The 103,609-nt window shown below is 57.4% G+C and carries 101 protein-coding genes, 3 tRNA genes and 3 pseudogenes (1 of these 107 only partly in view); 32 read left to right on the top strand and 75 right to left on the bottom strand.

Annotated elements, in window-relative coordinates:
- The first annotated feature begins 70 nt into the window (after positions 1-70).
- Genes JNL86_03720 through iscX form a run of 6 tightly spaced genes read left to right on the top strand, consistent with a single transcriptional unit; the run spans position 71 to position 4,888 of the window.
- Positions 71-1,288 carry an IscS subfamily cysteine desulfurase gene (locus tag JNL86_03720; protein ID MBL8042006.1) on the top strand — a complete coding sequence of 406 codons (1,218 nt, stop codon included), beginning with the start codon at positions 71-73 and terminating at the stop codon, positions 1,286-1,288.
- A 44-nt stretch (positions 1,289-1,332) separates the two neighbouring features.
- The gene (gene iscU, locus JNL86_03715; protein ID MBL8042005.1) at positions 1,333-1,716 is read left to right on the top strand and encodes a Fe-S cluster assembly scaffold IscU; all 384 of its coding nucleotides are present in this window, start codon (positions 1,333-1,335) and stop codon (positions 1,714-1,716) included.
- A gap of 20 nt (positions 1,717-1,736) precedes the next feature.
- Positions 1,737-2,096, top strand: coding sequence for an iron-sulfur cluster assembly accessory protein (locus JNL86_03710; GenBank protein MBL8042004.1), 360 nt, complete (start codon positions 1,737-1,739; stop codon positions 2,094-2,096).
- A gap of 14 nt (positions 2,097-2,110) precedes the next feature.
- Positions 2,111-2,827 carry a Fe-S protein assembly co-chaperone HscB gene (gene hscB / locus JNL86_03705; protein ID MBL8042003.1) on the top strand — a complete coding sequence of 239 codons (717 nt, stop codon included), beginning with the start codon at positions 2,111-2,113 and terminating at the stop codon, positions 2,825-2,827.
- A 5-nt stretch (positions 2,828-2,832) separates the two neighbouring features.
- Complete coding sequence (gene dnaK, locus JNL86_03700; protein MBL8042002.1) at positions 2,833-4,653, top strand: molecular chaperone DnaK; 1,821 nt, start codon at positions 2,833-2,835, stop codon at positions 4,651-4,653.
- 22 nt (positions 4,654-4,675) lie between these two features.
- Positions 4,676-4,888: a Fe-S cluster assembly protein IscX gene (gene iscX / locus JNL86_03695; protein ID MBL8042001.1), complete on the top strand. Its 213-nt coding sequence runs from the start codon at positions 4,676-4,678 to the stop codon at positions 4,886-4,888.
- A 116-nt stretch (positions 4,889-5,004) separates the two neighbouring features.
- On the opposite strand, the gene JNL86_03690 is transcribed toward iscX, so the two are convergent.
- The gene (locus JNL86_03690) at positions 5,005-7,398 is read right to left on the bottom strand and encodes a PBP1A family penicillin-binding protein (protein ID MBL8042000.1); all 2,394 of its coding nucleotides are present in this window, start codon (positions 7,396-7,398) and stop codon (positions 5,005-5,007) included.
- 263 nt (positions 7,399-7,661) lie between these two features.
- Here JNL86_03690 and typA point away from each other — a divergent pair, with 263 nt between their 5' ends.
- From typA to JNL86_03665, 5 genes are all read left to right on the top strand, one after another.
- Complete coding sequence (gene typA / locus JNL86_03685) at positions 7,662-9,509, top strand: translational GTPase TypA (protein ID MBL8041999.1); 1,848 nt, start codon at positions 7,662-7,664, stop codon at positions 9,507-9,509.
- Between the two features lie 36 nt (positions 9,510-9,545).
- Positions 9,546-10,301 (top strand): hypothetical protein, encoded by a 756-nt coding sequence (locus tag JNL86_03680; protein ID MBL8041998.1) that lies wholly within the window; start codon positions 9,546-9,548, stop codon positions 10,299-10,301.
- 167 nt (positions 10,302-10,468) lie between these two features.
- Positions 10,469-10,930 carry a redoxin domain-containing protein gene (locus JNL86_03675; protein ID MBL8041997.1) on the top strand — a complete coding sequence of 154 codons (462 nt, stop codon included), beginning with the start codon at positions 10,469-10,471 and terminating at the stop codon, positions 10,928-10,930.
- A 74-nt stretch (positions 10,931-11,004) separates the two neighbouring features.
- Positions 11,005-11,337: a thioredoxin family protein gene (locus JNL86_03670; GenBank protein MBL8041996.1), complete on the top strand. Its 333-nt coding sequence runs from the start codon at positions 11,005-11,007 to the stop codon at positions 11,335-11,337.
- Positions 11,338-11,681: 344 nt separating this feature from the next.
- A complete protein-coding gene (locus JNL86_03665; GenBank protein MBL8041995.1) occupies positions 11,682-12,344 on the top strand; it encodes an SUMF1/EgtB/PvdO family nonheme iron enzyme in 663 nt (220 codons plus the stop codon).
- On the opposite strand, the gene JNL86_03660 is transcribed toward JNL86_03665, so the two are convergent.
- Both JNL86_03660 and JNL86_03655 read right to left on the bottom strand, forming a co-directional pair.
- Positions 12,341-13,093, bottom strand: coding sequence for an OmpA family protein (locus JNL86_03660; protein ID MBL8041994.1), 753 nt, complete (start codon positions 13,091-13,093; stop codon positions 12,341-12,343). The genes JNL86_03665 and JNL86_03660 overlap by 4 nt on opposite strands.
- 1 nt (position 13,094) lies before the next feature.
- Complete coding sequence (locus JNL86_03655) at positions 13,095-14,327, bottom strand: hypothetical protein (GenBank protein MBL8041993.1); 1,233 nt, start codon at positions 14,325-14,327, stop codon at positions 13,095-13,097.
- Positions 14,328-14,662: 335 nt separating this feature from the next.
- Between JNL86_03655 and JNL86_03650 the strand changes: the two genes are divergently transcribed.
- Positions 14,663-14,992: a hypothetical protein gene (locus JNL86_03650; protein ID MBL8041992.1), complete on the top strand. Its 330-nt coding sequence runs from the start codon at positions 14,663-14,665 to the stop codon at positions 14,990-14,992.
- A 177-nt stretch (positions 14,993-15,169) separates the two neighbouring features.
- Here JNL86_03650 and JNL86_03645 read toward each other — a convergent pair whose 3' ends face one another.
- The 7 genes from JNL86_03645 to JNL86_03615 form a co-directional block, all read right to left on the bottom strand.
- Positions 15,170-15,922: a 6-carboxytetrahydropterin synthase gene (locus JNL86_03645; protein MBL8041991.1), complete on the bottom strand. Its 753-nt coding sequence runs from the start codon at positions 15,920-15,922 to the stop codon at positions 15,170-15,172.
- A 76-nt stretch (positions 15,923-15,998) separates the two neighbouring features.
- Positions 15,999-16,592, bottom strand: coding sequence for a DUF3501 family protein (locus tag JNL86_03640; protein MBL8041990.1), 594 nt, complete (start codon positions 16,590-16,592; stop codon positions 15,999-16,001).
- Positions 16,593-16,612: 20 nt separating this feature from the next.
- Positions 16,613-17,920: a hypothetical protein gene (locus JNL86_03635; GenBank protein ID MBL8041989.1), complete on the bottom strand. Its 1,308-nt coding sequence runs from the start codon at positions 17,918-17,920 to the stop codon at positions 16,613-16,615.
- Between the two features lie 102 nt (positions 17,921-18,022).
- Complete coding sequence (locus JNL86_03630) at positions 18,023-18,451, bottom strand: rubrerythrin family protein (protein ID MBL8041988.1); 429 nt, start codon at positions 18,449-18,451, stop codon at positions 18,023-18,025.
- 71 nt (positions 18,452-18,522) lie between these two features.
- On the bottom strand, positions 18,523-18,939 hold the full coding sequence (locus JNL86_03625; GenBank protein ID MBL8041987.1) for a transcriptional repressor: 417 nt from the start codon (positions 18,937-18,939) through the stop codon (positions 18,523-18,525).
- Between the two features lie 189 nt (positions 18,940-19,128).
- Positions 19,129-19,686, bottom strand: coding sequence for a dTDP-4-dehydrorhamnose 3,5-epimerase (gene rfbC, locus JNL86_03620; GenBank protein ID MBL8041986.1), 558 nt, complete (start codon positions 19,684-19,686; stop codon positions 19,129-19,131).
- Between the two features lie 178 nt (positions 19,687-19,864).
- Positions 19,865-20,239: a hypothetical protein gene (locus JNL86_03615; GenBank protein MBL8041985.1), complete on the bottom strand. Its 375-nt coding sequence runs from the start codon at positions 20,237-20,239 to the stop codon at positions 19,865-19,867.
- Positions 20,240-20,374: 135 nt separating this feature from the next.
- Here JNL86_03615 and JNL86_03610 point away from each other — a divergent pair, with 135 nt between their 5' ends.
- Positions 20,375-20,647 carry a MoaD/ThiS family protein gene (locus tag JNL86_03610; GenBank protein ID MBL8041984.1) on the top strand — a complete coding sequence of 91 codons (273 nt, stop codon included), beginning with the start codon at positions 20,375-20,377 and terminating at the stop codon, positions 20,645-20,647.
- Positions 20,648-20,745: 98 nt separating this feature from the next.
- Here JNL86_03610 and JNL86_03605 read toward each other — a convergent pair whose 3' ends face one another.
- Positions 20,746-21,033 (bottom strand): HU family DNA-binding protein, encoded by a 288-nt coding sequence (locus JNL86_03605; protein MBL8041983.1) that lies wholly within the window; start codon positions 21,031-21,033, stop codon positions 20,746-20,748.
- 295 nt (positions 21,034-21,328) lie between these two features.
- Here JNL86_03605 and JNL86_03600 point away from each other — a divergent pair, with 295 nt between their 5' ends.
- From JNL86_03600 to JNL86_03585, 4 genes are all read left to right on the top strand, one after another.
- Positions 21,329-21,886 (top strand): hypothetical protein, encoded by a 558-nt coding sequence (locus tag JNL86_03600; protein MBL8041982.1) that lies wholly within the window; start codon positions 21,329-21,331, stop codon positions 21,884-21,886.
- A 5-nt stretch (positions 21,887-21,891) separates the two neighbouring features.
- Positions 21,892-22,500, top strand: a complete 609-nt coding sequence (locus JNL86_03595; GenBank protein ID MBL8041981.1) for a YkgJ family cysteine cluster protein — start codon at positions 21,892-21,894, stop codon at positions 22,498-22,500.
- A gap of 67 nt (positions 22,501-22,567) precedes the next feature.
- Positions 22,568-22,644, top strand: a tRNA-Arg gene (locus JNL86_03590).
- A 49-nt stretch (positions 22,645-22,693) separates the two neighbouring features.
- A tRNA-Lys gene (locus JNL86_03585) sits at positions 22,694-22,769 on the top strand.
- 14 nt (positions 22,770-22,783) lie between these two features.
- On the opposite strand, the gene JNL86_03580 is transcribed toward JNL86_03585, so the two are convergent.
- The 14 genes and pseudogenes from JNL86_03580 to JNL86_03515 all read right to left on the bottom strand — a co-directional run bounded on the left by JNL86_03580 (position 22,784) and on the right by JNL86_03515 (position 37,385).
- Positions 22,784-23,992, bottom strand: a complete 1,209-nt coding sequence (locus tag JNL86_03580; GenBank protein MBL8041980.1) for a site-specific integrase — start codon at positions 23,990-23,992, stop codon at positions 22,784-22,786.
- Positions 23,967-24,215, bottom strand: coding sequence for a helix-turn-helix transcriptional regulator (locus tag JNL86_03575; protein ID MBL8041979.1), 249 nt, complete (start codon positions 24,213-24,215; stop codon positions 23,967-23,969). Before JNL86_03575 ends, JNL86_03580 begins: the two co-directional genes overlap by 26 nt.
- Positions 24,216-24,239: 24 nt before the next feature.
- A complete protein-coding gene (locus JNL86_03570; protein ID MBL8041978.1) occupies positions 24,240-24,449 on the bottom strand; it encodes an excisionase family DNA-binding protein in 210 nt (69 codons plus the stop codon).
- 158 nt (positions 24,450-24,607) lie between these two features.
- Positions 24,608-26,071, bottom strand: a complete 1,464-nt coding sequence (locus JNL86_03565) for a toprim domain-containing protein (protein ID MBL8041977.1) — start codon at positions 26,069-26,071, stop codon at positions 24,608-24,610.
- 254 nt (positions 26,072-26,325) lie between these two features.
- On the bottom strand, positions 26,326-27,015 hold the full coding sequence (locus JNL86_03560; protein MBL8041976.1) for a hypothetical protein: 690 nt from the start codon (positions 27,013-27,015) through the stop codon (positions 26,326-26,328).
- A gap of 59 nt (positions 27,016-27,074) precedes the next feature.
- Positions 27,075-27,410: a hypothetical protein gene (locus JNL86_03555; protein ID MBL8041975.1), complete on the bottom strand. Its 336-nt coding sequence runs from the start codon at positions 27,408-27,410 to the stop codon at positions 27,075-27,077.
- 83 nt (positions 27,411-27,493) lie between these two features.
- On the bottom strand, positions 27,494-27,718 hold the full coding sequence (locus JNL86_03550; protein MBL8041974.1) for a hypothetical protein: 225 nt from the start codon (positions 27,716-27,718) through the stop codon (positions 27,494-27,496).
- A 1,440-nt stretch (positions 27,719-29,158) separates the two neighbouring features.
- Entirely contained in the window at positions 29,159-29,386 is a 228-nt protein-coding gene (locus tag JNL86_03545; protein MBL8041973.1) for a transposase, read from the bottom strand.
- 111 nt (positions 29,387-29,497) lie between these two features.
- On the bottom strand, positions 29,498-29,653 hold the full coding sequence (locus JNL86_03540; protein ID MBL8041972.1) for a DDE-type integrase/transposase/recombinase: 156 nt from the start codon (positions 29,651-29,653) through the stop codon (positions 29,498-29,500).
- Positions 29,654-29,698: 45 nt separating this feature from the next.
- Positions 29,699-29,992 carry a transposase gene (locus JNL86_03535; GenBank protein MBL8041971.1) on the bottom strand — a complete coding sequence of 98 codons (294 nt, stop codon included), beginning with the start codon at positions 29,990-29,992 and terminating at the stop codon, positions 29,699-29,701.
- 105 nt (positions 29,993-30,097) lie between these two features.
- Positions 30,098-31,087, bottom strand: a complete 990-nt coding sequence (locus tag JNL86_03530; GenBank protein MBL8041970.1) for a hypothetical protein — start codon at positions 31,085-31,087, stop codon at positions 30,098-30,100.
- 29 nt (positions 31,088-31,116) lie between these two features.
- The gene (locus JNL86_03525) at positions 31,117-32,619 is read right to left on the bottom strand and encodes a hypothetical protein (GenBank protein MBL8041969.1); all 1,503 of its coding nucleotides are present in this window, start codon (positions 32,617-32,619) and stop codon (positions 31,117-31,119) included.
- A 1,684-nt stretch (positions 32,620-34,303) separates the two neighbouring features.
- Positions 34,304-35,432 (bottom strand): annotated as a pseudogene (locus JNL86_03520) (IS3 family transposase).
- Between the two features lie 1,686 nt (positions 35,433-37,118).
- Positions 37,119-37,385 carry a hypothetical protein gene (locus JNL86_03515; GenBank protein ID MBL8041968.1) on the bottom strand — a complete coding sequence of 89 codons (267 nt, stop codon included), beginning with the start codon at positions 37,383-37,385 and terminating at the stop codon, positions 37,119-37,121.
- Between the two features lie 781 nt (positions 37,386-38,166).
- Here JNL86_03515 and JNL86_03510 point away from each other — a divergent pair.
- The gene (locus tag JNL86_03510) at positions 38,167-38,430 is read left to right on the top strand and encodes a PilZ domain-containing protein (GenBank protein MBL8041967.1); all 264 of its coding nucleotides are present in this window, start codon (positions 38,167-38,169) and stop codon (positions 38,428-38,430) included.
- 50 nt (positions 38,431-38,480) lie between these two features.
- On the opposite strand, the gene JNL86_03505 is transcribed toward JNL86_03510, so the two are convergent.
- The 8 genes from JNL86_03505 to JNL86_03470 form a co-directional block, all read right to left on the bottom strand.
- Positions 38,481-38,927: a cytochrome c gene (locus JNL86_03505; protein ID MBL8041966.1), complete on the bottom strand. Its 447-nt coding sequence runs from the start codon at positions 38,925-38,927 to the stop codon at positions 38,481-38,483.
- Positions 38,928-39,014: 87 nt separating this feature from the next.
- A complete protein-coding gene (locus JNL86_03500) occupies positions 39,015-39,566 on the bottom strand; it encodes a DUF1264 domain-containing protein (GenBank protein MBL8041965.1) in 552 nt (183 codons plus the stop codon).
- Between the two features lie 51 nt (positions 39,567-39,617).
- Complete coding sequence (locus JNL86_03495; GenBank protein ID MBL8041964.1) at positions 39,618-40,124, bottom strand: DUF1264 domain-containing protein; 507 nt, start codon at positions 40,122-40,124, stop codon at positions 39,618-39,620.
- 111 nt (positions 40,125-40,235) lie between these two features.
- Positions 40,236-41,333, bottom strand: a complete 1,098-nt coding sequence (locus tag JNL86_03490; GenBank protein ID MBL8041963.1) for a c-type cytochrome — start codon at positions 41,331-41,333, stop codon at positions 40,236-40,238.
- A gap of 139 nt (positions 41,334-41,472) precedes the next feature.
- Complete coding sequence (locus JNL86_03485; GenBank protein ID MBL8041962.1) at positions 41,473-42,066, bottom strand: VOC family protein; 594 nt, start codon at positions 42,064-42,066, stop codon at positions 41,473-41,475.
- A complete protein-coding gene (locus JNL86_03480; GenBank protein MBL8041961.1) occupies positions 42,050-43,606 on the bottom strand; it encodes an aldehyde dehydrogenase family protein in 1,557 nt (518 codons plus the stop codon). The genes JNL86_03485 and JNL86_03480 overlap by 17 nt, the downstream gene beginning before the upstream one ends.
- A 6-nt stretch (positions 43,607-43,612) precedes the next feature.
- Positions 43,613-44,704 carry a saccharopine dehydrogenase NADP-binding domain-containing protein gene (locus JNL86_03475; GenBank protein ID MBL8041960.1) on the bottom strand — a complete coding sequence of 364 codons (1,092 nt, stop codon included), beginning with the start codon at positions 44,702-44,704 and terminating at the stop codon, positions 43,613-43,615.
- Between the two features lie 129 nt (positions 44,705-44,833).
- Positions 44,834-45,607, bottom strand: coding sequence for a hypothetical protein (locus tag JNL86_03470; GenBank protein MBL8041959.1), 774 nt, complete (start codon positions 45,605-45,607; stop codon positions 44,834-44,836).
- A 216-nt stretch (positions 45,608-45,823) separates the two neighbouring features.
- Here JNL86_03470 and JNL86_03465 point away from each other — a divergent pair, with 216 nt between their 5' ends.
- Entirely contained in the window at positions 45,824-46,069 is a 246-nt protein-coding gene (locus JNL86_03465; protein ID MBL8041958.1) for an ImmA/IrrE family metallo-endopeptidase, read from the top strand.
- Positions 46,070-46,126: 57 nt separating this feature from the next.
- On the opposite strand, the gene JNL86_03460 is transcribed toward JNL86_03465, so the two are convergent.
- Positions 46,127-46,609: an EVE domain-containing protein gene (locus JNL86_03460; protein ID MBL8041957.1), complete on the bottom strand. Its 483-nt coding sequence runs from the start codon at positions 46,607-46,609 to the stop codon at positions 46,127-46,129.
- Between the two features lie 80 nt (positions 46,610-46,689).
- Here JNL86_03460 and JNL86_03455 point away from each other — a divergent pair, with 80 nt between their 5' ends.
- Entirely contained in the window at positions 46,690-47,502 is an 813-nt protein-coding gene (locus JNL86_03455) for a YdcF family protein (protein MBL8041956.1), read from the top strand.
- A 31-nt stretch (positions 47,503-47,533) separates the two neighbouring features.
- Here JNL86_03455 and JNL86_03450 read toward each other — a convergent pair whose 3' ends face one another.
- Positions 47,534-47,905: a hypothetical protein gene (locus JNL86_03450; GenBank protein ID MBL8041955.1), complete on the bottom strand. Its 372-nt coding sequence runs from the start codon at positions 47,903-47,905 to the stop codon at positions 47,534-47,536.
- 84 nt (positions 47,906-47,989) lie between these two features.
- Between JNL86_03450 and JNL86_03445 the strand changes: the two genes are divergently transcribed.
- Entirely contained in the window at positions 47,990-48,862 is an 873-nt protein-coding gene (locus JNL86_03445; GenBank protein MBL8041954.1) for a YkgJ family cysteine cluster protein, read from the top strand.
- Between the two features lie 105 nt (positions 48,863-48,967).
- Positions 48,968-49,588 (top strand): bifunctional phosphoserine phosphatase/homoserine phosphotransferase ThrH, encoded by a 621-nt coding sequence (gene thrH, locus JNL86_03440; protein MBL8041953.1) that lies wholly within the window; start codon positions 48,968-48,970, stop codon positions 49,586-49,588.
- A gap of 53 nt (positions 49,589-49,641) precedes the next feature.
- On the opposite strand, the gene JNL86_03435 is transcribed toward thrH, so the two are convergent.
- From JNL86_03435 to JNL86_03410, 6 genes are all read right to left on the bottom strand, one after another.
- Complete coding sequence (locus tag JNL86_03435) at positions 49,642-51,501, bottom strand: ATP-dependent DNA helicase RecQ (GenBank protein MBL8041952.1); 1,860 nt, start codon at positions 51,499-51,501, stop codon at positions 49,642-49,644.
- A 252-nt stretch (positions 51,502-51,753) separates the two neighbouring features.
- Positions 51,754-52,182, bottom strand: coding sequence for a hypothetical protein (locus JNL86_03430; protein ID MBL8041951.1), 429 nt, complete (start codon positions 52,180-52,182; stop codon positions 51,754-51,756).
- A gap of 79 nt (positions 52,183-52,261) precedes the next feature.
- Entirely contained in the window at positions 52,262-53,926 is a 1,665-nt protein-coding gene (locus JNL86_03425) for an alginate export family protein (protein ID MBL8041950.1), read from the bottom strand.
- Between the two features lie 252 nt (positions 53,927-54,178).
- Positions 54,179-54,478 (bottom strand): twin-arginine translocase TatA/TatE family subunit, encoded by a 300-nt coding sequence (locus JNL86_03420; protein ID MBL8041949.1) that lies wholly within the window; start codon positions 54,476-54,478, stop codon positions 54,179-54,181.
- Between the two features lie 93 nt (positions 54,479-54,571).
- Positions 54,572-54,856, bottom strand: a complete 285-nt coding sequence (gene tatA, locus JNL86_03415; protein ID MBL8041948.1) for a twin-arginine translocase TatA/TatE family subunit — start codon at positions 54,854-54,856, stop codon at positions 54,572-54,574.
- A gap of 270 nt (positions 54,857-55,126) precedes the next feature.
- A complete protein-coding gene (locus JNL86_03410) occupies positions 55,127-56,611 on the bottom strand; it encodes a hypothetical protein (GenBank protein ID MBL8041947.1) in 1,485 nt (494 codons plus the stop codon).
- 169 nt (positions 56,612-56,780) lie between these two features.
- Between JNL86_03410 and JNL86_03405 the strand changes: the two genes are divergently transcribed.
- The 4 genes from JNL86_03405 to JNL86_03390 all read left to right on the top strand — a co-directional run bounded on the left by JNL86_03405 (position 56,781) and on the right by JNL86_03390 (position 60,458).
- Positions 56,781-57,371, top strand: coding sequence for a hypothetical protein (locus JNL86_03405; GenBank protein MBL8041946.1), 591 nt, complete (start codon positions 56,781-56,783; stop codon positions 57,369-57,371).
- A gap of 230 nt (positions 57,372-57,601) precedes the next feature.
- Positions 57,602-58,363, top strand: a complete 762-nt coding sequence (locus tag JNL86_03400; protein ID MBL8041945.1) for a glycosyltransferase family 2 protein — start codon at positions 57,602-57,604, stop codon at positions 58,361-58,363.
- A 53-nt stretch (positions 58,364-58,416) separates the two neighbouring features.
- Positions 58,417-58,659 (top strand): lipid-A-disaccharide synthase N-terminal domain-containing protein, encoded by a 243-nt coding sequence (locus tag JNL86_03395; protein MBL8041944.1) that lies wholly within the window; start codon positions 58,417-58,419, stop codon positions 58,657-58,659.
- Between the two features lie 11 nt (positions 58,660-58,670).
- Positions 58,671-60,458, top strand: a complete 1,788-nt coding sequence (locus JNL86_03390) for a glycosyltransferase family 39 protein (protein MBL8041943.1) — start codon at positions 58,671-58,673, stop codon at positions 60,456-60,458.
- A gap of 4 nt (positions 60,459-60,462) precedes the next feature.
- On the opposite strand, the gene JNL86_03385 is transcribed toward JNL86_03390, so the two are convergent.
- The 20 genes and pseudogenes from JNL86_03385 to JNL86_03290 all read right to left on the bottom strand — a co-directional run bounded on the left by JNL86_03385 (position 60,463) and on the right by JNL86_03290 (position 83,593).
- Complete coding sequence (locus JNL86_03385) at positions 60,463-61,548, bottom strand: phosphatase PAP2 family protein (GenBank protein MBL8041942.1); 1,086 nt, start codon at positions 61,546-61,548, stop codon at positions 60,463-60,465.
- Complete coding sequence (locus JNL86_03380; protein MBL8041941.1) at positions 61,545-62,678, bottom strand: PD40 domain-containing protein; 1,134 nt, start codon at positions 62,676-62,678, stop codon at positions 61,545-61,547. The genes JNL86_03385 and JNL86_03380 overlap by 4 nt, the downstream gene beginning before the upstream one ends.
- Entirely contained in the window at positions 62,665-64,845 is a 2,181-nt protein-coding gene (locus JNL86_03375) for a hypothetical protein (GenBank protein ID MBL8041940.1), read from the bottom strand. Before JNL86_03375 ends, JNL86_03380 begins: the two co-directional genes overlap by 14 nt.
- A 42-nt stretch (positions 64,846-64,887) precedes the next feature.
- Positions 64,888-65,673, bottom strand: a complete 786-nt coding sequence (locus tag JNL86_03370; GenBank protein ID MBL8041939.1) for a response regulator — start codon at positions 65,671-65,673, stop codon at positions 64,888-64,890.
- Between the two features lie 153 nt (positions 65,674-65,826).
- Positions 65,827-66,741: a signal recognition particle-docking protein FtsY gene (ftsY, locus tag JNL86_03365; protein ID MBL8041938.1), complete on the bottom strand. Its 915-nt coding sequence runs from the start codon at positions 66,739-66,741 to the stop codon at positions 65,827-65,829.
- Between the two features lie 58 nt (positions 66,742-66,799).
- Positions 66,800-67,252: an rRNA maturation RNase YbeY gene (gene ybeY / locus JNL86_03360; GenBank protein MBL8041937.1), complete on the bottom strand. Its 453-nt coding sequence runs from the start codon at positions 67,250-67,252 to the stop codon at positions 66,800-66,802.
- A gap of 149 nt (positions 67,253-67,401) precedes the next feature.
- Positions 67,402-68,331 (bottom strand): annotated as a pseudogene (locus JNL86_03355) (PhoH family protein).
- Between the two features lie 120 nt (positions 68,332-68,451).
- The gene (locus JNL86_03350; protein ID MBL8041936.1) at positions 68,452-69,453 is read right to left on the bottom strand and encodes a hypothetical protein; all 1,002 of its coding nucleotides are present in this window, start codon (positions 69,451-69,453) and stop codon (positions 68,452-68,454) included.
- Positions 69,438-73,820, bottom strand: a complete 4,383-nt coding sequence (locus JNL86_03345) for a hypothetical protein (protein MBL8041935.1) — start codon at positions 73,818-73,820, stop codon at positions 69,438-69,440. The genes JNL86_03350 and JNL86_03345 overlap by 16 nt, the downstream gene beginning before the upstream one ends.
- Positions 73,821-73,896: 76 nt before the next feature.
- Positions 73,897-74,217 carry a hypothetical protein gene (locus tag JNL86_03340; protein ID MBL8041934.1) on the bottom strand — a complete coding sequence of 107 codons (321 nt, stop codon included), beginning with the start codon at positions 74,215-74,217 and terminating at the stop codon, positions 73,897-73,899.
- A 13-nt stretch (positions 74,218-74,230) separates the two neighbouring features.
- Positions 74,231-74,812 carry a hypothetical protein gene (locus tag JNL86_03335; protein ID MBL8041933.1) on the bottom strand — a complete coding sequence of 194 codons (582 nt, stop codon included), beginning with the start codon at positions 74,810-74,812 and terminating at the stop codon, positions 74,231-74,233.
- A gap of 65 nt (positions 74,813-74,877) precedes the next feature.
- Positions 74,878-75,978 carry a prepilin-type N-terminal cleavage/methylation domain-containing protein gene (locus tag JNL86_03330; GenBank protein ID MBL8041932.1) on the bottom strand — a complete coding sequence of 367 codons (1,101 nt, stop codon included), beginning with the start codon at positions 75,976-75,978 and terminating at the stop codon, positions 74,878-74,880.
- Positions 75,979-75,999: 21 nt separating this feature from the next.
- Positions 76,000-76,515 carry a type IV pilus modification protein PilV gene (pilV, locus tag JNL86_03325; GenBank protein MBL8041931.1) on the bottom strand — a complete coding sequence of 172 codons (516 nt, stop codon included), beginning with the start codon at positions 76,513-76,515 and terminating at the stop codon, positions 76,000-76,002.
- Positions 76,516-76,531: 16 nt separating this feature from the next.
- Positions 76,532-76,936, bottom strand: coding sequence for a hypothetical protein (locus JNL86_03320; GenBank protein ID MBL8041930.1), 405 nt, complete (start codon positions 76,934-76,936; stop codon positions 76,532-76,534).
- A gap of 428 nt (positions 76,937-77,364) precedes the next feature.
- Positions 77,365-79,125: a type II/IV secretion system protein gene (locus tag JNL86_03315; protein ID MBL8041929.1), complete on the bottom strand. Its 1,761-nt coding sequence runs from the start codon at positions 79,123-79,125 to the stop codon at positions 77,365-77,367.
- Between the two features lie 107 nt (positions 79,126-79,232).
- On the bottom strand, positions 79,233-80,720 hold the full coding sequence (locus JNL86_03310; GenBank protein ID MBL8041928.1) for a hypothetical protein: 1,488 nt from the start codon (positions 80,718-80,720) through the stop codon (positions 79,233-79,235).
- Positions 80,721-80,741: 21 nt separating this feature from the next.
- Positions 80,742-81,503: a hypothetical protein gene (locus JNL86_03305; GenBank protein MBL8041927.1), complete on the bottom strand. Its 762-nt coding sequence runs from the start codon at positions 81,501-81,503 to the stop codon at positions 80,742-80,744.
- A gap of 11 nt (positions 81,504-81,514) precedes the next feature.
- The gene (locus JNL86_03300; GenBank protein ID MBL8041926.1) at positions 81,515-82,042 is read right to left on the bottom strand and encodes a prepilin-type N-terminal cleavage/methylation domain-containing protein; all 528 of its coding nucleotides are present in this window, start codon (positions 82,040-82,042) and stop codon (positions 81,515-81,517) included.
- Complete coding sequence (locus JNL86_03295; GenBank protein MBL8041925.1) at positions 82,039-82,473, bottom strand: GspH/FimT family protein; 435 nt, start codon at positions 82,471-82,473, stop codon at positions 82,039-82,041. Before JNL86_03295 ends, JNL86_03300 begins: the two co-directional genes overlap by 4 nt.
- Positions 82,474-82,768: 295 nt before the next feature.
- Positions 82,769-83,593: a prepilin peptidase gene (locus tag JNL86_03290; protein ID MBL8041924.1), complete on the bottom strand. Its 825-nt coding sequence runs from the start codon at positions 83,591-83,593 to the stop codon at positions 82,769-82,771.
- Positions 83,594-83,759: 166 nt separating this feature from the next.
- Between JNL86_03290 and JNL86_03285 the strand changes: the two genes are divergently transcribed.
- Positions 83,760-84,050 (top strand): response regulator transcription factor, encoded by a 291-nt coding sequence (locus JNL86_03285; GenBank protein MBL8041923.1) that lies wholly within the window; start codon positions 83,760-83,762, stop codon positions 84,048-84,050.
- A gap of 9 nt (positions 84,051-84,059) precedes the next feature.
- On the opposite strand, the gene rlmB is transcribed toward JNL86_03285, so the two are convergent.
- The 13 genes and pseudogenes from rlmB to alaC all read right to left on the bottom strand — a co-directional run bounded on the left by rlmB (position 84,060) and on the right by alaC (position 96,676).
- Entirely contained in the window at positions 84,060-84,836 is a 777-nt protein-coding gene (gene rlmB / locus JNL86_03280) for a 23S rRNA (guanosine(2251)-2'-O)-methyltransferase RlmB (GenBank protein MBL8041922.1), read from the bottom strand.
- Complete coding sequence (locus JNL86_03275) at positions 84,811-86,271, bottom strand: cysteine--tRNA ligase (GenBank protein MBL8041921.1); 1,461 nt, start codon at positions 86,269-86,271, stop codon at positions 84,811-84,813. The genes rlmB and JNL86_03275 overlap by 26 nt, the downstream gene beginning before the upstream one ends.
- 9 nt (positions 86,272-86,280) lie before the next feature.
- Positions 86,281-86,916 (bottom strand): annotated as a pseudogene (locus JNL86_03270) (DedA family protein).
- Complete coding sequence (gene surE / locus JNL86_03265) at positions 86,913-87,728, bottom strand: 5'/3'-nucleotidase SurE (protein ID MBL8041920.1); 816 nt, start codon at positions 87,726-87,728, stop codon at positions 86,913-86,915. The pseudogene JNL86_03270 and the gene surE overlap by 4 nt, the downstream one beginning before the upstream one ends.
- Before the next feature lie 163 nt (positions 87,729-87,891).
- Positions 87,892-87,968 (bottom strand) — tRNA-Pro (locus JNL86_03260).
- Positions 87,969-88,036: 68 nt separating this feature from the next.
- Positions 88,037-88,384 (bottom strand): MerR family transcriptional regulator, encoded by a 348-nt coding sequence (locus tag JNL86_03255; GenBank protein ID MBL8041919.1) that lies wholly within the window; start codon positions 88,382-88,384, stop codon positions 88,037-88,039.
- A gap of 38 nt (positions 88,385-88,422) precedes the next feature.
- Positions 88,423-88,698 carry an integration host factor subunit alpha gene (locus JNL86_03250; protein ID MBL8041918.1) on the bottom strand — a complete coding sequence of 92 codons (276 nt, stop codon included), beginning with the start codon at positions 88,696-88,698 and terminating at the stop codon, positions 88,423-88,425.
- A gap of 145 nt (positions 88,699-88,843) precedes the next feature.
- Positions 88,844-90,433, bottom strand: coding sequence for a citramalate synthase (locus JNL86_03245; protein ID MBL8041917.1), 1,590 nt, complete (start codon positions 90,431-90,433; stop codon positions 88,844-88,846).
- A 120-nt stretch (positions 90,434-90,553) separates the two neighbouring features.
- Positions 90,554-91,789, bottom strand: coding sequence for an aspartate kinase (locus tag JNL86_03240; GenBank protein MBL8041916.1), 1,236 nt, complete (start codon positions 91,787-91,789; stop codon positions 90,554-90,556).
- A gap of 5 nt (positions 91,790-91,794) precedes the next feature.
- A complete protein-coding gene (locus JNL86_03235; GenBank protein MBL8041915.1) occupies positions 91,795-93,045 on the bottom strand; it encodes a hypothetical protein in 1,251 nt (416 codons plus the stop codon).
- Between the two features lie 18 nt (positions 93,046-93,063).
- Positions 93,064-94,122: a threonine synthase gene (locus tag JNL86_03230; GenBank protein MBL8041914.1), complete on the bottom strand. Its 1,059-nt coding sequence runs from the start codon at positions 94,120-94,122 to the stop codon at positions 93,064-93,066.
- Between the two features lie 47 nt (positions 94,123-94,169).
- Positions 94,170-95,483, bottom strand: a complete 1,314-nt coding sequence (locus JNL86_03225) for a homoserine dehydrogenase (GenBank protein ID MBL8041913.1) — start codon at positions 95,481-95,483, stop codon at positions 94,170-94,172.
- Positions 95,480-96,676: an alanine transaminase gene (gene alaC / locus JNL86_03220; protein MBL8041912.1), complete on the bottom strand. Its 1,197-nt coding sequence runs from the start codon at positions 96,674-96,676 to the stop codon at positions 95,480-95,482. The genes JNL86_03225 and alaC overlap by 4 nt, the downstream gene beginning before the upstream one ends.
- A gap of 298 nt (positions 96,677-96,974) precedes the next feature.
- On the opposite strand from alaC, the gene JNL86_03215 reads away from it, so the two are divergent.
- The 5 genes from JNL86_03215 to mutS all read left to right on the top strand — a co-directional run bounded on the left by JNL86_03215 (position 96,975) and on the right by mutS (position 102,897).
- A complete protein-coding gene (locus tag JNL86_03215; GenBank protein ID MBL8041911.1) occupies positions 96,975-97,688 on the top strand; it encodes a pyridoxine 5'-phosphate synthase in 714 nt (237 codons plus the stop codon).
- A 69-nt stretch (positions 97,689-97,757) separates the two neighbouring features.
- Positions 97,758-99,314 (top strand): NAD(P)H-hydrate dehydratase, encoded by a 1,557-nt coding sequence (locus JNL86_03210; GenBank protein MBL8041910.1) that lies wholly within the window; start codon positions 97,758-97,760, stop codon positions 99,312-99,314.
- On the top strand, positions 99,286-99,885 hold the full coding sequence (gene tsaE, locus JNL86_03205; protein MBL8041909.1) for a tRNA (adenosine(37)-N6)-threonylcarbamoyltransferase complex ATPase subunit type 1 TsaE: 600 nt from the start codon (positions 99,286-99,288) through the stop codon (positions 99,883-99,885). Before JNL86_03210 ends, tsaE begins: the two co-directional genes overlap by 29 nt.
- A 23-nt stretch (positions 99,886-99,908) precedes the next feature.
- Positions 99,909-100,253, top strand: a complete 345-nt coding sequence (locus tag JNL86_03200) for a LapA family protein (protein MBL8041908.1) — start codon at positions 99,909-99,911, stop codon at positions 100,251-100,253.
- Complete coding sequence (gene mutS, locus JNL86_03195) at positions 100,246-102,897, top strand: DNA mismatch repair protein MutS (protein MBL8041907.1); 2,652 nt, start codon at positions 100,246-100,248, stop codon at positions 102,895-102,897. The genes JNL86_03200 and mutS overlap by 8 nt, the downstream gene beginning before the upstream one ends.
- Before the next feature lie 108 nt (positions 102,898-103,005).
- Here mutS and JNL86_03190 read toward each other — a convergent pair whose 3' ends face one another.
- Positions 103,006-103,609: the 3' portion of a hypothetical protein gene (locus tag JNL86_03190; GenBank protein ID MBL8041906.1), read on the bottom strand. The gene runs 74 nt beyond the window's last position; 604 of the gene's 678 nt are visible here — the last part of the coding sequence; its start codon lies beyond the right edge, outside the window — the gene reads right to left on this strand; it ends in the stop codon at positions 103,006-103,008.

The following is a 103,609-nucleotide window of genomic DNA, read 5'->3' as shown; positions in this document are numbered from 1 at the left end:
AAGATATGCTGGGGGGCACCCCCCTCATCACCATTCAATCCGTCGCGGCGGAACAACAAGGAGTCGAGCGATGAAGTTCCCGATCTACCTGGATAATCATGCGACCACCCCGATGGACCCTCGGGTGCTGGAATCAATGCTCCCCTATTTCACGGAAAAGTTCGGGAACGCAGCCAGCCGAAACCACGCGTTCGGATGGGAAGCTGAAGAGGGGGTGGAAACCGCGCGCAAACAGATCGCCAAGTTGATCCATGCGGATGCCAAAGAAATCGTCTTCACGAGCGGCGCCACCGAATCCAACAACCTGGCCCTCAAAGGCGTAGTGGAGATGTACCATGAGAAGGGCGACCACATTATCACCTCCTCGACCGAGCATCGCGCGGTATTAGATACCGCGAAGACGCTCGAAACCAAACGCGGCGTGAAGGTGACCTACCTCCCAGTCGACAAGTTCGGCATGGTGAACCCGGAGGATGTCCGTAACGCCATCACTGACAAAACCATTCTCATCTCCGTCATGTTCGCGAATAACGAAATCGGCACGATCAACCCGATCAAGGCAATCGGGAAGATCGCCAAAGAAAAAGGCATCCTTTTTCACTGCGATGCCACCCAAGGCGTAGGCAAGGTTCCGATCGACGTGCAGGAGATGGGAATCGACCTCATGTCCTTCAGCGCCCACAAGATTTACGGACCGAAGGGCATCGGCGCCCTGTATGTCCGAAAAAAGAACCCCCGGGTCCGCATCGCGGCTCAAATGGATGGAGGGGGGCATGAACGTGGTATGCGCTCCGGCACGCTTCCTGTGCCCTTGATTGTGGGATTCGGGAAGGCCTGCGAACTCTGCGAGCAGGAAATGGCTGCCGATGCTGCGCGGCTCTCGGTCATGCGCGACCGGCTGCATGCAACCATCACGAAGGCGTTGGAGGATGTCTATTTGAACGGCCATCCGACAGAACGGCTTCCCCACAATCTGAACGTTTCTTTTGCCTACGTCGAAGGTGAATCGCTCCTGATGGGATGCAAGGAAATCGCCCTCTCGTCCGGCTCAGCCTGCACCTCCGCGACGCTGGAACCTTCTTATGTCTTGCGAGCCTTGGGAGTCGGAGCGGAACTGGCGCATTCCTCGATCAGATTCGGCCTGGGACGCTTCACGCTGGACGAAGAGGTTGACTATGCCGCGAAGAAGATTATCGAAACAGTGACCAAGCTGCGGGAAATGTCGCCGCTCTATGAAATGGCCAAAGAAGGCATCGACCTGAAAACCGTGCAATGGGCAGCCCATTAATCTGAAACCATCACCATTCTGACTGATACTTTCCGGAGGACACCATGGCCTACAGCGAAAAAGTCGTCGACCACTTCAACAATCCCCGCAATATGGGCAGTTTTAAGAAGGAGGAGGACGGGGTCGGCACAGGCATCGTCGGCGCCCCGGAGTGCGGAGATGTCATGAAGCTCCAAATCAAGGTTCAAAACGATACGATCGTGGACGCGAAGTTCAAAACCTTCGGGTGCGGTTCCGCTATCGCCAGTTCCAGCCTGGCCACTGAGTGGCTGAAAGGCAAAACGGTGGAGGAAGCCGGCAAGATCAAGAACACCGATATCGTACAGGAACTGAATCTGCCCCCGGTAAAGATTCACTGCTCGGTATTGGCCGAAGATGCCATTAAGGCGGCCCTCGCCGACTACCAAAAGAAAGCCGACTCGAAGTAACCGATAGGAAGGAGCGCACAATGGACGTCACCACGAATGCCGATGCCCAAGCCCCGGTCATTACTCTGAGCGATGCCGCGCTCAAGGAAGTGAAGCGCCTCATCAATGTCCAAGGCATTGAGGAAGGCGGTCTCCGTCTGGGCGTCAAAGGAGGCGGCTGTTCCGGGCTGAGCTACACCATCAACTTCGATGAAAAGATCGGCCAGTACGACCAGGTGTATGAATTCGACGGCGTGAAGGTCATTGTGGATGCCAAGAGCGCCATCTATCTGCAAGGCACTCAACTGGACTTTCAGAAGGACCTGATGGGCGGTAATTTCAAGTTCGTGAATCCGAATGCCAATAAAACGTGCGGCTGCGGTGAATCGTTTTCGGCCTGAGCAAGCGAGTGCACATGAGTGGACATACCCATAACACCGACGATCGCCGCGAGTTGCAGATGGCTCGCAGCATGTGCTGGCATTGCCAGTCGGAAATGGCCGGCGAATACTTTTGCGACCGTTGCGTCAAGGTGCAACCGGTATCGAAAGACCTCGACTACTTCACCTGCTTCGGGCTGCCCCGGCGCCTTGCCATCGATACACAAGTCCTGGAAGCCAAGTTCTACGAATTGAGCCGGGCATTCCATCCTGATTTCTACCAGAACAAGAGCGATGCGGAGCAGTCCATCAGTCTCGGCAATTCGGCCATGCTGAACACTGCCTATCGCACCCTGCGAGATCCCATTCAACGTGCCGAGTACTTATTGGATCTCGAAGCCGGCGCAGTGAAAGACATTCGCACGTCGCCGCCCGCCGATTTGTTCGAAGAGATTCTTGAGTTGCAAGAGACGCTCGATGAGTTCCGTGAGAGCGATCGCTCTTCGGAACAGGCCGCCACGCTCCGAGCGAAACTTCATGCTGATCGAACGAATCTCGAGGAACGGCAACGAGACCTGGAAGCCAGGCTTCAACAGTTGTTCAGCCGATGGGATGCCTTGCAAGACCGCGGTGAAGCCACTGAAGCGGCGCGAGCGGAACGCAATCGTATCCTCAAAGACATGCGGGACATTCTTTCCAACCGCACCTATGTAAAAAACATCGTCAACGACCTTGTCGCAACGATCGCCTAATCCCTATGGCACGCATTGTCGGTATCGATCTCGGCACCACGAACTCCCTTGTTGCCTACATGGACAACGGGACTCCGCGCGTTATTTCGACCCGCCATGAACGCGCCATGGTCCCTTCTGTCGTCGCATTGACCGATAATGGACTCATCGTCGGCGATCCCGCCAAAGAGCATCTCACGCGCAATCCTGAACGCACGGTCTATTCCGTCAAACGCTTCATGGGCAAAAGCCTGGCCGATGTGCAGGGCGAACTGACCTACTTTCCCTACACACTCACGGAGAAGGGCGGAGTCATCCGGATCCAGCTGGGCGAGAAGTCCTACTCGCCGCCGCAGATTTCCGCAATGATTCTGAAGGAGCTCAAGCTCCGCGCCGAAGCCTTCCTCGGAGAAAGTATCACGAAGGTCGTCATTACTGTGCCTGCCTATTTCAATGACAGCCAGCGGCAGGCCACGAAAGATGCGGGCATGATCGCGGGCCTGGAAGTATTGCGCATCATCAATGAGCCCACCGCCGCCTCATTGGCCTACGGCCTTCAGAAAAAGACACAAGGGACGATCGCCGTGTACGACCTGGGCGGAGGAACATTCGATATTTCGATCCTGAAATTAAAAAACGGCATCTTCGAGGTCCTCGCCACCAATGGCGATACTCATCTGGGCGGGGACGACTTCGACCAGTTGATTGCCGACCTCCTCCTGAAGGAAATCCGTGCACAGCATGGACTGGATCTGAGCACACATCCCGATCACATGCAGGCCGTGCGCTTGCAAGCGGAGCGCGCCAAGATTCGCTTGTCGGAGGAACTCAAGACCACCGTGAGCATTGACCTCCCGGATGAACAAGGCCAATTCACGCGCGAGCTGACACGCGATCAACTCGAAGGGCTCTGCAGCGTCTTGGTTGAGCGCTCACTTGGCCCCTGCCGCCAGGCCCTGAAAGACTCCGAATTGAATCCGACTGACATCGATGAAGTCGTGCTGGTGGGTGGTTCGACCCGCATGCCGCTCGTGCGCCAACGGGTTCAGGCTCTCTTCGGCAAACAGCCGCACTGCGACCTGAATCCGGACGAAGTGGTCGCCCTCGGCGCTGCAGTGCAAGCCGATATTCTGAGCGGTGGCACCACCGATATGCTGCTGCTCGACGTGACCCCGTTGTCCCTGGGCATCGAAACCATGGGCGGGGTGATGAGCAGCTTGATCAGACGAAACACGACGATTCCCGCCAGCGCCAAGGAAATGTTCACGACCTATGTCGATGGCCAAACCGGTGTGGACATCCATATTCTCCAGGGGGAGCGCGAGCTGGCAAAAGACAATCGCAGCCTGGCCCGCTTTCGTCTCAAGGTTCCGCCTTTGCCGGCGGGAGTACCCCGGATCGAAGTGACCTTCCTCATCGATGCCAACGGCATTCTCAACGTTATGGCCAAAGATATGCGGACCGGAGAGACGCAGTCCATCGAGGTCAAACCGTCGTACGGGTTGTCGGATCAAGAAGTCGAACGCATGATCGAGGACTCGTTTAAATTCGCGGCGGACGATGTCAGTGCAAGAAAAGTCATCGAAGCCCGACTGGATGCCGGCGCGTTGATCACCACGACCGAAAAATCGTTGTCCGACGGCGGACATCTCGTCGAGCCAGAAGAAGTCGCCAGGATTCGCACTGCGCTCGCGGCTTTAGCCTCGGCCAAAGAGGGAACCGACCCCCGTGTCATTCGCGGACGTATGGCCGACTTGGAGCAAGCCGCCAAAGGTCTTACCGTGGCCATGCTGGACGACTCCTTGAAGCAAGGACTTCAAGGGAAAAAAATCTCTGATGTGACCTGAGACCCCGACGCAAGGAGCTCTGATGGATTTGAAATGGCAGGATGCGGAAGATATTGCGATCCGTCTAGTCGAAGAACACCCCGATGCTGACCCGCTGACCATCCGCTTCACGGACATGCACGCCTGGATCGTCGCCCTCCCCGACTTCAAAGACGACCCCAAAAAATCAAACGAGAAAATCCTCGAAGCAATCCAGATGGCCTGGCACGAGGAATATCAGGATTCACAATCCTGATCCGCCCCGCCCCGTTTCCGTCTCGCTGAACACTGTCACCACAGCTCGCTCGCGGGTGGACATACCGCACGGGCATGCTCACGTGTGCAACGGAATGCTCGTGTGTGTGGGAAGCGTTACGGCTCGACCGTGGGGGGGGGGACACTGTCCTGGAGTTGATCCAGTTTGTAAAAGTCGGTGGGATCGATTTTCGAGCCCGCGCTCTTCGTCGGCTCGGTGCCTTTGGTAAAGAGTTCCACGGTGCCATGCTGCTCATCCTGATCGGTGAGCAGCGCGGTCGTGGGGTCCACCTTTACGAACATCACGCCATCAGGGATTTCGAACGGCACGACCGGCAGCTGCTTGAGCGCCTCTTTCATGAAGGCCATCCAAATAGGCAAGGCCGCGTGCGCCCCGGACTCGGTTTCACCCAATGGACGCCGATCGTCGAACCCAACCCACGCCCCAGTCGCTAAATTGGGGGTCGAGCCGATAAACCAGGCGTCGGTGAAGTCGTTCGTGGTTCCGGTTTTTCCTGCCACCGGCCGGTCGATGACAGATTTTGCCGCCATGCCCGTTCCACGTTGGATCACGTCTTCCATCATGTTCGTAATCAAGTACGCGGTCTCCCGGGACACCACCTGCCGAGGCTGAATGGCCGCCTGATCCAACGTACGCCCCCCGCTGTCCTGCACGCTCGCGACAGCATAGGGCTCCACGCGCACGCCTTGATTGGCAAACACCCCATAGACTGACACCAGCTCCATCAACCCGACGCTGGACGAACCCAGAGCCAAGGACAGATCGGCGGCCAACGGACTGACGACACCCACCGTCCGGGAAAAATCGATCACGTTCCGAATTCCGACTTTGTCCAGCAAGCGAACGGTCGCCAGGTTGTGCGAATGGATCAAGGCCTCCCGCAGGCTGACGATGCCGTGAAACCGCTTACCGTAATTTTCAGGTTTCCAGGTTTTGTCTTCCTCTTCCTGTTCATACACCACCGGGGCATCCAACACGACGGTTGCCGGGCTCATCCCCTGATTCATCGCCGTCGCATAGATGATCGGCTTGAATGACGACCCCGGCTGACGGCGGGCAAGCACCGCACGATTGTATTCGCTGCGGGCGAAATCATACCCGCCGACCATGGCGCGAATCGCGCCGGTCTTCGGGTCGACAGCCACGAGCGCCCCTTCCACCACCGGGGTCTGTTCCAACCGCAGATGCACGACATCTTTATCAAGCTTCTTCACCCCGACCTCGATCACATCGCCGGGCGTCAGGAGTTGCTTGATGTTCTTGACCGGAACGGCGTCCTTCGTGGGATCTTTTCCTTTAAGATATTTGGAAGCCCAGGCCATATCGTCGAAGGCGAGGCGACCGGTACTGCCGCCGATCTGGACCAGGATGTGATCCTTGGCGACCTTCGTCACGATTCCTTCCATCATATCGCCCTCGGCGAGCTTGACGGCAGGATCAGGAGCCGGCACTTCCAGAGTCGCCAGATCGACCGTGCGGAGCGGCCCACGCCACCCCTGGCGCTTGTCCACCTCGCGCAGCCCATTGAACACAGCCGCCTCCGCCGCTTTCTGCATATCGGCATTCAGCGTGGTGAAGACTTCCAGCCCACCCTTATAGACCATGGCTTCCCCGAACTTGGCCACCAACAGCTGCCGGATGTATTCAACGAAATACGGACCGAGGTGCTCGCTTCCCGGGCGGCGGAAGTTCAGCTTTTCTGCAATCGCCTGGTCCCGATCGGCCGCACTAATGAACCCGGCCTCGGCCATTCGGCTGAGCACATGTTCCTGCCGCTTCTTGGCCCGATCGTAGGCCTTGAACGGCGAATAGTGGCTGGGTGACTTGGGAAGCCCGGCGAGGAAGGCCGATTCTGCCAGCGTGAGCTTGGAAAGCTCCTCGCCGAAGTAGGTCTGACTGGCCGCGGCTACACCGTAGGCGCCCTGCCCGAAGTAGATCTGGTTCAGATACATCTCCAGAATCTGTTCCTTCGTCAGGACCAACTCCATCTTGTACGCCAGGATGAGCTCGCGCACTTTTCGGTCGAAGGTCCGCTCCGCCGAGAGAAACAACGAACGGGCCAGCTGCTGGGTGATCGTGCTGGCGCCTTCGACCTTCTTGCCGCCGTGGCGCAAGTTCGTCCAGGTCGCCCGAAGAATGCCCACGATGTCCAGGCCGGGGTGTTCAAAAAACCGCGTATCCTCGGTGGCAATCACGGCCTGCGTCAGGCTCTTCGGCATCTCTTGGATAGGCTTGAGAAAGCGTCGCTCAATGAAAAACTGGCCGATGACCTGCCGGTCATCAGAATAGACGCGCGTCACCAGACTGGGCTGATAGTTCTGCAAGGGGTCCAAGGACGGTAGGTCCTGAGAAAAATACCAGAGGATCCCGGCGGCGCCGCCGCCTCCGAGGACCAGGGAAAGCAGGACGCAGATCAGGGCGACTTTCCACCATCGCCAGCGACGACGAGGCTTCTCCGGCTTATCGAGTAAGTGATCGAGTTCGGACATGTAGTAGGGTAGTTGCGAGGGAAGAGGTCAACCCGCGACCATCACACCATACATTGCGCACCTGACAAACTCAAGCAAGGCGCGAATCGTCGTCGAGAGAAGTTTCCATCGTAAATTCCATATTCAACTTGCGGGAAGCTGCTTGAGTCGGGTATAGTCCATAGGCTTAGACGCCTTCATAGGAAGGCGTCTTTTTTTTGGCACTTTCACGGCAGGCATTGGAGACTATGAACAGCTCAGCGCCCTCATCCACCCCATCCGGTCTGCATGCACCGCAAGGTCGTCGGACCGACATTCGCAACATCGCCATCATCGCGCACGTCGACCACGGAAAGACGACCCTCGTCGACGCGGTCCTGCGCCAGACTCATGTTCATCGAAAAATCGATGACATGGGTGAACGCATCATGGATTCTATGGATCAGGAGCGCGAGCGGGGCATTACGATCCGTGCCAAGAATGCCAGCGTCACCTACAAGGGCGTCAAGATCAACATCGTCGACACGCCGGGGCACGCCGACTTCGGCGGAGAGGTGGAACGTACGCTTCGCATGGTCGATGGCGTGCTGATTCTCGTCGATGCCAAGGAAGGACCGATGCCGCAGACGACGTTTGTGCTGCGCAAAGCGTTGGCCCTCGGACATAAAGCGATCGTCGTCGTCAATAAAATCGACCGCCCGGATGCCGTGATTGATGATGTCGTGAACCGCACCTTCGACTTGTTCGTCCATCTGGGAGCCAGCGACGAACAGCTCGACTTCCCCATTGTCTACGCCTCGGCCATCAAGGGGCAGGCCACCCTCGATCTGAAGCAGCCCGGAACGGATATCTCCCCGCTGCTGGATACGATCCTCGACAAGATTCCCGCACCGGCGATCAATCGGGACAGCCCGTTTCAGCTGTTGGTGCTGGCCCTGGCGCAGGATTCGTATAAAGGGAAAATGGGAATCGGCAAGATTCAGTCGGGCTCGATTGCCCGGCGACAAAACGTGGTCACCCTCACGAAAGACGGCGACCAGGTACCGGGAAAGATTTCCGATCTTGCGGTATTTTCAGGGCTTGAGCGCACCGATATCGAAACGGCTGAAGCCGGCGAAATTGTCGCCCTCTGTGGCCTGGAAGAAGTAAACATCGGGGATACCATCGCCGACCCCAATAATCCCGTCGCGCTGCCACGGGTGACGATCGACGAACCAACCGTCCAGATGACCTTTTCCGTGAACAACAGCCCCTTCGCCGGCCGTGAAGGCAAATATCTCACCTCACGCCACCTTCGCGAGCGGCTGTTCAAGGAGTTGGAAACCAACGTCTCCTTGCGCGTCCAGGAAACCGACAGCGCCGACCGATTCCTGGTGGCCGGTCGAGGCGAACTCCATCTCGGGGTCCTGATCGAACAGATGCGGCGCGAAGGGTATGAGCTGCAGATCTCGCAACCCGAAGTCATCCTGCATCGGGACGGCGATACCGTCACCGAACCGTTTGAAGAGCTGACGATCCAGGTGCCTGCGGAATACCAAGGCCCGGTGATTGAGGAGATCGGCAAGCGACGCGGGGAACTTCGTCACATGAAACTCGTCGGAGGCGAGACAGCCTCAAGCGAAATGCACATCGAATATCACATTCCGACTCGTGGCATTATCGGCCTGAAGAACATTCTGCTGGCCAAGACCCGCGGCACGGTCATCATGCATCACGTGTTCTCCGGCTATGCCCCGGCGGACGAGAAGGCACTCCTCGTGGCGCCGCACGGCTCACTGGTGGCCTTCGAGGCCGGCACCAGCACCGCCTATGCGCTTTTCATGACCCAGGAACGCGGAGAGTTGTTTATCGGCGCAACCGTCGATGTGTACCAAGGCATGATCGTGGGCCAGAATAGCCGCGATGAAGACTTGGACGTGAATGTCTGCAAGCAAAAACAATTGAGCAACATGCGCGCGGCCGGAACCGACGAGGCCCTTGTCCTCACCCCGCCGCGAGAAATGTCGCTGGAGTTTGCCATGGAGTACATCGGCCCTGACGAACTGGTCGAAGTCACGCCCAAGCATCTTCGCCTCCGAAAGCGGCTGCTGAACCCTGAGGACCGCCGGAAGGCGAAGAAGAGCGCCAAGTAGTCCGGGAAAGTGCGCAGAGCCTGACATGCGGACTGCATGAAAATTCGGAAAAAAATCCCGAAGCCTGCACCCGCGAAACTGCCGTTGTATGTGGTCGGCTACCGGGGTATCCCACCGTCGCTCGACGAACTGACGATCTGGTACGACCTCCAGTACGGTGGCCCACTGGTGTGGACTGATCGTCACGCGGATGGCCGTGCCAGCGCCACTCACGGCCCATGGCGCGCCCATGTGCTCACGAGCCTGCCCGAGACAGACGCCGCACAGTGGCAGTCCGTGCTCACCTGGGACCATCAGCAACTGGGTGTCGTCTCACCATCTGCAACCACACCAGGCACCAGCACCGACACGGTCCTGGTCGCCGCGCGGCTCGCTCGCGGCCTGACGTTACTCACCGACGGCACCGCGTTCGATGTCACCTGTCACGAATATCTGAACCCCTCCGATTGGAACGATCGACCGTTAACGGTCTTTGTCACCGGTGACCATGTCACCGTCCAGCACAAGGAAGCCGATGACCAGCGTTCCGAGTGGTTTTACACACTCGGTCTCACGAAGTTCGGACTGGATGAGCTGGAGATGATCCAGCCACGCGGACTCCCGGAAGCCGACGCGATCAAGCTCCTGGAATCGGCTGCCGACGAAGTCTTGCGAACCGGACGCAACCACACCGTCGGCAGTTCATTAGACCTCTTTGCCATTGCCCGCACCATTCACGTCATCAAACATCGTACCGCCGCACCGACCGGCCGTACGGTTGCGTTCAGACAGATCGCAACGGCTCCTCGCTAGCACGACGGCACGAATAAGCTAACGCATTGGAAAATCTAACTATTAGGCCAAGTCCGCCTCTTCGGTAGGCCTTCTGGCCCCGTTGACAAGGTTTTTCCAGCCGTGGTACCACCAAAGAGTTTTGCGTACGTGCGTGGATCTAACCTAGGAGGATCTCAATGAGTGATGTGGCCGCAGAAATTAAAGTCGGCGATACCGCGCCGGATTTCACATTAAAGGATCAGGATCAGAAGGACGTGAAGTTGAGCGATTTCAGAGGGAAGAGCAACGTGGTACTCGCGTTTTACCCGCTCGACTGGAGCCCGGTCTGTCAGGGTGAAAACAAGTGCCTGACCGATGACTTCCCGAAGTTCCAAAGCGCCCACGCAGAACTGTTCGGCATTAGCTGCGACAGCTTCTTCTCCCACAAAGCCTGGGCGGATTCCCTCGACTTGAAGCATCGCCTCCTCTCCGACTTCAATCGAGAAGTCGTGAAGAAGTATGGCCTGTATTTCGAACCGCTGAACTGCGGCAAGCGTGCGACGGTCATTGTCGACAAGAACGGCAAGGTCGCGTATGTGAAGGTGCAGGAAATCAAGGTGGCGCGGGAAGACAAGGATATTCTCGCTGCCCTCGCGAAGCTGAGCTAACTTCCCCGAACCGCCGAGCGGGAGGCCCTCGTTGGGCCTCCCGCTCGGTCCTGGCTCCACGCTGAGGAGTGAGCATGACCGGCACAGTGCAAGACGTCCGAGACGAGAATTACAAAGAGTTTACCGATAGCACCGGAGCCGTGGTTGCCTATGGACTGGCCACGTGCGAGCCCTGCAAGCAGTACGATCCCATTCTCGAAGAAATCGCCGCCAAGTTCCCGGACATCAAGATCGGCAAAGCCAAGATGCACGTCCCCGGCCGGTGCCGTGAAATCAAGAAAGCCCACACCTTCGAAACCTATCCCACAACCCATTTCTTCGCGCACGGCAAGCTCCTGTTGACCCGTGAAGGCGTGGTTGAACCGACAGAACTCGCCGCCCTCATCAACGACCACCTGGTGAAGTAACATCCTCCGTGTGGTGACGGTGGTCAGGCCTCCCTCGTCGTCGACGCTTCCGCTCCGTCAACACAGACCTCCACGCACACTTCCTCGCGCAAACGGGATACAATGTCATCGACAGCGCTCCGATTTGAACCTACGCTCCGTTGGCTGGTCATCACGCAATGCGAATCACCTCCCCGCCCCTCTACATCCTGGCAGTACTGCTGTTGGTTCTCTCCGCCGGAGTGAGCCACAGCAACGACTTCCTCGCAAGACCAACACTTCCCGGCTCCGCTGCACCACATACCGCCTCAGCCAGCCCAGCTCGTGATGCACTAATGGTCCTCATCCCCGGCAGCGAGTTTGCTATGGGAGACGATCGCGGCCAGGATGATGAGCAGCCGGTCCACCGCGTCACGCTCAACCCCTTTTACCTGGATGCCTACGAAGTGACCGTCTCGCGCTACGCCGAGTTTCTCCATGCACAAAAGCCCGACCCACCCTTCAAGTGGCACGAGGCCGACCTCGGCGCCCATGCGCACAAACCGGTCATTGGCGTGAACTGGTACGATGCACGCGACTACTGCCGGTGGGTGGGAAAGCGGTTACCGACGGAAGCGGAATGGGAGTTCGCGGCACGAGGATCCGAAGGGCGGATCTACCCTTGGGGCAACGCGCACCCGACCAAAGGGCATACGAACGCAGGGCAAACCAAGTGGCGAGGGTATGACACCCTGAGTACCGTCGGACAGTTGGCGCTCGGCAAGACTCCCGACGGCATCTACGACCTGGCGGGCAATCTCTGGGAATGGGTCGCTGACTGGTACGATGCCTCGTATTACCGGTTCACCCCGCGTGATAATCCGAGCGGCCCTTCGGCCGGCCCGCTCCGGAGCTTGCGGGGAGGCGCCTGGAACAATGACTCCACGGCGATACGATCGGCGAATCGCGCAGGCTACGCACCCGACGCCAGGCGAAACGATGTGGGATTTCGCTGCGCGAGGGACGCTCAACGGTCCCCCGCTCACTAGAACAGGCGGGAACTGACCGTCGGGGAGTCGAGGGATCGTGTACTGTACCCCGCTTCTACCAGTTGATCCGTCGATCGCAGGCGAATCTTAAACACGACCCGTCGACTCTTCTCCCGATCCAGTCCACGGGACTGGTCCAGCACCAAATCCTGCCGGCCCCGGCCACTGGCGGACGTCTTCTCATGGAAACACCGATAGGCCCAGGGCGCCGAATCCTTGATTACCTCCAGCCCCTTGACCATGACATTGAGCGAACGTTCTTGGCTCAGCTTCAAATTGTAGATATCCGACCCACGATCGTCGGTATGCCCTTCGATCACCAGCGAGTCAATGCGATCCCGCATGGCCCCGCACAAGAGCGCGGCGTAGGTCGGCATTGCATCCACGAGAAACTGATCGGCGACCGCGGAGAGGGTCCCCTTGCCAAACTCAAAATTCAACAACGCGTCCGGCACGACGATGCGCACCACATTGGGGTCGGTCGGATCCGCATCCAGTGACAGATCAAACCGCTGAAAGTGATCCCGCAAGGCTCCTCGGATATCTTCCGTCATCGTCTTCGCCACCCGCACCTCCGGCACGGAATCAGGCACCGACACTTTCGTCTGCGCCTCGGTTTCCGAAACCTTGGTGACATACGCGCTGAACAAGAGAATAAAAATCACGGCCAACGAGGTCATCAAGTCCGTAACCCCGATGGTCAACACCGACGACTGTTCCGAGGAATCCGGGGATGAGTGGGAACGCATCTTAGGCCGCCTCCTTCACAGAGGCGCCTTGCCGCCAGTTCGCAAACCAGCGCAACCCGAGCATACTGTCATCGGGAGTGCCCTCTTCCTCCACCGGTTGCGAGAACTCGCCCTCGAACAGGGTCGTCTCAAACTCATGCTCGTGAGAGATCGGTTGCCGCTCCTGTTTCAGCTCTTCAACCGATCGAGCAAGCGTCTGAATCGCCTGATTCAACTCTTGGATCGGCACGGCCATCGTCTGCTGCATGACCCGTGACAGTTCCTCTGCCAGCCGGTCTGGAGCGGCGGGCCGACCACCGTGATCCCGTCGACCCAGTGCTTCCACGGCCTCCCTCAGCGCAGTGACGGTCGGATTCAGACGCTCCGTCAGGGTCCCGACTAACCGATCGCCGAGATCGCCGGACATCCCGCCCTTCGCAGCAGAAGCCGGCGAGGAACCAGTCCCCGGCGTGAAATTCTCCAGCATCTGCTCCATGGTTTTGCGGGGAAAGAGTTCGTCCACCATCGTCACAAACTGCTGCTGCGTTGTTGCCAGCCGATGCAAGGCTGACTTCTCAAGCAACACAAACACGTTGGCACAGAGCAGGCCCACGATGGACGTCAGGAACTTTCCGGCCAATCCATTGATCAGGCCCTGAATACCGACGATATGAGAGCCATCTGCATGCAGCTTGCTCAGGCCGATAAGAATCGCCAGGAATGTGAACAACAACCCGACGCCGGTAATCAACGACGGAAACTGATGGTAAAAGGCCAGATTCAAGCGGCTATTCAACAGGTCGCGCGGGAAGAACTCCGCCGCCGTTCTGGTGGCGAACACCTTAGGTTCGATGAACCAGGCGGTTCGCTCGACCACAAATGTCTTCCGAAAGTGTAACCAGGCCTGCTCAAGACGCGGCTCCCGGCGCATTGCCTTATCCAGCGTGTGGAGATCGTCCAGATCGACCCGTTCAGGTTGAGCACCGTCCTGATTCGCAGCTTTCTTCATATCGCTGAGATTGGGAACCACCAGCCATTCAGACTGGAGACTTTTTCGACTGACCGCCAGATTGGCGAGTGTCGGCCACACTCGCGTGTAACAGCCTTGCACACTGGCAATGGCAGACGTCAGCCTTCCGGCATGCCACGCAAACAAGAGCAGCAGCCCTGCGGAGCCAAGCCAACTCAACATCGGGCTGTGCAGCTCACCGAAGAGGGTTATGTCCCGGCCGAAAAATTCCCAAATAGACATCATGACGCCTGCTCCTCCACAAGACAGTCACACATGCGATTACACCGGGACTGGATCTTTTCAACATTCGAGCCAGAGAACCGCGCTCTAGGAACGACGAGAAATCAGTCAGTTGGAAGAGGCTTCCTGGAAGGGAACTTGGCAACCCGGCAAGAACTGCCGATGCTGGGGGGACCTTTTTGCCGTCCCGGCGTGTATGCTCACACCTCCTCGACCAGCGGCATGACTCCAGCCTTCACCATCGCCCTTCGCGAATCTCAGGCCAGGTGGATTTGCACATCCTTCTTATGTCATGAATGAGTTAGTAGGTGTATGAGTCACAATTCAGGCAGGTCGGCATGAGCATTCCGTGGGTCACAGCGCTGCAGGTTGCCAGAAAGCTCTTGCCGGTCGTCGTGGATAAAGCCCCTGAGCTGCTCAAGACTCTCAGCCAGCTTCGCGCAACTGTGCCGATTGAGGAACAGCCGACTACCGATCCGATACTCACCGCACTTCACCAACAGATTGACGCCCACCGACAGACCATCGCTGTCCAGGCCAACACCATTGATGACCTTCAGACGACGTTGCGCACAACGCAACGTTCGCTGTCCGTCACGCGGAGCATGCTTGCCGCCATGGCCCTGCTTGCTCTGGCAATCCTCGCCTATCTCCTGTTCCGCACGTAAGCTCATCCGGTCACGGCAATGGACGCCCTGCCTCCCTGCCGAACACCTCGACAATACCTACCGTACGAATCGAATGTGATTTCTCGCGGAAAGAAGCGGGAGAGGAAAGAAGCAGCTAAAACCAGGGCGAACGGTTACGGACGTTCAGCGAGGCATTGCAGGTGTTGGAGCAGCGGCTCATCCGCAGTATTCGTAGGACAGGTCTCGAGATTGAACAACCTTGACGAGTTGCAGGCGGCCAGCCGGAACCACCGAGACAATTCGATCCCACACGGCCTTGGCCAGATATTCTCCCGTGACAGAGGGAGTCGCCAGCGCAATACGAAGGTCGCGCCCCTCGAATGGAAGCAGGATACGGTCGTGGACCAGCCGATCCAGTGCGACGATATCCGTCACCATTCCGGTCTCCCGATCGATCGGGCCATGTACCGACACAAATACATCCCACGTATGCCCGCGGTGGCCCTCATGCACGGCCGTGAAAGAATACCGCCTCGTGACTGACGCGACATCCAACCCGGCTTCCGCCGTAAGATCGGCACAGAGATCTTCGTCCTCATACAGCGACAGGCGTTGCAGTTTGCCGATGTCCCGCTGGGCATCAAGTTTGTCCCAGAGTACACGTGCGATGTTTTCTGAGGTCGGAATCTGCGCCTTGAAATAGGGCAGGTCTAGGTTGAGATGCTTATGATCAAACTCTTCCAGCACCTGCAATAACACCACCTTGAGATCGAAGAGATTCACGACCATACCGGTGCGTGGATCGACTTCACCCGCGACAGTCACCTCCAACATATAGTTGTGACCATGGCCGGGATCGTTATTGCAGGCTCCGAACGTCGCCCGGTTCTTTGCGGCATCCCACTCGGGTTTGTGATACCGATGAGAGGCGCAAAATTCAATGCGCTTATTTAAGAGCACAGCCGCCATGGTAGTCACTCGCCAAGGTTCGTCGCCCTAAGGATTTTTCAGGCCGACAGCCGTGATTGTACATCAAACAGCCGCGTTATGCGCGGGGGCGGAGATCCGCCACCCATTCCTCACGCATCGTCCAGGGCACATCGACTTCGGCATCGTATCCGGAATGGTGAACGGACAGGGCCACGCGTACAGCCTGATCAGACAAGGCACTTACCATCCCTGGAGTCGGACGGAAGCGCACAAAATGCACCGCGCTGATTTTGGTCTCATGACTGTGCCCGCCTTCGAATTCCCCATAGACCAGTTCTCCGCCGGCTCGCAACCCAAGCTTCTCGCCATGGTCCAGTCCCATGAAGCGATCCAGCCACTCCTTCATCGTGTTCGCTTCCGTCAGCTCAATCAAGAGCGTTGCGCTCAATTCACCGGCAGCCGGCAAGAGCGCGTTGTACACATCCAACTCATCCTGGATCTTCTGCGGGTCCAAGATACGTTCCACCCGGATCATTTCCTGAACTTGGAATCGTAAGGTCTCGCGATTCTCGAAGACCAATGTGATTTTGTCGCCGAGCGAGATCCGTCGGCGGCGTTTCAGTTCAATAATGCGCCGCCGATAGGACTCACGCTGCCGCTCGTACTCATCGGGGCTCAAAACATCGGCTTGTGTCAGCGGTGGCATCATGTCGTCCGTCACTCGCGCGCTCAACGCTGTTCAACCGAAGACGCCTGTGGATCGCTCGGCAACCCATAGGCATCACGCACAATTTGAATGGGATGCCGCGCCGAGGCTCCTCCGACATGGGCCGCCGCCCCGGCTTGATCAAGCTGCAACCCCGCCAGAGGACAGTCGGAGGCAACCAGATCGGCCGGTACCTGCTCCACCTGCCGAACAGCCTTCTGCGCGATCTTCATCGACAGCGGGAAGAATTCCGTCTTGGCCGACCACGACCCGTCATGACCGGAACATTTTTCTATCACGTCAACCTTCGCCCCGGCACACTCCATCAATTCCTTCGACTTGAAGCCGATGTTTTGATCTCGTAAGTGGCAAGGCACCTGATACGCCACCCGGCCAGGATTCATGGGAAAGTCCGTCGCAAGGTTCCCCTCACGTTTCAGCTTCATGAGGTACTCACAGATATCATAGGTCTGGCTGGCAACTCGTTGAGCCCCCTCTCCCTCCAGAAGATTCGCATACTCACGCTTGATCATGAGACTGCAACTGGGAGTTGGAATCACGACATCATAGCCCTGGTCAACCCAAGGCTTCAGCGACGCGACTGTCCGTTCCGCCGCCGCAACCATCGCTGCCGTGTCACCAATATCAAACGACGGCATTCCGCAGCAGGACTGATCAGGCAACACCACATGAACATTATTTTTCTCGAGTACTTGTACGGCCGCTTTGCCGACATCGGTGGCTTGATAGTTGACCAAGCAGCCGGCAAATAAGGCGACCTTCTTTCCCGTCGCCGTCGCCGGCTTCCGGCCCTTCGTCCACTGCCCCCACCAACGCACAAACGTCTCACGCTGATAGTGCAATACCTGACGCTCACGGTGCACGCCCAGAACCGACTGCATGAGTCCGCGCACCCACCCCTGTGCGAGGCCCCAATTGACCAGCGGCGCAAACGTGCTATTCAGTCGCCCCAAAAGGTCGGTCCTGGTCAACAACCAGTCTCGCCAGCTCGTGCCGCGCTCTGATGCCAGCCGTTTTTTCCACACCGCCATCAAAAGCGGAAAGTCGATCCCATATTGATGCGGCGGCGTGTACGGGCAGTGATTGAAACACAATTTGCAGTAGTAGCATTCATCGACGACGCGATGGTGATCCGCCGGGGTCAGTTTCGCCACGTCACTGTCATACTCATCGATCCGGTCAAGCAACGTATTGAACGAGGGACAGAGGTTAAAGCAGCGTCGGCAGCCGTCGCACACGTCGTAGATTCGGAGCGTTTCCTTTTCGAGCGTCGACGGATCGATGGGTTGGAGCAGGCGAAGTTCTTTCACGGAGGGGAATCCTTGTCCTCGAGTCGACCAGGGCAGGATGGGCAGCGGCATTCCGCAGCCCACCCTACCTCGGACAAACCCATGGCCGACCTTGGCCGGAAACTATTGCTGCTTCAAGCTATCAAGGCCCTTGGTAAATCGATTGGCATGGGACCGCTCGGCCTTCGCCAAGGTCTCGAACCATTCCGCCAATTCGGAGAAACCTTCATCGCGCGCCGTCTTGGCCATGCCTGGATACATCTGGGTGTATTCGTAGGTTTCGCCTTCGATCGCAGATTTCAAATTGGCCTCGGTATTTCCGATCGGCACACCAGTCGCAGGATCCCCAACTTCCTTCAGGAAATCCAAATGCCCGAAGGCATGACCCGTTTCCGCCTCGGATGTATCGCGGAACAATCCACCGACGTCGGGATAGCCCTCAATATCGGCGCGGCGCGCAAAATAGAGATAGCGCCGGTTGGCCTGCGATTCACCGGCAAATGCGTGCTTGAGGTTCTCATGACTCTTGGTGCCCTTCAAACTGTTTCCCATGCTCTCCTCCTTACGTGAATGGATGCTGCGGCGATTTATCCACGAGACGATGACGTATCGCGCGTTCCCTATCAACAGCCCACACAGTAGCCGTGAAACTCTACACGATGTCCGAGAATGTGAAACCCCCTGGCCTGCGTAGTGGAGATCTCCAAGCGGTCCAGCTCTTCGTCCATCACATCTTCGATCCGACCGCACTGCACACAAATGAGGTGATGGTGTATGGTGACGTTTCCGTCGAACCGCGCCACCTCGTGCCCCACATTGACTTCCTGCACCAATCCGGCTTTCCGTAGGACCCCCAGGGTGTAATAGACCGTATTCCTCGACATCATCGGATGCTCACGCCTGACCATCCGGTACAAGTCGTCGGCAGTCGGGTGACTGGTGGTTGCCACCAACGCAGCATAGATCGCCGCCCGCTGACGCGTCAGGCGGACGGCATGTCGACGAAATCGAACCTGGATGTCCTGCGGATTGATCGTCATCACGTCAGCGCCTAGACAGGAATGATTCCTACATAGCATGACGCTCTATTGCACGGCAAGACACGGTTTCGCGCCGCAGGTGTCCGGAGATATTTCACTTAGAGAATCGAGAATGAGTGAGGATGGCGAACCCCATCGGGTTGAGAAGGGAGCGGCAGAAGCTGATTCGGCGCAAAGAGGCGGCTGCAGCTACCGACCGATGTAGCGAGGCAACTCCGTCGTCATATCGGCGAGACACTTATAGGCCTGATCTTTTGGCGAAAGCAGTGGCGCAGTGATAGGCCAGGCGATAGCCAACTCCGGATCATTCCAGATAATGCCCCGTTCATCCGCCGGGGAATACACATCCGTACACTTGTACAGGAACCCAGCCTCTTCGCTGAGCACGCAAAAGCCGTGGGCGAAGCCGGGAGGAATATAGAGTTGGCGCATCGTCGTGTCCGACAATTCCACCCCATACCACTGCCCAAAGGTTGGCGACCCCTGCCGGATGTCGACCGCTACATCATAGACTGAGCCTTTCACCACCATGACTAATTTTCCCTGAGGACGGCCCAGCTGATAGTGGAGCCCTCGCAACGTGCCACGCACGGACCAGGAAAAATTGTCTTGCACGAATGGCTTCTCAATGGATGCCGCGTCATAGCGCGACTCCCGAAAGATCTCGACGAACTTCCCCCGAGCATCTCCAAACACATCGGGTTCGATTTGAAACAGGCCGCTGAGCGGCGTCGGCACAATCCGCATGACACCTCCGGCATCAGGTGATGCTCGTGGGCATCATACCCGATCCCTTCGAACGTGGGAACTTGATCTGGGAAAAACCTCAGCAATCGCGTCGACGGCATATGCGCGGGCGAGAGCGTTGCTCACGAGCACTCGTGGCGAAACTCCTGACGTGCCCCCTGAGACAGGCAACAAGGGGTCAGTGTTGGCTGGACGGACCTGAGGGGGGAGAAGGCGGATCGGGATACAGTTTCTGCAGCCGATCAATCAGCGGTGCGGCAGCCGGGCTGCTTGGTCGCGTGGGGTCGCTGGGAGGATGATCCCAGGTCAACGTCGCAATCCCCGCCTCTGCAAAAAGTTGGCGAATTGCTGCGACAAGCGCATCAAGCGTGAGTTCGGTACCGAATCGAAGGTCTAACACGCGCTCCGCCTGATTGGCAGGCGGTGGATCGGTACTCACAAGCACCCAACAGGCATCAAATACCCTGCGACGGAGGTCTTCCGGCACGTTCAGCGTCTCCAACCCGGAGGTGCACAACGCAGACACCACGAGCACAAATTGGAGATCCGGCATCCCGGGACGCTGGATATTCAGGGATTGCATAGTGATAATATTAGCCGCGCCCGCCGAAGGGAGTCAATTTACCGATCTCACCGGAACGGGGGCCAAGGATGACGCGATGCCTTACCGACGGAGGACTCAGAACGCATGATAACCATCACCCTCATGGGACAACTGCAGACGACGGAAGGCGAACGAGACCTGGCCTGCGAACTGCTCGCTCCGGTTACGGTGCGTCAGGTCATTCAACGGCAAGGCCGTGGCCTTCGTCACATGCTCCAACTCTTACGGGAAAAAAAGGTCTTGGTCACCATCAACAAACGCATTGCCAGCGAAGATTCGATCGTCCAGGATGGGGATGCGGTGCGTTTTGTGGGACATGACGGCGCCGGCGGAAGCGGACTGGCCCCCTCGTTTTAGCGAATCCGCGCCAACGGGTGGCACCGGCAGAAAAAACCTGGGCCGGTGCCTTCCCATGGAACGCACCGGCCCGTAAGTCAGCAGAGGAACGAGGCTGCTTACTTCTTTCCGAGAATCGAATCTTTGGCCATCTTCGCGACTCGGAACTTCACCACGCGCTTCGCGGGAATCTTGATGGGCTCACCGGTCTGCGGATTGCGGCCCATGCGTGCTTTCCGATTAGCCAGAACCAGTTTCCCGATGCCGGGGACGACGAAAGCATTCTTCGCTTCGCGATAGGCAAGCGCGGCAAAATCGTCCAGGAGTTGGACCGCCGTCTTCTTCGTAATTCCCGCCTTTCCAGCAAGATGGTCAGCAATCTGCGATTTCGTCATCGACTTGGCCATGCGTTCCTCCCTTTGAACAACGAATGAAAGTGAACTGACTTGTGCGGTCTACGATCTATAAACTCGTACGTACAGAGGTGGAGCCGGAAATCTGCGCGTGGTCTGCAGAATCAGTCCGAAAACAGGGCGAGAGTGTATCCAAAGCCCTAGGGGCTGTCAAGAGCCGCCATGCGGGCAGGCGCATCCAGACTGGCGACAACCACCATCCATACCCTTGCGCGTGAAGCGGATCAGAGAGTAGAGTACGCAGGGACATTAGCAATCAGCGTATCACTCAGGATCACGAGGCGTCTCCATGGCCAGAGAACTTCCCATTCTTCCCGCTACAGCCCAACCAACGGAAGGCACCGCGCCCGAAGCGGTCATCTACTCCCGCGTGTTCTGCAAGAATGAGAATGCGCCCCCGCTACGACTACTGATCGAATTCCTCAAATCTCGAGGACAGCTGCCGATCCTTCCTCCTGATATGAGCGACGTGATGTTGGATGACTGGGCGTGGGTTCAGGTGATTCTGGGGTATGCGCGGGATCACAAGCCGATCCAGGTGTTCTGCGTCCGCGATCGTGGCACCTATCAAGATCTGTTCGAACAGGAACAGCGGCAGTTCCGGGAGGATCTCTCCTCCCACGATGACCTTGAGGCCAGCCTGGCCCAGGAACACGTGACCCGTGCGCGCTTCATCGTCACCACGCGCATGATTGAGGCAGATATTACGGAAGAAGGATACGATTTTAACGGATGGATTCTGGAGTTTTTCCAGGAGCACTGTAACGGAATCGTCCAGATTGATCGACAAGGGTTCTTCTCCCCAAAGGGAGAACTCATCGTTGATCTTTCTCTGTCCGAGGAATAGGCATCATGAGGACCGACGCGTCCTCCCCACGTTCCACCTCCGTGTTCGAAGAAGCCTCCCATTGGTTCCGGCGTGCTCGTGCCTCGCTACTTGAGGCAATTCCATGCGGCCCTAATTGTTGTGCATGCTGTGTCGGCATCTTTCCCATAACTCGCCTTGACGCGAAGACGTTGCGACTGGGCCTCGAAAGCTTACCTCCCACGCAACGGGAGGCCATCACCACTCGCGCAGCCCGCCAGGTTGGCCTGATCGAAGCGAGCTACCCACCGCTCCGCGCAACACCCTACCTCGACGAATGGGCCGATCCGGCCATCGATGAGATGGTCGAGCGATTCGCAGACTTACCCTGTCCTGCCCTTGGGATCGATGGAAGTTGCCAGGTCTACGCATTCCGCCCCATCACCTGTCGCACCATGGGCATCCCGAGTGAATCCAGGGGACTGGTTGATGGTGCCTGCACGGTCCAGACTGCCGTTCCCATCATCCGCCTCTCACCCAGTTTCCAGGCAGAGTTAGCCCGACTAGCCGAGCATGAGGCAGCCGCCTTATCGGCACTGGGACAGGATCAGCTCCAAACCGGCGACGAACTTCCCTTGCCCTACGGATTCCTCTAGCTCGCCCACAAACGCCCTAGACAGACACGGAAACGCTGTGCTAATGTGCCTGGTCTGATCGACGGGAGCGCCTGTAGCTCAGCTGGATAGAGCATCAGCCTCCGGAGCTGAGGGCCACAGGTTCAAATCCTGTCAGGCGCACCAATCGCTCTATCAGGCACGTCGCAATTGATACACATAGTGCACACCGGTGGGGCCGTTAGCTCAGTTGGTAGAGCAGCTGACTCTTAATCAGCGGGCCGTAGGTTCGACCCCTACACGGCCCACCAAATTAATCAACACATTAGGCGGGAATCGAGACACCTGCTACCGTCACGGTAGTGGCAGGTGTTAATACCGTGTTAGCGGCATCTAAGACGTTGACGCGATGCACCTGCCCACTCGGAATCCAGCGAGCATAATACCTCAAGGTGATCGTTGGCTTGGTGTGTCCGAGTTGGTGGCTAACATAGAGCAAGGGCACATTTGAGGAGAGGAGTAAGGAGGCGAATGTATGGCGCAGGTCGTACACTCGGAACCTCGGCAATCCGGCTCCGTCGAGTACACGATGGAAGGCTCGGACCACATGGCTCTCATCAAGTAATGAGCCGGTCTTAGACGGGAACAGCCACGAGCTTTCTCGTCCCTGCGCAATCGCTTCCGCTTTCATCCACGTGAGGTAACCCCTCAGCCTCTCTAGTAAGCCGTCGCTCAGATCTACCCAGCGCGTTTCACCCGTCTTCGTATTCTTCACATGACTCTCCAGGGTTGCCGATCGTTCCACCCGTACGCGTTTGCCGTGGAAGTCAATGTCTCCTGGTTGCAAGGCCCGTCCTTCTGCTGGCCGCAGGCCCGTCATTAGATATAACCGAAGCAGCATGGCATAAGCAGGCGACAAGGTCCCAGCTCGCTCCATGTCCTCCAGTTTCTCCTCGAAAATCTGCTTCTGTTCCCAAGACAACGGATGTACATCAGGTGCGTTCACCTGGCTGGCCCGACGTTTCCGGCGCTGTCCCAGTACAGGATTAACAGAAATAATCTCCTCATCAGCAGCATCGGTCAAAATCGTGGAGATGACGGCCCGAATCAGTCGCACCGAATTCAAGGAAAGACCTTCCTGCTGTTTCACCGCCAAGAGCGCCTTAATGGTCCCCCACGTCAGGCCAGCAATAGGACACTCCCGCATGATGGGCAGAATATAGAGAGCAAGCAGTTGGGTGTAGTTCGCATGAGTCTTTGCTGCGAGGCTGCCCTTGGCTACCCCGAGCCACTTCTCGGCGTATTCCCCAAAGGTCACAATGGACGGCTGAACCTCGGGCGCAATACGAAGGCCTTGCAGGAGATGCGTTTTAATAATGCTCTCCTGCTTCCGCGCCTCCTCCTTATTTCGGCATCCCACCTTCCAGCGTTTCAGCTTGGCATGAGGGACACCCCGAGCAAGCCTCAAAAACCCGTCGTTCTCGATGACGGGAAACTCGACATAATAACTATCCTTTCGCTTGGTGAGTCCCATAGGACTTCCCTCCTTTTCGTGGTTCTTTGGCCACCCCAACGAGTTGGTTAAGAGTGATGTTTAATGCCGCACACAACTTAAGGAGCGTGGAGAGCTGGGGGTCGAGTTTTCCCGCCTCCAGCTTGTACAGCGACATGTGATGAATCCCGCTCTTCGCTGCCAACTGTCGAAGGCTCAAGCCTCGCTTCTCACGCCATTCCTTCAACTGTGTGTGCATGGCCATCTGTAATCCTTTAAGCATACATTGTCAAGGGCGATGCGAACTGATCGGCATAACGGTACGCTGTTTAATCCACGTATCCAGGAGGGCCACATCAAATTTCACGAGCCGACCCATCTTCACGAAAGGGATACGCCGTTGACTGACCATGGTGTAAACGGTGTGGATGGAAAGGCCGGTATATGCCGCAGCCTCCTTGATACTGATGAGCCGTGCAAAGGTCCTGTCTTCTTTCATTAATTACCTAGCCTTTCTGCTACACACCTTTCCGGTGCTGGCTTCAGCCAATCGCAACTTTGAACCTCAATTTCCATCATGTAGATCGTCCACCGTTCACAATTTGATCGCGGCTACGCTAGACGATGATGCCGTTTCCATGATGTCTCCGAAGCCCTCTATGATGAAGGGTCTACGAATGGAAGGTAGTCCTGATACTGCCCGGTCACGCGGTTAAACCGAAGCAAGGCTACGCCCGGACTACCCACTTCCCTAAACCGTACTTTTTGCACATGGATTTGCACCGGTTCGTCCGGCAGCTTTTCATCGCGCCAAACGGTGAGGCAATTGTCGGCCTTATTACGCCAATGCGCTGAGCCGCTAATGTCGTAGGGGGTTGGAACAGGGTATGTCTTGTCATCGAGACGGTACAGCTTTTGAGGATGGGCCACGACCCACACATGTACCTGATAGGCACGCGCAAATCGGCGGAGCTGGCCTAGCGATGTCGAAATATATTCCGTCTCCGTTTGGCCGTGGGGCCGGGTGTGTTCAAACTCGTTCCATGGATCAAGAATCAACCCCCGGATTCCGCACCGAGCGACCAGCAACTTCGCCTGCTCAAGAATGGCAGGAATGGTTACGGCCTCGTCTGGCGCAATAAACACAAACCGGTGTTCTAGCCAGTTCAACGCTTCGGCAAGCACCAGGGGAGAACAGCGAGGCATAGCGCCGGGCCCAAAGGGTTGCCCGGTATATTGCTCCGTCAGCTTTGCCACATGTCGCGATACCGGCATATTCTCGGGGGAACACACCGCGAAAGGCCAATCGTCCTGCTTGGCCAAATTCATCACGAGGGCATCGAGGAACTGACTTTTCCCGTGTGAGGGGATACCAGTTACGACGGTGAGTTCCCCAGGACGCACCGTATAATGTCGGTCCACAGACTCCCAGCCCGTTGATGCCCCGCGCTGAAATCCGCCTTGGTACAGAGACATCACGTCATCCGCCAAATCCGCCACACTAAAAACCCCCTCTAGGGGGTAGGGCTTGGCTTCCTCGATACATCGTCGTAATTCATCGGCCCCTTTCTGGACCAGCACGTCATTGGCGTCCTTGCAGCCTTCTGGCCACCGCACGCGATAGCAACGCCCGGGCCCTAAACGTCTGGCAAGCTCTGCCTCAAGGGTCTGACCTGCAGCGTCCTGGTCCACGGCGAGGACAATCTTCTTGAGGGAGTCCAGCTGCGCGGCGCAATTCGTGAGAAAATCAAACTTCGTATCGCTTGGCCTGGAATTGGGCGGGGGAGCGCCATCCGGAACACTAATCGCATTGGCGATACCAGCCACCGCGAGGGCCAGCTTGTCGCATTCGCCTTCCACGATTGCCGCCCAGGATTCTGTTAGATCGTCCAATCCATAGAAGACTTTTTCCGCTCCGCGCACTTGTCGGAAATCTTTCCCCTCCAGCGAGCGGTATTTGAGATTGACCACTTCGTCGTTTCGCATGTATGGAAAGACAATGCACGGAACTTCTTCCTCGCGTTGCGGCAAATACACATCCTGGAGAGCAATGCCATACCGGCCCACGATAGATTCGGTAATCCCGCGTCGTGCAAACCATTCATGAAGCACCTCAGGCACCGTGGACGGCTTTTCGAAAGAAGGGCGGACGATCCGTCTCGGGGGCTGGGACCGAGATTCCTCGCCCGCCTTGAGTGAGCCGCTCCAGCCACAGTGGTGGCAACACCAGACACCTTCAATCGTATTGACGGACAAACACCGCCCCTTCGCCTTCTTTCTAGTGTGACTGCATTGGGGACAAGTGGTCTGAACTTCCACTCCTGAACGGTCCTGCAGATCAATCCGTACATCCTCAAAAGTTTTCTTGGCCTGGGTCATAGCTCCACCTCAATCTGTGAGCACATTGAACCTTTTGAGGGCAGTTCATCATTCCAACGTTCTTGGTTGAGCCACGTTGCCGGCATTGGGATGTACCTGCCTCCTTCGTCCTGCCACTTCTTGGTTTGCTTGGCCGCTGCGATTTGGGCGAGCATGATGGCGAGAAGGTCGGCCAATGGCCGATGCTTCCGCCACCACTGCAGGCATGCCTTACGGCCTTCCTTCTTTGGATAGGCAGCCCAGAATTCTTCGAACCCCGCTGGATTGGTGGCTGCACTCCGAAGTTTTGGCGCTTTCTCTTGTTCTGTATAATCAAGAGAAGATGAAGATAAAGATGAAGAGGAAGAGTTGCCTTTCGGTTGGTACTCCGGTTCAACCCGACACGAACCCTGGTTGCGCCGCGCTTCAGCGGAACGCACCCCTTTCTTTGACTGCAATTGCCGATACTTGCGTTGCTTCAGTGCTGCCTCTCGCAAGTATGCGGACACTAACAGCCCATTTTTTTCCTCAAAAATTGGATCGCCGTCGTATTGAATTTCCTTGCGGAGCGACATCCATTCTTCAACCGGAATCCCGAGGGCACGTGCGAGGCACTCATTGTTATCTACGATGGAACACTGTTTCTCACCGTCTGCCCACATGTAGCCAAGTAGCCGAATGTAGGCTCCTTGAGCCGCGAGGCTCATGCGCTGCACCCGAAAGTCCAACAACGTCCTAGGATAGAATTGAAAAGCAGGAGCTCGGTTCACGGCTTCACCTTTGGGTGGAGGAGGGGTGGTTGGGTAAGATCGAACCTCTGGATAATGCTGCCTACTGACTCGAAGCCGTGGAGGTCGCCGTCATCCTCTGGGGTACATGCCTGGGCGAAATTCGAGGTTTGAAGGGGAACGGGGAACGAAGGGGCCCCCTCCGGCTTGGGCACCACCAATAGACAACGATTAATGAGTGATTCGAACTGATCTAAGCGATCGGCGACAAGCGGATCATTCCACTCCGTGCAAATGGAAAGCTCGCGCCTGAACTCTTGGGCGATGGCGTTCCAGGCTTGCAAATGGCTATAGGACAAAGTAGGGTGTGTCATGTTGATCCTTTCCTCAAGGGGTCAAGAAGGGAATGTTTGTTGTGGCTGCTGCCGAAGTGGCGCTTCGGCAGCGGACCAACTCGCTATTCTTCAGCTTTCTGATGCGAAGCTGAGAGTGCGGGGTTTTTCCTGGCTCTCTCCAACCGTTCCACTGCCTGCTCTTTCATCCATCCCAAAACCTCAGTCAAACTAAAGCGGATTCGAATCCCCGCCCGATAGTGAGGCATGCCCCGCTTCGCGAGGTGGTAAATGTTGTGCTGCCGCAGTCCGGTAACTGCGGCCACCGTTCCAGCATTGTGTAACTGCATTGCAGGACCTCCATGATGGTGACGTGAAGAAACGAACCGACCTCTGTGTCTGGACGGACGAACGCCGGCGAAGCGTGATGAAGCTCCCAAAAGGCACTCCGGTAACGGAGCAGCCTGGGATACGCATGAAGTGGAAGTTTGGAGTGCCGGATGGAAGCTACGATTGACGACATCTAAACACCTTGTAAGAGACTACCGTCCAAACAAGGCATTCGTTTTAAGGTATGCCGTGGGAGCTAACCGATATGTGCTGGTGCGAAAGGAACTGGCATTCCGCCTTATTCAGGGTGGGAATACCAGCTCGGTGTCAGGGACACCATGCACCACTGTTCGAAAGGCCTTATACCCTAGTGATAGATACGTGTCAAATTTGGTCCGCTTGAAAAATTGTCCCAAACGAGCTCGGACAGGGCTCCATCCCCCACATATGCTATGTCGCCCCCACATATACTGTGCCGTCAAGATGATAAAAAAATTTGTGCCGCGCGACCCAAGGAGAACACTTGCGGGGTTGCACTGCTATAGAAGGAGTTTATGCGATGGGAGTATGGATCGTGGCTCTTAGCTCAATAATCTTCAGCTCAAGAGTGGCAGGAATTGGAACGCCTAAGGCCCTGGCGTCAGAGGCCACATGCCGCCGCACGCGCTCAAGCAGGAGAACCAATGCGGCTGTCACGGGTAACGCCCATGCTTTTCTGGTAAACCCCAGACCGGTTCGCTTGTCCCACCAGTGCTTGGCAACCAGGTGGCACGGCAAGCATGATTTTAGAAGAATGCGCCGTGCTTGATGACGACTCACCCCAAGAAGTTGGGCGAGCTCACCAAGGGTCCACAAGTCTGTTGGTATGGATCGGCGAGCCCAATGATAGTTGTGGTCGATCTTCATCTAACACTCAGCCTGCCGCCGAACGATCTATGATTCATCCAACGGTTATTTTCAATGTACGCCGGATTCCCCTGTTTTCCCGGAAGTCGTGAGGTGATCAATGTTGCGTGAGAGCATAGAGAAGGTACTTGCCGAATACAAGACGGCCAAACAAGCGCCGCTGTAGGAGCATCCCCTAGCGAGATTTCTCACAAAGACGTTGCCTGATGGCGTGGCGAAAATGACCCAAACCCCAAAACGTAGGCCAGCGGCCAGCTTCTTCTGCCGCCGTCGCCGTAACGACAGCCCCTCGTTGCGATAGTAGATCCGTTTCACCTTCTTATGATTCACGCGCCAGCCCTCGTGCCGTAAGCGCACATAGATCCAGAGACAGCCTTACCGCCGCTTCGTCTCGCCACTCTCCCAAATCCGTGTCCGCAATGCGGCATCGTCCTGACATCGACTATGATACCAGAGCGTCTGGCGATCGAGGCCCAGGAGGCGGCACACCCGTCGTTGACCGAGCCCGAAGCGCTCGGTACTCCACTGAGCCGCCGCTCGCTTCGCCTTGGGCCCTAGCAGTTTTTTGCGGTGATGGCTTTTAACGCTTGGATGTCCAGCGCTTGGTCCGTCACCATCTGTTTGAGCCGCCGGTTTTCGTCCTCCAGTTGGCGGAGCTTCTTCACATCACTCACTTCGAGCCCGACATATTTCATCCGCCACTTAGAAAAGGTGGCATCGGAGATGCCGTGCTTACGGCAGAGCTTGTGGACTCCAATGCCTGCTTGAGCATCCTTGAGCAAGGCAATGATTTATTCTTCCGTGTGCCGTTTTCGAGTCATGTGTCCCTCCTGTGGACACCATCTCAACACAGGTAGACTTCCACGCTAAGGGTCTAGTTTTCGGGGGGAAGGTCAGGTGGACCAGCCAACAATGCGACGAGAGCACAGGTCCATCACAACAGCCAAATAGAGCCAGCCTTCCCATGTGCGCACGTATGTAATGTCGGTAACCCAGGCGGTGTTGGACCGGGGGACGGTAAACCCTCGTTGCAGCGTATTGAGCGTCAGGAGAGACGTGGGGCTTCTGGTGTACCGAGGCGTTCGGTAACCGTATCAAGCTTTCAGGTTGTTGGCGCTCATGATCCGAGCCACACGATGCTTGCTACACGTTTCGCCGACTTCTCGCAAATCGAGAAAGATCCGCGGGGCGCCGCAGATGCCGTGGCTCGCCGTATAGGCTGCGCGGATTAGGCCAGGCAGCCGCTGGTCCTCCACCGCTCGATTAGAGAGCGGGTTCCGTAACCGTTGATAGAACCCGCGACGCGACACGTCGAGGAGGCGGCACATCATGTGCCGTATCAAACTCTTGGCGATGGGCTTTGATGAACGTGTATTTCCGTCGGACATGCTGCAATTTCCATCGACTACCCATTGGTCTTCCCCCTGTTCTCACGACTATTCTAAAGTGCCGGTGAAACCCTGGGAAGTCCAACATGACTTCACATAATTCAATTAATGCGTGCAGTGCTCAGAATGAGTTGAGGCTTTGACCATACTGCTGGATACGCTCGATGCGACTAGGTGCGAAGCTAGACTCTTGGCGATCGGTTGTTTGGTAATAGTCTCGATAAAGAGAAATTGACCAGCGGGATTGACTTCCAAGAAGACATATCGGCCATCTGGTTCAAGGCGCATGTCAATGGCCCCGTAAACTAGCCCAAGCATTTTCATCAACTGGCGGAGTTGCTGTTGTACTAGCTCAGGAATCTTGACGGATTCAATTCGAGCTTTGCCAATGTCAATTCGGCAATCTACGGCGTAAGCCGTCTCCTGTGAATGGATTGCCGCGGGGAAAATGTCGTCTCCAACGACTGTAATTCGAAGATCGTATATGGCTTCAATGTAGCTCTGGAAGATCACGGGAGCAAAGCGAACACTGTCGATGTTGACTAGCTCTTGTTCTCCAACCAAGCGTGTTTCTCTCCAATTATCCTGTGTGGCGGAGAAGGCTTTGCAGATCGTCTTCTCATTCATCTTGATGAATTGACGAGCAGCATTAGGGTCGTTCGTAATCAGCGTCTCGGGAGTGGGGATTCCAAGCTCTCGTGCCAACTTAAGCTGATATGCCTTCCGGTGTGCAGCTGCATCACGGGCTGGATCATTAATCCAAAAGATATCGAGAGATTGCCATAGACCCATGATAGCTTCCTGCGATTCATTGAACGCGAACTGAGCATGGCTCTGGTTCTGAATGCATGGGTCTAATTGAAATTGTTGGGGACGGCGCCACCAAATGGAATTGACCTCCGAAAAGTCGATTAAACCGGTATCCGTGTCTAAAGTAAATCGCGGACCATTTCGCGCTGTGTATGTCATTGAAAGCTTGGAACGGAGAGGGAAGTCGGAAAGATCCAGTAGCCGAACAGGTGCGTCTATTTGCCGCAGTTCTTCGAGTACTGCCAAAGCATGAGTGTCCGATTTGCTGGAAATGATGATTACCACTTTCCGACTCCTCCCGTTTTAAGTCCCGCTTAATTTCCCTGAATCATCCGTGAATACTCACCTACTAGACGCTGGTATTCCTGGTGGATCTGCTCAGCTTGTTGTCGATCTGCATCCGTTAGCATCCCAGTCTGCTCGCTCTGTTGGTATTGCGATAGCAATTGTTCCAACTGCTCGATTTGTTGCTCGTAATTGGTCAACTGGGCCTGATAGGCCTCAGGGAAAGATCCTTTCCATGCCATGGAATGATGGGGGGTAGATAGGATGAACGGCGTGCTTCCTCCGCGCATTCCGGCCCCTGTAACAGGTCCTCCAGGATTCAGCGGTCCGGAACCAATCGGGTCGGCGCCACCGACGGTGCCGATGGGATCATCTAAAACTTTGATCGAACCGCTGCCTCCGTCATCGGCAAACTTGGTGGTGATATCTTCCCTGAACTTGAGCGTGGGGTCGTCGACAAACTTGAGCGAAGGGTCATCGGCAAACTTGGTGGTGATATCTTCCCTGAACTTGAGCGTGGGATCGTCAGCGAACTTGAGCGAAGGGTCATCGGCAAACTTGGTGGTGATATCTTCCCTGAACTTGAGCGTGGGGTCGTCGACAAACTTGAGCGTTGGGAGCTTCTTAACGCCCAGGGTAGAACGATCTCCGTCAAGGCACGCCTGCATGCGGGTTATTTGGCCAGCGGTGAACATGAACATTGCTTGATCATCCACGTAGTCCATATAGTTCATAAAAAGATCACCGTTAGGGCCGTTGCTACAGGTGACATGAGGAAAAGCCGGCGTGCCGTAATTTGGGCCGGCTTGATTCGGTGTGTCTCCCACAAAGTCAGTACCTGAGCATGCGGATCCGTCGTCTCCCCAAATATGATTGAGATTGAGGAAATGACCGATTTCGTGGGTTGCAGTTCGGCCAAGGTTAAAGGGTGCTGCTGCCGTACCGATTGTGCCAAAGGCAGTGCAATTGATCACAACGCCGTCTGTGGCAGTTGGACCACCTGGAAATTGGGCATACCCAAGCAATCCGCCGCCCAGTGGGCAAACCCATAGATTTAGATACTTATCACTCGGCCAGGCGTCATGGCCCCCGGTGGTGGCACTCTTGACCTTGTCATCGTCGATGAAAGAAGCCGATACTGTGCTGGTACGAGTGATGCCATTGGTCGGGCTGTTTGCGGGGTCCTTTTCTGCCAATTTGAACTCGATACGGGCATCAGCCGCCAACGGTGCAAAGACACCCGGAAGGCTGGCAATATCTGGATTAGTCTTACGGAAATCCTTGTTCAGGACTTCAATTTGGCTATTAATCTGGGCATCAGAGATATTCTGCGCTGGAATGTTGTAGACAACATGTACAACGACAGGGATTACCGTCACGCCAGGCCGTTGGAATGCACCGCGAGTCCTCGCATACTCAAGCGCATGATTATTACTGCGTGCACGGTTGGCAACATATTCTTGGCTTGATGACATCAACCTCAGGTGCACGTTCTGGGTGCCGCAAGTGCGGCGGGGAGCTTCGTTGGCCATAGTATTCCTCCTTCGTTAATTGGTTTATAGTAGGTGGTGAAAATCTGGAAGTGCACATATCGCTGTGCATTTCATGAAACTGCACATCTGTCACCCGATAAACAGCCAACTGGATACCCACCTCGCAGACTGGAATCGTTTTGCCAATATCAAAGTGGGGCAAGAACCAGCCGCTCGGCATCGACGGATATAATCCGAAAACGAAGGGACGCTCCGCCCGCAGGTCGGAGCATGAGTATGCTGTCTTCTTCGATAGACCAAGTACCGTCGGTAATTTCTCGCTTGTCAGTGGGACCGGGTCGGATCACTTTCAGCCCCCCCCCTTTCTCTATCTGGTATCCATATCGACCGCGCGACGGGAGAAATGGGTACGTAGAGGGCCGAAAGATCATTTGTTTTCCAGAATTCTCCTCATGAGAATTGAGCCAATCGCCCACCAACTTTTTTTCTATTCCTGTGTTCACTTCGGATGAACCTCCTGTCGCGAGTTGTTTACTCGTAGAGTCACAACTAAAACACAGGGCCAGGAGCAAAATAATAAATACTCTCGAGTAAACAGCTGAGTCATGGTTATGCTTCCAATAGTTTGGCCTCAAGTGACCATACGTATTCAATCCCATTTTGTTTGCCTGTATAAGATTTCAAAAGGGCATCAAAGGTCATATTCTTCAACAAGACTGGCCAGGATTTTGGATGCGTGATCGATCATGTCTTGGACAGATGTCGTAATAGTTATGTCTATCTAAAATCATACAAAAATTGATTCCTCGGTCTTAGTGATGAGCTGAAATTGCTTACTCTATGCAGAGCATAAGTAGTGCCATGCTGGTCTTCACCTTGCAGAAAAATCTCTCAACTCTAAAGCATTGCTTTGAGTGATTATTGCAATCGCCAGTCTCAATATATGTATGAGGTTCGGGCTAGCACTGAATCTATTTAGATACATAACTGAATCTATTTGGATTCAACTAGAATTGTTAAGAGCGCCGTTTAGTAACCCTGTGGCAGGCTGTTAGCCGGTTGGGAACCGTGCATAACCGGAGCTTCGGATGTGTAGTAATCTGCGTTGCACCCTGTCTGGAGGTAGACACGAATGACGAGATACTGTTGACCATGCAGCAGTTGGACCGGATCAAGCCCTATTCACCCATGTCGCACGATGTTGACGTTCCCTCCGAAAACGACGGCAATCTAACACGAGAGTAGAATGGCGGCTTCGACAGTCCTTGACGAAAGGAGTGGATCGATGAAGCGGTCGAAATTCTCCGAAGAACAGATCGTCTATGCACTCCGCCAAGCCGACAGCGGTACCCCCGTCGGCGACCTTTGCCGGCAGCTCGAGAAGGATGCGGTGATCTTCACATCTAAGGCTCACCGCCTATATAGGTGGTCCATTTGCTAAGTGCTGAAAAAATCTAGTGATCGATGAAATGCAAACTTTCTCAAAGCATTGATAATATTGCGCTTTAGACGCCTTTCCAAGGCAAGAGCCGCCGGTTCAAATCCCGTTTCTCGCTCCAACTTTTCCTATATTTACAACTCGCCACCTTTTCGCCAGTCAGTTTATAAACAGCGTTGTAGACAGTCTTTCGGTCTAACTGCACTGACCTAGCCGGGCTGAATTGGTCCAGATGGAATGTTAGTCTGGACTGCCACTGGCCAGCCCACGATTTCTGCACCAATTCTAGGAAGAGTCTCCAGCAGTGAGAGCGGGGGTGCAGAGCGGATTCTCGGCCGCCCGCTTGGCAAATTCGGCTGGCGTTTGATCCTGGAGTGCCCAGTGAGAGCGATTCTCATTATACTCTCGCCTCCAAGCCTCAATGCGCTCTTGGGTTTCATGAAGCGATTCGAACCAGCGCACATTGAGACATTTCCGCCGGACCGTCGCGTTGAAGGATTCCACATAAGCGTTGTCCGTGGACTTTTCGGGTCGTGAGCAGTCGATGTGCACCTGGTACTGATAGGCTCAGAGATCGACCAGTTGACCGCAACACTCGCTGCCATGATCGCAGAAGCGTCGCCTAGGTGCACCGCGTTGCGCGGTGAGTCGATTCAACCCCTACACGACGTGCTCGCTACGGAGCCGCTGGCCTACCTCAATGGCCACCCGTTCTTGGGTCCAGCCATCCACGACGGTTAAGCCCGAATCCGATGCCCCTTGGCCAAGTGATCTGCCACAACGTCCAGCGTCCAAGCGTCATTCGGTCTGGTGACCGGGGGCCGGTGGGTGCGGGGCACGATCGCTTTGCGCCGCCGCGCTGGCCGATGCCGCAGCGTCAAGCCTTCTTCCCGGTACAGGCAATAGACCAGCAGCTTGCCCACGATCTAGCCTTCTCGATTCAGGAGGACCCAAATTTTCCGGTACCCGGAGCGGACACGGGTCTGGGCCATCTCCCGGATTCGCTGGCAGAGCTCGTTGCGAGGATTCCGGTAACTGCGATAGCGATAATTGGCCCTCGCACAGCGGACGGTTTGACAAGCACGGCGTTCAATGATCGAATAGGCCGTACCCAGGTATTGCGCCACGACCCGCTGCTGCGAGGGCCGTACCATTTTTTTACGAACCCGTCCTGTAGCATCACTTGATCCAGTGACAAGTCTGCGACCAGCCGTTTGAGCTTCGCATGTTCCTCCTGGAGCTGTTTGAACTGGCGGACGTGCTCGGATTCCAGGCCGGCATATCGCCGCTTCCAGCGATCGAACGTCTGCTCGGTAATCCCGAGATGACGGATGAGGTCCGCAACCGAGGCTCACAACTCCGGCCGTTTGAGCACCGCCACGACGTGCTTGACACTGAAGCGTGTGCGTTTCACGGCATCCTCCTTCCTCCCTTAAGGGGCATGATGCCGGAAACTCTCTCTCCGATTGGAACGAAAACGGCGGGGCCGACCACTTCAAAAAATGGTTTTCAGATTTTTTTTAGTGTCGCGAGGAGAGGCCGGGCTTTGCCGACGCCATAGAAGTTTGTGAACCGACCCTTCTGGCAAGAATTTTTGCTGATACTTCCCCGGCCGTCGCAGCAGGAAACAATAGGAAGAAGTTGGTGTTAAAGAGGTGTTAAGCGTTCCGCCAAAAGGCACTGGCACGCGAGAAAGAGGAACAAATACAACCAGAGAGCCTATGCCCTAATCCCTTGTACTGAAGTAGAGATGGCCCAATTTACAATGAATTGAGCCATCTCCTCGCATTCACTCTTAATCAGCGGGCCGTAGGTTCGACCCCTACACGGCCCACCAAAATCAATCAATAACTTACTCGGTACTTGTGACAGCCGCTTCGACGGAAGGGGCTGTCTGTGTTATTCGTGTGTGACTCGTGAGGCAATTCGCCAACTCGAGTACGTTCACCCGGCAAACCTGCCCCATTCCGCTCACAATCAATTCGTCCACCTTCGCTCCCGTGTTCTGTGCACAGTCATCCGTCTGCAGGTCTCCGATCTATAACCCCCTTCATCAGAGCCGCTGGCCTTTCATTCTAGCGCGGCATTTCCTCCTCCGTCCTGATCAGACTGCACCAACAGCACTTGCAAATCGTACCTGACCAAAGCTTTCCCCATCGTTCAACTTCAGGAAAATGAACATTCCTCAGATCATGAACATGACCCATAATTATTTTGAGACTTCATATCATATAACTCTGTCGCCCTGCTCCTCCTTCTGCCCGACTAGGGATTAAACAGCTCGTTTGTCCCCTCGCGCGACGGAATTCTGGCACTGACTCTACCCATCAGTCCAGGGGCAGCGTGCACGAACCCGCAGGACGGAGCAAGTGAAGTGAGACCCTTTACTTCACTTGCTTCCCCTGCGGCTTTCAGCGAACCGGGCCAAGCAGGAAAGGATAGTCCCATGAAATGTTTACGTTGCGGAGGATACCTTACGATCGAACCATCCATAGACTTTTACCAGCCGAAAGGCCGCTGGCGCTGCGTCAACTGTGGAAATCGCACAGCGGCTACAACCAGTCCCTCATCTAAGTTATCCATTGAATATCTGCGACGAACTTCCCTTCAACACATCCAAGCCCCGCTCTCACAACACATCCAAGCCCCGCTCTCACCAAGTCCGCCAATGCACGATGACCTCTGTCACTGAGCACAAGCATGACAATGAAAGCTTACGAGTGTCCCCAATGCAGACGCCACAGCTTAGTGCCAACGGGCGGTTTCTTGTCTTGCGGGGAATGCAGCTACGCCATCACTGCCACAGCCCTCGCGCTCGAACAACGACTGCGCAGCCTCCATCCGCATAACGCACAGAAGTAACCACATCAACCTACGACTGGTGAGTCAGAGAACCTACCCTCACAGGAACACACTCACACAATGAACTGGAATCTTCCTGCCGTAGTTAGCCTGTTCGTGTCCTTACTTATGGTACTCGTCGCAGTGCTGGGCTCCCTACTGCTCGCCTACTGATCCTAATCGCCACCATGGAGCAGTCAAAGAAACACGTCGATGGACATGCTTCTCGGCAAGCAGCTGCGGATACACGGTGTGACAACTACAACTGCCCTGAGCGATCTTCGTCAAAACCTATCGAACGGCATTTACGATAGCGTCCCGCAGGCCACGTCACGCCCCATGATTTTATCCAAATTGATTCATCGATTATCGAATTAGATACACCGACATCACGCACCGCAAAAAGCATCCCACGATAGGCAGATGTTTTTTTCCCGCAGACCCAAGAATTTTCGCCTTCGATCCGTGCAACGCGGAATTGCTTTCGTGGTATGCGAGTTGCTCCCACCACATCACGACGAGTCATTGCGAACTACCTTGAGTCTAATCAGCGCAAAAAGGAGAAGCGAATCATGCTCTGGGCAATCTTCATCGCAGGAACCTATGTGGCAGGAATCTATCTGATCCGCTTGGTATGGTGGCAGGAGTGAGAACCGTTCACGGACACCCCGTAGACACTCGCAAAAAAAGCACCGCCCCCAGCAGCCGCGAGGCGCTCGCGGCTCAGCTGTGCTATGCGCCGTTCGATCTGCTCCTCATCCCCTATCGAGACCGATTGTCGCATCTGAGGCAAGGAGATTTGAGCTTGCGCACTGCCTGTCAGTCCCTTCTGAAAGAGCCGTCGTTGATGGAACAACTCAACGGACACACCCCAGCATGAACCTTCCTTCCTCCCAGAATGACCGATCACACCAGGCCGCAACAGACAACTCCTTCTTCACTTGTCCCCGCTGCATTGAAACCGTACGTCGATCGGAGCGTCGTGGATGGCGCGACTTCCTTCGACATCTCTGCGGTCGATTTCCATGGCGATGCCGCTCCTGCCACCATCGGTTTTACGTCGCCATCCGGGGATAGCCTCAAGAATCCGCGGTGGTACCGGCTTGCCACCCACAGGCAGTGGCCCACCCGAGTCGCCACAGGCCCCTCTAAGGCAGGGCTGTTGTTTTTCACTCCCACGCCCTACACTGCCACTCATGCAAACGCATGCATCGCCGCCACAAAGGCCACACAACCATTCCACCGCATCAGCTACCACTCTTCGCTTTCAGCGGTCCCACGACCGCCTAGGAGTTAGCCATCCAGCCATGTTCGCCGGTGCGCCCTTTATTGGAGAGGGCATGATTCACAATCTGTCCCCTACAGGCTGCCTGATAGAGTGCGACCGCCCAGTATTGGAGGGCGGCTATGTCACCGTTCGCCTGCTCCTGCCAGACCAGGTCCGCGCCTTGGTCGTTGAACTCGCAGCCATACGCTGGGTTCGTGACGGCTACTTCGGCATTGAATTCCTACGGCTCCCCCCTCCGGACCACAGTCGACTGGCCATGTTCCTGGCGGCCTACCGCCGCTAAGGCTGCAGTCGATGCCCTAATACCGACCAGGCAGATGCCGGCCGCACTCCTCATGGCCGACCGAACGACCGAACATACATCAGGACCTGCCACGCTTCCTCTTCCGTCAAAATCAATGGAATAAACGGCGCCATATCCGTTCCGGGGCTTCCGTTTTTCAGAATCCAAAACAATTCTCCATCCGTTCTGGTCTGCTGCCACATCTTGTCGGTAAAATTCCTTGGGAGCGGTCCCTTGAACGTGGAATAGTCCAAGTCCATTCCCAATCCTTTCCCATCCGCTCCGTGGCAGGCACGACAAAACGCTTTCCCTTCAAAAAGGGCCTTACCCTTCTGAAGCACTTCGGGGGTCACGGGGAAGGGATTAGTCACTGCGCGGGCAGATTCCATCTGGTCGATTGGTACACGAGGCCGCAACACCTCCGAATCCGCCGACCACACGGCGGCAGCCAGACTCAATAACGCCCCAGCAAGTATCCACACACGGCCACATCGCATCATGGCATCTCCATCCCTACAAGAAACAGCACAGGCGGAAAAGCCTCATGTTCCGGCCTTTCCGCCTGTCAGTGTTACCTTGCGCTGCTATTCGGTTCGAGGCTTATGGCCAACCGACTGCGGATGTCCAACCTCACCATTCGGCGCCTTCGCGCCATCCGGCCAAAGATGGAAAATGATTCCATCTGTCTTGGCCGCAGCCGCCGCGACTTCCTTTGCCTGAGCATCAGGCATGTCAAGAATCTGTACCCGTCCCGTCGCAATCTCAACTTCATGATCGTGGTAGTACTTATTCCATGTTTCCAATGGGACATGAGACCTCGAAACGGATTTGGCGACGAAATACTCAATGTCCGTCAGCAAGGCGTTCGAATCGGTCGATTCGAACAGCAGACACTGCAACACCTCAGGGGAGATGGGCTTGCAGTAGTGATGATACGGACCATGGACGGAACCGTCCTCGAACTTATGAGGCGCCATCACGTGAATCGTATAGCCCTGCGCCGGAGTCGGCAGGGACCTTGCCGCGGCAGCCGGTGCCGCGGTGGCAGCTGTTTTCATTTCATGAGAGGTTTCCGCACAACCAGTCGCCGTCACCACGGCGGCACACAACCCAATCACCGCAATCGCACTTCGCATAGTGGCCTCCTTACCTTTCGTCTTGGAATCGATCATTGGTGAACGGCGGTGTTACTCCGTCCGTGGCTTATGTCCAACTGAGGTCGGATGCCCGACCGTTCCATCCGGAGCTTTGGCGCCCTTCGGCCACAAATGAAAAATGATCCCATCTGTCTTGGCAGCGGCTGCCGCAACGTCCTTCGCCTGCGCATCAGGCATGTCCAATACCTGAACCCGCCCAGTGGCAATCTCGACTTCATGGTCATGATAAAACTTATTCCATACGTCGAGCGACACCGCCGATCGAGACACAGGTTTCGCGACGAAATACTCCACATCCGTCAGCACTGCATTCGGCTCCGTCGACTCAAACAGCAGACACTGCAATACTTCCGGCTTGATGGCCTTACAATAGTGATGGAACGGGCCAGCCACAGAGCCGTCCTCCATCTTATGGGGCGCCATTACGTGAATGTCGAATCCGTCTGCCGGCCCCGGTTTCCCGTCCGCTGCGAAGACGGGCCCGCCGATGGCAAGTACCAGCGTGCTCGCACCAAGCACGCAAAGATGTCGAAACATATGAGGCCTCCTCTGGTTGGGGTTGGAATGCACCGAGATGATGTATGAACAAACCAATCCATTACGCTCGCCTGCCCGTGAGAGCCATGGCCATCAAAAAGGATTCACAAATTATTTTGGCAACTTCGGCATGCTGAACTTCAACGGCTCACCCGTCAACGCCTTCAAAAACGCCACGAGGTCGGTCTTTTCTTCCGCGGTCAAGTTCAAAGGTTTCACCAGCGGACTCAGATTGGGATTGCTCCCACCCCCTTGATCCATAAACTCAACCACTTCCTCCAGCGTCTTAAACGCACCGTCGTGCATGTATGGCGACGTTTCCGTAATGCTGCGCAGCGTGGGAGTCTTGAACGCACGCTTGTCTTTTTCCGCCCTGGTGACGTTATACCGACCGAGGTCCTCTTTCATCGGCCCCACCTGAGGCACACCAAGATTGTGGAACTGATTATCCGTCAAGTTCGCCCCGCTGTGGCAAAGCACGCAGCGGGCTTTGCCTTTAAAGAGCGCCAGACCACGAACCGCCGCCTCATCCATCGCCTTCTGATCGCCTAACATATACTTATCAAACGCTGAATTCGTCGACAGCACTGTGCGCTCATAGGCTGCAATGGCTTCGGCGATCCCTTGCAAACTCACCTCGGCTCCAAACACCGCTCGAAATTGCTGTTGGTAGCCTTTGATTTTGCTCAACTTGGACACCACATGCTCATGTGTTTCGGCCATCTCGACGGGATTATGAATCGGCCCGATCGCCTGCTCCTCCAAGGACCGCGCCCGTCCATCCCAGAACTGCACATGGTTAAATGCCGTGTTGTAGACCGTCGGCGATTGACGCCCTCCGACCCCACCGTCGACCCCGATAGAGGTTTGACGGGAATCCGCAAAGCCTGTCCCTGGATTGTGACAAAATGCACAAGAGATGGCGTTATTCTTGGAAAGCCGCCCATCGAAATACAGTTGTTTGCCGAGTTCTATCTTCGCGGCATAGTTCAGATTCGAAGAAGGGACAGGAACGACGGCAGGCAGCGGCCCGATATCAGGTACGGTCACACCTTCAATGGTCACAGTGCCATGAGGCGCATGAGCGGAGGGCGAGGCCTGAACAAGGCCATCCCCCCCCTCGAACGCACGGAGACAGAGCAGTATCGTGATCGCGCGAACCGGCAAAGCAAATCGCATCATATCGATGACCTCCCAAGTAGCCCACAGTCGAATGAACCGATCAGCGCGGTTCTGGTAGCGGGGGCATTGTACGCACATTGATGGATTCGGTCGAGGCTCCCTCCCCGACCCCAAAAGGTCGCGTTGCAGAGAACGATTGCCACGCGGGAAGACTCAAGCCGTGGGATCAGCGCACCGTGGATCGCATCAGGCTGTCCGCTTGGGGAGGAAGAAACCCCTGATAGCCCTGATGACGCTCAGCCAGTTCCAGCACCGAGAAGGGCTGGCCATCGACCATCTCCGGAGCGGTAAAAATCTGTCTCAGCGGGCCTCCCCGTGCACCGACAATCTCCCCAGCAAAGACAATGCCTCTCGCTTTCAACTTGAGAATGGCTTGCTCGATATCCTCCACCCGCACCGCGACATGATGCAATACGCGATCACCAAACTTTTCCACCCAACGAGGAATGATGCTGGTGTTACCACGGTCGTCCGGATAGGCCTGATCGACAAATAACGCCGGATACCCAGCCTTCCTGTAGACCTTTGCATACCAATCCTCATACCGAATCGTTTCATCATACTCATACCCCAGCCCAATGAACTCTTCCGCGCGTCGGTCGATGTCCCCTGTTCTGATGGTCACGTGATCCATCACGGGGACAAATCCCACCCCGATATCATCCAATGCCTGACGCAGCAGTTCAGCTGCACTATTGTGTGCCAGAAAGTCAGCGGTCATTCGAGCCAGGACGGTATCGAGTTCAGTGGCTTGCCCCATCATCCCCTCCTTCCGCTCGCCCAAATTTCACACCCTGCGCCAACGGCAACTCCGTTCCCCAATTGATAGTCGTCGTTTGCCGTCGCATGTATGCTTTCCAGGCATCAGATCCAGCTTCACGCCCTCCCCCGGTAGCCTTCTCTCCACCGAACGCCCCACCGATTTCCGCCCCAGAGGTGCCGATGTTGATATTCGCAATTCCGCAATCGCTGCCGATGGCCGACAGGAAGGCCTCACTATGGCGAAGGTATTGAGTAAACAACGCGGACGACAATCCCTGCGGAACCGCATTCTGCATGTGGATGGCTTCATCCAACGTACGATACGTCATGACGTACAGGATCGGCGCAAATGTTTCTTGCTGAACAATGTCCCAATCATTCTGCGCACGGACGATCGTCGGCTCGACAAAATATCCTGGGCGTCGCAACACCTGCCCCCCGCAGAGAATTTCTCCACCGGCGGTTCTCACCGCGTCGAGCGCCGCCTGATACTTTGCAACTGCGTACTCATCGATCAGTGGCCCCATCATGACGTCCGGATCCAAGGGGTCGCCAATCGTCACCTGGGCATAGGCGGCACGAAGCTGGGACACCAGCCTCTCATAGTGCGACTCATGCACAATCAGCCGTCTGGTGCTAGTGCAGCGTTGACCTGCGGTCCCGACCGCCCCGAAGACAATCGCGCGTGTGGCCAAATCCAGATTTGCCGTCTCGTCCACAATCACCGCATTATTTCCGCTCAATTCCAACAGACTGCGACCCAAGCGATGTCCGACCACCTCCGCTACATGCCGTCCCACCGCTACCGACCCAGTAAAGGAGATCAGGGGGAGTCGTTCGTCGCCGACCATGCGGTCGGCGAGTTCGACGCGATCAGTCGTGAGCAGTGCAAGAACGCCAGGATACCCGACCTCCTCCAACACTCGATTACACAGATGCTGCACGGCGAGGGCACAAAGCGGAGCCTTCGGCGAGGGCTTCCACAAGACCGTGTTTCCGGCAACAGCCGCGATGAACGCGTTCCAGGCCCAAACCGCAACCGGGAAATTAAATGCGGTGATCACTCCCACCACACCCAAGGGATGCCATTGCTCATACATCCGATGCCGAGTGCGTTCCGAATGCATGGTGCGCCCATACAACATGCGGGAGAGCCCCACGGCAAAATCCGCCATGTCGATCATCTCCTGCACTTCGCCGTCCCCTTCGGATTTGATCTTGCCCACTTCCAGCGACACCAGGGTACCCAACGCGTCTTTGTGCTCCCTCAGCGCCTGCCCGATCAAACGAATGACTTCGCCTCGCTTGGGGGCCGGCACCTGGCGCCACGAGAGCTGTCGTTCACACAACCCATCGACGAGGCCTTGGTAGTCGTCGTCGGAACAACCGTACACACGACCCAATACCCTGCCATTCGATGGATTTCGTGACTCCAGGACTCCAGTCGCCACCGTACCGATGCCGGCCGTGGAAGGCAGCGAGCCTGCTGGCTGTTCCTGCAATACGCCCAATGAGGTCAACAGTTCAGTCGTTGTCATGATCCGCTAAGAACGAAAGCAGTCGCCGAAACGATTGTCCAACACATCCTGCAGGAGGAAATTCTCCTGCCTGACAAAGCCGCGATAGGCTGAGGGCCTGGCCATGACAAGATCAACGACGCAGCACAGCGACGAGGCCGTCGTCACCTGAATGGCGGACCACAGTCGTCCAAACATGGTTTTCGGATAGACCTTCTTGACGTAGGTCTCTTCAAATAATTCACCCTGCCGGGTCCCGGTCACGGAGGCGTACATCAAGACCACATCTTGGTGCGTTTGCGGAATCGCTCGTTCCAGAATGCGTTTGAGCGTGTCCCGATCTTCATTCAACTTCAGATCGTTCATGAGAAATTGGATTTTTTCGCAATGGCCAGGATAGCGAAGGGTCTTATAGTTCATGGTGCGGACCCGCCCCCGATAGGTGTCCGCCAACGTCCCCAGCCCGCCGGAGGTATTAAAGGCTTCGTACAACAGCCCATCGAGTTCAATGGTCTCATACCCCTCCAACGGTTGCAGACGAACTTCCTGCCCTCCCTCGATTCCCACACAGGGGTTCCCGTACTCATTCAAGAGACCGTCTGTGGACCATGTCAGGGAATACTTCAACGCGTTACTCGGATGAACCGGCAGCGCACCGACACGCATCTTCACATGGTCGATAGAATCGAACCGCCCGATCAGATCGTTGGTGACGATACTGATAAACCCAGGTGCCAGACCGCATTGGGGAATGAATGCCCGCTCGGCCCCCTCACTGATCACTTTGACCCGCCCGGTCACGGCGACGTCTTCGGTCAGATCAAAATAGTGCAGGCGATGGGCACGCGCGAGTTCGGCAACAGTTGGATTGTGAAAATAAGGGAGTCCGGAGAGAACGGCATCAAACCGATGGGAGGTCACATACTCTCGGACGGAGTCAGGGCGACGCACGTCCAATGCGCACGGGGTCACCGTGGACAGTGCCAATTCATCGATCAGCCGCTTGGGAGCATCAAGGGTGAGATCGGCCAGATGAATCTGATAGTGCCCTTTGGCTGCTAACAGCGCGGCAACCAAAGATCCGATCTTCCCGGCCCCGAGCACAAGTACCTGAGGCATTCCGCACCTCACGGTCATTATACTCTTTCGAGGAAAAAGCACGAGAGGGGATCTCGCCGCAGGACCATGGAACGACCAACGCCTACCGCGCGAATGCGCGGCCGAGGACAGCCTAAATGGGCAACAAGACTAGGAGGAAGCCAGACGGGAACGGGAAGGATTGATGAGGCTCGATGGCTTTGACGATGCCGGTACGGGCTGACTCTCCATGGCCTCAAACAGTAGGCAACACTTGAGACGACCGCAGACGCCGAGCAATTTTGGATCGTCGACCGGAAGACCCAAGATACGGGCCTGCTTGACAGTCACCGGTTTCACTTCTGTCAAAAATGCGGCACAGCACAGTACGAGTCCGCAGGTATCGATCCCGCCCAATCGACTCGCCTCATCGCGAACCCCTACCTGGCGCATTTCAATGCGCCCACCAAACCGGCGCGCAAGCAGACGAACCAGTTCACGAAAATCGATGCGATCATCGGCGGTATACACAAACGTCATCTGCCGACGGTGAAACGAGCAGAACACCTCGACCAGCTTCATCCTGAGCCCAAGCGCCGCCGCTTGATCCCGACACGCCCGCATTCCTTCAGCCGCTAGCCGCTCGTAACGATCAATGGTCACCACATCCTCGGGGGTGGCCTTCCTGACAATCGTCTGCATCACCCGCATCGGCGGGATAAACGGCGTGACTTGTGGAATCCCGTAGACCACACCGTAGGTCAGTTCACCGACCACATCGACCAGCACGCGATCGCCGAAGGCAAGAGACGCCTCTCCGGCATCGAATTTCTTCACCTCTCCCCGATCACGAATCTTTATCCCGACGATCCGCACGACCGTGGGATAGGGAGTGGCCAGTTCTTGTGCGAGCAGTTTGTCGACCATGGCCGGATGATACACCATTCGGGCGGACAATTGAAATCCTCACCACTCCGTCTGGACAATCCCATAGCACTCCATCTCACAGGAAGCTCCGACCAGCCGTCCAGAGAAAATGAATCGCAAGATACTGATATTCAATGATATTTTATCAGGGAAGCGGAAAAGAGAAATGTGTTAGGCTATCCGGGAGCAGAAACCGGCTTACACGCGCTCATCAGGAAGACAGCGAGGAATACGGTGCGAATACCAAATAAAGTCGTACTTCCGTTCGGCTACCACATCATGATCCGGCAGGTCACCGATTCTGAGATGGATCGGCAGGATGCGAACGCGGATGGAATTTGGGATAACGAAGCGAAAGTCATCTATATCCGCAAGCGGCTCCCCGTGACCCGCCGGAGATACATTCTTGCCCATGAGCTAGGACATGCCTGGCTAGATTGGCAACATCGCTACCTGGATGACGGGAAAGCCCGTAGCTAGGCACCCTCTGCCTCGCTTGTCCATTTCGTCCCTTCAACATACACCGCCAGAGCCCGTTTAGTCGGCTCGACCTCGTCCAAGCCGAACAACCTGATTCCATTCAGCCTTCCGCACTGGCTGGACCGACAATCGCGAGCCCTTCCTCAGGAGTTCCATCCCCTTCAGACCAGGCTGTCCCCGTAGGAGGTCCAGCGAGAGCGGTGCGGCAAATTTGCACATAAATCGAATATCGACGAGATCCCAGCGAGGCTGCTCGGGCGTACTAGCCGGATCATAGTGCGGATCCCGGGGGTCGAACTGGGTTGCATCGGGGTAGGCGGTCCTCACCACTTCAGCAATCCCGACCACTGAGGGCGGCTTCGCATTGCTGTGATAAAACAACACCTGGTCTCCCACCTTCATCGCACGCATAAAGTTGCGCGCCTGATAGTTGCGCACGCCATCCCACGAAGTCGTGCGGTTCGGTGAAGCGGCCAGATCGTCGACCGAAAACACGTCCGGCTCAGACTTCATCAACCAATACTGTCGCCCCTCTGCCATCAAATCCTCCTGACTACTTGGTGTCTCCGCCGTCTCCGTGTATGCTGACCACTGTCCAGTCAGCCAAAGTGGGAGCCGCGATGGATCTGACGCCAATCTGGTATGGCGTATATAAAGCCTCGAAATATTTCCTGTATCCCATGACCTGGATAGTCGGAGCAGGACTCTTGACCCTGCTCTCCGCCTGTCTCCCTGTCACACCCCGGCGGGCGACCTGGGTCAGGCGATGGGCCTTCGCCACCCTGTTGCTCCTGCTCCTGACCTCAACCCCTATGCTGGCGTCGACGTACATCGGGGCACTCGAAGCCACATATCCGCCGTTCATCTCGGCAGCAGACTCGAACTTCGATGCCATTGTCGTCTTGGCGGGAGGCATCTACCACAAAGGATCCCTACGGCCATCGGATGAGGCGTCAGATGCTTCACGTCAGCGAACCGCCTGTGGAGCGGATTTGTGGCATCGGAGCGTGGCGCCCAAACTACTGCTCACGGGAGGTGATGCCACCGTTCTTCGAACCGGCCCCGCGGAGTCCCACGAAATGAAGCGATGGGCGTTGCGCCTCGGTGTTCCGGAATCGGTCATTGTCGTCGAGGAACACTCGCGGACGACTTACGAAAATGCCCTCCACACCAAAGCGATGCTGGGCTCAGCACGTATCCTGCTGGTGACCGCCGCCTACCATATGCCCCGCGCCGTGGGCCTGTTTGAGAAGCAGGGCTTTACCGTGACGCCGGTCACCTGTGGCTACGAATCGAAACATCGTCCCTCAGAAGCCTGGAGACACGCGACCGTCTACGATTTCATTCCGACGGTCAAAGCCCTGCTGCTCACTACGCAGGCGATCGACGAGGCCGTAGGAATCATCGTCTATTGGATTGCGGGGAAGTGGTAACCCCAACCTCTGCCATCACGCCGAACGCCGGTCACGTCGCCTCGGACTCGCGTTCCAGATACTCAATGAGCGCCGCATAGGTCAGCTCGCGAATACGGGCTTTCGAAGAACCCGGTGGTCCGAGATTCGTCTCCAGCCACACCTGGTCCATCACCTGACTCCGCGCCTCATTACAGCGCCGCCACATCTCATGCAAAAACTCCAGCGGCATCCCGACCTGCACACCCTCCGACTCAATCCGATCGTCCAGGATAGCTAGTAAATCGGCAATGGCATGGTCCGGCTGATACGGCGGCATGGAAAAGCCGAAGGCCTGCTGAGCATAGGATTCCTGTCGAGCCTGCTCGACCAGGTCCCCCATATACTCCTTTAATAACCCGATGATGTGGCCAGAGACGCGCATCGCAGACAGAGTAGCCCCAACCGTCTATGGGGAGCAAGTCCAACTCCTCCACAGCGCGGTTGACCCTCGAATCGAGGGTTCTCTATGATAAGCCCCAGCAGAAATGGTGCTGGGCTTCGCCGCTCATCACATCGACAACAACACTCGCACGTCACCCCCGTGAGCAATCAGGCGCTCGTTGAACATTTTGAAATTTCCCTGCGCACTCCGAGTGGGGATGTGTCCACCGCCGTGGGGGTCCCGACGAGTTTCGTGCCAATTACCGCCATCCTCCCGCTGATGCGGAGTCTGGGCGAAGAGGTCCAGGCCTTGGAACACAGTCAGGCAGGCCAAACCGGCCAAACCGTGTCCTGCCACAAAGGCTGCGCGGCCTGTTGCCGCATGCTGGTTCCTGCGTCCGCGCCAGAAGCCTTCGCCATCGCCGACAGGATTGAGCGCCTGGAACAGCCCGAACGCGACCGTCTGCTCGCCAAACTCGACCTTGCCCAGCAACAACTGGCACGAGCCGGAGTCTTGACGCAGTTGTCGGCCCTGGCCGAGTCTCCTGATCCTCCGAGCGACGACGCGATCGAGCCGGTGAATCGCGCCTATTATGCCCTCCGTATGCCGTGCCCCTTTCTGGACAATGAGTCGTGCAGCATTTATGAAGACCGTCCGGCAGCCTGTCGGGAACTCTCCGTCACGTCCCCGGCCATTGACTGTCAGGACATGACCAATCCGTCCATTCGTGCTGTGCCCGTCGCCGTTCGGCTGAGCACCACGCTCAGTCTGCTCTGGGCAGACTTGACCGGAACGACGCCGCGACTGATTCCGCTTCCTCTCGCCGTCGAGTGGGCCAGACGTCATCGGAATGAACAGACGCGCCGCTGGGCGGGGACAGAGATATTCGAGAACGCCATGGACAAAATCTGGCGATATCTCAGCCAGGAAAACGCCCGACGCAGTCGCGAGCCATAATCCATCTCACACGCTGAGGGCCGCCCACACGATGGTGAACGACACCTCCGGCCACTCCGCTTCACACGTCACATTGAAGACAAACGACATTCCGAAGGAGGACGAATGCAGAACCCCGTGATTGTATGCCTGGACCTTGAAGGCGTGCTCGTTCCGGAAATCTGGGTCAACTTTGCCGTCAAGACCGGCATTGAGGAACTCAAGATTACGACACGCGAAATGCCGGACTATGATGCCCTGATGAAACGACGGTTACACATTCTGGATCAGCATGGCTTCACCCTGGCTGATATTCAGTCCGTCATCGATGCCATGGGGCCCATGGAAGGAGCGGCCGACTTCATTGCTTGGCTGCGTGAACGAACCCAGGTCATCATCTTGTCCGATACCTTTTATGAGTTCGCCCTCCCGCTGATGCGGCAACTCGGCTATCCCACAATTTTCTGCAACCAACTGGAGATTGGGACAAACAGCCGCATCGTCAACTATAAACTCCGGCAACCCAACCAGAAGAAGCACGCGGTCGCCGCACTGAAAAACCTGAATTTCCGGGTAATGGCCGCCGGAGACGCCTACAACGACACGGCCATGCTGGGAGAAGCCCACGCCGGGTTCTTCTTCCGTCCCCCGGACCATCTGCCGAAGGAGTTTCCGCAGTTTCCAGTGACGAAGACCTATGCCGAGTTGCAGGAACAGTTTCGCAAGGCCGGTGACCTGAAAGCTTAGGAGGCGGCTAGAAACGGAGGGAGTGACCGAGAATGGACGGCACCGACACCGGGCTACCCCGACTCGGGATTGACCACGTTCAACACGCGACGACCGTATCGCTCGACTTTGACTTCCCCGATGCCGGATATTTCCCGCAAGGCACTCAGCGTCATAGGCCGGTGCCCGGCAATCGTGCGCAGAGTCTTGTCGTGAAAAATGACGAACGGGGCGACCCCCTCCTCCTCGGCCAGTTCTTTCCGCAACTGGCGCAACCGTTCGAAGAGGTGCGGATCAACGGATGAGGCCAACGCCATCGCCGGCGAATTCCTCTGAGTGCCCCACGGCTGATTCGTCGAAGCCGACGTCGAGTGTTCAGCCTGGCTCAAGACCACGGAGCGGATGCCTTCCAACACTTCCTGCCCACACGTTGTCACATCGAGTGTGGGATAATCCCCGCCTTCAACGCACAGGTAGCCCCGATCGATCAACGCCTTGGCTAAACGGGTCAGGGCCGGCTTCGACCAGTCCTGATACTCTCCATACCCCGGACAGGCCTCGACACCGCACGCCAGTAGGGCTTTCGACCGGCTCCCGCGCAACAACTCGACGATACGAGTCACTCCGAATCGCCCTTGGCACCAGGAGACAGCTGCCAGAAGCGCGCGTGCACCGGCAGCCTCATCGTCGGTTGCGGCCACCCGCGCTGGAGAGGTTGCGACGCAACGATCGCACAGACCGCAGGGGCCGAACGCCCGTTCGGCCTCATCACTGAAATACTCCAGAATGGCCAGCTGGCGACAAGCCGGCACCGACACATAGGCCAACATATCCTGCAGCAGTGTCTTCATGCGCTCGACGCGAGCCGAGGTACCGGTCTCCTTTGCCGCCTGTTGGATGAAATATTCTTGTGTGGCGACATCCCGTTCATAAAACAACAAGAGGCAGGCGGCAGGCTGGCCGTCACGCCCGGCCCGCCCGACTTCCTGGTAGTACGCCTCCAGGCTTCCCGGAATGTCGAAATGAACAACGAGCCTGACATCCGACTTATCGATCCCCATTCCGAACGCATTCGTTGCCGCCAAAATACGGAGCGCCCCCGAGCAAAACCGGTCATGGACCAACCGCCGGTCTTCATCGGATAACCCGGCGTGGTAATACCCCACGGACGCGTCCGACCGCCCAAGACAGGTTGCCACCTCCTCCACCGCGCGGCGGGTGGCGCAATAGACCAACACGACCCCGGTTTCGCATTCGCGCACCATGCGCTCCAAGACCGCCAGCTTCTCCTGCCGCGACCGGCACAGCCGTACGGACAGGGCGAGATTGGGCCGCCGAAACCCGGTGACCAACCGAAGCGGGTCGTGAAGTGAGAGGCGCTCACAGAGGTCCGCCTGCACTCGCGCTGTGGCCGTGGCCGTCAAGGCGAGACACGGAGGATTGTCCAATTCCCGGCGCAGCCGACCGATATTCAAATAATCCGGTCGAAAATCATGCCCCCACTGAGAAATGCAATGGGCCTCGTCCACGACCAGCAGTGAGACCCACAAGGATCGCAACAGACGAAGGAAGCGCTCGTGCTGCATGCGCTCAGGAGCCAGATAGAGCAGTTGCAAGCGCCGCAGTTTGAGATGGAGCACCACGCGATCCCGCTCCTGCTCGGAGAGCCCGGAATGGAATGCGGCGGCGGCAATGTTGCGGGCCATCAGCGCGTTCACCTGATCCTGCATCAGCGCAATCAACGGCGAGATGACCAGGGTGAGTCCTGGCAGTATGGTCGCTGGCAGCTGATAACAGAGCGACTTTCCCTGACCGGTCGGCATCACCGCCATGGCGTCGCGCCGCGACAAGACGGCGTCGATCACCTCCCGCTGGCCGGGGCGGAATGAGGAAAATCCGAATTGTTGGTGAAGCTGTGTACTCAGATCATCCACGGGGAACACTCAGAACCGACTCACTATGCGTATTGCGGACGGCCGAGTATAAGACGCCCGACGAATCACGGGCAAGCCGTCAGGACTCGCCAGCCGTCAGGTGAAATAGACTATCAAGCATCAGCGGCAGATCTTAGTCGACGGTCAGTTGCCTCAAAAGAGAAACCCCGTCGGGGATCACCCGACGGGGTTTCAGACTCGAGACAGACAGGGGGATCTCCCCTCACACCTCGAAGATCACCAGAGTTCTGGCTATGGCGCAGTGTAGCTGCCGAACTTCGGCACCGAGTCGCAACCCGGCCCCTGATCCTGATTGGCCACGCACAGATAACGCAGCGCACCCTGCGCAGACAAGCGGGCTTCCTTATGCAAACGAGCCTTGCCGTAATCCACCGCCATCTTCAATTGGCGCATGGCATCGGCGCCCACTCCACCAGACTGGGCCTTACTGAGGCCATCCTGCAACTTCGCCGTGGCACTATCGATGACGGAGCGGTCAGCCCCCCATCGTTTTGCCAAATCGACGGTCGTCCGCTTGCCGAGACCCGGCGCATCGGTCAACTCGACGATGGCATCGTTTACTGCTTGAATCGCATCCGCGACCTGGGCCTGCGCGGTGACCGGCTGGCTGCCGATCGCCAACGCTGCAACGCCCAGCGTGACGAACATGAGTTTCTTCATTGCGTGTCTCCTTTGATGAAAGCCGTCAGCGATCAGCAAGGACGCTGTCCGCTGAAAGCTGTACGCTGATCGCTTCTTCCTAGAAGTTCATCCACAAGGACATATAGGCCCAATGCTGATTCTGCGTCTGGTTCAAGGTGCTGGTCAAATAACCACCAGCGAAAATGGTGCCATACGCAGCCTGCAAGGCGACTTTGCCATCGGCGAACATCCGGGTGTAGGCCACGTCGATTTCGTCGCCGATGTGGGTCTTCGTGTTGTTGACGTTCGAGAACACGTAACAACCTTGAGCCGCACGATACCAACAGTCCTTGGAATTGGCCAGGTTCAGGTTCGTGTACCACAATTCGATATGGTCACGTGCCGAAGGACGAGCTTGCAGGTTGACGGAAGGAGACAGCATGTTCTTCCACGCTTGCACGTCCATATAGCCCATATGGATGTGGTTCGTCGGGAAGAAGTTTTCAAAGGTGTTCGCTGTCTTACAATTGGTCCCGTTGGTGCAGGTGTTGTTCCGGCTGTCGCCGGACGCATAATCGAGGTTAAAGGCCAGGCGGGTCTTCCAGGCCGTGTCGTAGAACGTATAGCCAATCCAATTTCTGGTCGCCCAGGCATTGATGTGCAAACATTTTTGCTCGCCTTGGCACGCGCCAGCCTGCCCCATCTGACCGAACTGCCACGCAGTTTCGTTGCTGAAATCAAATCCGCCCTTGCGCACTTCAATCCGGTTTCCGATCATATGACGGGTCTGGTTGGAGTGCTTGGCCGTACCAAGACCTTGCCCCGCGTTGTCCGCCGACCCATAGCGGTTCTGGTACAACACGTAGAAGGGCTCGATCACCATGCCAGGAACCATTTTAATCTGGTTGTAGAAAATGAACATGTCGGCATCACGGTTCGCGTCCTGCCCACCGGTACCGGCAATATTCGGCGCGCCGCTGCCGACGGGGGTAGCCTGACCGAGATCGCTTTCTGAATTCCGGAACCAGCCGAAGTAGCTGTCCCAACTCTTGGTCTGGTAGGCGAACATCACACCGTCATGTGAATAGCCGGTGTTGGCCCAATCGAAGTGGCCGAACAGGGAGTGATTGCCGAACACGACATACTGCCGGCCGACCTTCACACTCAAGCCCTGCACATCGGCCAGATTTCTAATCAACATGTAGGCTGCGCGAACGCCCAGACGGCCACTGTTACCACCACCGCCGGACACACCGCCATTATGGTTCAGCGGATCGCCCGCGTTACCGGCAGTCACCGCACTGCCGTTGCCGCCCCAAGTCGCACTGTCGATGATTTCCACGTAGAAGTTCACGTCAGGCGACAAATCGTACCCGATGCCCAACCGCATCCACTGCTGGACGAACATGTCGTTGCCCTTATTGCCTCCAGTCGGTGCCGAACCCCGGGGAGTGGCGCCTCCGAACGAGTTACAAGCCCCCCCAGCCAACTGCGCACCGCCGAAGCAGGCATTGTTCCGCATTTCCGGACGCACACGCAGGTCGGCGCGCATCCAGAGGTTCTTGATGTCGAAGTTTCGGCCGATGACTGGATCGTACAGTTCGTACGCTTCCTTTTGCGGCATGTTGCGGGGAATGGCAGGGAGATTGGTGATACGTTCGCCCGGGGGAAGTTCGAATCCGGCAAAGGCCGGGAGTGACAGACACTGCAGAGCCGTAACTGCCGCAGCGCCGAAGATGGCGGCCAACCGGCCCCACCTGGTCCGTCCATGGATGCGTTTCATAGCGTTCCTCCTGTGAATTGGATGGCAACCCTTCGTGTACCCATTCACTCCGGGTGCCGCCTATACATCCAACCGCTATTGCACTACAAAGCCAACTCGCGTAGGCAGGGATTCGTCTGCCGAACCAGAATGGTGCCCACCATCCGGCTACGACTCCGCTTCAGTCCCGAAGCGGGACCCACCTACCGTCCGGTCTTGTACTGTCGCTGTGGTCACCTCCCTTCACAGCCGTAGAGCGAGTATGAATTGGTATTAGGCCTGCTTGGGCAAACCCGATTCCTCTGCCCCGTGCTCTACGCCCGATGTTGCATGGTTGATCTGTTCTTCTGCTTCCTTCATCGACGACTCGAAATCCTGCTCCACCATCTTCATTTCCTGTTGAATCATGTTGAGCTCTGGCTCAACCGTCTTCTTCAGGTCATCCGCCGTCTCTTTGAACCCCTTGACGGCCTTGCCCACCTGTCGCCCGATTTCGGGCAATTGCTTGGGCCCGAACAACAGGAACGCAATGACCAGGATGATGAGAATTTCTCCAGCGCCAAGACCGAACATGGTGTTCCTACTGAGGGGGTTGTGGTAAAGACCAGGCGGCGTCCCTGCTACACACGAGTGCCGTCATTCGGTCTGCGTCCTCAGCCTCGCAGGTTATCCCTGCGTCGTCCGTGGCGGTGGAGCCGCGGCGGCCTGCTGCGCAGGCGGCGGCGTGGCCGGCTGTCCAGTTTGCTGGATTTGTGCCGTGGGTTGAGCCGCGGCTGGTTCCGACTCGGTTGCCGTCACATCGATGGCATCCGCTTCGTGAACCGACTTCTTGAACCCTTTGATAGCCTTGCCTAATCCTTCACCGAGTTGGGGAATTTTCCCGGCCCCGAAGATGATCAGGACAATGATGAGAATCAGCAGCAACTCCATCCAGCCGAACGAACCAAACATGGTACTGTATGCTCCTTGTTACAGCTGTGCGATTATTCGCACGGCGCATATTCACGCCCCGGCGACCATACTGCCGTCTCGTGAAAGAAGTCGTCTGAGATGATCGTGCCTGCGAGTCCTGCCCCGTCTGCATCCTCGCGATGTCCTGAGCGAAAACGGGTCTTGGATTGGAAATCGCGGGAAAGGCTATAGAAACGAATTTAATTAGTCAAGCTCTTTCTCCTACAGCGACGATGCGGCACGGCATTCCGTCTCGCTCACGCACCCGCACTACGGTCGAAAGGCGAAGTGATAGTACTCAACAGGACTCGGCGGCGCGCCAAGGGCCATCAGGATAGCCTCGCGTTCATAGCCGAGGTTCTCCAATTCGGCCTGCGCCTGACTCAACTCCTCTTCGGTGACATAGGCAATGGTATCGGGAATCCCGTTCGGCTTCAGCGAGAGCAGGATACCCTGCGCCGATTCACGCTCCTGCGCAGGCATTTCGTGGCGTAAGGGAAAGTCGATCTTGCGCTGATAGGGGCTTTCATAGATGTCATTCACCGTACGAATGGTCTGCAGGGTCAGGCGATCCAGTTCCCAGGCCTGCACCTTCGAGCCGACAATCGGATGGCAGGCCAACAGGTCCATCAGCGTCATCACGTTCGTCCCAAGCCTGCTACCGACGAACTCCCGTTGCGTCTCCACCGTGGTAGCGGCAATACCCAGGTGCTTGGCCACGGCCTGGATCAACGCGAGATTCACCATGAAACTGTATTGTCCACCGAACTGGCCGTAGCAAGGCTTCTCGGGATCGTTCAGCACCTGCATATCCGCCGTCCCGGCATCGAAACTACTGAACCCCACGGCATTCGGCGCCAACACCCGCTTGGCTTCCTTGATCGAGGCGCAGGCCCCGAGATTCACCGGGACCAACACTTCGTCGTCGATGGCCTTCATAAATTCGGTGATCGTCTTGCGGTACGGCACATCTTTCCAATCCACCTTATGATACTCACGCTCCCAGATCAGGTCGTCCAGGAACGGGGGAAACTGTTTCAACTTCTCAATGTCCTTGGCATCGAACGCGCGAACAAACCCAGACCAATCGGCAATCGCCGCCGCCGTGCGCTCATTGAGGTTCGGGCGGAGATGCTCTTCCTCATACTCGCCGCCCTTCTTCACAATGAGCTTGGTCGTCAACTCGTTCCACAGTTCATTGCACAGAATGCGATCGACCGTCCCAGCCGCAACCGTCGCCAGATCTGTGACGTCCGCGCACAAGGAATCGACCTTGGACAGATGAGGAGCCAAGTCGGGATGGGTACGCGCCTGCTCCAAGGCGGACGCCTGGGAATCGACGAGGACATAGCGCACGCGGGGATAGACCTGACCGGCCTTGTCGAGCCGCTGCAAATGGCTGAGAAAGCAGGCGGCCAGGTTGCCATTTCCAGGCCCCCATTCCATGACCGTCAGAGTCGTCGCCGGAGCGGCAGGTGGAGTCGCCACACTGTCACTCGGCTTGCCGGACGACGCTGGCTTACTGGCCGCCCGGTCCCGCTTCGTGACCTGCTCGAAATAGTCGGCGGCCAACGCATGTGCCAACCGATAGTCGGCCGACGTAAATGTTTGATAGAAGCTGCGCTGCTGGTCGCCCCGGAGTCGGTAGAATAGCGTATTGATATGCGCCTGCCAATGATCGACCGGCTTATACTCCCCGAGCGGTTGAGGTAATGCGTCCGGATCCTCTACCTGCGTCATCAGGTGCTGTTCCATACTGTCCCCCTGTGGAAAGAGGGAAAGTCTAACAGGAAGCAAATTTCACCCGCAACCGGTCTCCCGCGATTCCGAAACCGGTCACGCCTCGGCAAAAGCCCCCCGATGCGCCACCTCCCAACCGGCAGTCCACACACCGGGGGCTTCCTTGACAGGCCTGCCGAGGCAGGTGTACCAAGACGGCATGCGGGAGTTCGGTGCGCGTGCGTGCCTCATTGTCCTTCTCTCAGCCTCTTCCCTCGAAGCCGAGGAACTCCCTCTCACGCGCAATGTGCCGATCCCGGACTTTCAAAATCGCACCGAGAACGCCACGCCGTATAATTTCGATGCCCCGCCCGAGGGCATGTTTCGCCGCATCGTCCTCGCGGAGGGATTCGATGAAGAATTAGGCTTTCAGCGAACCCATGAAATCGTCCCCGTCGCGCCCACCGAACAGTTCACCGCCGGACCGAAGCCGATTTTCATCGTGTTCGAACTGCATCAGCACTATCAATCGTTTCAAGTATTCGGACGCTGCTATCCGGATCCAGACACCGCAACGGGGGGACTACCGGTCGTGGCGGAAGACGCGATGTACATCGCCCTGGAAGACCAAACCGGCTATCTCAAACTGCTCCCCACGGAAGGAACTTGGAAACCCGGCCGGTATAAGGTGGAAATCCACGCCGGCGAACAGATCAACGACATGAGCTTAATGGGGACCATGCGCTTCACCATCACCGCCGCATCGGAATTCGACGTGCCTGCGAAAAGCCAGTAACCAGGCAGGTCCGTCACTGCGGAACTGCTGCCTCGCCGACCCTGCGCAACGATCCGATCGTCTCCACACACGCCGATCGGAAAGTGTCCACCGAGTGGCACTTCCTGTTTCGTCCCAGTCGGCAACACCGCCCTGCGAGACAGAACTGTTTGACCACCCCTCTACGCGTTCTGTAAAATGGTCCCGATGTTCACCGATAACCCGAGTCTTAAAGGACCTGTTCCCTCCCCATGACTGTAGCGACCCGCCCATGGGCCTCCGTTGTCATCCCCATCAAGGATGAACGAGAGAATCTGGTTCCCCTGACAGAGCAACTCGTGAAGGTGCTGGATAGCCGGGAGGAATCCCGATCGGCTCCCTTTGAATTGCTGTTTATCGACGACGGCAGCACCGATGGGAGTTCCGAGATCCTCGATAGCCTGGCCACGCAGTACCGCTGGGTCAAAGTCTTTCACTTCGACCGCAACTACGGCCAGTCGGCAGCCTTCGACGCCGGGTTCAAACAATCGACCGGAGACCTGGTGATGACGATCGACGGCGATCTGCAGAACGATCCGGCGGACATCGCCACGCTGCTCCCGCTGATCCGGCAATTCGACCTGGTCTGCGGCTGGCGCAAAGACCGGCACGACAACCTGACGCGAAAAATTTCGTCTCGAATCGCCAATACCGTCCGCAGCGCCGTCACCGGCGACCGGGTTCACGACACCGGCTGCTCTCTGAAGCTCTTCCGACGGGCGGTGGTTGATAAATTGCAGCTCTTCGAGGGCATGCATCGGTTCTTCCCGGCCCTGGCGTTGATGCACGGATTTACCGTCACCGAGGTGCCGGTGCGCCACTATCCTCGCGCCCATGGCACATCGAAGTATGGTGTGGGGAACCGTCTTTTCAAGGGCCTGTACGATCTGGTGGCCGTGCGGTGGATGCAGCATCGTTGCCTGCGTTATCAGTACCGCGCCACCGGGACGTCACCAACCTCCGCACGCCTATGACACTCGATACCATCTGGATCATTATCGGATTCCTCGGACAAGGGATCTTCTTTATGCGCTGGGTCATCCAATGGATCGCCTCAGAACGCCATGCGGAAAGCCGCGTGCCGACGGCGTTCTGGTATATGAGCATGATCGGAGGGTTGATCACGCTGGCCTACGCGATCTACCGGCAGGATCCGGTCTTCATTGCCGGGCAGAGCATCGGCAGTGTCGTCTATCTTCGCAACCTCATGCTCATCCATCGTCCCAACCAGGGCGCCTCCGACACGGCCTCCCCGGCGACCAAATCGTAATGGAACCACAGATGAACGGAGAGCTCCCTCCTCTGCAGACACCTGCGCCGATCGACCGCTCCATTCAGCCGCTCGCGCTCGTGCTGTTGCTGGCGATGGCCGCCGTGCTGTTCTTCGTCGGACTCGGCTCGCTCGGCCTGACCGACCGGGATGAAGGTCGAAACGCCGAAGCCGGCCGGGAAATGTATGAAACGGGCAACTACATCAGTCCGACCTTCAACTATGAACCGCGCTTCGCCAAGCCGGTCTTTGTGTACTGGCTGATGACCGCCTCCTACCACCTGTTCGGTGTCAACGAATTCGCCGCGCGGTTTCCCTCAGCCCTCTTCGGTCTGGGGCTGATTCTCCTCCAATATCTGTTTCTCACACGGTGCCGGGGGCGGGTCGTCGGCCTGTTCGGCGCGGCAATGCTGTTACTGAACCTGGAGATCATCGGGCTGAGTCGCATGGCGCTGACCGACAGCGTGCTGATCTTCTTCACCACCCTGTCTCTGTACGGATTCTGGCTGGGAGTGCACGGCGAGGGGCGCGAACGCCACGCTATGTGGCTCTTCTACATCGGCATGGCCCTGGCGACGCTGACCAAGGGCCCCATCGGCTTCTTGATTCCGATGCTGGCCGTGGGGCTGTACCTGTGGCTCACCCGGTCCTGGCCGCTGTTTCGTCGTCGCGGGCATCTCATTCCCGGTCTCATCCTGTTCGTCGCCCTGGCGCTTCCCTGGTATCTCATGATGCTGAACATTCACGGCCAGCGATATACGACATCCGCACAGGGCGATACGATCGGCCGCTTCTTCGGCGCCATGGAAGGGCATGGCGGCACGCTGCTGTTTTACATCCCGGTCTTCCTACTCGGATTTTTTCCCTGGAGCGCGCTATTGCCCTTTGCCTGGCACCAAAGCTACCGGAGTTGGCGTGAGGCTCGACGAACTGGAGCCCTCCCTCCCAGCCGGTCGGCCGAGGTCGAGACCCACTCCACACCCGATGCGCTCGAATGGTTCGCCGCAGCCTGGGTCCTGGGGGGATTCATCTTTTTCAGTCTTTCCTCCACCCGCTTGCCGCACTATATCGGCCCCTTGTTTCCCGGTGCGGCAATTCTGGCGGCCTGCTACTGGAATCGGTGCGTCTCGGACCAGGCCGCGCCGGGCCTGCGAGCCGCGATCCACATCATGACAGCCGTGGGCTCTGTCCTCGCCCTGGCGTTTGCCGTCCTGCCCCCGCTCTATGCCAAATTTGCCGGGAAGTTGGTGGAGGAGTTTCCCTTGGCTGGGCAGGTCACCCTTGGACCAGGCCCCTACACGGTCGCGTCGATTTTCCTCCTCGGGATGGGACTCGTGGCCTATTTCGGACTGAGCGAAACGCGAAGACCGGCTGCCTTCTGGGCCGCGGGCGGCTCACTGGCCCTCGTCGTGCTGGCCGCCATGCAGCTGACCTTTCCGCTGATCAATCATTTTGTCATCGAGCCGCCCCAGCAGTTGGCTGAAGTCGCGGGACTCAATCTCGGCCCCAACGACCGATTGATTCTCTACGGGCAACCACGCCCCTCACTGGTGTTCTACGCCAAGCGAAAAGCGATCGTCGTTCCGAAGGGGGAAGAAGCCAACATCAAGCCCTACCTGACCCAACCGGGACGCACCATGATTCTCTTACCGGAACCCATGCGCAATCGCTTGCCGTTCGAGACGATGGATTACCCGGTCATGCTCGAACGGTATGGCTACATCCTGCTGGCCAGTCAATCGCTGATCCATGTTCCGGAAGAAGCGGAAAAGCCCGCGATACGCATCCCCGGCCATTAATCGGTTATTGTAGCGGCACAAGTCCCTTCAGAAGCTGAATCACCACCACTGCCGCGAGCATCTCCAGCGCATACACACCATTCGCTCGCCGGGACGGCTCAGCCGCGGACTCGCTGGCCGGCACATCAGTGGCAGCGGTCCATTGCGCCAAGCCGAGCACGGCCGTCAAGCCGATCACGACTGGCGCACCAGTGACCACTCCCAGCCCCACGCACAGGAGTGCAGTCGACACGGCCCCCCACACAACGGGGCTGGCGGATACGGCGTTCCGGCCCCACCCCATTCGCAGCAACCAACCGCCCCCCATCAGCAGCAGCCCCACCACCATGAGCACCCTGTCCACCATGAGATCGACAACGCGGTGCGTGAGCACCCAACAAAAGCCTGTCAGTAACAGGACTATCGGCGCGATGCGAACGACCGCCTGCGCGAACGACTGCTTCCACCAACGGAGCTGGCCGTTACACACCGAACCCACCACAAACCCCAACGCCATCCCCCCCACCACGTCGCCGGGGAAATGAGAACCTCTCCAAATCCGGCTGGCCCCGACCCACGCGGCCAAGGCAAACGGTACCCAACGCAAGCGAGGCAGCGCCCGCGCCAATACCGTCGCCACGGCGACCGTGGCTGAGGTATGGCCCGAGGGAAACGAATCCAACCCCGACTGTAACGAGGGCCACCAGTGCCACCCATCCGAATGCGTCAAGCGCGGCCTCGGACGGCCGATGATATGCTTGAGGCTGTTCACCACGAGCGCCACCACACCATGCGCCAGCAGGCTATCCAGCGCCACTCGCATCCACGCCTGGCGCTTGAGAACATATCCGACGCCTAACAGGAGCAGACTGATGGTGATAAGGGTCCCGCCGTTGCCGAGTTTTTCGCCGAGATCACCCAACGACTGGAGTGCCGACAAATTGTGGGATCGGAGAAACTTGAGGATGGGAACGTCGATAGAGAACAGCGCGGCAAACGACCCAAGCAGCACGAGCGCCGAGAGGGTCACGGCCGAAGCCGGCGGACAATCCGGTGCTGGTTCAGGCTGCGCCGGTGGCGACGCAACCTGCCCGTCACCCGATCCGCTCATGGAACCCAGTCGGCCAGGAACACGTTGAATTCTCCCGGCTCTTTCGCGTTCCGGTCGGACACCCAGACGAGACGTTTGCCGTCAGGCGAGAACATGGGAAAACTGTTGAACTTTCCACCGAAACTCACTCGTTCCAGCCCCACGCCATCCTCGTTGACGAGATACAGGTGAAACTCCGGTCGCCCGCCCTCGTTGCGGGTGTCGACATTCGACGAGAAGATGACGCGATGGCCATCGGGATGGAAGTAGGGAGAGAAATTGGAGGCGCCATTGGTCGTCACCTGCTGCTTACCGGACCCGTCAGCGTTCATGATAAAGATTTCGAGCCGGCCCGGCTCCACCAAGTTTTGCGCCAACAGCCCCTTGTACTGATCCAATTCCTCCTGATTGGCGGGATGCTGGGCACGATAGACGATCCGCTTGCTGTCGGGAGAAAAGAACGCCCCACCGTCGTAGCCCACTTCATGAGTCAGCCGCCGCGGGTGAGTCCCGTCGAGATCCATCGCATAGATCTCCAAATCCCCGTCGCGCACGGAGGTCCAGACGATCGTCTTCCCGTTGGGGGACACCGTGGCTTCCGCGTCGTACCCTGGCGTGTTGGTCAATCGTTGAGGGTCCTGCCCATCGATCCGGACGGAAAACAGATCATAGTCGTCCAACGCCCAGCGGTACGCCCCACCGTCACGCTTCGGCTTCGGAGGACAGTTTGGCCCCCGCAGATGCGTGGAGGAATACAGCACCCGCCGGTCGCCGGGGAAAAAGTAACCGCAGGTCGTGGTGCCTGAGCCGGTGCTGACCATCCGAATCTTTTCACTCCCGAGATCCATCACGTACATTTGGTAACAGCCCAAGGGGATGTCGGCCGGATACATCGCCGCGGCAAACGTATCCCGCATCCAATTGTTGGTGGACTGGAAAATGAGTTTGTCTCCGCTGAATGAAAAATAGGCCTCGGCATTCTGCCGTCCAAACGTAAGTTGTCGGATATTGGTCAGATGGCGTTCACCCGATGCAGCAGCCATCGGCTTCGGCGCAGCCTGTTTCGAATCCTCTGCCCATGCCGACACCGTCACGGAGGAAAAGAGCACCAATCCCAGCATCCCCGCAATGACCCTATTACCGTGTTTCAATTGGCACCTCTGGACTCATCATATCCTCCCAGTCTCCCCGTGCGACGACCGTCCCCTCTCGAAATACCACATAACTCTGCCACCCGTAAAAAAACAAGAGCCGGGCCACGCGCCCCAATGCCTCTGGCGTCACCCCATACAGCAGGGTCACCACGCTGTCCGGGTGATCATCGCGCCGGCAGGAGGCCAAAAGTGCCATCGCTGGCCCTTCATAACTCGTTCCATCCACAGAAAAGCCCTTGTCGGTCATCTGGAGGTGATCGCGGCACTGCTTCACCACTGCGGCGGCGGCCGGATTCTCCTGAGGGCCGCCCAGCACCAGCCAGGATCCGGCGCGCGCAGCACTCGACTCTTCCCCCGCATACGCCACCGTCGTGCGCGCCGGGCCTGGCTTTGCGGCTTCCTGTGCGACAATGCGTTGCACGATCTCAGAGAACGGCCCCGGGGTTTCGGCGGCCGCCCGCGGCACGACGATGGTCCGTTGCGCATCCGTCACATAGAGATTCAACATCGGGGCGATGTCAGATCGGGCCACGCGACGAAACAGATTGACCTCAGGGTCCATCCGCACAGCCAGCGGCCGGTCCGGCACAGACACCACGACGTCCTGCTGCGATTCGGTCAGTAGCACCCGCGCGCGGTGGGTGCGGCCTTCTTGCAGCACAAATTCCAGTTCGGTCGACACACGGTATGGCATACCGCGTTGAACAAGGTGCACGACCACCTCAGCTCCACCCTGCCCGCCCGATAGGCCAGGGGACGGCTGCACACGGACACCCGCTACCACCACGTCCGGTGCGCCGGCCCGTTCAACCCACTGGGCAAAAAACCACCTGAGATTCCGTCCGGCCGCATCCTGAAAGATCTGCTCGAGGTCGGCCCAGTTTGCCACAGCGCCAAGGTATCGCTCGGGGATCTGCCTTACACCACGCCAGAAAGCCTCCTCACCCAATTCCTGTCGGAGCGCGTGGAACACCATGGCGCACTGCTGATAGCCGATAGCATTATCCTTTTCGTCGTGCTTCTGCGCGAACGCGTTGACTGGATATTCTTCTCCCGGACGAACGTAGACGGCGAATCCCATCAGCATCAATCGACGCTGCTCGCGTGCCTGAACCGTCTCACCCACGAGTTCATGGTAATAGTAGTTGGATAGATACGTCGTCAGCCCCTCCACCCAATTGCCATGGTTCACCCGGTTGAAGACGCCATTCCCGATCCAGGAATGCACGATTTCATGCCCCAGCGCGTAGGGTTGGGTGTAGTGACGCTTGATCACTCCGCTGCCTAACAGCGTAAACGACGGCATGCCCAGACCGCTGGAGAAGAAGTTCTCGACGACCGCAAACTGTGTAAACGGATAGGGTCCGAGCAGCGGAATATAGGCATCGAGATAGCGCGCCGAGGCATCGAGATACTCATCGGCCAGTGCCGCTTCGTCCGGGAAGAGATAGGTGGCCAGGAGAATGGCCTGTCCGGATTGTGCCTTCCAGGGACGGGTCTTCACCACAAACCGGTTGGCGACCACCGTTAAGGCTTCGCTCTTGGTAGAGACGATCCAGTGCGTGGGATCCGACTGGACCGTTCCCTGTGTGACCGAGGCCCATCCATCCGGCACGCTGACCTTCACGTCATACGTCGCCAGCGAATCATCGAGGTCGGGGTACCACTGGCTTTCGCTGCTCAAGTACACGCCCTCCGGGCCGATGTGGCCGGATGTCTCGCTGGGGGTGACGAAACGCAGGTGACGGGGATCACGAGGGGGATCATCGACGACGCCACGGTAAGTAAATCGCAACCGCACCCGGTTGCCCCCCGCATCGCCGGCCGGTTGTGAGAGGATGACGCGCGACAACTCTGTCTGACCATCCGCAGGCGCTCTTCTGAACCTGACCTCAGGGGCCGACTCGCAAGCGTCCTGACAGCGAGTGACATCCTCAATCCGTTCGAGTTCGAGCGCCGGCGCGAGGGAAAACGCCAACTCTTGTCCGGAAGCTCCCCCGCTCACGGTCAAACGATCTGTCGCAATCAGCTGATGGGAGTCCGGCCGCAATTCTACGGTCAGTTGATGATGGTCAATCGATGGTGTGCGGGAAACAGGCTGAGCAACTGCTAGCGCAGGCACGAGGCAGAAAGCCAGCACACTGACACGGAGGAGACGATACACCCGATTCACTCTTCACCGGCACCACAAGGTGGAGCGTGAAGATTAACACTCCCGACAGACCATCACAAGCTGGACAGCCATCAAGGCCCGTTCCAAATCGATGGGCTTATCCAACGCCTCCTGCGGGCCCAACGCCCAGGCGTCCGCCAGCAACGGGTCGTTCTGATGTCCGCTCAAAATGATCGTCCGCCCGGCATAGTCTCGCGTGGCCAGCGCTCGCAGGAGCTCTACGCCATTCATTTCCGGCATGACGAGATCAAGGATCACCAGATCAGGAGCTGATGCTTCGACCAACTGCAAGGCTTCACGGCCGTCCTTGGCCGCACGCACACGATAGCCACGTAGACTGAGAAAGCGAACGAGCAGCTCACGCGCCATCACATCGTCATCCACCACCAGAATCTGCTCCGCAGAGGCGTCATCCGGCTCCTCGCTTGCCCGGGACTCCGCAGCTGACGCGTCCCGTCGAACCTGCTGGGCCACCCGATGCACGGCACCGATAAGCACATCCAAGGACAAGCCCTTTCGAAAGAAATCCGTGACGCGTAACTTTCGAGCCTGGTTCTCCAACTCCTCGGTCGCGCCGCCGCCCAACATAATCACTCCAGCCCGGGGGTCGAGGGTTCGTATCTCCTTGAGCACAGCCAGCCCATCCATATCCGGCATACGCAGGTCCAGCAAGGTCACAAGCGGACGGAGTTGCCGGAACAGAGCCACCCCTTCGCGTCCGCCGGTCGCCGTACTGACCTGATACCCGTGACGCGCCAGCGCCATCTGCAACAAGTCGCAATGCAACCGATCATCATCAATGACCAATAGCGTGCTCATAGGCGGCTCCCGATTCTATGCCACGCCGGGTCCTAGGGACTTCTCCCCAAGCAAACCCGGTCGACTCAGCCTAGCATGGCCCTCGCGGGATGAGAAGAAATTGAACGAAAGCGTTTGAGATGGCGGGAGCCGCCGTCGCCTCGGCAGGGATGGTTAGAACAAGGCGTCGACAAACGCCTTGGCGTCAAAGTCCTGCAAATCTTCCACCGATTCCCCGACGCCAATCAGACGAACCGGTATCTTGAAGGTATCAGCGATCGCAACCACGATCCCTCCTCGAGCCGTTCCATCCAGCTTGGTCAGGGCAATACCCGTCACGCCGACTGCATCGTGAAACTGTCGCGCTTGGGCGATGGCATTCTGACCAACAGTGGCATCCAGCACGAGCAGGACTTCATGGGGAGCGCCTGGGCACTCTTGCGCGACCACACGCTTGACCTTCCGCAACTCATCCATCAAGTTCGTTTTGGTGTGCAGCCGCCCAGCGGTATCGATGAGCACGACGTCGACCCCTCGCGCCTTCGCAGCCGTAATCCCATCGTAGGCCACGGCCGCCGGATCAGCGCCGGGACGATGACGAATCACGTCCACCTTGGTGCGGTCCGCCCACACCTGGAGCTGATCGATCGCTGCCGCACGAAACGTGTCCGCGGCAACCAGGAGAGGGGTCTTACCCTGTTGGCGAAACCGCTGGGTCAGCTTGGCCACGGTGGTGGTCTTCCCCACCCCGTTGACCCCCACAGCCAGAATCACAAACGGGCGCGGCCCCTGTGCGATGAGTCGGTCGATCGACGCCGCTTGTGTGGGAAGCAGAATGTCGAGGACGGATTGCCGCAGCAGCTCCCGCACCTTCTCGGCAGCGGAAAAATTTCCCCCGCGCATCTGTGCGCGCAGGCGTTCCATGACACGTTCCACAACCGGCATGCCTAGATCCGCGCTGATGAGCGCGACTTCCAACTCGTCCAGAAGAGCCGGGTCAGCCGCGCGCCCGAGAAGTCGATCCAGGTGCCCGGTCACCGCATCGCGTGTTTTTGAAAGTCCCTCGCTGAGTTTCTGAATCCAACCCACTGCTCACCTCATGGTCTCTCTGCCCGGACACTGCACGCCCAGACTGTCAGGCCGTGCATCATACCCGATCTGAATCTCCGGACACCAATAACCTCGGGATTCGTCCAATCGCGCGGAGCACGGCCTGCTCGCGCCGACGCATTCTTCTCGCCTCCCGCTCGCTCCGCTCATGATCGTAGCCGCACAGATGGAGAATCCCGTGAATCAGCAACACCACCAATTCATAGTCGCCCCCTCGTTCATGGTGACGAGACTGCCGGAGCGCCTGCGGCAAGGAAATCACCACATCTCCGAGCAGTGCTGACGGCGGTCCCGGGCCTTCTCGCGTCGCGAATGCGAGGACATCGGTCGTCTTGTCCCGATGACGAAACGTTCGATTGAGCCGACGCATCCGAACGTCGCCCACAATTTCAAGGCTGAGCACGGCCTCGGATTCATCGATGGACTGAAGAATACGACTGGCGAGCTTGGTCAGCACCTCAAGGCGGAGACGCTGCCTCCGAAGGCGCATGCCGACAACGACGGGCATTAGTGGGATTGGCCCCAGGAACCGGCTGGCGACGGATTCGAGCCAGACGCCTTGGCGTCTTGGCGTGACGGCCCTTTGGAAGGTTCACTCTTTCGCGAGGGGGAAAGATTCGTCGGACTGACGGAATGGCGGTCGTAGGCCTTGATGATTTCTTGAACGAGACGATGCCGAACGACATCTCTCTCATCGAAATAGACAAACTCGATCCCGGTAATGCCCTGAAGAATCTCCCGCACTTCAATCAGACCTGACACGCGATCCGACGGTAAGTCGATCTGCGTGATATCCCCCGTCACAACGGCTTTGGAGTGAAAGCCTAGGCGGGTCAGGAACATCTTCATTTGCTCAGCGGTGGCGTTCTGCGCTTCGTCCAGGATCACGAAGGAGTCGTTCAGCGTACGTCCTCGCATAAACGCCAGAGGAGCGATTTCAATATCTCCTCGATCAATGAGACGATTGGCCCGTTCCATGTCCATCATATCGAACAGTGCATCGTACAGCGGACGCAGATACGGATTCACCTTGGCATACATGTCTCCGGGCAAATACCCCAATTTTTCTCCGGCCTCGACCGCGGGGCGGGCAAGGATGATGCGGCTGACATCCTTTTTCATCAGCGCACTCACGGCCATGGCCATGGCGAGGTATGTCTTACCCGTACCGGCAGGACCGATACCGATCACAATGTCGTGTTTTTCGATGGCTTCGAGATAGTGCTTCTGTGTCGGGGTCTTGGGAACGATGAAGCGCTTTCTGGTGACGATCGGAGAGGCACTGAAGAGCAGTTCTTTGAGCGAGGCGTCCTGGTTGTGGCGCAGGGCGGTCAGGGCGTGACTGATATCATCGGACCTGAGTTCGTAGCCTTCATTCGTAAGCGCGGCAAGTTCGTTCAGAACCCGTTCGGCCTGCTTCACGGTCTCAGGCATCCCTTCGACCGTGACTTCTTCGCCTCGAGCCGAACATCGCACGCCGTACTCCTCCTCAATCAGCTTGAGGTGGCGGTCGTGGTGTCCAAAGAGGACCGCAGTGTTTGTGCCTTCCCGTAGTTTGATCTTGCGCACGCCGGTGTCGAGAACTCCTTTCGCCGAGGCGATAGTACAATTCTAACAAACGGCGAAAGCCTGGACAAGATCGGAGGAAAGATCTGCGTGGGGGGGATCGGTCGAGGCGCCAGGAATTGGCTAGCCTTGAGGCGATGGCTGCGCCGATGACTGGGCTGTCGAGGGAATAGACAATTCAAATTCCTGCCAGGCTATCCCGCCCTGTCCGTCCTCCGCCGTGACCTTGACTCGATGAGTTCCAGGCACACCCGGCATGACCTTCCAGATCACCTGCCCGCTGGACTTGTCGATGGTCATTCCCGGTGGCCCTGTTTCCAGACCATAGGTGACCGTGTCTCCATCGACGTCCGTGGCCTGGACCACATATTCGTACTGCTCCCGATTCGTCAACGCCGACGGATTCGAAACAATCAACGGGGGTGAATTGCCCAATGCACTTGGAGTTGACCGAACAGGCGCGGCGGCCGTCTCTTGATCCCGCGCCGTCACTTCGACCACCACCACATCTTTCCTGCCGAATCCAGTCGTGTCGAGGACGCCTTCTTCGCCTTCTTTGACCTGCTTGTCGTTTTGCCACCAGCGGTAGCTGTAATGAATCTCATCTCGATCAGGATCGATGGCATCAACCTTTGCAACAACCCGACTACCCTTGCCGGACGCATCTGCCTCTACTGTGACATGTGACACGATTGGGGGCGTATTCACGACAAGAACCGGAGCCGTGCGATAGGGAACACTCTCCGACTCGCCGTCCGCGGCCACCACTTCGAGCGCGACCTGATCTCCTCGCTTCGCATGGACCGGGTCCAATTCAGGGCCGGTTGCACCCAACACAGGAGTGCCATTGACGATCCACTGAAATCGTTTCGTGGGCTCCGTCCCGTCGGGGTCATCCGCCATCACATGTGCCGTGATGGAACCGGCGAGTATGAGAGGGGTGGGGACAATCGTCACGAGCCTCACGACAGGGGCATGGTTATTCTTGGTTGCCCCACTCACAACCGATCCATCCTGGGGTGAGGAAGAACAACCCCAGCATGCAACCGCCACCAAGGCCAGCAACGGCAGGCGAGAGGGTGGGAGGATAGTTCGCAAGACGGCGGTCTTCACTGGTTTGTCCATGAGAAAAATCTACTCCGCGGATCGATCGCAACTTTAGGACCACCAGAGCCGCAGGCATTGGTGCAGTCATCCAACTCGCCAGTGCTTTTTTGGATCTTTAACCCGAACGGACTGCCACCGTCCCCGCCGGACCCCATGTGAACCACCACACCGAATGCTAATCCCTCTCCGAGGGAGGCAAATTTATTCACGATCTGATTCGTGCCCGATGCCGTCGTACCGATAATCGGCTCTTGATAGGCGCTTCCGGTCTTGTAAAACAACGCCCAGAGCCGGCTGGTTCCTGAGGAGACGCAGATGTCGTTGGTCGGAATAAACGTGGGGAAAAATACCACTCCTCCGAAGACCGTCGGGCTGCTCACCGCCCGCTCGCCGATGCCATACGGAGCAGGCTTGGTCGGCGGGTTAGCAGGCTCGACCAGCCTGGTGACCCACCCGTCCTTGCTCTGGACGAGGCCGATCAGTCCCGTAAAGGTGGTTGCGCCGGTCACACCGGACACCTGATTGGTACCGCTTGCCAGGCCGCAGTCGCCGACACCCACTACACAGACGGTGGCATTGGATACATCTACAAGATCATTGTCCATACAGTTGGTGATACCGCTTGATTGGTTGCATCCGGCATTGAGCACGGAATCTTTCATACCGACAAAATACTGGATGGATGTGTCCGTCTTATCGGACTTGCTGTAGTAGCGTCCGCTCCCGACAAACACCCACACATTCGCGGCGTCATCGGTCGTCACGGAGGGAGCGCTCGCCACCGGCCCCATCTCCGCTCCGGAGGCAAACGTGTCTAACATTTCCGTCGGCACCCGGGCACTCCCGGACGCGATCCCCCACTGCGCAGGATTCGTCACGGTGCCGAACTTCGACGTGGCTCCCCCAGCACCCATCGTCAAGCGATAGATCTTTCCTCTCCATGGGGGAACGCCATCGTTAATCACTCGCCCGAAGTAGACGACGTCATGACGATAATCGAGGTCTCGATCAAAGGCCGTCATATCTCCGATATACGAGTCCCATGAGCCTATGGAATACGTAGTCACCAGGCTATTGCTGCTTCCGGGTCCTGTCGAAAGGTCGATGGCAAACACTTTGGCGCCTTGCGCCACGCTCGCGTCATAGCCGGTCGGACCCGATCCGACGACCATGTACCACTTTGCATTGGTATTGCTGGCTTTGGCATCAGCCCCGGGATTCACGCGGACCACCGCCGGGACACTGGTCGACAATCCCAAATCGGCACTGCTGAACGACCACAACAGTTTGGGGCTGTCGGGGTTCGTGATATCCATCGCGAAATACGCGCTGTAAAAATTGTAGTTGGTTCCACTGATATTGACGGTCATCGGCGGCGCACCGCTACCTGCAGTACAAGCACCGCAGCTTCCTCCCATTCTGAACCCGCCGATGAGGATGGTACCCCAACCGTTGGGATGATCAGTATCGGCGGTAAAGATCCGCACGTCGGCTACCTTGAGCGGCAAATCGACGTAATAGGTATGTTGATAATCCGCTCGACTCAGAAACTCTAACTGCGGCAGGAGTTCATAGGGCACGAATCCCCACAACTCCTCTCCTAATGGCGCACCCGTGGAGTTGTCTGCAGGAGCCGTGGTGAACCAGCCGTGCTCAGTAGTGCTGGCAGGGGCAGAGGCGCTCGTGTCGTCACCGGGATGGTAATACCCGGCGTTGAACGCATGCAGCATGCCGTCGTTGCCCCCGACATAGGCGACCTGCCTGCGGTTGTACCATTTCTGCAAGAACGCCGCGTAACTCTGGTCTCCATAAATCGCATCGTGCCGGTCTTTGGGTCCGGCCACCACGGTCGGCGTCGAGTGAATCACATCGCCGAGCTTCCACACCTTGAGCGTACTGCTTCCGGGCGGGACCTGGAGACGGCGATCTCTGGTCGCCGCCTGCTCGATACACGTCGTGGCATCGCATCCACGCACAAAGTTGATGATTTTGGTACCTTCCGTGCTCGATGTAGCACGTAAATACGGACGAAGTGTCGGCTCGTTCGCCGTTGAAAACGCCATCTGTTCACCGGAGTCAACCACTCCATCATGGTCGGAGTCGACCCACGTCAGAATGTTACGAGTCGACGCATCTCTCAAGGCCAGCTGTTTGCCGGCTTCCCAAATGGGCAGGATATCGCTCAGCACGTTTCCGCAGGGGCTACAGTCCGCCAACGTCACAGTACCGTCGCTATTCTGATCGTTCGGTAAGCCGTCGCCGTCCGTATCGACATATTTATCGACCTTGACCGAGTTGGAAAGTGAATCAAAGCGTGTCTTAATGATTTTGTCGACCTTATAGTCGAGGCGGCCATCTTGATTCGTATCCTCACGAGTGTTGCCGAAGGTGTCGATGAACAGTGCCTGCGTATACCCTGTCCATTTCACATCACTCAGCGTCGAAGGCTCGATAGTGCTGGGATAGAAGTACGATTGGTACAAGGCCCCTTCTCCGGTCGAGGCGGTCGCGAGCACGGACACGGAAGATCCGGAGGCGCTCCGCCGGAGAATACTCGCGATGGTGGCCAGCAATTTGTCCTGGAGGTCATCGACATTGGAGGATTCAAAATAGGCGTCAGGAATGCCGTCGGGAGTGGAGGCCCCGGTCAAATTGTTCTCTTTGTCCCACTCCGAGGTCTGCGGGATCCCATCGCCGTTCGCATCCTCAAATCCGCCCAGCCGAGCGGTTTGCGCGAGAATTCCTCGGCCATTCATGTTGCCAAAGGCAAAAAACGAATACACGGTCAGGTTCTGCGTCCCGGCGATGCAATGTCCGGTCACCAATAACCCAGCAATCGTACCATCACTCGCTCCACTACAAGGACGCAGATCGCTGGTGTGCGCCCAATAGGCTACATCGTCCAAGTAGTGACTACCGCTATCAGCGTAGTCAGTCTTGTGCTCTGCCAGTAGATCGCTGAACGGTGTCGCCGCATTGGTATTGCAGGTGCCATTGATTGGTCTGGGCGGTGCCGCCCCATCAGCGCCGTTACAGTGCTGGCCGTGATGGGCGTGGGCATAATCCTGAAGCGCCGAAGGGATACTTTGATCTTGCGTCGGTTCGCCATCCGTAAAAAGGATGACGAATGTGCGACAACAATTCACGACCTGAGACGTCGAGGCCCAAGGCGGCGTATGGTTTTGTCCGAAGAAATAGGGGTCGCGCCCGCAGGCATTGCTGATATACCCGGAAGGACAGGTTTCAGTGCCAACCAATGCCGAAATTTCACTCGTCCCGATAGAACCGGCGCCGCTCGTGGCGAAATTCACACCATTTGAAATGCCCCCGGAAAATGCGATCGGATAGACATACCCAGCCGCAAAGGTAGATTGGATCTGAGCGGTATACCGCGCCGTTTCATAGAGGGCCTCGCTCAATGGCGTCCACGTCGACGGGTAAGACTCCTGCACCGCATCCACCATCGCTGCCATATTTGTATTGAACGTTTCGACTCCCGTACCAGACCAATCGATCGACTGCCGCGATCCGGCGCTCACCAGCATACGTGCCCCTTCGCTGCTGGACTTAAACTCCATCAGACCGAAACGGGCTTTGCTGCCGATCTGTTGAATCACGCCAGTTGGCTCGACCGAGTACCCGATCTTCAGTTCGTATTTACGAACACTATAAGAATCGCCACAGTTGCTGTTGAAGTTTGTATCGTCCTCAACGCAGAAATATGCATCCGAGACATGAATCGATATGGGGTCCTTATTACTGCCTCGATCGGCCAACGGAATACGTCCCACATAGGTATTGGCTCCGGTCCCGCCTCCATAATTGACATCTGCTCGTTCATTGTTCAGCCCCGAAGCTTGCGCCCGAACGGTCTTGAGGGCCGGGGTCCCGCTGGTCGGACAGGTCCCATCCGCAGCCCTGGTGCTGAAACAATCTCCGCCGATCATCGCCCGTTTCACCGCATCAAACCGGCGCAGTGTCGCCCAATTCAAAAAATTGCCATCCCATTCCGTCGTCGAACAAGCCGTGTACACGTATGCTTTTGCGGTGGCACTTTCAAATCTCTTGTCAGTCGTGTTGTAGGTATAGCAACTGAGGGAATCAAAGTAGCCTGAATAACGGGTGGTATTGGTCCATGTCGTGGAGGTGGAGGTGCTTCCATCCGCTAATGTGCCACAGGAGGTGGATTCGCAGGCACGATTACTCATACTGCCGGAATTATCCATCAGGATGATGATATTCGGCGTCGTTGTGCTTGAGACAAAGGGTGGCACCGCGGTGTAATCCGCATTCGAGACGACGGCTGCCGCATCGCCGGAGCTAAACAGACCGGCACTGAGACCACCAGCAAGAATGATCAGCGAGGCAAACGTTCGGCGATTCATGCGTGCTTCCTCCTCATCTCAAACAGGACAACAGCACCATGGTGTGGCTACGAGTTGAGACAAGACCTTTCATGCGCTATTGCGGCAGGGTGACCATCATCTTGTCGATGTGGCCTTCTTTCAGATGAAATTTGACGAGCGAGGTCGGGATGATTCGCTCCAGTTCCAAGGGCTGGCCCTTATGGGTCACGACCACCACTGTGGCCTTCAACACATAGGTCCGCCCGTCGATCCGAATCGTTGAGCCCTGCACCTCATTAATCACACCGGACTGAAACCCGACCGTCGAAAACAGCATCGCCTCCTGGCTCTGCTCAGTGTCGGCATAGACCGAATCCGATCCAACTGGCACCAGCATCACCAGCCCGACTATTCCAAGGAGAATCGTGCGAATCATGACCTCTCTCCCCTCAGTTGACTTTTTTCACACAGGTGTCGCCGACTAAACACCCATAGACTGACATCACCGTACTACTCGATCCGGTCGCCGCGTTAGTCGCGGTGCAAGTAATGCGATAGACGTTTTCCGTTGAAATCTGCCCACTGCCTTGTGCGGCTTTGGGATGGCTATAGAGGCGATCAATGTCGCCGTTGACCGTAAATCCTGGAATGTTGGTCATGACAAAATTAGGTTCCGATGCCGCAGAGTCCGCATAGTTTTCAGCCAATGTTCCCGGTGGCGCGGGTGACGGAAGCGGCCCGAAGCCATTTATCTCATCCCAGAGAATGGTGGCATTGGCGGAAGGTACAGGTCCCGTCGGCGCAACGAATGCTGTTGGAAGGATTCCTGGCCCGGAGAGCGTTTGCTGAATAATGTTCACCCCGAGGCCTTCACAGGAATCGGCTGCCGCCACGACGGCTTCGGTCGTGCGAAAAAACCCGGCCATCCGGTTTTCCATGCTCGTGACGGTGATCGAGGCAATACCGAGGATAGACAGAATCAGTAACATCAGCATGACTGTCAGCAATGCGATGCCTTGCTGTCCTGTCATGCGTATCTCGTCTTTCACGTCTCGTGTCATGGATGCTTGCGGCACGTTCATTGCGACTCTTCTCATTACAGGTTCCTTGGCTGGATCGTACGGATCACCACCCGCCTGCGTTGGTGCTGATAGACCTGCGCGTCATAGCCTGCGTCTGCTGAGGGATCGTGATCCCCGACAATGACCGGCCCCGTCGTGTTGACGGCTTTCGTCCCCTTCTCATCAAGACCGTCGTCCGCCTTCGTCGGCCTGACGACGAGGCTCACCTGCGCCATTCTGATCTTGTCCGGTGTCCTGGGCGAAATCGCCCAAGATCCGTTGGAGACAAAGTCCCCTTGCGAAAATGTCGGAATGCCGCCAGATGAGGAGCCATCTTGATCGTCGATGATTCCGTCCGCACCCTGGGGATTCGGCGCCACCTGGTTGCATCCGTCGCAGGCATACGTGACTTGCAGGTCTTCCACGCCATCGACGAGCGGTACATTGTCTCGAACCAGACAGGGGGCATCGCTCCCGCAGGTCGCCGGCGTGTTGGCAATAATTTGGTAACGGACGCATTGCAGCAAATATACGGGTGTGCCGATGGGAAACTGTCCGGTCACGTTATTCCCGGCGCCGAAACCGATGGTCGTTGCAGTGATGCTTTTGACGGTCTTTGTTAGAGCGCCCCCGATCGAAATGGTCGAATTGACGGCCAGGCCCCGAGCGCTCATTTCGGTGATCGCGGCCGCTGAAAGAGTGATCGAATTGTCCAAAGAGGACGCATTGGCCGTACCACCGGCTATCGCCGTGAGGGTCCACCCGGCATTGAGCACCGGGAGCACCATCGACACACCATCAGGGCCAGTATCTGCGGCATTGGGCGATTGGTCCTGTGGAAGCAGGCCGACCGGCCAAGTCACGGCGCCGATGGTCGCATTACAAGCCCCCACCGCGGTGGTGGCTGGATCGGTGGCGTTGTAATTGAAACCCGCCAGCTTAATGTCGCGACTCAACAGATCGATTGCTAGCCGCACATTCTGCTGGGTGTCGGCTACCTGACTATTCACGACATTGGCACGATTCGATGTCACGACCGTCGTCATCATCGCCGCAACGATGATCACCGTGATCAACACCGCCGCCATCAACTCCACGAGCGTGAAGCCCTGCTGGTTTTCTCGTAGTCGGCGCATAGTCTTGCCCCCAGACTCTCTTTATTCAGGCGCAACGATCGTGGTGAACAAAGCCGTCTTGTTGCGAACGGTACTCACATCATTCCGTCTGGTTTGCCAGTTCATCGTGATCGTGACCAAAAATCGATTCATCGTGACAGGGTTCGCAACAGGATCCGGATCAAGCCGCGTTACGGCCACTGTGCCAACGGCCGTCAACAGGCCCGAGTTCGCTACCAACGTGGACCATTGCACACAGTCGCCCCAGGCCATACGTTGTGTACTGACGCTCTGTGTACAGGCTGCATTCGTCGCCGTCCCGTTGTAATCGAGCACACGCTGCCGGTTGCTCTGAATGCGCTCTGCCATATCCGCCGCGAGGTTTGTCACGCGGGACATGTCGTTCGCATCGACATTTTTCCCCAACGACATCCCCGACAATCCCGCCAAACCCAACAGCCCGACGGAGAGCACTCCTGCCGCAACCATGGCTTCCAACAAAGTAAATCCTCGTTGGAGACACGCTGCGGAAGCGAATTGTTGTTTGTCTGTTTCCATGCGCGTTAGTCAGCCTCTAGGGACAGGTCGCGTGCGCACACCAATTCACTTTGCCTGCCGGTGTGATAACTAGGGAGTACACTGTTCCCTGCTGTGAGACTAAGGTGAGGGGCACGTTCGCCGCTGACCCGCTCAGCCCTTGCCTCGTGAATTGCACCGTCGGACCGCCGGTAAATCCAACAATCGCCTGAGGCAGGAGGATGGGCGCGAGCGCGCCCCCGAAATCCACATTCACTCTTCCGGATACGAGCGTGAGCGTCACCGTCACCGCAAGATTGCGGTTCATCGCTGCCATACGGGCAAGATTCAGACTGCCCGCCAATTCTGTCGTGCCTTGCTTCAGCTGATAGCGCGCATTCCATTGGAGATAGTTCGGCACGGCAACCATGGCCAGGATGCCTACGATCGCGACCGCGATCATCACTTCGATCAGGGTAAAGCCCGCCTGCGAGCAGGCAACGACAGTTCTTGACTGGTAGCGGCGGCTACACATAGCGACAGGCAGATGAGCAAGTGCTATGCCGATTGCGACACACCCTCCACATCACATAACTCTTTGATTTATCTGTCCCGCTCTCGGAGCCAGGCGTACAATTCCGAGCGCTCCGAGGTCCAGTAGATGACAATTTTTGTCGAGACGTTTGCGATCTTGTTCGTGGAGACTGGCCAGAAATCGAAGTGACACGGGTGCTCACGAGCCCATCTGGAGAAAACGTGCAGGTTGAGCAGCGGGGGCTTCCCCGACAACCTGTAGCCCAGTTCAGCGTGGTCGGATTACATCTTGACGATTCCTGAAAAGGAACAACCTTTAACGGAAAACAACGTGTCGTTGCACAGGATGGGAATGGGCTATTTGATGGCAACCGCTCGAACCTGCTTATAGGTCGTGAGTCCCTGCAGGACTTTTTCGATCCCATCCTGAAGCAAAGTCTTCATGCCTTCACGCTTCGCCAGGGCTAACAATTCGCCGGTGCGCGTTCGTGTCTGAATGAGCGTCTTCATGCGATCAGAGACCACCATGAGTTCATGGATGGGCACCCGGCCGCGATAGCCGCTTTGATTGCATGCCTCACATCCACGCCCACGATACAAGGTGGGCGTCGTCTGACATGCAGGGTGGCTGCGCTCCCACTCTTCGACTCCGAACGCGTGAACCAACTCCTCATATTCGTCGCGGGTCGGCTCGTACGCTTCACGGCAATGAGGACAGATGCGTTTGCACAACCGCATGGCCAACACACCCAGCATGGCATCAGAAAAATTGAACGGATCACAGCCCAAATCGAGCAATCGCACGACCGTTTCCACTGCGCTATTCGTATGAATGGTGCTGAAGACCAGATGCCCCGTCAGGGACGCTTCAATGGCAATATCCGCCGTTTCCTTGTCCCGCATTTCTCCAATCATAATCACATCCGGATCCGCCCGCAAAAACGCCCGCATGGTAGTGGCAAACGTCAGGCCGATCTTGGGATGCACCTGCACCTGCCGTAATCCGTCCTGTGTAATTTCGATCGGGTCTTCCGCCGTCCAAATCTTGCGTTCGTCCGTATTGATGGACGCCAGGATGGCATGCAAGGTCGTGGTCTTCCCTGAGCCTGTCGGCCCTGCGCACAACACAATTCCGTGCGGCTTCTCAGCCAACGCGCCAACCAATCGACGGGTCTCATCACTGAACTCGAGCTCTTCGAGACGCCGAGGCCCGTTGGCACTCAGGAGCCTAATCACCACATCTTCGTTAAACCCTGCCGTAGGCAGTGTCGCGACTCGCAATTCAATCTCTTGCCCGGTGGTCAGTTTGAATCGAATCTTCCCATCTTGAGGCTTTCTCCGCTCGGCAATATCCAGGCTGGCCATAATTTTCACGCGGGATACGATTGCCCGGCGATACGCGGCCGGAATCTTCATATAGGTGAAGCATGTGCCGTCGACACGAAAGCGCACCGCCGTTTCCTTGCGGTCGGCATAGGGCTCGATATGGATATCGGATGCCCCGCGCCGATACGCCTCCGCAATGATCTGATTCGCAAGCCGAACGATGGCGGAATCGTTTTCGGTGATCGCTGCGATCGTCGCATTCTGCTGCTCTTCCAACTGCGCTTCGCTCACCAGTTCACCGAGGATGTCGGTAATCGGATCGCCGACTTCGCGCCCGGACGCCGTACCGAGAACACGCTCAATGTCCGCTCGCAAGCCCACGCGGTAAGAAATGGCCTGTCCCGGAAACGCCCGACGCACATCAAGGATTTTGTCGGCATCGTGAGGATCGTCGATCAACACTTCGACTCCCGTGCCTTGGCGTCGAAGCGGCATCCAATGATTCATGCGGAGATAATCGAAACTCAGGTTCTTCAACAAATCCCGGTCGACGACCATGCGCTCATCATCGTCAAGAAACGGGCAACGATAGAATTCCGCCAGCGCAGCACCGATGGCCGGTTTGGGAATGCGATACCGATCCATGAGAAACGTGGCCGCGTCGAGCCGTTTACGAGCTGCTTCCGACACACTGACCGCCAGTTCCTCTTGCCGAAGAAATCCCTGTCGGACGAGCTGGTCATACCGGCCAAGGCGGCGCGTCCCCTGTGTAGATGTGGCCCCTTGATTCATGTCACCGCACGGCAGTGCACACACAGTTGAGCGGATCATCGCAGTAGTTCCTTCCTCATGATTGTCGGAGACGCCCCCCTGACAAGAACTTGGGCGCCCGCAGGTTGTTATGCTTTGGGCTGCCAGCTGCCAGGCGCGACGAATACCAGTGGCAGCCCCTGCACCAACCCCTCACGAAGATCGTGGTTGTACCAGACCTCCAAGGCGCCTAACCCATTGGCTCCATCCACAATCGCACCCTCTGCTACCACTCCGCCGTACACCTTCACGTGTCCCGCATACCGCACGTCACCTGCCGCATACAGCACACCCTGGAGATGAATGCCTGACAATTGCACCGGAATTCTTGCTCCGAATGACTGCTGGCCATCCGGCGGAGGACTCAAAGCTGGAACGGTTTTTCCCGTCGAACTCGCCTTCCAAAACACATGAGCATTCACAATAAAAATGCCCTCGGCATAGTCCTGATCAAGCACAATCGAGCCCAGGTTATCGAGACGGGGCGGCATCCCATCCAGCGTGTCTACAAATACGAGGCCCCGATGGTCTCCCGGTCCCCGTGAAGCGAACACCTCCGATGCAGGTCGTCCCAATCCAGGTTGAACCACACCACCCGGATACAACAGGCCCTCCCGATCGATCCCATACACTTGGCCAAACTGCATGGCCACTCGCTTTAACGATGCATAGTCCCACTGATCCACCTTCACACCGGGAATGGGTTCTTGATGCGCGTGGATATTCAGCGGGACATCAGGCCATGCTTCGAGAGGAAGGGTGGCAAAAAACGCTTCTCCCCCGATCCTGATCGTGAGCCAGCGATCAGCACGTGGCCCCATCTCGTCATAGGCCTGCCCCGTCACCGGCGCGAGAGCGCTTTGCACCGGCATCTCGCTTGGTTTTGGAAAATGAGCCGATCCACGAACGATCACCTCCCCCCAGTGGGCAGACACAACTCCGGGGTTCGGTTCGACAGGCTGATGACCAACTGCACCGCTCTGCAAAGCGGCATGCAGGGCCGGTACCGCATAGGCGCCGAACTCTACGGACACCGTCTTCGTCACCCGGGAAGCCTGGCCAGCCCCGGCGGTCACCTCAACCGTACAAAGCAAACCGGGGCGTGTCGCTCCGTACACTCGCAGCTTGAGAATCTTCGCCAGCCCCTTGAGAGACTTGAACCATCCTGTTTGAGGATCGTTCAGTATCCGGTCGTGTTGAGGATTGGCTGCATCGAAGAGCATGTCGGGCTGTGCCTCCGTTCCCACAAATTGCGCACGCCCCTGCGCATCAAAATAGGAAGGATCGCCCTGCGCGTTGACGAATCGCTTCGTGAACCATCGTGTGCCGACCTCCTGTGGCACAAGCGAAGGATCGTGGAACCAGCCCATCACGACATCAACGGCCGATTCCGCGGCGTGATGAGCAAGACGCTCCTCCTGCAGGACACTTGCACCGACAAGCTCCTGCCCTGCTAGATGCATGGAAGTCATCCCCAACAACGTCAGCAAAAACACCACCATCAGCACCGCCAATAATGCGATACCCCGTTCATCCTGTCGCATGCCCATACTGCGCCGCGCGTTCCTCGTGTTCATCTTCCTCTTCTCTCTTCCTAATTATGTCCGAATCGCGATATCCCTCGAGAGCGTCAATCTTTGCATTCCCATCTCGATGGTCACATGTACCCGCACCACCTCCCGCGCATCTTCCGTCTCACGTCCACGCCTATCGAAATACCGCAGCTGAAAGCCACGGACGTCGCTCAACAGCGTACTCACTCCGCCATCCACTTCACGCATCAACCGGCCCGTTCCATCCCCTTGGGGCTTGAGGTAATAGCGCACGCGATTCAGTAGGAACACCGCACTCCGAGCCTGGAACTGTTCCGCAGGAGGCGTTGCCAGCGTCAGCGTGTGCTTCCGACCGTCAGCCGCCAATTGATTCCAGGCACAGTGCGCCGCTGAACACATCACGACCTGCTTTCCCCGTGGCCAATCCGTCCCATCTTCTACCACCACATCCTGCCGACCGGGGTCTGCATTCTGGGTCAGGATGGTCGCGGAACTGCTCAGGTTGGCAAAGAACTCGGCTTCTTCGACGTCGGCTTTGAGAAACGGGGCCTCGCCACCCAACAGCCCGCTCGCCGCCAGGCGCAGCTCACTACACAACACGTCCATCCCGAGCCGCAGCTCCTGATTTGTGATCATCGTGCCATGTTGCGAACTCAATCGAAGACCATAGACCGAGAAGGCCTGAATCGCCGCAGAGATCGCGACACTGCTGATCGCCAAAGCAATCAGCAGTTCGATCAGACTTCCCCCGGTCGAGCCGAGCCTCGGATTCACGGCCCCACGCACGGATACGCTCGGCCGTGCCATCGTAGAATCCCTCATGAGAGCCCCGACAGACCGACATAGCGAGGATTGGCGCGAATCGTACGAACCCGCACTTCCCGGTCATGCCCGCTCAACGTCCGAAAGAGCGCACGTGCTTCGATCGTCGCCAGACTCGCGGTGCCAGGTTGCGTGCCACGATTGAACTCCACCGTCCACACCAGCCGAATATTCGAGCGCGTCATACTTCCGGTAAAAATCCCGTCTCCATTCACTGTGTCTTCCTGCGACCCGTCATCACGCATGACCGACTCCGCCCTGCCGTCTTGATCGAGATCATCTGTGAGCAACTGTTCCCACGGCAGGCTACGCTTCTCCTCCACCCTCGATTCCGCCAAGGCTAACGCCGTCGTCGTCAACGCCCCACGCTGAAGACCCTGTTGCGCCCACTCGCACATCGCGATCGTCCCGATAACCCCGATGGAGAGCACCACCAGCGCCACCATACTCTCGATCAGCGTAAATCCGTCCGCTTGCGTCACCAACGCTCGCGCCCTCGTCGTCCCGACAGTCACGTCGTTCATGACACGACCACCCGTCCCGTGAGACTCACCGTCACTTGATGCCTCGCTCGCCGAGAATCGACCAACACCATGGTCGTCGCTGTTGCCGAACGACCACTGGGCTGAAAGACAATTTCAGGCTGCGTACTCATCGAGTCGACCACCGTGCCTGTTCGCCCGAACTCATAACGACGCAGTGCGCTCCGTTCACAGTCCATGCATTCCGTGCGCAATTCGGACTGCTCGGCATTCACCACCACTCGAACACGCTCGTGCCGCGCCATCGCCAACTGCCTGGCCATGCGCAATTCAGACGCAATTTCCGCAATCGTCGCACGTTGCCGATGTTTTGCCACCAACGCCGCCCACCCCGGCACACTAAGCCCCATCACAACAGCCACGACCGACAGCACGACACACAACTCCACAAGGCTCACACCACGTTCACGCATACCCACTCCTTTCGTCGAGCGCGTAGAGCGATTCCAATTTCCATGCCGTTGTGGCCTCACGCCTCCCACGAGGGACAGTCGGCAGGGGCTTACGCTCAAAACCACACGGAAATATGTCAGGATTTCCAGAAACGACTCAGTCGAAGGGGATCGTCAACACCAAACTACACGGCGGCTGGCGGGTAGGTACAATTGTGAACTGTCCCAAATCAGATACAGTCCCACATCTGTTCGGATACAGAACAGCAGCGTCACAAATGCCTGGAACATGGCACTGACAGCCAGTTTGCTGGCCTTACTGAGGAATGGCGATCAAGGACCAATACCAGTCAAGCAGCGGCTGATGAAACAGCAGCGCGAGCAATGAGCCGGCGGCGAGGAAGGGACCGAAGGGGATATATTGATCACGGCGCATGATTCCGACGGCGATCAGCCCAACACCGACAACGGAGCCAAGAAACGATCCGATCATAATGGCCAACAACACCGGCTGCCATCCGATGAATGCGCCGACCATGGCCATCAGCTTGATATCTCCTCCCCCCATGCCTTCTTTTCCAAAGACATAAGGACTGGCCCAAGCCAAGATCCAGAGGAGCCCTCCGCCCAGGGCGACACCAAGCAGGGAGTCCATCACGCCGATGGGCAGGATCACAACGGCACAGACCAGGCCGATGACTATGCCCGGTATCGTCACCGCATCGGGAATCATCGTGTGCGACAGATCAGTGCCCGTAATGACGATCAAGGCAGAGAGCAGTCCAGCATATACACAGGCTACCCCGGTAAATCCAAACAGCCAAAAGACCGCCACATACCCGATTGCATTCGCCGCCTCCACCAACGGATACTGGATTGAGATGAGGGTGTGGCATCTGCGGCATCGTCCCCGCAAGATCAGATAACTCAGAATCGGAATATTGTCGTAGACCGCGATCGGCTGCCGGCAGGCTGGGCAGTGAGAGGCCGGCCATGCGACTGATTTTTCGCGCGGCAATCGATAGATGCAGACGTTCAGAAAGCTGCCGATGACGGCACCGAATAGGAACACGATCACATAGGACAGCATGAGCACGCTCACAGCGGCCAACAGCAGTTCAGCCCGCACCCTGGCAGACAATTATACGTATCATGACCTAATATAAGCATACCAGAAACATTGAGCCTGGCAGCCGGCGCTTTCCATTTACAAACGCCAGAAGCGCTGCGTATAATCCGGCATCGATGTGGGCACGGGAGGTCGCGGGCCTCACTCTGTGAATTGCCTTTACTCGAAGTGGAGCTAGATGTACATGCCGACAGCCGCCAGGACTACCAAAAGTCGAACCAAAACTGCAGTCGCCGAACCAATCATTCTCCCTCGCAAACGTCGCCCGGAAGCGCTGACCACGCGGGAGCAGGAAATTCTTGAGCTGATCTGGACTGGATTTAAGAACAAGGAAATCGCGCAACGCCTCAAAATCAGCGTTAAGACGGTTGAGGCCCATCGGGCCAATATGATGAAGAAGATCCGGGTCTCCAACACCGCCCAACTGCTCAAGGCTGCGATCCAAGGAAAAATGTTGAAGCTCCGGTAATCCGCCGCTTCACGCCTTTCCACTGACGCCTTCACGACGCTGTCGCAACGCTTCATACAGGACGATGGCCGCCGAAGCCGAAACGTTCAGCGAACTGACTTTCCCCAGCATGGGGATATGTGCCACGTCGTCGCAAGCCGCTCGAACACCGGGGCGCACACCCTTCCCCTCTCCGCCGAAGACGAGTGCCATTGGCCCTCGAAGATCCAGCTGTGTATACGATTTAGGCGCCTCGGCGTCAAACGCATACACCCAAACTCCCTCGCGCTGGAGACGTTCAATCCATCGCGAAACGTTGGCAACACGCCCGACCGGTATATAGTCGACCGCACCCGCGGAAGCCTTCGCCACCACACTGGTCAACCCCACCGCACGACGTTCTGGAATAAATACGCCTTGGACCCCTGTGGCTTCAGCTGTTCGGAGAACCGCCCCGAGGTTATGGGGATCCTCCACGCCATCCAACACCACCAGCAACGGAGTATGGCCTGCCGCCCGAGCCGCCGAGAGAATATCTTCGGGTTCCGCATAGGCCTTCGCAGCCACCAACCCGACGACGCCCTGATGGCGGCCACCAGGGACAAGGCGATCTAACGCGACGCGTGGCTCGACATACACAGGCACGCGTTGCTCCCTGGCCAAGCGCACAATGTCACCAAACTGTCGATCGGTTCCCAGCACCAACAATCGCTGAAGAGGGCGTGCGCCGGCGCGGAGGGCTTCGCGAACGGCATGCAGTCCATAAATGAGTTCGGAAGAATTATCGCTTCCAGCGGCTGGTGCCATCTGGCCGATCCTCGATCGTAATGCCATGGGAAGCCAGCTCGGCTCTGAGCTGGTCGGCAAGCTTGTAGTGTTTCGATTGTTTCGCGGCGAGTCGTGCGGCGATCTTCGCAGCAATCTCCTCATCCGACAAGCCAGACTTCTCACCGACAGATGTCCCTGAGGCGGGCTGTTTGGCCTGGCTCTTAAATTGCCAGTCGTCCGATTGCAGCAGCCCAAGCACCGCCCCCAATGTCCGAAACTCTTCTCGCACGACGCGACGTGTGTCGCCAGACAATCCGGCCTCGAGCGCTTTGTTGGTTTCCCCGCGTAGCTTTTGCAGGGCTGCGATGGCGTTGGGAGTGTTCAGGTCGTCATCCATGGCGTCAACAAAGGCCTGCCGCATCCGCACCGTTGCGTCGCGCAAGGGGACATCCGCAGTCCCGTGCACAGGAGCCGTCTCCTTGAGCCGGTCGAAGAGGTCATAAAATCCGTTGAGCGCATTCTTCGCTTCCGCCAGGGCTTGATCGGAAAAATCCAATGGGCTGCGATAGTGCGTGGAGAGCAGGAAGTATCGCAACATCTCGCCCGTCACCGCGTCAGGCCATTCAGACTTTTCAAAAATTTCGCGGATCGTAAAGAAATTGCCCAGGGACTTGGACATCTTCTCGTGGTTGATCTGGACAAAACCGTTGTGCACCCAATACCGCGCGAATTCTTTGCCGGTCGCGCCGCACGACTGTGCAATCTCGTTCTCGTGATGCGGGAAGATCAGATCCATCCCGCCGCCGTGAATATCGAAGGTTTCTCCAAGATGCCGCATCGCCATCGCCGAGCATTCGATATGCCAGCCTGGACGACCAGGCCCCCATGGACTGTCCCATGACGGCTCACCAGGCTTACTGCCTTTCCACAGCGCAAAATCCATGGGGTGACGTTTGCGCTCATCCACATCCACGCGTGCGCCCGCCTGCAAATCATCCATCTTTCGCTTGGAGAGGCGACCATACACCGGATACCGATCCACTTGAAAATAGACATCCCTTTCGACGCGGTAGGCCATCCCCTTGGCCATCAAGGCATCGACCAGGGCGACAATATCGGCGATGTGCTCCGTTGCCCTCGGCTCAAGCGTAGCCCGTCGAACCCCGAGCTTGTCCATGTCGTCGTAATACGCCTTGATGAATGTCGTAGTGATGTGCTCGCAACTCACCCCTTGCTCGTTGGCGCGTTTGATGATTTTGTCATCGACATCCGTAAAGTTCTTCGCAAACTCTACGATCAAGCCGGAGTATTCCAGGTGCCGCCGCAACACATCAAACACCAAGGCACTGCGAGCATGGCCGATGTGACAATAGTCATACACGGTGACTCCGCACACATACATGCGGACCATGCCGGGCACCATCGGTTCAAACGGGTCTTTGTGACCAGTCAGCGTATTGTAGACACGCAGCATAATCGGTCATTACCCCACAGACGCGCGACGCTTCGGCCAGTGTGACCAGAGAAAATAGCCGAGGCCGATGGCGAGAAACAATCCGATGACCAGATCCGCGTGATGGAAATACTGGTGCAACTCATTCCAGTGCTCCCCCATCTTCAACCCCACATAGGCGAGCGCGTAGCAGAACGGAACGGCTCCGACAAATGAATAGAGCACGAACTTCTTGATGTCCATCCGCGCAATTCCCGCTGGCAGAGAAATGAACGTTCGCACGACAGGCAAGAGGCGGCCGATCAAGACCGCCGCTTCGCCATGCTTGGCAAACCAGCGGTCGGCCAGATCCACATCATGCTGGGAGATGAGCACATACCGGCCATACCGCTCGACAAACGGACGGCCACCCCAGACTCCCACATAATAGGCGACCAACGACCCCAGGACATTCCCAATCGCGCCGGCTAACGTCACTCCCACCAACGAAAATTGCCCGGTGGAGACCAGATAGCCGGAGAAGGGCATAATGATTTCACTCGGCAAGGGGATGCAGGCACTTTCGATGGCCATCGTAATCACGATGCCGGTGTACCCAAACGTCGAAATCGTCGCAATGACGAATCGGCCCAGCACTTCGATCAACCATTCGATCAGGCCGCTCATGACTGAGGCCTCCTTGACGAACGCCGGCGCACCTGTGTCCGTGCTACCAACGGGCGCGAGAGCGTCCCTTCCCAGGTTTTGAAGTGCGCCAGCATGGTGTGATGGGTCGTATCGAGGCGGATCGGCGTGACCGAAACCATATGGCGCGCCAAGGCTTCGTGATCGGCATCCTGTTGCCGACTCCACGATTGCCGTGTCCCGGCGATCCAATAATACTTCCGCCCTCTCGGATCGACCTTCTCCACGATGGGATTATTGAAGCGGCGCCGACTGAGACAGGTCACCTTCACGCCCTTGATCCCCCGCAAGGGGACGTCCGGGATATTCACATTCAAGATCGTTTCCGGCGGTAGTCCGTGAACCAGCACTTCCGACGCCACCCGAGTCGCATACCGGGCCCCGACCTCGAAACGAAACGTGTCCTCGCCCTCCTGTGAGACGGCCACCGACGGGATGCCGAACATCGTCCCTTCCAAGGCACCCGACACCGTGCCGGAATACATCACATCATCGCCGAGATTCACGCCGCGATTGATACCCGACACGATGAGCGCAGGCTGATGGGGCATGACCTTGAGCAGGGCAAGATTGACACAATCCACCGGGGTCCCATTAACCATGAAGACCCGGGGAGCCATTTTGGTGATGCGAAGCGGTTTGTGCAACGTCACTGCATGCCCGACAGCAGTCCGCTCTCGATCCGGTGCGACGATCCACACCTCCCCCAACGCACCGAGTGCGGTCGCCACCGCATGAATCCCAGGAGACGCAATGCCGTCGTCGTTGGTTACAAGGATCCGTACACGCGCCACGCCTGCTCCTTATGTGTCGAACCCGTGATGAAAGGGGAGAGTCAAAACGATCAGATTGAGGGGAGCCACAGGAAAGGGGAGAACACTCACGCGTGCACGCACATGGTCAGTGGCAATACTCAACGTTCCTCAGAACACTGCGTGATGGAGAACATCATGCCGATGGTCGGGGCGGCGGGATTTGAACCCACGACCCCTCGCACCCCAAGCGAGTGCGCTACCGGGCTGCGCTACGCCCCGACACAAACGACATGGATGTAACCTACACAGTGGGACGCAGCCGCCCACAGCACTGGAACGGTTCACGCTTAATGCGAATCGATCAACCGAATAATCGCCTGGAGATCGCCACGAACACGCTGGGCCAGCTCTTTCCGCGACCCACTTTTCTTGACCGTTGCCCGTCCTCGCCGAGCCCAGTACCGCTTCACACCAGCCAGCGTGTGCCCCTCATCATAGAGCATCCGCTTAATCTCCAGCACGGTATCCACATCCCGCTGCACATACAACCGCTGATTGCCACGGCTCTTCTTCGGCTTCAGGAAGCTGAACTCCGACTCCCAAAACCGTAAGACATACGCCGGCAACTTGGAAAGCTTGCTGACTTCGCCGATTTTATAGAAAACCTTACTTCCCAGTCTGGGCTCATTCCCCATGACCGGTCCTCATGCGTGTGCTCGTGGCAAGGTGACGATTAGGAATTTACGTACTTTTTAAAGACCTGACTGGGACGAAACGTGACCACTCGACGGGGAGTAATCCCGATTTCTTCACCGGTTCGAGGATTGCGTCCCTTCCGGGCCCCTTTGCTTCGAACGACAAAATTTCCGAATCCCGCAATCTTGACCGCATCACCTTTTTGGAGCACCCCCTTCAGCAGATTGAGCACGAGTTCGACGATATCGGCTGCATCGTTTTTAGACACCCCAACCTGCTTGAAGATTTCGTTCGCGATATCCGCCTTTCTCATGCCTTTCCCCCCGCCGTCCACTAGCGTCGTTCCTTAGGAAGTGCTTCTTGGTGTCGAGCGTCCAAGACAAAGAATTTCCCCATAAGTTACGTGAGGTTATCTGGCCTGTCAAGGATTATGTGTGCCCACTGGAGGGAAAATAGCACTACCGGTCGGCGAGCAACAATTTATACTCGATGCTGTCTGCCAGCGCCTGCCAGCTCGCTTCCATGATGTTTTCCGACACCCCGACTGTGCCCCATTTATCCTTGTGATCTCCAGACTCGATCAACACGCGCACCTTCGATTCCGTGCCCTTCTCAGCCGACAACACCCGCACTTTATAGTCGAGCAATTTCACTTCGCGGAGCTGCGGATAGAACTTTTCCAAGGCTTTGCGGAGCGCATGGTCGAGCGCATTCACCGGGCCAGCGCCTACAGCCGCCGTATGCTCGACCACATCGCCGACCTGCACCATGACCGTCGCTTCCGACAACAGGAGCCCGTGCTCTTGCTTCTTTTCAACAATCACACGAAAACCCAGTAATTTGAACGACGGACGATGACTGCCCATCGCGTTGCGCATCAACAATTCGAAAGACCCCTCGGCACCTTCGAATTGATAGCCCTGGCTTTCCCGCTCTTTGAGCGTCTCCACCAACTCTTGTAACTTCGCATGGTTCTTGGTCAACGAAATGCCATAGGCCTCGACTTTTTCCAAGAGCCCGCTCCGGCCTGCATAGTCTGAGACGAGAATCCGCCGACGGTTGCCGACGACGGCTGGATCAATATGTTCGTACGTCGCCGCGTTCTTGAGGACCGCATGAATATGCACGCCCCCCTTGTGCGCAAACGCCGCATCCCCGACGTAGGGCTGCCGTTTGTTCGGCATGAGGTTGGCGATCTCCGTGACGAAACCTGACACGTCCTTCAAGTGGGCCAGGTTGTCTCCAAGCGCCGGCCGTTGCATTTTTAATTGCAGGTTCGGAATGATCGAGCACAAATTCGCATTCCCACACCGTTCACCAATGCCATTGATCGTGCCCTGCACCTGCAAAATACCCGACTCCACGGCTACCAGCGAGTTGGCAACGGCCATTTCACTGTCATTGTGCGCATGGATGCCTAACGGCACGGGACATTCCTGCTTGACCACCCGGCAAATCTCGCGAATCTCCCACGGCATGGTCCCGCCGTTCGTATCGCACAAGATCACACGCTCGGCTCCGCCGGCAATCGCTCGACGGATGGTTTGCAGTGCATAATCAGGATTCGCCTTATAGCCGTCGAAAAAATGTTCGGCGTCATAAAACACCCGCCGATTCTTGGATCGCAAATAATGAATAGAGTCTTCGATGAGTTCTAGATTCTTGGCAAGGGCGATTCCCAACGCATCCGTCACCTGAAACGACCAACTCTTGCCGAACAGGGTGATGGTCGGCGTGCCCGAATCCAGCAGCGCCTGAAGATTTTTGTCTTTACGAACCGGGTTGCTGGCTTTCCTCGTCGAGCCGAACGCAACGACGGTCGCATTCCGAAACGGAATGGTTTTGATCTGCCGGAAAAACTCAATGTCCTTAGGATTCGCCCCTGGCCACCCACCCTCGATGAAGTGCACCCCGAGCGCGTCGAGCTGCTGCGCCACCCGAAGCTTATCCTCCACGGAAAAACTCACGTCTTCGGCCTGGGCGCCGTCTCGTAACGTCGTGTCGTAAATTTCCAACGCCGATGCCTGCACAGCGGTGAGGCTCGGCATCGAGATCGATTCCGGGACGCGAGCGCGACGAGAGGGTGCGGTTCGACGTGTCATGAATTAAAGGGTAACAAGGCCGGACAGGATCTGTCGAGGGCTCACGCGATCGCCATTTCGAGACGATCAGCCCAACGCGGGCGCCGACACACGGTCCAGACCGAACGCCGTATGGAGCGTGCGCATCGCCAATTCCAGATATTTCTCCTCGATGACGCAGGAGATTTTGATTTCGGAGGTGCTAATCATCATGATGTTGACGCCTTCACGCGACAACACCTCGAACATCTTTGCCGCCACGCCTGAATGCGAGCGCATTCCCACACCAATGAGGGACACCTTGGCGATCGATTCGGTCACCGCAACCGACCGAGCGCCGATCTCTTCCGATAACCGCTGAACGAGATCCACGGCCTTGCGCAAATCCGGCTTGGGAACCGTAAACGAGATGTCGGTCATAGAGGCCTGACTGACGTTTTGAATGATCATGTCGACGACGATATTGGCGTTCGCCACGGCTCCGAAGACACGCGCGGCGATGCCCGGACGATCCGGCACACCGACAATCGTAATCTTCGCCTGATTGCGATCTCCCGTCACACCGGACACCATGACCCCTTCCATATCGGCATCTTCACGTGTCACGAGCGTTCCCTTTCCTTCCTTGAAGCTGGAATTGACCTCCACCGGAACGGAATATTTCGCCGCAAATTCGACCGATCGACTCTGCAGGACCTTGGCGCCCAGGCTCGCCATTTCCAGCATCTCTTCGTAAGAGATCTTGTCGAGTCGACGCGCGGCCGGCACGATGTTGGGGTCGGCAGTATACACCCCATCGACATCCGTATAGATAATGCACCGATCTGCCTTGAGTGCCGCAGCCAGCGCCACGGCGGTCAAATCGGACCCTCCCCGTCCTAAGGTCGTGACGTCCGAGCTGGCGTTGATGCCCTGAAATCCCGCCACAACCGGGATGACTCCCCCGGCGAGTGCTTCTTTAATCCGTTCGGCCGTGACGCGAGAAATTCTGGCCTTGGTATGAGCGCTGTCGGTGTGAATGCCGACCTGTCGGCCCGTGAAGGATCGGGCGTTCACGCCTCGCCCCCGAAGCTCCATGGCCAACAGCGCGATGGTGACCCGCTCGCCCGTCGACAGCAACATGTCCAGTTCGCGCTCATCCGGCGAGTTGGTCGCTTCATGCGCCAGCTTGAGCAGTCGATCTGTCTCGCCACTCATGGCCGAGAGCACCACCACGACCTGATGCCCGTCTTTCTGCGCGCGCTCGACTCGCTCAGCAACACGATGAATCCGTTCGACATTGCCGACCGACGTCCCGCCGTATTTTTGAACAATGAGTGCCACAGGTCTTATGCTCCGCGCGGAAAGAGTCGGATCATGAGTTTGGTGGCATCGCGAGGCGCGGATCCGGCGATGGCCTTATCCTGTTCATGAAAGCGGGTTGCCGAGCCGACCGGTGGTTGGGCAGCACCGTCGCACAAGGCATACAAGATCGGCGGAGCTTCTGAACCGTGCCCCTTCGCCAGGCCTGGGTCACACACCACGAGCAGCCGGTAGGCTGGGTACGTTGCCAGAGCCGCTAGAATCGGACCGACCACCTGGGCATCGAACCGTTCGATGGCCTGTACTTTGTCGTGAATATCGGTCGCATGCAGCACGTCATCCGATAGACCGGCATGGAGATACACAAGGTCTTTCTTCGCCAACTCTTGAACGACCGCGTTCACACAGCCGGCAAATGTTTCCGATTCATCTCCGTTTTCGGCCGGTAGCTCGGCGGCATCCAACCCCGCGCACAACCCAACACCGCGATGCATATCACTAGATGAAACGACCGCACCGGTAATTTGATACCGTTCCGGTAAGGGCGGCCACAATGGAGCGCGCCCCTGTCCCCACAACCAGAGACAGTTCGCCGGCTTGAGCCCCTCTTCTTCGCGCTCTTCATTAACCGGATGATCGCGCAGAATAAAAAACGAGGCGTCCATGATTTTTCGCAGTACATCGGCGCCATCGCCCGTTGGCAAGGCGTCGGCGATCGATTGGCCGACGAGCTGCTGAGGGTCTACGCAGGTCGCGCGCGACTTCCCGCCAACCCAAACCATCAAGTGTCGATGGCCTGAGCCGGGGTAAAATTGAATGCTCTCCGATCCCAGTTGCTCGTTGACGGCTTCGACCAACTCACGGGCCTGTTCCGTCTCGATCAGCCCCGCCGTGGCATCTTCCATGACCACATGCGGTCCTAGTTTCTTGATGTCGGCCGCCCGGTCTTTGCCGCCGGAGGCGGACTCGCCTCGCACCGTGACCATCGTGCAACGAAAGACGACGTCCTGGTCACCCACCGTCACCCCAAGACCCGCTGCCTCCAGTGGGCCCGGGCCTGGATAATACTTCTTGGGATCGTATCCCAGGACGGCAACCGCGGTGACATCACTGCCGGCCGTGCCGGCGTCGGAAGGAAGACTCAGGAGGCCCACTTCTCCACGCTGGGCGATTTGGTCAAGATGGGGAGTTTTCGCCGCCTGAAGAGGCGTGCTCCCACCGAGTTCCGCACAGGCAAGATCTGCCATCCCGTCGGCATGCAGGATCAAATATTTCATGCAATGTTCCTGAAGTAATCAGACATGAAGGAGGCGGGCCACATCATCGCGGGTGGCTTTCACCGTTTGAGGCTGACGTGAAATGCCGATCGCCGTATCGGCATCCTTCAAACCGTGCCCGGTCAATGTACAGACGACCGTGGCACCTTCCTTTAATTGCCCGGCTTGGCTCAACTTAATCACCCCGGCTACAGAAGTGGCAGAGGCTGGCTCGCAAAACACCCCTTCTTCCCTAGCGACCAAGGCATAGGCATGGAGAATTTCTTCATCCGTGACCATATCGATGGCGCCGGACGATTCTTTCATCGCCGTAAGAGCCGACTGCCAACTGGCCGGATTGCCGATCCGTATCGCCGTGGCCACGGTCTGCGGCTCTTTCACGACATGCCCTAAGACAATCGGCGCGGCACCAGCGGCTTGAAAACCCATCATGCGAGGCAAGCGCGTCGTTTGATTGGCGGCTCGATACTCACGGTAGCCGTTCCAATAGGCGGTGATATTACCCGCATTCCCTACAGGAAGTACATGGACGGTCGGCGCATCACCCAGATCGTCGCAAATCTCCATCGCGGCCGTCTTCTGCCCCTCGATGCGGTACGGGTTGAGCGAGTTCACCAACTCCACTGGATAGGTCGCCGATAACTCCTTGACGATGGTCAACGCCTGGTCAAAATTTCCTTCAACCTGAATGACCGTGGCTTGATGCATCATCGCCTGCGACAACTTGCCCAGGGCGATTTTCCCTGCCGGGATGAGCACATACACGGCCATTCCAGCTCGGGCTCCATAGGCGGCTGCCGAGGCGGACGTATTCCCGGTGGAGGCGCAAATGACTGCCCTCGCCCCTTTTTCGACGGCCTTGGAAATGGCCATCGTCATGCCGCGATCTTTGAACGATCCTGTGGGATTCACCCCCTCGTACTTGAGGTAAAGATCCACCCCGGGGGCGATTTTTTTTGCCAGCCGCGCCGCACGAATGAGAGGCGTATTGCCCTCACCCAGGGTGATGACCGGTGTCTGAGCCGTCACCGGCAGGAACTTTCGGTATTCTTCAATAATGCCGCGCCAGCGAGTCATAACAATCTAGTCAACCACCTTCTCAGCAAGATCGGAGAAAGAATCCCTCATTCGTCCCGCCCCTCGACCCTGATCAGGGTTGTCGGTTCGGAGATATACGGCATCGGATTGATTTCGCGAAGCGCGTTCTGAATATCCCGTTCTTTGGCCATATGCGTCATGATCACGACGGGCACGGTCTGCCCTTCCTTGCGTCCCTGCTGCAGCACCGAGGAAATACTGATGCCGTAGCGACCCAACACTCCGGCGATCTGAGACAAGACGCCGGGCCGGTCCAGGACCATGAAGCGAATGTAATACAGCGACGTGATTTCTTCCATCGGCCGCATCCGCAATGGCCGTCGTTGATCCGGCTGATAGGAAGAGGGCGGCACACGCCCGGTCGCATTCTTGAGCATGTCGCGCGCAATGGACATCACATCGCTCACAACGGCACTGCCGGTCGGCATCGACCCCGCGCCGCGCCCATACAGCACCACGTCTTCTACGGCGTCACCGACCAACTGAATGGCATTGTACACCCCATCCACTTTCGCAATCTGCGACGCAGAGGGGACCATGGTGGGATGGACACGGGCTTCAATCTCTCCGTCGGAAAACTTGGCGATCGCCAGTAACTTGATGGTAAATCCGAACTCTTTCGCATACGCGATATCCAACGGTGTCAGGCCGGTGATGCCTTCGGTGTAAATTTCTTTGAAGTTGACCGGAGTGCCGTAAGCCAGGCTGACCATGATCGTGAGCTTATGGGCCGAATCGATACCCGCGACATCGAAGGTAGGATCGGCCTCGGCATAGCCGGCCCGTTTGGCTTCCTCCAGCACGACCTCGAACCGCTGCCCTTCGCTGGTCATCCGGCTGAGAATGTAATTCGACGTGCCATTGATGATACCGTAGATCGACTGGATGTTGTTGGCGGCCAGGCCTTCCATCAAGGCGCGGATCACCGGGATGCCCCCACCCACACTCGCCTCAAACCCGAGATCGATCCCTTGCCGCGAAGCGGCGGCGAAAATCTCTTCCCCGTGCACGGCCAAGAGCGCCTTATTGGCTGTCACGACGTGCTTGCCTCGTTGCACCGCATCCAGAATCACGCGTTTTGCAAGATCATACCCGCCCATCAGCTCGATGACGATATCCACGCGCGGATCCGTCAACACCTGCTGGATGTCCGTGGTCAGCACGCCTGGCGGAATCGCGATGCCCCGATCACGGGTAATGTCCAAATCCGCAATGCGGACCAACTTAATGGGTACTCCGACCCGCCGGCGGATCAGTTCCGCATTCTCGATCAGCACTCGGGCCACGCCGGTCCCGACGGTGCCGAAGCCGATTAATCCTACCCCGATCTCAGTCTTCATGGTTCCTGATCATCCAGATTCAACACTTTCCGAATCCCGCGTAGTGCCTGCCGCGTGCGATGCTCGTTTTCCACTAGGGCAAACCGTACGAATTCATCCCCGCCTTCTCCGAATCCGATGCCCGGCGACACCGCCACCTTCGCTTCCCGCAGCAACAGTTTGGAAAACTCCAACGACCCCATATGCCGGAACGGATCCGGAATACGGGCCCACACGAACATCGTGGCTCTGGGTAAGGCAACGGGCCACCCGATGCGATTCAACCCGTTCACCAAGACATTCCGCCGGTTTTGATAGCGCTGCACGACCTCTTTCACGCAGTCCTGCGGTCCGTTCAACGCGACCGTACTGGCAATTTGAATCGGTTGAAAAATGCCATAGTCGAGATAACTCTTCAGCTTCGCCAGCGCGCCTACCACCTCGCGGTTACCGACACAAAATCCGACTCGCCACCCGGGCATGTTGTAGGCTTTGGACAAGGTGTAAAACTCGACGCCCACATCTTTCGCCTCCGGCACCTGCAGGAAACTCGGCGCCTTATAGCCGTCGAACGCGATATCCGCATAGGCCAGATCGTGAATCACAATCACATCGTGTTCTTTGGCAAATGCGACGATTTTTTTAAAGAACTCGAGATCGACCACCGCGGTCGTGGGGTTATGCGGGAAATTGATGACCAGAATGCGCGGGCGCGGCAAGGTCTGGCGATAGACCCGGAGCAGATCGTCGAAGAAGTCGCTGTCCTGACGCAACTCAATCCCGCGCACTTCGCCGCCTGCAATAATGAAACTGTACATGTGAATGGGATAGGTCGGCGTGGGTGTGAGCACGACATCACCCGGCCCGATCGTGGCCAGAGCCAAATGTGCGAGACCTTCTTTCGACCCGATTGTGACAATCGCTTCGGTCTCGGGATCCAACTCCACGTCGTAGTTTCGCTTGTACCACCCGGTAATCGCATGGCGGAGCTTCGTGATGCCCCGCGAGGCGGAATAGCGATGATTCTTGGCTTTCTTGGAGGCTTCGATCAATTTGTCGACGATATGAGGCGGGGTGGGCTGATCCGGATTGCCCATCCCGAAGTCGATGATATCCTCGCCTCGTTGACGTGCCTCAAGCTTGAGGCTTTGCACCTGGGCAAATACGTATGGAGGAAGTCGCTTGATGCGGTAAAAACCGTCGCTAATCGACATGGGTGTGTCAGACTCCTACTGGCGGGTCCTCTGCTGAACGGGTTGCGTCGTCACTCTGAAAGGGGCGTATTTTAATGGAGCCCTCAAAACGAGTCAATTTCACTATATTTCTAGGGAGTTGCGGCTTGCCGCTCGGCCATGAATGCGAGAGATACGTCAGGGCCCATCGAACGGAGCCTTCTTGCCCCGCCCCACCTTCTTCTGTTAATAATGCCTCAGGAACAACAGAATTGTCTATGAATTTCGACCAGTTCCGAAATCTTTCTCCAACGCCACCTATGGCAATTGCGGAGGTGTGATGGCTCGTCTGGGCGTCAATATCGATCACGTGGCAACACTCAGGCAGGCGCGGGGAGGAACAGATCCCGACCCACTGACCGCCGCAATCCTGGTTGAACTGGCCGGCGCAGACGGCCTCGTTGTACATCTCCGGGAGGATCGTCGCCATATCCAAGACCGTGACCTCACGATGCTGCGGGAAATCGTCCGAACCAAACTCGATTTGGAAATGGCCGCCGATGACGCCATGGCCAAGATCGCGCTGAGCGTCAAGCCCGACCTGATCACGCTGGTTCCCGAACGTCGTCAGGAGTTAACGACGGAGGGTGGCTTGGATGTCGCCAACCACCGCGAACGGATCCAGAAAATTGTCGATTTGCTGAGGGATGGCGGGATTCCGACGAGTTTGTTCATAGAACCCAGCTTGGATCAAATCAAGGCCGCTCATAAAATCGGCGCGGCGTATGTCGAATTGCACACGGGACGATACGCCAACGCGAAACGCTCCAAAGAAGAAGACGAGGAGTTTGACGCGATTACTCAAGCGGCAAAACTCGCATACAAACTCGGGCTCGGCGTAAGCGCCGGCCATGGCCTGACCTATAAAAACGTCAAACGACTGGCCAAACTCCCCGAAATCGTCGAATTCAACATCGGCCACAGCATTATCGCCCGTTCGGTCATGGTCGGACTCGTTCAAGCGGTTCGTGAAATGAAGGAATTGGTGGCCTAGCCTGGTGCCGCTGCAAGCGACGGCCCCACTTCATCCTCTCGCGCATCGGTCGGAGGCCCGATTGACATCATGATACCGATCGTGACCGCCGAGCAAATGCGCGAGCTGGACCATCGGACGATCACCGAGGCTCACGTACCATCTCTGGCACTGATGGAGCGAGCCGGAACCGGTGTGGTCTCTCACCTTGAGGCACGGTATGGACCGGCTGCCGGGAAAAAAGTCGTCATCCTCTGCGGCAAGGGCAACAATGGCGGAGATGGGTTCGTCATCGCCCGCCTGCTCCGGCGGAAAAAAGCTCACGTCCACGTTCTGTTATTGACGCCGGCCACCGAACTCAGCCGCGATGCGAAGGCGATGTATCAGCGCTTTCAACGAATGGCAGGCCCATCGTCCATCACTCGTCCTACCGATGCACATGCTCTCCAACAACGACTGGCGTCAGCCGATATCCTCATCGACGCCATTCTAGGCACCGGGCTCTCCACACCTGTGGCCGGCATGTACCGCGAGGCGATCGAAGCCCTCAATGCCGCAGGACGACCCACGGTCGCCGTCGATCTTCCTTCCGGCCTCCATGCCGATACCGGATCCGTCCTGGGCGCGGCTGTGCGAGCGGACCTGACCGTCACCTTTGGATTGCCGAAAGTAGGGCTCTACTGCGGAGCCGGCATCGATTGCGCGGGACTGGTTCGTCTCGTCGACATTGGCATTCCAACCTCGTTTATTGAGGCCGTCGGAAGCCGCCTCCTGCTGCTGACCGGCGCCGCTTCGCAAGCAGCATTGCCCCATCGCCGGCCATCTTCGCATAAGGGAACCTACGGGCACCTCGGACTCATCGCCGGATCGGTCGGCAAGACCGGAGCGGCGGCGATGGCAGCCCTCGCCGCGCTTCGAATCGGAACCGGTCTCGTCACGGCCGCCGTTCCTTCCAGCGTCAATGATATCCTGGAGGCCAAATTACTCGAAGCCATGACCCTGCCCATGCCGGAAACAAAGGCGCGCACCTTTGCTCGTTCGGGTCTGGATCGACTGCTCGCCTTTGCAAGCGCCAGGGATGCAGTGGCCATCGGCCCCGGCTTGACCACCCATCCGGAAACCGTCGAACTCGTGCAAGAATTTGTCAAACGCGTCGACAAGCCCTGCGTGCTCGATGCCGATGCACTCAATGCGTTGGCGGGAAAGGCCTCCTTGTTGACAGAATGCACGCGCCCACCGATCATTACCCCTCATCCCGGAGAAATGGCCAGGTTGGAAGCTGAGGCGACCACGCAATCCGTCAATGACGATCGCCTCGGCACGGCAACGCGATTTGCACGTGAACGCGGCGTGTTCGTCATTCTCAAAGGAGCCCGGACCGTGATTGCCAGACCGGACGGAGTGGCCGCGATCTGTCCGACCGGAAACCCTGGAATGGCCACCGCTGGGACCGGAGATGTCTTGACCGGCATGGTCGGCGGGTTGCTCGCCCAGGGCATAGCCAGCTGGGACGCCGCCTGTGCCGCCACTTACTTCCATGGCCTCGCCGGAGATCTCGCCGCGCAGCAGCTGGGCCAGGCCGGCATGATCGCTCGCGATCTGATTCAGCATATTCCCCATGCCATCGCGCCAACTACGCATACCTAAGCCGCAGCGTGTACCCGGTGCCTCTGCCCGCGAGCCGCACGAAGAAGCACGTCCGGCCGTCAAGCCATGGCGTATCATCCTTCGTACCCCGCATCAGACCCACCGCCTAGGACAGTATGTCGGCACACTCCTTCATGGCGGAGAAGTCATTGCCCTGTTCGGTGAACTCGGAACAGGCAAGACCTCGCTGGTTCGAGGCATTGCCGACGGACTACGCGCCGATTCCGCTGCCGTCAGCAGCCCCACGTTCACGCTGATCCATGAATACCGGGGTCGCCTTCCCTTGATCCACACCGATTTGTATCGACTCACCGCCGCCCAACTTGAAGACACGGGTCTCTGCGACTACTTAGACGGACACACCGTCATCGCCATCGAGTGGGCGGATCGATGGAAAGACGGCCTTCCTGCTGACCGCCTGGAGATACACCTCACACACCGCTTACCAGCCACACGACGCGCCATTCTCACCGCCACGGGGCCATCAGCCGCCCGCCTCCTCAGCGACCTTCGCACCAGCCTGTCCCGGCGTCGTCCCACTAGAGTGGCTCGACAAACCCGTGTACAATGACCCCGGCCAAGGAGGGCCTCGCATTGATCCGATTGATACTGGTGGGAACGCTGCTACTGCTCGCGCTGTCGTTTGTGCTCCAGAATCAGGAACAGGAAGTCACCCTACGGTATTTTTTCGGCCTCCGCTCCGCGTCCATCCTGATCTACAAACCGATCCTGGCGGCGTTCGGGGTCGGCCTCCTGGTATCGGGCATCCTGCTCTTCCCGGCCTGGGTACGAGGACGCATCGAGCTCCGGCGAAAAACCAAAGCCCTACAGGAAGCCGAGGTGGATCTCGAACGCCTCCGCCAGGCCCTCGATAAAGCCGCTCGCCGAGGGGGGAGTTCGTCGGATCTTCCCTCCGAGGGAGAACCGGCCGATGGGTGACACCGACGGCACACCCTTGATGCGGCAGTATCGCGACATCAAGCAGGCTTATCGCGATGCCATCCTGTTTTTTCGTGTCGGCGATTTCTATGAAATGTTTCAGGAGGACGCCGTTGAAGCGTCGAAACTCCTGTCAATTGCTCTCACCTCTCGCGACAAATCGAGCGACACCCCGATCCCCCTCTGCGGCGTCCCCCACCATGCTGCCACCAACTATATTGCGAAGTTGCTTCGTGCAGGCCGCACAGTGGCCCTGTGCGAGCAAGTCGAAGATCCCAAGCTGGCCAAAGGCTTGGTGCGTCGAGAAGTCGTCCGACTCTATACGCCCGGCACACTGGTCGATAGCGAATTTCTGGCTGCCGCAGAATCCAACATCCTCGCCGCAGTGGCAACCCGTCCCCGAGCCGGAAGCCCACCACACAGCGGCTGCGCCTTCGGCCTCGCCACGCTGGAAGTTTCGACCGGCGACTTTTGGCTCTGTGAATTTCAGGGCCCTCATGCGCGTAGCGCCCTCATGGACGAACTGACGCGACTCGAGCCTAAGGAGTTGTTGTGTGCCGAGGGCCTCCCCCCCGATGAACAACAGTGGATGACCGATCTGCCCGGACCCCGTTGGTGCACGCAACCGGCCGCCTGGTTCGATCTTGACGCAGGGCGCATCAGGCTACAGGAACATTTTCGCGTCCATTCCCTGGATGCCTTCGGGTGCCATGCCCTGACGCTGGGCATCCAAGCCGGAGCGGCTGTCCTACGTTACGTCCGTGAGACGCAACCAACCGCCTCGCTTGACCACATCCGGCAGGTACGTGTCCGGCAACAGCACGATGCCATGCACTTAGACAGCGTCACCATCCGCAATCTGGAACTCGTAAGACCGAGCGGTCGCCTCGAGGAATCACCGGGACAGTCGTCGTATACGCTCCTGGGTATCTTAGACCGCACGGTGACGGCGATGGGCAGTCGCCTGCTCCGAGACTGGCTCTTGCGACCGTTGGTGACGTGCGCGCCCATTGAGGCCCGTCTCACCGCAGTCGAAGAGCTCCATCAACACCTTGATGCACGGGTTCGGCTTCGATCGGCCTTGCGCCCCGTACAGGACATTTCACGTCTCTGTAGTCGCATGTCCCTCGGCGTCGCGAATCCACGCGATGTCTTGGCCCTCAAATTGTCCCTTTCCTCTCTCCCAGCCATTCATGCCGAGTTGGCGGAATTGCGAGCCCCACTCCTCGCCGATCTGACCGCCTCATGGGACAACGCCGCCGACTTGTACCAATTCATTGAGCAGGCCATTGTGCCGGAGGCTCCCGTGTCGATTCGTGATGGCGGCATCCTAAAGGATGGGTACCACGCGGATGTGGACGAACTCCGCAAAGCAAGTCGCGAAGGCAAAAGCTGGATCGCCAGCCTGGAAACCAAAGAACGCACCCGCACCGGCATCGAATCGCTGAAGGTTCGATACAATCAGGTCTTCGGATACTACCTCGAGGTTACGAAAGCGAACCTGGGAAAGGTTCCGCCCGACTACATTCGAAAACAGACGCTCGTCAATGCGGAACGATTCATGACCGCTGAGTTGAAGGAACTCGAGGAGCGTGTCACTGGAGCCGACTCCAAACTCACCGCCTTGGAGCAGCATCTATTCGAGCAACTCAGAACGGAACTGGCCGGCCAAACTCCACGACTCCAAGACATCAGTCAGCGGCTCGCCGTCCTGGACGTACTTGCGGCCCTCGCAGAAACTGCCGCGCTACACCGGTATGTTCGACCAATCGTTGACACCGGTGACGGCCTCCATATCGTCCAAGGCCGTCACCCCGTGGTTGAACGACTCGATCTCTCAGGCGGGTTTGTTCCCAATGATACCCATCTGGATCTCCAGACAAGTCGTCTCCACATCATCACCGGGCCCAATATGGCCGGAAAAAGCACCTACCTCCGGCAGGTCGCGCTCATCACGCTTCTGGCACAAATGGGAAGCTTTGTGCCCGCGACTGAAGCCCGGATCGGACTCGTAGATCGCATCTTCACCCGGGTGGGGGCTTCAGACAATCTCGCCGGGGGCCAAAGCACGTTCATGGTCGAAATGATCGAATCAGCACATATTCTCAATTGCGCCACCGCACGCAGCTTGATTCTGCTCGATGAAGTCGGGCGTGGAACCAGCACCTATGACGGGTTGAGCATCGCCTGGGCCATTGCCGAATTTATCCAGGACCCTGAGCGACTCGGCGCGCGCACGCTGTTCGCGACGCACTACCATGAGATGACACAGCTGGAAGGACTGCGAGCCGGTATTGTGAACTATTCTGTGGCAGTACAGGAACGCAATGGAACAGTGCTGTTTCTACGGAAGATCATCCCGGGTGGAGCCGATCGAAGTTATGGTATTCACGTCGCGCAGCTGGCAGGCCTTCCAGAAGCGGTGATACATCGAGCCAAAGCAGTCCTCGCACAGCTTGAGTCCGCAACCTCCTCTCCTCACCCCATTCGTGAGACTCAACAATCCCTGCAATTTGATGCGACGCTACCTGCACCACACCCCATGCTGGAGGAAGTCCGGCAAATGGACCTCTTCTCCATGACACCACTCGATGCCCTCAACCGACTCGCTGTCCTCCAACAACGCCTTTTGCAGGAACAATAATTCCCGCTCGAAGAGATTCAGCTGGCACCCTGCCGTTGAGAACTAAAAAAAAGGCGACACCCCTTTCGGAGTGCCGCCTTCTTTCATGAGCGCAATAACCTGCGAGACTTAGTGCTTGCTACCCCGGTTGTAGTGGGCAGTCCAGGGAATCAGATTGGCAATCGGCTTGCCATCCGGCAACAAGACATCATACTGCAGGGGCAAATTGGCGCCATCTGGAGTCTTCGGAGAAGTGTTCAATGCCTGCTTTGCAGCATAGCAAGGCGCATCCACTTCGGTCTTCCCCTCACACTCCTTCAAGCGAAGGGCGGAGATGCTCTTTGGCTTCCCCATCTCGCCAGCATTGTCATTAAGCTTCTTCACGGAGGTGATCACGCGATGGTTCTGCTCGGTCTCTTGAGCTACAAACTCAACCAGCGTGGTCGGAGATCCAGGAGGAACTTCCTTCGCGGCAGCCGGACCTGAATGCGGACGGGCCATCGCTTTCAGCTGCTCCCAGATGTTCTTGTCGGCCGGATAGAACTTGAGGTTCTTTCCGGGATGGACTCTCTGCCACCACAATCCGCTCTCAGCATTGCCGCCGAACACCGCGATGTTGAGCCACACGGCCTCATCATACGGATCCAAAATGATTACTCGGCCATGCAACGTGGTGGGCTTGCTCAGATCTCCCCACTCAAACCTCTCTTGGAACGCCTCGATGGCCAGCGCA

Origin of the sequence: Nitrospira sp. (genome assembly GCA_016788885.1) — a bacterium.
Classification (GTDB): Bacteria; Nitrospirota; Nitrospiria; order Nitrospirales; family Nitrospiraceae; genus Nitrospira_A.
This window is presented reverse-complemented; position numbering and strand designations above follow the sequence as displayed.

Excerpts from the sequence above, each read along its gene's own strand:
- JNL86_03475 (MBL8041960.1), bottom strand. The coding sequence starts at position 44,704 with ATGCCTCAGGTACTTGTGCTCGGGGCCGGGAAGATCGGATCTTTGGTT.
- JNL86_03460 (MBL8041957.1), bottom strand. The coding sequence starts at position 46,609 with ATGGCAGAGGGGCGACAGTATTGGTTGATGAAGTCTGAGCCGGACGTG.
- rlmB (MBL8041922.1), bottom strand. The coding sequence starts at position 84,836 with ATGGCACCAGCCGCTGGAAGCGATAATTCTTCCGAACTCATTTATGGA.
- JNL86_03570 (MBL8041978.1), bottom strand. The coding sequence starts at position 24,449 with ATGAAAGAAGACAGGACCTTTGCACGGCTCATCAGTATCAAGGAGGCT.
- JNL86_03455 (MBL8041956.1), top strand. The coding sequence starts at position 46,690 with ATGGATCTGACGCCAATCTGGTATGGCGTATATAAAGCCTCGAAATAT.
- JNL86_03560 (MBL8041976.1), bottom strand. The coding sequence starts at position 27,015 with ATGAGCCTCGCGGCTCAAGGAGCCTACATTCGGCTACTTGGCTACATG.
- iscU (MBL8042005.1), top strand. The coding sequence starts at position 1,333 with ATGGCCTACAGCGAAAAAGTCGTCGACCACTTCAACAATCCCCGCAAT.
- JNL86_03710 (MBL8042004.1), top strand. The coding sequence starts at position 1,737 with ATGGACGTCACCACGAATGCCGATGCCCAAGCCCCGGTCATTACTCTG.
- JNL86_03645 (MBL8041991.1), bottom strand. The coding sequence starts at position 15,922 with ATGGCGGCTGTGCTCTTAAATAAGCGCATTGAATTTTGCGCCTCTCAT.
- hscB (MBL8042003.1), top strand. The coding sequence starts at position 2,111 with ATGAGTGGACATACCCATAACACCGACGATCGCCGCGAGTTGCAGATG.
- tsaE (MBL8041909.1), top strand. The coding sequence starts at position 99,286 with ATGCCATCGCGCCAACTACGCATACCTAAGCCGCAGCGTGTACCCGGT.
- JNL86_03395 (MBL8041944.1), top strand. The coding sequence starts at position 58,417 with ATGCGCTGGGTCATCCAATGGATCGCCTCAGAACGCCATGCGGAAAGC.
- JNL86_03660 (MBL8041994.1), bottom strand. The coding sequence starts at position 13,093 with ATGCGTTCCCACTCATCCCCGGATTCCTCGGAACAGTCGTCGGTGTTG.
- JNL86_03720 (MBL8042006.1), top strand. The coding sequence starts at position 71 with ATGAAGTTCCCGATCTACCTGGATAATCATGCGACCACCCCGATGGAC.
- JNL86_03245 (MBL8041917.1), bottom strand. The coding sequence starts at position 90,433 with ATGCCGAGCCTCACCGCTGTGCAGGCATCGGCGTTGGAAATTTACGAC.
- iscX (MBL8042001.1), top strand. The coding sequence starts at position 4,676 with ATGGATTTGAAATGGCAGGATGCGGAAGATATTGCGATCCGTCTAGTC.
- JNL86_03515 (MBL8041968.1), bottom strand. The coding sequence starts at position 37,385 with ATGACTCGTCGTGATGTGGTGGGAGCAACTCGCATACCACGAAAGCAA.
- JNL86_03510 (MBL8041967.1), top strand. The coding sequence starts at position 38,167 with ATGTTCGCCGGTGCGCCCTTTATTGGAGAGGGCATGATTCACAATCTG.
- JNL86_03335 (MBL8041933.1), bottom strand. The coding sequence starts at position 74,812 with ATGACAGGACAGCAAGGCATCGCATTGCTGACAGTCATGCTGATGTTA.
- JNL86_03235 (MBL8041915.1), bottom strand. The coding sequence starts at position 93,045 with ATGAAATATTTGATCCTGCATGCCGACGGGATGGCAGATCTTGCCTGT.
- JNL86_03470 (MBL8041959.1), bottom strand. The coding sequence starts at position 45,607 with ATGGTGTATCATCCGGCCATGGTCGACAAACTGCTCGCACAAGAACTG.
- JNL86_03340 (MBL8041934.1), bottom strand. The coding sequence starts at position 74,217 with ATGATTCGCACGATTCTCCTTGGAATAGTCGGGCTGGTGATGCTGGTG.
- rfbC (MBL8041986.1), bottom strand. The coding sequence starts at position 19,686 with ATGCGGATTGTGCCGACGCCGCTCAGCGGCCTGTTTCAAATCGAACCC.
- JNL86_03525 (MBL8041969.1), bottom strand. The coding sequence starts at position 32,619 with ATGGCCAACGAAGCTCCCCGCCGCACTTGCGGCACCCAGAACGTGCAC.
- JNL86_03555 (MBL8041975.1), bottom strand. The coding sequence starts at position 27,410 with ATGACACACCCTACTTTGTCCTATAGCCATTTGCAAGCCTGGAACGCC.
- JNL86_03370 (MBL8041939.1), bottom strand. The coding sequence starts at position 65,673 with ATGAGCACGCTATTGGTCATTGATGATGATCGGTTGCATTGCGACTTG.
- JNL86_03255 (MBL8041919.1), bottom strand. The coding sequence starts at position 88,384 with ATGGGGAATGAGCCCAGACTGGGAAGTAAGGTTTTCTATAAAATCGGC.
- JNL86_03495 (MBL8041964.1), bottom strand. The coding sequence starts at position 40,124 with ATGTTTCGACATCTTTGCGTGCTTGGTGCGAGCACGCTGGTACTTGCC.
- JNL86_03425 (MBL8041950.1), bottom strand. The coding sequence starts at position 53,926 with ATGAAACGCATCCATGGACGGACCAGGTGGGGCCGGTTGGCCGCCATC.
- JNL86_03650 (MBL8041992.1), top strand. The coding sequence starts at position 14,663 with ATGAGCATTCCGTGGGTCACAGCGCTGCAGGTTGCCAGAAAGCTCTTG.
- JNL86_03400 (MBL8041945.1), top strand. The coding sequence starts at position 57,602 with ATGACTGTAGCGACCCGCCCATGGGCCTCCGTTGTCATCCCCATCAAG.
- JNL86_03350 (MBL8041936.1), bottom strand. The coding sequence starts at position 69,453 with ATGGACAAACCAGTGAAGACCGCCGTCTTGCGAACTATCCTCCCACCC.
- thrH (MBL8041953.1), top strand. The coding sequence starts at position 48,968 with ATGCAGAACCCCGTGATTGTATGCCTGGACCTTGAAGGCGTGCTCGTT.
- JNL86_03330 (MBL8041932.1), bottom strand. The coding sequence starts at position 75,978 with ATGCGCCGACTACGAGAAAACCAGCAGGGCTTCACGCTCGTGGAGTTG.
- JNL86_03445 (MBL8041954.1), top strand. The coding sequence starts at position 47,990 with ATGATAAGCCCCAGCAGAAATGGTGCTGGGCTTCGCCGCTCATCACAT.
- JNL86_03230 (MBL8041914.1), bottom strand. The coding sequence starts at position 94,122 with ATGACTCGCTGGCGCGGCATTATTGAAGAATACCGAAAGTTCCTGCCG.
- JNL86_03680 (MBL8041998.1), top strand. The coding sequence starts at position 9,546 with ATGAAAATTCGGAAAAAAATCCCGAAGCCTGCACCCGCGAAACTGCCG.
- JNL86_03310 (MBL8041928.1), bottom strand. The coding sequence starts at position 80,720 with ATGAACACGAGGAACGCGCGGCGCAGTATGGGCATGCGACAGGATGAA.
- ybeY (MBL8041937.1), bottom strand. The coding sequence starts at position 67,252 with ATGCGCCTTCGGAGGCAGCGTCTCCGCCTTGAGGTGCTGACCAAGCTC.
- JNL86_03640 (MBL8041990.1), bottom strand. The coding sequence starts at position 16,592 with ATGATGCCACCGCTGACACAAGCCGATGTTTTGAGCCCCGATGAGTAC.
- JNL86_03420 (MBL8041949.1), bottom strand. The coding sequence starts at position 54,478 with ATGTTCGGTCTTGGCGCTGGAGAAATTCTCATCATCCTGGTCATTGCG.
- JNL86_03285 (MBL8041923.1), top strand. The coding sequence starts at position 83,760 with ATGTACATGCCGACAGCCGCCAGGACTACCAAAAGTCGAACCAAAACT.
- JNL86_03595 (MBL8041981.1), top strand. The coding sequence starts at position 21,892 with ATGAGGACCGACGCGTCCTCCCCACGTTCCACCTCCGTGTTCGAAGAA.
- JNL86_03300 (MBL8041926.1), bottom strand. The coding sequence starts at position 82,042 with ATGAACGACGTGACTGTCGGGACGACGAGGGCGCGAGCGTTGGTGACG.
- JNL86_03390 (MBL8041943.1), top strand. The coding sequence starts at position 58,671 with ATGAACGGAGAGCTCCCTCCTCTGCAGACACCTGCGCCGATCGACCGC.
- JNL86_03655 (MBL8041993.1), bottom strand. The coding sequence starts at position 14,327 with ATGATGTCTATTTGGGAATTTTTCGGCCGGGACATAACCCTCTTCGGT.
- JNL86_03215 (MBL8041911.1), top strand. The coding sequence starts at position 96,975 with ATGGCTCGTCTGGGCGTCAATATCGATCACGTGGCAACACTCAGGCAG.
- JNL86_03670 (MBL8041996.1), top strand. The coding sequence starts at position 11,005 with ATGACCGGCACAGTGCAAGACGTCCGAGACGAGAATTACAAAGAGTTT.
- JNL86_03305 (MBL8041927.1), bottom strand. The coding sequence starts at position 81,503 with ATGGCACGGCCGAGCGTATCCGTGCGTGGGGCCGTGAATCCGAGGCTC.
- JNL86_03665 (MBL8041995.1), top strand. The coding sequence starts at position 11,682 with ATGGGAGACGATCGCGGCCAGGATGATGAGCAGCCGGTCCACCGCGTC.
- mutS (MBL8041907.1), top strand. The coding sequence starts at position 100,246 with ATGGGTGACACCGACGGCACACCCTTGATGCGGCAGTATCGCGACATC.
- JNL86_03550 (MBL8041974.1), bottom strand. The coding sequence starts at position 27,718 with ATGCAGTTACACAATGCTGGAACGGTGGCCGCAGTTACCGGACTGCGG.
- JNL86_03625 (MBL8041987.1), bottom strand. The coding sequence starts at position 18,939 with ATGACGATCAATCCGCAGGACATCCAGGTTCGATTTCGTCGACATGCC.
- JNL86_03210 (MBL8041910.1), top strand. The coding sequence starts at position 97,758 with ATGATACCGATCGTGACCGCCGAGCAAATGCGCGAGCTGGACCATCGG.
- JNL86_03450 (MBL8041955.1), bottom strand. The coding sequence starts at position 47,905 with ATGCGCGTCTCTGGCCACATCATCGGGTTATTAAAGGAGTATATGGGG.
- JNL86_03250 (MBL8041918.1), bottom strand. The coding sequence starts at position 88,698 with ATGAGAAAGGCGGATATCGCGAACGAAATCTTCAAGCAGGTTGGGGTG.
- alaC (MBL8041912.1), bottom strand. The coding sequence starts at position 96,676 with ATGTCGATTAGCGACGGTTTTTACCGCATCAAGCGACTTCCTCCATAC.
- JNL86_03615 (MBL8041985.1), bottom strand. The coding sequence starts at position 20,239 with ATGCCGGATCTCCAATTTGTGCTCGTGGTGTCTGCGTTGTGCACCTCC.
- JNL86_03505 (MBL8041966.1), bottom strand. The coding sequence starts at position 38,927 with ATGCGATGTGGCCGTGTGTGGATACTTGCTGGGGCGTTATTGAGTCTG.
- JNL86_03295 (MBL8041925.1), bottom strand. The coding sequence starts at position 82,473 with ATGCGTGAACGTGGTGTGAGCCTTGTGGAGTTGTGTGTCGTGCTGTCG.
- JNL86_03320 (MBL8041930.1), bottom strand. The coding sequence starts at position 76,936 with ATGATCGCGGTCGCGATCGTAGGCATCCTGGCCATGGTTGCCGTGCCG.
- JNL86_03600 (MBL8041982.1), top strand. The coding sequence starts at position 21,329 with ATGGCCAGAGAACTTCCCATTCTTCCCGCTACAGCCCAACCAACGGAA.
- JNL86_03580 (MBL8041980.1), bottom strand. The coding sequence starts at position 23,992 with ATGGGACTCACCAAGCGAAAGGATAGTTATTATGTCGAGTTTCCCGTC.
- JNL86_03485 (MBL8041962.1), bottom strand. The coding sequence starts at position 42,066 with ATGGGGCAAGCCACTGAACTCGATACCGTCCTGGCTCGAATGACCGCT.
- JNL86_03630 (MBL8041988.1), bottom strand. The coding sequence starts at position 18,451 with ATGGGAAACAGTTTGAAGGGCACCAAGAGTCATGAGAACCTCAAGCAC.
- JNL86_03605 (MBL8041983.1), bottom strand. The coding sequence starts at position 21,033 with ATGGCCAAGTCGATGACGAAATCGCAGATTGCTGACCATCTTGCTGGA.
- JNL86_03575 (MBL8041979.1), bottom strand. The coding sequence starts at position 24,215 with ATGGCCATGCACACACAGTTGAAGGAATGGCGTGAGAAGCGAGGCTTG.
- tatA (MBL8041948.1), bottom strand. The coding sequence starts at position 54,856 with ATGTTTGGTTCGTTCGGCTGGATGGAGTTGCTGCTGATTCTCATCATT.
- dnaK (MBL8042002.1), top strand. The coding sequence starts at position 2,833 with ATGGCACGCATTGTCGGTATCGATCTCGGCACCACGAACTCCCTTGTT.
- pilV (MBL8041931.1), bottom strand. The coding sequence starts at position 76,515 with ATGGAAACAGACAAACAACAATTCGCTTCCGCAGCGTGTCTCCAACGA.
- JNL86_03535 (MBL8041971.1), bottom strand. The coding sequence starts at position 29,992 with ATGTCCGACGGAAATACACGTTCATCAAAGCCCATCGCCAAGAGTTTG.
- JNL86_03410 (MBL8041947.1), bottom strand. The coding sequence starts at position 56,611 with ATGGAACAGCACCTGATGACGCAGGTAGAGGATCCGGACGCATTACCT.
- JNL86_03315 (MBL8041929.1), bottom strand. The coding sequence starts at position 79,125 with ATGAATCAAGGGGCCACATCTACACAGGGGACGCGCCGCCTTGGCCGG.
- JNL86_03385 (MBL8041942.1), bottom strand. The coding sequence starts at position 61,548 with ATGAGCGGATCGGGTGACGGGCAGGTTGCGTCGCCACCGGCGCAGCCT.
- JNL86_03430 (MBL8041951.1), bottom strand. The coding sequence starts at position 52,182 with ATGAAGAAACTCATGTTCGTCACGCTGGGCGTTGCAGCGTTGGCGATC.
- JNL86_03225 (MBL8041913.1), bottom strand. The coding sequence starts at position 95,483 with ATGAAGACTGAGATCGGGGTAGGATTAATCGGCTTCGGCACCGTCGGG.
- JNL86_03610 (MBL8041984.1), top strand. The coding sequence starts at position 20,375 with ATGATAACCATCACCCTCATGGGACAACTGCAGACGACGGAAGGCGAA.
- JNL86_03275 (MBL8041921.1), bottom strand. The coding sequence starts at position 86,271 with ATGCTGCGTGTCTACAATACGCTGACTGGTCACAAAGACCCGTTTGAA.
- JNL86_03500 (MBL8041965.1), bottom strand. The coding sequence starts at position 39,566 with ATGCGAAGTGCGATTGCGGTGATTGGGTTGTGTGCCGCCGTGGTGACG.
- JNL86_03480 (MBL8041961.1), bottom strand. The coding sequence starts at position 43,606 with ATGACAACGACTGAACTGTTGACCTCATTGGGCGTATTGCAGGAACAG.
- JNL86_03690 (MBL8042000.1), bottom strand. The coding sequence starts at position 7,398 with ATGTCCGAACTCGATCACTTACTCGATAAGCCGGAGAAGCCTCGTCGT.
- JNL86_03345 (MBL8041935.1), bottom strand. The coding sequence starts at position 73,820 with ATGAATCGCCGAACGTTTGCCTCGCTGATCATTCTTGCTGGTGGTCTC.